This is a genomic window from Aquimarina sp. RZ0 (assembly GCF_008370685.1).
In the GTDB taxonomy this organism is placed as follows: Bacteria; Bacteroidota; Bacteroidia; order Flavobacteriales; family Flavobacteriaceae; genus Aquimarina.
In genome coordinates this window covers 1-87,350 of record NZ_VTZU01000023.1, presented here as the reverse complement: position 1 = coordinate 87,350, position 87,350 = coordinate 1, and the positions used below count along the sequence as shown (strand labels likewise).

Below are 87,350 nucleotides of genomic sequence, written 5' to 3'. Positions count from 1 at the left end.
GCGATAAGGTAATTACTTGATCTCTCGTAGTGGCACAAATCGAACCGATATAAATGGCACAGTTTGAACCGAAATGACTGGCACTATAACTCCGAAATCATTGGCACAAATCGAACCGAATTAACCAATATCTATAATTTCAGTTTACCTAATATCAAAAGAGTATATCATTTAAAAAAAATAACTATTGGTCACTTTAATATAGTGCCTATTCTTACACCTGGGCATACTTTGGGAAGTATTTGTTACCTAATAGAGGATAATTTGTTTTCTGGAGATACTGTTTTTATTGAAGGTGTCGGAATATGTGATTTAAAAAATGTAGATGAATTATATGATTCAATACAATTTTTAAAATCATATATCCCTAGAACTACCTTGTTTTGGCCTGGACACTCTTTTGGAGAAGCACCTGGTAAAAGTTTAGATCATTTATTGAAGAATAATATTTATTTTCAATTCAAAAACAAAGAACATTTTATTAAGTTTAGAACTCGGCATAATCAACAAAATTATTTTACTTTCAAATAGACATATAAAGTGAATTCATTAAACAAAATCTTTTATAATTTAAAAATTCCTAAAACTTTTAAGTAATAAATCCTCTAATGATCAACCCAATATCTTCGACCAAAAAGTTCGAACTCTGTCCCTCCGACTCCACAAAAAACTCCCGAATCACCAATGATTACGGGAGTTTTAATTTATAGTCGACAATCTGGTCGACAATTATTGTTTTTTTGATCCTATGACAATAAAGGTACAAACTCCTCTTTCTCCATAAAAATTCTTTTCCTCATTTGATTTACAAGGATCTTATTTCTTAGTTGACAATTCTTTATATTTTACCATATTCCACTATTCTTAAATAAGTTAATCAGACCTTCAATTTGTTTATCGTTTTTAAAGTGTTCATGAGAGGACATTTTTTTTAATTGTTTGACGGATTCACCCGATTTGATTCCTTTCTCTCGAACTATATTAAAAAATGTTTGTAAACTCTCAACTTTAAATTTAGCCTTATTTAAAAACTTCTGCCCATTCTCAGCGTCTTCATATTTTTCTTTCAATTTAAAATGAAAATCTATGGTGTTCTTTTTACCAATTAATAGATTATCAGCATTCTGTTCAGTCATGGCATTTGTAGTAAATACAAAATCAGTATCATGGGTCAATCGCTGAATTTCATATTCTTCATTTGCTACCGTATTTGGATGAATTTCTAAAAAATGTTTTGAATCTAATGGCATTGTTATAACATTATTAGGATTAAACAATCCACAGAATTGATTAGTACGGTACTCTCTAATCATGACAGGGTTGTCAGAAGTAATAAGGTATGCACCCTTATCTTGAATCTCAATCACATTTATTGTGCATTCATATTTATGTTGAACAAAATCAAACCATTTTTGCAAGTGTTCAATATCAAACTTAGTTTTAGCATCTTCTTTTGATTTTTGCTTAATTTCATCTAACTCTTCAACATTTACTTTATCTCCTCCAAACATAGATGTTTTAATAATACCTTCATCGTCTGCAAGGAGTTTTAAGCGCTCAAAAAGATCGTCCGTAAAGGAATTACTATGATTTAGATGAATAGGTGTTCTAAAATAAAAGGATAAACACACATACAAAATTTTTAACTTCTCTTCTTTAGATAAAATACTTCTTTTCTTATCTATTAAGAGCCTGTAGATATTTTGAAACTCTGCGTCAACATTATTAGCATAATATAATTCTAAATCATATTTATTCTTATCATCCTCACTTTGAAGAGTGTATAAATGTTTTTGATAGCATATCGTTTTTGTATCAATATTTTGCCTAATTACATCATCTCTTTTATAATAAACATCAACAAAACATTTCTTCTTTTTATTACATTCAGCAAAGTTCTTTAAATAAGAACGTGGTACATAATGTTGTTTAATAGGTTCTGACATATGAATTAACCCATCCCATTAATAAAAGTATCAACGAAATCAGTTATTTTAGTTGTTATTCTTTCTGCTATCGAAGCTCTTTCTTTTAAACTAGGTCTTTCATTTAGTAGACCTATAACATCATCACGTAGAGGTGCTTTTTCTGTAAATAAATAATTACTAATAACATCAACCAATTTTTTATAGTCTAAGTTTTCATTTTTACTTAATTGCTCAACAGCTTTCTTCTTTTCGATTGTCCAGTAATTATCGAACTCATCGGCTACTAAATCTGAATCTCTTACCAATGGTAGGTTTTCTTCAATAAAACGCTCAATCAATTCTTTCTTACTTCTTAATTGACTATCGGATGCCAACATATCCGAAATCACTTTGCGCTGCTGCTCCTGCTCTTTTGGTTTCTTTATTTCTGATAATTTCGCTAAAAGGGTTAAGATATACGCTACATTAATTTCATCACGCCTTATTAACTCTAATTCAAAATCAATATCGTTTAGGATAGATACTTTTTCCTTTTCTTTTTTTACATCATCACGAATATCTAAATACTTACTTTGGTAGTCTTCGAACTCCTGCTCGGTAATCCCTAAATCATCAAAACTAAATTCAGTAAAAGTGGTTAATACATTCTTTAGCCGCATTAACTCCCTGAAGGCTTTTACAAATTCTAATTGTTCTATTTCAGAAGGCAATTCGTTTACGCTATCCACTGTTGGAGCAATCTCGTATAAGCGCTCAATAGCTTCCTCAAATTTTGCAGTATAATCTTCATAGGGTTGTACTACGATTTCTTCTATCGCTTCTTTATTAGAAAATAAGGTAATAGCTTCGTCTGTTTTTCCTTTTAGGTTTCTAAAACAAACTACATTTCCTTGTGATTTTACCTCATCCAATATTCTATTGGTACGCGAATAGGCTTGTATTAATCCGTGGTATTGTAGGTTTTTATCAACATATATGGTATTCAATAATTTAGAATCAAAACCTGTTAAAAACATATTTACCACCAGTAATACATCGACTTGCTTATGCTTCACACGTTTACCAACATCTTTATAATAACTATAAAACTCATTCGTAGAGTAATTGGTTTGAAACATCTCATTATAATCAGCAATGAAACCATCTAACTTTTCTCTGGTATGCCCATAGGAAGCAGAAGGCTCATTAACCTGAAAGTCTTCAAAATCTTCATCGGGAATAAAGCCATTAGCATCTTCGTCTAATTCATTCGCCTTATATGAAAAAATAGTGGCTACACGAAAATCATGTAAACCTGCCTCTTTTTTTGTCTTAAATAAGTCGTAGTACTGAATAAGTGTCTTGACACTAGAAACGCAAAAAATAGCGGTAAACTTCTGGCTATGTGTTTTACGATTATGATTAGTAATAATGTATTCAGTTATATTATTCAATCGCTGAGGTGCTTCCATAACCTCAGCCTTATCAATATTATCTACATTAATATCAATAATTTCATCCGCATCTTTACTTTTGAAGGTGCTAATATATTCAATTGCAAACTTTAGAACGTTCTTATCTCTAATAGCATCTGTAATTACATATTTATGTAAACATTCATCAAACAAATCTTTTGTTGTGCGCTTTCCTAAAGCATTCTTAACAGAATTATCTTTAAAGATCGGTGTTCCTGTAAAACCAAATAATTGTGCATTCTGAAAAAAGTCTTTAATACGGTTATGCGTGTCTCCAAACTGGCTTCTATGGCACTCATCAAAAATAAACACAACTCTTTCATCTTTCAGAGCATCCATTTTTCCCAAGTACTTTGGTTTATAGATGGCTGTATTTAATTTTTGAATGGTAGTTACTATCAGTTTTGTATCATTAGAAAACTGCTTAACTAAAGCATTTGTATTATTGGTAGCATCTATACTCCCTTCACTAAAACTATTGAACTCTTTAATAGTTTGATAATCTAAATCTTTACGATCTACCACAAACACCACTTTTTTTACACCTTCAAGATTAGTCAATATTTGCGCTGTCTTAAATGAGGTCAGAGTTTTACCCGAACCAGTGGTATGCCATATATACCCAAACTTATTACTGTTCTTAACTCGCTCTACAATAGCTTCGGTTGCATAATATTGATAAGGACGTAATACCATCAATGTTTTTGAGGTGTTCAAAACGGTGTACTTCGTTATCATTTTTGATACGTGACAAGGTTCTAAAAACTGGGCTGCAAACTCACTTATTTGTGTAATGATCTTATTCTCTATATCTGCCCAATAAAAGGTTTGTTTAAATGAACGAGCTTTAATTGGATTATTAGCGTAGTATTTAGTATTTACACCATTACTGATCACAAAGAGCTGTATAAATTGAAATAACCCATTACCTGCTTGATACGAATGCCGTTGATACCTATTTGTTTGATTGAATGCTTCTTTTAGCTCTAAGCCTCTACGTTTTAATTCTATTTGCACTAAGGGCAGACCATTAATTAAAATAGTAACATCATAACGGTTTTTATAACTACCCTCCATAGTTACTTGATGTGTAACTTGGTATTGATTTTTACACCAATGTATTTGATTTATTAATTCTAAATAACCTGTACTCCCATCATCTTTAGCATACGTAATCTTATCTCGTAAGGTTTTTGCTCTTTCGTAGATATTCCCTTTAGATAAGTCGTTTAGCACTTGTTTAAACTCTCCTTCTGATAAACTACAATTATTATGTTTCTCAAGTTGCGTTTTAAGATTTGTAATTAGATCATCTTCATCTTTAATGACTACCTTTTTATAACCTAAATCAACTAATTGTTGCACTAAATTTTCTTCTAAGATGTATTCTGGTTGTGTGGTCATAAATAAGGTTTCTTTTATTCTTCTATAAGATGATTATGTTCTTCGATAAAAAAAACAATTTGTTCAACAACATTTTTTGCAACTGCTTCTAATTTTTCGTATGTATTTATACTTTTAAGAAAGACACTATCTGTCACATTTATTTTTATAGTATCATGCGTTAATACTTCATGGTGCACCCATCCTTTGTTTAATCGCACATATTCTTTTTCTAAATTCAAAGAACTATTAGCATTGTATATACCAATAAACAATTCACCACCAAGATGTCCATTCCCACTAAAAGTTTCTACTCCAAACCACGCTTGTTTAATATTGGATTTCTCGCTATCAAACCATATGCTTGCATATTTTTTAGAAATATCATTTCTTTTAGATATCGAATAACCTTTAACTTCTACATTTAAAAGCTCGGTTATCTTATTTCTAAAATCGTTTCTTATGTTTTTAACGACTAGATTATATTTTGAAGCTATTAAAGATGCTTCTTCTAGATTTTCAATTACAATTGATTTTAATTCTTTGTCTTGTTTATCCCCCAAAGTATTTGTTATTTTTTGAATTAAAATTTTATACTGTTTAATACTTTCTCTGAGTATAGGTTGATCAGAAGCAATTGTTTGGCACGTTTCTAACCAATTAATAATTTCAGTTTGATAACTGATTACGAAGAAGTCTTTATCATAAACCAATTTACCACTACTGGTTTCTAGTGGTTCTTCTCCACTCGTTAAATAGACAACCTTATTTTTACTTTTATTATAATTATAATAGCGTTCTATTTGAAATTCTTGATCGGGTGCATCTATTTTATTTTCAATAGAAATTGTATATCCATTACCATCTTGTATTACTATATCTATCCTTCCTCCTGTTTTCTTATTTTTATCTATCCTACCTACAAAGTGTTCTACAAAAACAGTTGCCGATTCTATATTAAAAGTGTCATTGTTTTTAGTTACAAAAGTATTTTCAGGAAACAAGTTTATAAATGCTTCTAAAAAAACAGCCCCCATTAAATGTGTGCCTTTTGGGTTTAACAATTCTGCAATAAATGCTGAATGTGTTCTTACTTCTTTTGTTTTTAAATTTAAGATGCTATATATATTAAACAATTCGCCTTTTGCTTTTGTTAATTGTTTATGGTGAGAAACAATCATTTTTACTTTCTCTAAAATATCTTTTTCTCTACCTACCACAGCCATTGTCTTTATTGAATAACGCTTTAATTATCGGCTTTCATTTTTTCTATAGTTTTCAAATCTCTTTTTCCTATTTTATTAAAAAGTAAATCTGAATTTTCTCCTTTATTTTTATGTATTAAGTAACTCTCAGCTTCTAGCCTGCCAAAATATATACAGGTAAAGGTTATTTCTATATTCTTCTCGAAATAGAGCGTTAATCCATGCTCATCTTTATCTACAAATACACCCTTCTTATTCTCAACAGTTTCGAATAATTTTCTTCCTAACTGTTTTCTAAAAGAATGATTATATGTTTTCCTTAAATCTTTCATTCTTTTAAGCAAGCTAGCGGTTTGCCCTATATACACTAATGTTCCTTTATCGAATAAAGCATATATTGCTGGGCTATCTTCAAAATTTAGGTTAGCCCAATTGGTATTATACTCAAATTTTATTTTTGCATTTGTTTTAAGTTGAATATCTATACTTTCTATATGTGCTATTATATCTTTATTGGTTAACTCCATAAATTATCACCTATACTTTCTAAATGCTTGGATGGTTTGATAAATTCCATATCCTACGAAAAGTCTTCCTGTAAAATCCCACATATAGAATAACCAATTCAAATTTACATTTTCTCCTAAATAATTGAATTTGTGAGTTGGAATTAAAAATTGAATATAATACTTAAATCCTTTAGTGAAACTTTCCCAGTCAACCGAATTACTATATTCAAAAAGACTGGACTGTATTATCGATAAATAGAAAAACACAAACCCAATTACTATTGTAAATAAAGCACCAATTATATAAGAACTTCCGAACTTATTTGATATAGCGTTCCATCCTAAAACCCAAATATTTGAAAAAGAAATACTCACTTTTTCAAATCTCCATAATTTAGTCCAAGATTCTTTGAATAAGGTTTTTTTCTCATTAACCTTAAAAGGAATAGATGCTACTATATTGTTATTATTCTCGTGTAATCTCTTAATGATTCGATAAGTTTCACGCTTATTAAGTATTGGTATTGTATTTTCTATTGAAACAGATTTTTCATATTCGGTTTCGGACAGTTTTTTGTTTAAACTCTTATATTTCCTATCATCAAGCGATATGTTAAAAATTAATAAATCGCCTTTAATTATAGCCAAAGACAAATCTAAACCATGGTCAAACTTTGTTCCTCTAAATATTGTTTTATTTCCTAAAAGACTATATGTAAAAAGCACGTTACTTGTAAAATTAGTAGCTGAAAAAACAACAATATTTAAAAAATCGGTTTTATAAAAGTTAACCGGTTTTATAAAAGTAGAGTTGTAGAAATCAACCAACCCATAAAATGTAGTATTTCTAAAATTGGTGTTTTCTATTTTACACGACTTTAAACGGCATTTGCCATTATTATCGTTATCTCCATCAATTCCAAAAATTGCATTTTCAAAGTTCAAGGTATTAATAGAGCAGTTTAGAAGTGTAAGATTACTTTTCTGCATTCTTATTTTTAGTTCTTTTTCAAAAGAACAATTTTGAGCAATAACATAATGTTCGCTTCTGTTATGTATTCTAACCTCTTTTTTAAAAGCGCAACCTTTAAATTTATATGGATCAACATTTCTTCTAAGATGATTTTGCATATCATTAAATGCATCTTCATCAAAAGGTATAAACAACTCAAAATCAATTATAATATTTTTAAAACCATCTTCATTATCATCGAATTCATAAATACCTTCTTCGGGAATTGAAATGATTTCTACTTTTATATCATCTTTCCAAAATTTAATTAATTGGTCAATATTTTCAGCTATTCTTTCTTCCATAATATAACTAAACAAACATCTGCTGCAACAAGCCTTTTTTAAACTGTTGGGTATTTTCTAATTGGGTGGCAACTAACCCTATTTTAGCATCTATACTAGATAAGAAATTAGCGATTTTGGTTTGTTCTTCTATGGAAGGTATTGAAAGTTCTATTTCTTCAACATATCTAAAATATAAATTTGAAACATTACCCCCTTCTACTCGCTGTGCTAATTGTTTTTTAAGCATAGCGTTAATGTAATATGTCATAAAAAGACCATTTTCAGAAGTGTTATAAACAGAAATCATTTCTCCAATTGCTACATTTGGTAAGGGCAAGTAACTACAGTTTGCGAAATCAAGTGGGTCTTCACCAACACGTGGAACAAGTACTTCACCTCCTTTACTAAATTTTAAATTATCAGGATTTATATTAGTATATGATTTTATTTCTGCAATTTCTTCTGAATATGTACTATACAATTCACCATATCTCACACAAGGGGTTTTAGCATCTGAGGTAACTGATGATTTTGGTGCACTTTTACCATAATAGAAATATCCAAAATCTTTTAGTTTTCCATTTCTTAATTCTTGATTTTTATACTCATCAAATCTAATATTGTAAGATAATATTTGCAGCATGACCCCTTTTTTGTATTGTTCTAAAAGGCTTTTCTTTTGTTGTAGTTGGCTTATTTTTTTATCTACTGCCGTAAGGAATGTGGCTATTTTTTGTTGTTCTGAAAACGAAGGGAATTGACAAGGAGTATTCTTTGCTTGAACAACGGTATAGTGAGCTATTGTTCCCACGTGAGAAATACTTTTAAGATATTTTCTAAATGATTGTGATAGAAAGAATGAGTATAAAAAATAACCACTTACCCCCATAGTGTTTTTTATCCATAATAGGTCTGCATCTTTAAAGTATAATGGTTCATTATTTTTTACTAAAAAGGGGATACCAATAGATCCTCCACCTGTAATAATAAGATCATCTTTTTTAACACGTCCTGTCTTGCTTGATAAAGAATCATACAATTCAAAAGAAATATATGCTTTTGAATTTTTAGTTCCTTTGAAATGAGCAACTACATCACTCGTCCTGAAAAAAGGAACTCCTTTTTCTGTCCACTCATCTTTGAGAACACGAGACGATGATGTAATACTTAAAACGTCTCCTATCTTCTTATTTATCCACTTACCATCAAACTCCTTAAACCTCAACTTAGGCACTTCCTTCACTTCATTCATACTAAAAAGGTGTTTTAATATTCAGTTGTTGGCAAAAGTCGGCTATGGTGGTATCGGTGGCTTCGAGAGCCTCTGCCACCTCTTTTAGTTTCTCAGAAACTACATCTAAATCAATAGGCTCTTCTTCTTCAAACGTATCTACATAACGCGGTATGTTTAGATTGTAGTCGTTTTCTATCACCTCATCTAATGTTGCTACATAACTAAACTTATCTATGGTACTACGCTCTCTGTAACTGTTTACTATTTTTTCAATATGCTTGGGTTGTAGTTTGTTTTTATTACCATCTTTTTCAAACTCCTTACTGGCATCTATAAACAAGATGTTATCATTGTTTACACGACATTTGCTCAATACCAAAATACAGGTAGGGATACTTGTACCAAAAAATATATTGGGTGGTAAACCTATTACGGCATCCAAATAGTTGAGGTTTTCGATAAGGTATTGTCGTATCGTACCTTCGGCAGCACCTCTAAACAATACCCCGTGTGGTAATACACACGCCATTGTACCGTTGTCGGCAAGTTGGTGTATCATATGCTGTACAAAAGCAAAATCGGCTTTACTGGTAGGGGCTAATTTTCCGTACTGGCTAAAACGATCATCGTTTTCGTTTAATGGATTGTCTTTTCCTTTCCACTTGGCAGAAAATGGTGGATTAGCTACAATGGCTTCAAAACGTAGTTCTCTGTGTTGGGGTTCGGTTAAGGTATCTTCTTGTCTAATATCAAACTGGCGGTAATGCAGATCGTGCAAAATCATATTCATACGTGCCAAATTGTAGGTAGTACGGTTGAGTTCTTGCCCAAAAAACTCATCTACTTTTACCTCTCTTGCTACACGCAGTAACAACGACCCACTACCACAGGTAGGATCGTATACATTTTTTAGGCGTTTCTTGCCTGTAGTTACTATTTGAGCCAGTATCTGGGATACTTGTTGCGGGGTGTAAAATTCTCCTGCTTTTTTACCTGCACCACTTGCAAATTGCGAAATCAAATACTCATAAGCATCCCCCAACACATCGGCATCAGTATCTTGCAAGGCAAAGTCGATTTTATCTAAATGCGATAACACTTTGGCAATTAAACTATTTCTAGCATCGGCACTTCTTCCTAGCTTCGTACTACTCAGGTCTAAATCTTCGAACAGTTGGTTAAAATCATCTTCGCTTTCTGTACCCATTGTACTTTGCTCTATACCATTCAGGATACTTTCTAAATCTTCTAATATGAAGTCACTTTGTGTTTCGGTGTTGGCATTTCCTTTTTTGGCTATAGCACTAAATAGTTCTTGGGGTTTTAAAAAGTACCCCAACTTAATTAAGGATTCTTCTTTTATAGCCTTTAGATCATCCGTATCGGTAATTGCCGCATAGTCCTTTATAGCTTCGGTTTCTAATAGCGTATTGGCATATAAATATTGCTTTTCGGATAAGTATTTATAAAATATAAAGCCTAGTATATAATCTCTAAACTCATCTGCATCCATTTTGCCACGTAGCTCGTTGGCGATATTCCACAACTGTGTTTCGAGTAGTTTCTTCTGTTCTTCTGACATGGATCGTTTTTATTTTCAATGTTAAAAATAGTGTTTTAGTCACAACTAATAAAGTAATATTTTTTCCCCAGCTGATGATTTCATTTTTTTTATTCATAAAAACAATAAGTATAAGGTTTTACCGTATACATACATCACGGATATACTTTTATATTTGTATTCTTTATACACAAAACACATATGAGTTTTACTGCCAAACTTATTTTTGATGATCAGGAAATAAACATTCTTGATTTTTCATATACTTTTAGACAGGAAAGTGACTAAAATGGTAAGCCTTCTTCTAAACCGCAATTCGCAGGATTATCTGTAGTTATTGAATCTACTAAGGATAGTGACTTACTAGAATGGATGATCAATCCTTCATTAGCAAAACAACTACAAATTCGTATTGAACCCAGAGCCCTTAATGGTATAAGGTAGAACGCTAAACTTTATTGATGCGCATTGTGTTGATTATGTAGAGCTGTTTAATAACGAGAGTACACATCCAATGACGTTAAGCTTATCTATCACCTCCGCAGGAGTAAAAGAAGGTACTACTGAATTCTCAGAATATTGGCGCACTACATTTCCATCAACTACCACATTAACAGAAACTAGAGAGGAAGAAACAGAAGAAGATAAAAAGGCATCAATTAAACCTTATGATTTTATTGTAGGAACTAATATAATTGCATCAATTGAAAGATTGGACAATAATCCAATTGATGAAAATGTAACTATTGTAATAGGGAACTTCCATATTGATGACTATTGGATTGATAGTGATGGGATTGCATATTTTGTCCCTCCTAAAACGCTAAGTAATTTTAACACAAATGAAGTTACTATAGGAAACGAAACATTTGATACTAGTAATGAGATTAGTACTGTATCTGATCCTAAAGAATCTATTAAATCATTAGAAAATCAACTTGATTTACTTCATACCTTATCCGATTTACCTATTGGTAACGGTATGGAAAATTCAAAAAGTGTAAAAGATCAATTATTAAAAGAAGGTTATTATAGATTTCAATTAGCATTGAATGATCTTCAGAATAAATTTTCTGATTTTGAATCAAATAAAGTATTGTCGGATGAAATTTCTAAAGTTTTTTAAATTAGAAGATTATGATAATTAAAGAAATAGAAAGTGATTTTCTGATTGAACCAGTATTTAGAACTAAAGAAGAATTGTTTAGCGATACTGTGTCACGTGTATCAAAAGAAAAAGAATACTCTTTTATCATAAATGTTAACTTTTATGATTTGACTTATGCTGGTAAGTTGGACGCTCTTAATGGACACGATCCCGTTGCTGCTAAAGAAACTATTCCTTTAGGTAGAGTTGTTTTTAATAAAAAACCATTAACAGGAACTTCTGCAAACTTAGATTTCTACATTGCTTCAAAAGAATCTACAATTTGTTCTGGAGATGATTTCTCAAAAGTATTTCAGTCAGGACAAGGAGACACTCCAAGTAATTCGGCTATTGGTTTTGGAGGACTTGGAGCATTAATTCTTAACGGTTTAGAATATGGACATCAAAATAAGTATAAAAAGGGTGCGCCTAAAAATGCTATTCTAAAAGGAGAACCAAGTTCAGAAGCTAAAAAGTTTCTTATTCAAAGGAGTTCAAACAAATACACATCTTTCTCAGCAAATGACAAAAAACAAGGAAATAAGTTAGGTAAAACTTGCTTAGGAATTAGTAAAAAAGGTATATACGTTGTTGTTCAACAACACGGTAGTCCAAGATGGTCGGTTCAAAAAGTAAAGGACTATTTTAAAGATAAAAAATGTGTTCACGCTGTATTTTTTGATGGAAGTGATTCATCTATGTTATATGAAAAAGGAAGCTTTTTAGCCAAACAAGGAGAAAATAAAGACGAAACTTGCGTAATTGGAATAGGCTTTAAAAAACTGAGTTGAAATGAAAAATATTCAAATAAACATCAAAACATTTGTAGTAATCCTATTTTTTACTTTAATATGGTTTACTACATTTTCAGGTAGATCAGAACTTCTTTGTGATGGAGATCCAATCGGACTAGGATACGGAAATATTGTTATATGGAATATGTCCAATCCCGTTTCCTCTTTAAGCAAGTTAGTAGATATTAAAATGTTTCTAATAGATTTCACGTTATCTTACGTAATAACAGCTATTTTGTTTTTCCTCGTTCTGATAATTTTTAAAAAATCAAAAACTATTTTCCAAAGTAAAAAATGGTTTATTGCTCTTGCAATATTCACTATCTTAATAAGTGGTTTTTTCTCCATAGAATTTATGTTTGATATAGTTTTTGATACTATGGACTGTGATAAAATTTCGGACACTTATTCATTTGGATTAGATCTATAGTAAAACCATATGAAGCAATTTATCATCTTTATTTTATCCATCTTTTTTATGCTATCTTTCCAAAGTATGGAAAACAATAGTGATTCTATAAAATGTTCGGAAAACGAATGTAGTGGTCAATATGAAGGAAAAGAATTTATAAATGGATCAGATATAGCTCATCAATTTTCTAATACTATGTCCAAAGTAGTCGGAGATAAGCTTAAAGAATTATTTAATAATGGTAAATATTCAAAAGTTGACTTTAATAATATTGTAATGACCACAAAAGGTATGGGTAGTGGACATTCCAATTGCTACGGTCTACAATATCAGGGACATGTAACTCTGAAAAATTTACATTTGGGAATAAGCGTTGTGCATCTGCCAAACTCCCTTCCCAAGTACCTAATGAATTATCATAGAAATATACCTCTTCCCCTCTTGATGAGATTTCGGATTTTATTTACAATTCATCCAACTTTTTATGAATTTCTTTCTCGGGATATTGTTTGTTATATTTTTTATACTGACTACCAAAAAATATGGGTACGTGTTCGGCTGGTGTAGTATCAAAGTCATTGATGATCGTAGTTCCCAAAGTAGAAAGGCTTTTTAAATTGGGTAAGCCTTTAACAAATTTGATACTTTCCAGGTTTTTACAGTCTAATAATTTTAACTCTTTAAGTGCTTTTAATTCTCCGATAGCACTAAAATCTTTAAGCTTCCAACAGATATCAAACTCTAATCGCTCTAGCTTTTGTAAGGTTGTAATATCGGTAATATCTGTTAAACTCCTTACACCACCTAAGGATAGGTACTCAAGCTTTGTAAGCTTTTCTATTCCCTTCAAAGATTTGATTTTTGCAGTAGCAAAACTTAGGCTTTTTAGATTAGTAAGGTTACTTAGTTTTATAAGGTCTTTTTCGTCAAATTCTATAATTTGTAAATTTTCTAACTTCAAAAGAGCATCAAAGTTATTTATCGTTTTTTTATTCCACCAAACTGACAAGGTTTCTAAGCTTCTTAAACGTTCAAAATTTATATCATACATTGTATGTAGATCTAGTGATTTTAAATTTTGCATTTGATACAAAAAATCATAAGATACTCCATCCCCATAAGCAGACATACCTAGACTTTCTATATCACCAAAGTATTTTAAAAATTGTTCAAAAAAGTTAGAGTTTTGTATCTCTCGGGATATATTTATCCCTTCATTATTATCAATGTAGTATTTTTTTGCAGCATTAAAATCTGCTCCTTCTCTGATATCCATTTTTTATATTTTAATCAAAAACCTTTGTAAATGTTTTAGGTAAATCATATTTATCTGCTATTTCTTCCGCCATTTTATAAAATTTATCCCTGCCTTGTGGAGTATTAAGGTTAAATCTACCTCCTACAGGATTTACTTTATTTAGAAGTTTTTTCCATAAACTACTATCTTTAATCGCATTCTTTCTATATTTTTCTAAAATTATAAATTGTTCATAAATTTCACGCTCAAATTTTGTAGATCCTGCCATCTTATGAGTAACTCCTCCTATTACTTCTTGTGCACTTTTCAATTTACCATTTTTCCCAAAATGTTGTTTAAGTCTCTTAAAAATGTTCTTTGATTGACCTACATAGGCTTGTTCCAGATCATCTGCATTTTTGACAATAAGATCATAAACCCCTTTATTATCAACTACTTTCCCTAATTTCTTTGCTTGTTTTGCAATAGTAGCTGCTGCACCAAAACCCGGAACCATTGCCGCAAAACTCAATGCTGCATCGCCATAATTACCGCGAGCCAAAGATATACAACCATTGGCTAAATCTGCAATTTCTCCTAATCCCGGAACAAGCCCTGCAATATCCAATCCTGTTTGTAAACTATCAGCCCAATTGTCCCAGGTCGTAGGATTTCCGCCATGTTCTTCTGCATCATACTTGCTTATTTCTTGCCAGAACACCGCTTGATCTGGTGAGACAATAGTATAGTTTGCAAATTCTGGATTGCTACGGTCTACAATATCAGGGACATGTAACTCTGAAAAATTTACATTTGGGAATAAGCGTTGTGCATCTGCCAAACTCCCTTCCCAAGTACCTAATGAATTATCATAGAAATATACCTCTTCCCCTCTTGATGAGATTTCGGATTTTATTTACAATTCATCCAACTTTTTATGAATTTCTTTCTCGGGATATTGTTTGTTATATTTTTTATACTGACTACCAAAAAATATGGGTACGTGTTCGGCTGGTGTAGTATCAAAGTCATTGATGATCGTAGTTCCCAAAGTAGAAAGGCTTTTTAAATTGGGTAAGCCTTTAACAAATTTGATACTTTCCAGGTTTTTACAGTCTAATAATTTTAACTCTTTAAGTGCTTTTAATTCTCCGATAGCACTAAAATCTTTAAGCTTCCAACAGATATCAAACTCTAATCGCTCTAGCTTTTGTAAGGTTGTAATATCGGTAATATCAGTAAGACTCCTTACACCACCTAAGGATAGGTACTCAAGCTTTGTAAGCTTTTCTATTCCCTTCAAAGATTTGATTTTTGCAGTAGCAAAACTTAGGCTTTTTAGATTAGTAAGGTTACTTAGCTTTATAAGGTCTTTTTCGTCAAATCCTGAAATTATTAAATTTTCAACATGACTATTTATAGAATCTAAATTGATTATTTTTTTTTTTGTGTATACTGTAAACCAAAGAGTAGTGATTGACTTTGGAAGAGTAGTACAATCCAATATAAAATCGGTATCTTTCCAAACCGAAATTGAGAGAGAATTTAAGTTTTGCATTGCATAAACAAAAGAATTCTTTACTTTGTAATTGTAACAATCAGATAAATTCAGGGAATTTATTTTGTAAAATTTACGCATAAATTCTTCTAAAAATTCTTCTGAAAATTCTTCTGATAAACGAACACTATATTTTCCAGTTAAAAACTCTTCTTTAACTTCATTTAAATTTGAATTAGACTTAATCCTTAGATAAGGATCTTTTTCATTTCCTGTCAAATACATATTAATTAATTGTTAGTTCAAAATTCGTTTGGTAAATTGTATTCCTTTGCAATTTTTAAAGCTTTTTCTTTTAACTCTTTTGACCCTTCGATAGAATTTAAATCAAATCTTCCTCCAACAGGGTTTATTTTATTTAAAAGCTTTTTAAATACATTTGAATTCTTTACAACACCTCCATATTTTTCATTTATAATAAACTGTTCATAAATCTCTCTCTGCTTTTTTGTAGAGCCAGCCATTTTATAAATAACTGGGCTTTCAATAAGCTGATCAAAATTTAATTTACCTCTTTTACCAAAATGCTGTTGAGTTCTTTTAAAAATATCTTTAGATTGCCCTACATAATTTTGTAGACCATCAGCATTTTTGATAACAAAATCATAAACACCTTCTAGTTTTTTTGTCTTTTCATAGACTTGTTTTGTTTTTTTTGCAGCAGTGGCAAACATTCCAAAACCCGGAACCATTGCCGCAAAACTCAATGCTGCATCACCATAATTACCGCGAGCCAAAGATATACAACCATTGGCTAAATCTGCAATTTCTCCTAATCCCGGAACAAGCCCAGCAATATCCAATCCTGTTTGTAAACTATCAGCCCAATTGTCCCAGGTCGTAGGATTTCCGCCATGTTCTTCTGCATCATACTTGCTTATTTCTTGCCAGAACACCGCTTGATCTGATGAAACAATAGTATAGTTTGCAAATTCTGGATTGCTACGGTCTACAATATCAGGGACATGCAACTCTGAAAAATTCACATTTGGGAATAAGCGTTGTGCATCTGCCAAACTCCCTTCCCAGGTACCTAAAGAATTGTCATAGAAATATACCTCTTCCCCCCTTGATGAGATTTCTGATTTTACCTGACTTACCAGTATCGTTCCTTTATCGGTTACTTTTGCAGTGGTAGAGCGTTTTACCTGTGCGACGCTTTCTCCCACGACAATCGCCTGATGATTGATATGCATTAATCCTTTACGGTCATCATCGGTATAAGTAATATTCGTTTGTACAGGCTTATCAATCACATCACCCCCGCCAAGCTGTACTTTCATAGCTGCCTGACTGATTACTTTACCTTTGTAAATGATTTTAATAATATTCGTACCGTATTGATCCTTATACTTATTGCTCATCTTCGTGATCTTCTGAGATTACTTGTAATGGTATTTTTTCTTCTTCTGTACTTATAACATAATCTTTCAAAATGTTATCCTTTAGTATTGCACCCCGATACAAAAGTGATACTTCAAACTGTGATAGGTCTATATCAATATTTTTATTATTCATGTTTTCTGATTCAACTACGCAATAAATTTCTTGTCCGCGCTCGTAATCCTCTAATTCAGTATCATTACGATCCGTGATATACTGTTTTACTATCCGCGGTTCAGTATCTTCTGTTTCTCGCTCTATGGGTTGTATATGTTGCATTGCAGGATCAGTAACTGCCCAATGTCTCTTCATGAGTACCTGACCATCACGTATAATTGTTGCTGGAGACAGGTTAAAATTTTCTACAAATGGTTGACTGCCTGTTGCCGTATAAAGATAATTACAATAGGTACAATGCACATCCAGCAACTCAATGGTAGTACTTTTGCTCATCCCATGGACAGGAGAAAAAACAATTTTTACACGCTTTTTCTGCATGGTAGGATGTATTGCCCATTCAAAAAAAGTAGTGTCCTTACTGGCTTCTACCGTAAATTTAAAAGGATCTGCAGTAGGTTTGCTGCTGGGGCGACCTGTATAATCTGAATCTTGAAAGAAACCGAAAAAGAAATCTAAGACACGAAATTCTTGATCATCTACAAATAGTGTTACCTGTATGCTCACAATGTTTTGATTTTTAAGAGTTCAAAGATAATTGAATTGATAGTTAATCTATCAATTTCTAAATACGTGTAAACCGTAAATTTTCTCATAAAAATCAAGGTTCAGAAGACTGATATAGAGCGTATGCATCGTCAATGTCGTAATAAGCATTTACTTCCCGTTTTTATACTTTTAAGAAGTTGTTATACGATTTACGAATAAAAATTTCGCATCTAATGACATTCTTTTTCTACTATATTTTCTTCATCAATCTAGCGAAAAATCCTTGCCATTATTTTTACGAAATTCTCATCCGTAAATCGTATTACATAATTAGTGGTTATCTCTTATATACGTGTACATTGTAATTTCTATCCATTCTTCCCATATTCTATGCCTGTATTCAGAAAATAAAACTAAAAACCATTCGTGCTATAGAAATAAACATATACACTACAATCCAATGAGTTACCCTAAGCTTATTCTTATAATAATCATTTAGTTTTACTACTAGATTCAACAAAAAATTCATGGTTATGAAAAAAATACTTTTATTCTTGCTGGTATGCTTATCGGCAAGCAACATCAAAGCGCAGCAAATTATTAGCGCAGAAGTTAATCTAGATGTAAAACATAGTGTCAATGGAGTTTCAGAGTTTGATAGAAGCAAGTTTATAATTCTTCATGCTGATATCGATGACAACGAATGGGATAGTGAATCCCAACGCAAGCAATTTCTTGATGATTATGATGTATATCTGGGAAGAAACAATGGAGGGCTCGTCTGGGAGTTTGATCAATCATCAGAAGATCCTACTAGATCCGGGTGGCCTGATTTGGATGTTTTACGACAGAAGGGAACATCTTCAAAAAATTCTTATGCCCAAAAAACAGCTCCTCATGAGTTCGAAAATCGTTATAAGAATATGATGTTTGGCGGACAACCGATCCCTATGTACCCCAACGGACAAATGACCCGCTCCAGTTCTTGTTGTTCTGATAGCGACCCCTGGGCATACGAAAATTATGATGCCGTTGCAGAATTTTATGCTACTTATATTAAGGAATTTTTTGGGGAAGGCGGGCAGACAGGAAAACCGCAACCTCAATATATAGAAGTGATGAATGAACCGTTTGTAAAAGCAAATAATCTGGGCACCACAAGAGAGAACATAACACAGATGCACAAGGTAGTTGCTCAAAAAATAAAATCATTAAACCCTACAGTAAAAGTCGGCGGATATTCTGCTGCTCACCCAGCCTATGAGGATGGAAATTTTAACCACTGGAGAAATAATTGGAAACTGTTTATTGATGAAGCGGGTACTGATATGGATTTTTTCTCCCTGCATCTGTATGATTTTTTGGGAGAAGATGATCTAAGCAAAGAAGCACAGCGTAAAGGAAGTAATATGGAAGCTATTCTGGATATGGTAGAACATTATAGCCACCTGAAACTAGGAGAAGTCAAGCCCTTAAGTATTTCTGAATATGGCTGGTTAGGTCGCCCGCTAAATGGTCCTTATAATAAAGAAAGAGACTGGTTCAATATACGTTCGTTCTCTTCGATGATGATGCAACTTATGGAACGTCAGGATCATATCATAAGTGCAATCCCATTTATGATATTAAAAGCACAATGGTGGCAAAGTCCCGATAACTTCACGTATAGCTATCGGTTATTAAGGCAGAAAAAAGAATTAGAGGGTGAGACTGGAGAAGAATGGGTGTATACAGAACTTGTAAAGTTTTTTGAATTATGGTCTAATATCAAAGGAACACGGGTTGATAGCCAGGCAAATGATCCCGACTTATTAATTGATGCGTATACAGAGGGAACTAAGGCGTATGTTATTATGAATAATCTGGAACACGAAAAAATAACGGTGAATCTAAATATTCCTGCACTCAATGCTGCTAATATTACGGATGTAAAATATAGACACTTATATGCAAATGATAGTGGAACTCCTGTTTTAGATCAAAATGACAATGTGAACTTACAGGAAATTTTGATAGGCAAAGAAGCTACAGTAATCCTCGAATACATCTTGAGAGATCCAATTGAAATGACCAATGTATCGACAGAAAAGAAATACTATGCCAATACATACCTGCAACCCATCTCGGCAAACAATGAAACAACATTTACTATAGACAATGTCCAAATCGAAAATACAGGAGAGGCAGTACTCAGAATTGGGTTGGGCCGTGATCATGGGCAATCACTTTTACCAATACTAAAAGTTAATGATCAAGTAATTACTATGGCCGAAGACTGGAAAGGGTATGATCAGAAAACCCGAAATCGTTTTTTTGGAGTAATCGAGGTTCCCATTCCTTTTGACCTGCTACAAAATACTAATGAAATTAGTTTGACTTTTCCAGACACCGGAGGTACTATCTCGAGTATAGCCATGCAGGTTTTTAATTTTGAAAAACCTATAGACAGAGTACTTTCTACAGAAGAGTTTAATGGAGAAATTGAAAATACCGTAGAATTCTCTCCGAATCCTTTTAAAGAAGAAGTTACTATTAGTGGCTTAGGTCCTGGAACTTTTCAACTAAAAATATTTACTATTTCTGGTACGCTTGTTTTTTCACAATCCGTAAGTCGATCTAATACTAAAGTAAACCTACACTCTATTGCAAAAGGCAACTATATTCTTCAGCTTTTTAATGATACTAAGAACGAATTAGTATCCAAAATGATTAAGATTTAATTGAAAAGCACGTTTTATTTAAAAAAAGACTACTTGCAGCTATGCTAAGTAGTCTTTTTTTTGAATTCATCTTACCTATTCGCTTAAAACCTACTCGCCTTATATCTTTATGACATAGGTTTACTGGGGAATTCTCACATCTCTAAAACTGATCAAATAAAAAGCGCAGAAAGCCTACTGTTATCTAGTATTTGGTCAGAAATACTGTGAAATCAACTATATATCTTTTTGCGAACTCACGAAAACTGTCTATTTCTGACTAGACACTGGCAAAAAAAAGCACACAAAAGTGTGTCGAATATACACAGGTGTGGAAAGTCTTCTCACTTTAAAAACACACAAAATATCATAACTAACTGATCTTTAGATTTATGAAAAATGGCATCGATATTGCCCTCCTTCCAAAAAAATAAGGAAACATTTATGAAACGATCGACATCTTTGGATACGTCAATATCTAAATCTAATAACGAATATAAAAATCCAGTTGAGAAATTTATTTCTAATTCGAGATCTCCCATTATTTTAATAGGAACATTTCTACTGATGTTTGGTGCAGCAGCATCATTTTATTTCTTACAACCCTATTTTGAAGAAATTTATCTGGAGAGAATGAATACTGTATGGGGAAGTGTTTTGGTTATCATAGGGATCTCTTTATTGATCGTCAAAATCAGTTTTTTAGTATACATCTTATCGCTATATCTACGTTATAAAGTTATAAAACCGGTTTCGGATAAGCAACTACCGTTATGTACTGTTATTGTTCCCGCGTATAACGAAGGAGAATTAGTGTATAAAACACTCATCAGCCTGGCAGAGAGTGATTATCCAATGGAAAAATTACAGCTAATTTCTATAGATGACGGAAGTCAGGATGATACCTGGCAGTGGATGAAAAAAGCTAAAAAAGAGCTGGGAAATCGTGTTTCAATCTATCAACAATCAAAGAACAAAGGAAAAAGACATGCATTGTATCGTGGCTTTAATTTAGGAATGGGAGATGTTTTTATAACAGTTGATAGTGACTCTATTGTTAAGAAAGACACATTACGCATTATGGTAAGCCCATTTATTAAGAATAAGGAATGTGGTGCGGTAGCAGGAAATGTACGTGTATTGAATCGCGAGAAAGCCTTAATTCCTCGTATGCTTAATGTGAGTTTTGCTTTCAGTTTTGAATTTATTCGTTCTGCACAAAGTACGTTGGGTTCTGTACTATGCACACCTGGTGCATTATCAGCATATCGCAGAGAAGCCGTTTTTAATTGCAGAGAAGAGTGGATCAATCAGACTTTTATGGGTCAAGTCTCAAAAATTGGCGAAGATCGGGCTATGACCAATATGATTTTAAAACAAGGGTATAAAGTATTTTTTCAACGTACTGCTTATGTATATACTAATATTCCGGAGCGTTATAAAAACTTATATAAAATGTTTATTCGCTGGGAAAGAAGTAATGTTCGTGAGAATATTGCAATGAGCAAATTTGCCTTCGAAAACTTTAGAGAAGGTTCTAAAAGTGGTACCAGGATATTATTGTTAAACCAATGGTTAAAAATGATCATGGCGTATCCTGCGCTATTTTTAATGTTATTTTTTATTATCACATATCCAGTATTATTCCTTAGCTCAACACTGGTAAGTATATTAGTTTTCTCCAGTATTCAAGCTTTATTTTATGCTAGAAAAAACAGCATTCTGGAAGCATTTTGGGCATATCCCTACAGTGTGTTTTATGCCTTTACGCTATTCTGGATTACCCCATATGCTATTGTTACTGCTGGTAGAGGTGGTTGGCTAACGCGTGATTTAACCAAAAAACAATTAAAAAAACAACAGATTGTCGCTGCTATTCCTTCATAATCAAACTATTGCTTTAAGAAAGGGGATGTCGTAAATTAATTACTTTCTTATTGATACAGGCTAAAGTATATTCTACTTTAGCCTGTATAGTATATAAGATAATGAGCTAACCTCAATAATGACTTTTATAATAGTAAACTACCTCGAGGCTAGCTCACGAAGCAGTTATTGAAAAAAACATTTTCGATTTTGAGGTAAGCCTCTGAGCATTTAAATCTCGAGTATCGAGTACATTCAAATAATAATTTGGTATAAGAAGTCAGATCTAAGCTCTTATGACAACGTAACTCCATCTTATTGATATATATTATTTTGTCAAATTAAAATGGCTATTTCTTTATTATTTTAATAATCCGATCTTTTCCATCAATTGATATCTTACAGAAATATATTCCTGCATTAAGACTCGATAGATCCATTGGTATGGTATGTACTCCTGGATTTATTTTGATCTCTGGTTGTATTGCTACCACAGTTCCTTTAGTATTGTATATAACAAATGCTACACTACCTAATTGTTTCAATTTTAATTGAAAATTGGTTATTTTATCAAATGGGTTAGGGTAGTTTTTTATCACTATAAAAGAACTTTCCTGTGGTTCTATCCTGGTAGTACAATCTCCTACTTTTATCCATGCATCTTTCCAGTGGCTTCCGGTTCCCGGTGCATATGCGTTGGGGTTTCCGTTACACCATCCAGAATATGGCCAAGGTTTGCACGAATAGATGCTTCCATCATTTTGCACCCGATTTCCTCCCATATAGCTTTCATTTTGTGAATATAATGGTGCATCACAATTTTCTTCTTCGGTAGCCGCTTCTATGGTAACAGTCACCTCAGAAAACATCGTGGAATTATTAGTATCAGTTGCAACTGCTTTTATTGTATGATTCCCTTTTATAGGAGTCCAATTTGCAGTGTAGGGAGCTACTCTATCTTCTGAAATTTTAATCCCATCAATAAAGAAATCTACCTTAATAATAGCGCCATCAATATCATTTGCATTTGCTGTCATGTTCAAAGTTTGCCCTTCTTTGTATACACTATCTTGTTTGGGAGAAGTTAGTACTACTGTAGGCGGCTGATTAGGTGGATTTATTATATCCCTAAATATCATATGATTGAGATTAAAATCATCACTATCCATAACAATGCGCATGATTTGCATTCCTTTATCTAGTGAAATATCAGTAGTTACTGTCTCCCAATTTTGCCATCCACCTGTATTAGGGATATTGATCTGACCGCTGATATTTTTACCATCAATTTCTATATGAAATTTTCTTCCTGAAGAAATAGCTGCCACTCTTGATTCTAATACATACTTTTTAGATGTGCTAACATCTACTGTATACTCAAGCCATTCTCCTGCTTTTACCCATCCGATATTATAGCCTCCTTCGGAGCAGATCTCAATATCTACAGGCTCATTACGATATGCATTTCCTTCATTATTTACAGAAACATCATTGAATGCAATATCTGATCCGCCAAGATCATAATTCTCTGCTTCTATCTTGCCTGGAACTAGTATAGGAGTGCCGCCATAAGAGGATTGATCCGTATTTCCTCCTGCTCCGGGAAAATCATCTACAGGATACTTAATTTTATCTCGTATCCAAGCCCCGGCTGGTTTAAGCTTATCGGTCGTCCATAATCCACCCGAGCAAGTTCCTGTTTCCCAAACAGCACCTGTTCTGAAATCATCAGAAAAATTCCAACTGGTCCAGCTGATCTTTTTTTGTTGCATCAAATCAATAAACTGCTGAGTCATCCCAAAATCATTAGGACCATCACCGCTAGCTTCCTGACTCCCAAATTCGGTAACAAAAACTGGCAATTGACGAGAAGCTTCTTCTAATCTCTTTACATATAATTCTCCATGACTTTTTGCATAAAAATGAAAAGTATACATAACATTCTCATATTGTAAGGGGTTGTTAAGAACATCCTGTAGATTCCCCTGTCCGGATACTCCAAAAGTTGACCATCCCTGAGTTCCTACCAGTACTACTGCATCATTGTCAATAGACTGAATAACAGGTATTATTTGATCTGCATACGTTTTAATTCTATTCCAGGTAACTCCCGAGCCATTTGGTTCATTGCACACATCATAGATAATATTGTCATTATTTTTATGCCGTGTTGCGATCGCTGTAAAGAATCGCTTTGCATTTTCTAAATTATAGTTCGGATCTCCGGGATTTAATTGATGCCAGTCTACCAGCGCATACATTCCCCGCTTCGTTGCTTCATCAATCAATTGGCTTACCTGATTAGTAAATCCCTCTGGATCTGTTTCATACCCTCCTTCCTGCACATACAATGAGATTCTCAGAATATCTGCCTCCCAATCATATGCTAGCGTATTAAGAGATGCCTCTGTTATACAATTCCCCCATCCATACCATTGTATGCCATGAGTGCTCATTCCTCTGAGTTGAATAGGTTTATCATATTGATTGCAAAGATATGTCCCACAGACTTTAAGTTGACCGTTTTGAGCAACTGGAGTATTTTGTCCATTAGTAACAAAACTCACCAAAAGCCAAAAAATAAATTGAATTATAATTAAATTCTTTAATAGTATATGTCTCATTTTTATGAAATAAGGTTAAAAAAATAGCATAAGGTATTTCTTATCAGAAAAGAAATAATACGATTTGTGATTAAAAAATTCGTATAAATTCATTGAATTATTTTTTCTTTATGCAAGGCAAAAAAATCAAGCATAGCTATAGCTACGGTTTATTTTTTAAACGAAGTAGAAAGGAAAAAGAAACGATGAATATGCGAAATTTTTAGTTATAAATCGTATAAGATCAAAAACCACCCGATATCTCAGTAGATTTGTTTTATCAGGTGGTTAGAAATTAGAGTTATCGCTTTTTTAAGAACTTCCCTCTAGTTTTTTCTTTTGGTAAAGAAATACTATAGAAATACAAACCTGTTTGAAGCTTACTGACATCAAACGATTTAAAATTATTCCCTTTTACTGTAAGTGTACTATAAGCATCTAGTACTTTAATCCCAGCTGTATTGAATATCTGTAAATTAAAATCTGTATTAGGCCTCGAAGTTTCTATAGCTATATTGATCAAATCCCCGATAACTGGATTGGGAATAATAGCTACAGAATTGATTGTCATATTTACTCTCGTATCCAGGGCATCTAGGTACACCCTATGAGGGTTAGAAAATCCATAATCACTTGATTTATCCCAATTGACAGACCAGGTCATTAATCCTCTAAAGTCATGATATCCGGATAAATTTCTTAATGTGTATTGCCCTCCAAAAGGTTTTCCTTTAATCAAATAATCCAATGCTTTATGCACTTCTGCCGGTGTTGTATATCCACTTCCTGCTGCCATCGTATTTGCGGGTAAACCTATTGCTACTTGATCAGGTCTCAGTGCAGGAAATTGTTGGTTTCCAGCTACGGGAAACCCTTGTAATAACATTTCTGCCATAGCTACATGAAAATCTGCATTTGCAGAATTGTAACATACACCATCTAACCCAAGCATGCATCCTGTATTGTAGTGTTGTACATGGATGTAATCCATATCATCTCGCAATGCATAAATTACGGGAAGATAGGCACCCGCAGAACCTCCATAAGAACTATAACCACCTTGAACAAATAAGGTTTCTGGTGCCATTGATACTATAAAATCAGTATCAAATCGTGATATAATTGTTTTAAAAGCACTAATCAGGTTTACAATTTTTGGTGAAGTAGGGTTTTTAAAATCAGTATCTCCTTCTGCCAAAGAAATAGACTGTCCTTCAAAATCAATATCAATCCCATCAAATCCATATTCTCTAACAATATTGATCATTGAGTTACTAAAAGCCTGAGCATCCCCTGGAGTATTAATACCGACAACTCCTGTTTCACCTCCCATAGAGATTAATACTTTTTTACCTTTTCTTTGTAATGCTGCAATATCATCTTTAAATGCTTGCACGCTAGCATAAATTGCCGGATCTGGAGTAAATGTCATTGTAGAACCCAACGGAACTGTGGGAACCGCAAAAGCAATATTAATTATATCCCATTTATCTGAAATTTCACTTAGTTTCATTAATCCTGCCGGATTTATAAAATTATGCCAATATCCTGCTAATATTCTTTTAGGAAGATCTCCTCCTGATGGTGGGTTTATTGGTCTAACAGATATAGCAACCGGTGAAGAATCTAACACTTCATTATTAGTACTTATTGCCTGTACCGTAAGTACATGGTTTCCCTGGGTGGCAATCCAATTTGTTTGATAAGGCACAGAAAGATCTTCTCCAATATGAATCCCATCTACAAAAAAGACCACTTTAGAGATATTTTCATCAATATCATTGACCGTAGCGATTATGTTTACAGATTGTCCTACTATATAGCTTGCCTCATTAACAGGTTGTGTTATCGATACAGTAGTATCAACTTCTGTGCAACTCCCGATTGCTTTCCATGCATTTGGCCAGGCCCAACCGTCTGGATCACCAGGAGCATATGGACCACCTATACTGCACCATCCACCAACGATACATTCATATTTTTTTTCAAAATTTTGTACAATATCACCTGTAATATAGGTAGCATCTTCTGTATACTGAGCAACATTACAGCTGTTTCCTCCTATATCTTTATTTATAGAAATATTTATTATCGCAGAAGTACCTGATATCCCCTCATCATCAGTAGCGATTGCGGTAATACTGTGATCCCCTATTGTTGCGTTACTCCAGGTATAATTATACGGACTAGTAGCGTCTTCACCTAATTTTGTTGTTCCATCATAAAATTCTACCTTAGAGATATATCCGTCACTATCTACTGCATTGGCACTAATCGTAATATCATTTCCTATTGTAAAATTTGCTCCAGACATTGGAGATGTTATCGATACTCGTGGTGCAGCTTCTCCTCCAGTATGACAGGAACCTATTAATTGCCATACATTTTCTCTATTTGTAAGTGGATCATTATTTTGTGTCCACCACTTGGCCTTGTACTCTTTATCTTGATAAGAAACCTTATCTCCTCCTTTATATATTTCTCCATGTACATATGTCGGTGAGGCACAGCTATTATCTATATTACTTACGGTAATAGAAACATACGAAGAACTTTCTCCATTTTTATTATCAAAGGCTTTAGCAGTAATCGTATAGTCCCCATTGGCAACATCTTTCCAATTATAGGTATATGGAGCTGTCATTTTTTCTCCCAAGCGCGTATTCCCATTATAGAATACTACCTTGGTAATAGTACCATCACTATCGGATGCATTTGCTTCAATAGTAATATCTGATCCGGCTGTATATGTTGCTCCGGCTTTGGGAGAAGTAATAGCAACAGTAGGCATTACATTACCAACCATCGTATTAGCAAATACCTCATTCACTCTGTTGATCAAAGGTGATTTCACCTTTGACCATTTTTTAAGTTTAGCCCCAAAAGATTGAACAGATCCACTCATCTCTAAATCACCATATACAGTCCAGACGATAGCTCCCGCAAGATTATTGTCATTGATATATTGTGCTTTTATCCCAATAGATTCTTCATCATCATAACTCAGAAAGAAATTTCCTTTTGTCATATAAGGTACTTTTGCCTGGTCATCCCATTTCCTGACCCATCCATTTTCTTCTCCGGTTTTTTGTTTGATAAAAAAATAATTTGGTGTTCCGTCATATATTTCTAGTGGCCAATTTGTATAATCGGTAGCTGTACTTACAGGGCCATCTGGTTGTATTGTTATATTTCTTTTAACTGTAGGAGCATTTAAGGCCGCATTCCCTTCTGTTACTACTCCTCTTCCATAAAATGGAATACCAAAATTTATTTTATTAGTAGGCACTCCCATTGAAATCATTTTCTTTACTACAGATTCCCAGTTAAAATCTGGTACTTCTGCTCCATCATATGGATATACAGGTGCATTATGTCCCGCTTTACCAGACCAGCCACCATTAAAATCATAGGTCATCATATTAAAATAATCCATCGTATGGATCAACTTTGACCAATTAAATCCTTTTATTTTTTCGGGATCTGCTGCCATAGCGGCTGTTATCAATTTATCCGGTCCTATTTCATTTCTGATTTCCTGAACCAGATTCTCAAAATTAATATAGTCTGCATTTGTTCCTGTAAAATTCATTCCCGCAGATGGTCCGGGATATTCCCAATCCAGATCGATTCCATCAAACCCCATGCGGATCAGTCTTTTACAATCTTTTATAAAACGTGCTCTTTTAACTGGATCTGCTGCCATTTCCGGAAAATGTTTAGACATACTCCATCCCCCGATGGATGCCATTACTTTTACTCCATTTTGATGAGCCAATTCTAATAGACCTTTTCCGCCACTACCTTCTTTAGGCAATGGCAATGGCAAATCCCCATGGAGTCCCCATTCTGGATGATCCCATGTATTTCCACCAACAGCTACTTGATACCCCAGAGTTTCGGCTCTTTGTTTTACAGCCTCATTGATATATTGAACCGCTTCTATCTCTCCAAACAAAATATGAAAATCCCAACTGCTATATATATCACTAAACAATATAGCTCCTGGTGCTTGTACAACTCCTGGTTGATAGATCTGTTTATCCCTAAGATCTCCACTATGCAAAGACCCATCACCTGCTACTCCAAAAAATGAATAATTAAGGATTGTATATTTAGAATAATCAATATTCAACTGAGTTAATGCTCCCTGAGCTGGTACTCCTGCTGTTGATTGTTTCCAGGCATCCCAGTTCGTAATATAGCCAATGATCTGTTTGCTATGATTGGATGTATTTGCGTTTCCACCGGTATTCACCTGAGCAACTAAAGTGCTCAGGCTTACGAAAAAGAAAAAAATACAGACGGTTTTAGTATGAGTTTTACAGCGTAGCCAGGAAATCATGCTACTTCTCAATGTTTTCATAATTATTATAATTAAGTTTTTTAATATTTTTTGTTATCTGTTGAAATAATCTTGTTAAGAGCTTGTTTAAAAACCTTACTTCCTGAAAACAACTATTTTAAGAACCATGAGCTTACTTCAAATAATTAAAATATCTCGATGTTCTCATCATTTGAAGTGTCCTCAGAACCTCAAACTATTGATTTTCAATTTGTATTCTTTTTAAACATACTCTAAATACAGATATATGCAACACTATCATTTTACCAGTTTTAATGTTTTAACTCCGTTAAGCGTAATTACATTAATGATGAACAATCCTTTGGGCAATGAAGAAATATCTATTGCAGAAGCCCCTGTATACTTAAAGCTTCTTAGCTTGTTTCCAGCCATATCTGTGATATCAACTCTAGCTTTTTTTTGTAAACCAATTATTTTTATTTGACTCTCAGCTGGATTGGGAACAATTTTCATCTCTCCATTTTCGGTTACTTCTGACGGTATAGAAGTAGTATTTTCTTTATTAGACTGAATCTGGTTATTAATAGCTGATAATAAAGATCTGTGATCTGTTACATCCTGAGATATTTCCCAAATCATAATACCTCCAAGGTTATTATCTATTGCATATTGAGTTTTTGCTTTGATAGTTGGAATTCCGTTATACTCAACACCATTTACTACATCTAAATTCTGAGCATTACTATTCTCATTCAATAAGTCACGATATGATACATATCTATTAGCAGATCTTCCATAAAAAGGAACACCCAATACAAGTTTATTTGCTGGCAACCCTCTTCCTAACCAATAATTTGTGCAGTCTTGAGCAAAAGCATATGAGGAATGTGGTGATCCACCATCATATGCCATAATATTAAGAAAATCAACATCTTCAAATACGGAATTATGGATATGTTGTCCATAATAATCACCATGCCCTACTACAGCGGCCGTTAAGTATTTTCCCTGTGCGTGTAATGCCTGCCCTAATTCTCGCATTAATAGATCATAATTAGCACCGGTTGATGCTATAGGGTATTCCCAATCAATATCAGCTCCATCAAGATTATACTGATGGATCAAACTCATTACATTATTTATAAACGTAGTTCTTGTCGATGCTGAAGCTGCCATAATCTCAAAATCATTATTATTAAGATCAGACCAGCCACCAATAGCGATACCCACTTTTGTATGCTGCGCGTGAGCATTATGAACTAAAGATGCTAATTTGTCGGGATTATCAACACTCGTAAGACCTCCCCAGGAGGTAGGTCGTATGAAGGCGTAATTAATATGAGTTAATTTATCATACTGTATCGTATTTGTGCTTCCTGACCAAGATGGTAAGTATCCCACTACGCTAAAATCAGAAGTAGTTGATGTATTGTGTTCGGCAATATCTATATAATTTAAATTAAATTCTCCGGAAGTTATATATATACGCATTACTTTTTGCCCGGAAGTAAGCTCCTTATTCTTTACTCTTACGGTATTCCAGTGCTGCCATCCTCTTGTTGCAGGTATATCAATATTACCGGTAATGTCTTGACCGTCCAACTCAATTCTCATGGTACCTGATTGCTCTGATGCACTTCGAATACTAAAATCATACATCGCAGTTTTGGTTATATTAAGGGTATATTCTAACCACTCACCTGTATCGACCCATCCAATATTATATCCTCCTTCTGAACAAGGTTCTATATCTGCATCTTCATCTCTATATGCGGTTCCTTCATTATTGGCCGTAAGGTCATGATAGGCAATACCTTCTCCTCCGTTATCATAATCTTCAAATTCTACAATACCAGGAATTGTTACAGGAACTCCATTGAATGGTGTTTGAGCTGATGGGTTATTTTGAGAAATATCTACATAATTTAAATTAAATTCCCCAGATAGCATATACACTCTCATGACTTGTATTCCTGCTGTAAGTGTAACATTTTGCTTATGTACTGTAATCCAGTTTTGCCATCCTCCGGTAGCAGGTATAGTAATTGTACCGGTAATATCTTGTTCATTCAATTCTACGCGCATAGCGCCTGATTGTTCTGATGCACAGCGAATATTGAAATCATAAATACCTGTCTGGGCTACATCAATTGTATACTCAACCCACTCTTCTGGCTGAACCCATCCTATATTATAACCTCCTTCTGAGCAAACTTCTATATCAGCAGCATCATCTCTATATACTCCTCCTTCGTTATTAGCTGTAAGGTCGTGATAAGCGATATCTTCTCCTCCATTATCATAATCCTCAAATTCTACAATACCGGGAATGGTAACAGGAGTTCCATGAAATGGGGTTTGACCAGATATTATATTCTCGGAAATGTCTACGAAGTTCAGATTAAATTCGCCTGATAAAACATGTACTCGCATCACTTGTTTTCCTGCAACAAGCTCAATATTCTCTTTGGTTACCGTCGACCATTGCTGCCAGTTTCCTGTTGTGGGTATATCAATTACTCCCGCAACATCTTGTCCATCTAATTCGATTCTCAAAGAGCCTGATTGCTCTGATGCAGTACGAATATTAAAGTTATAGCTGGCTGTCTGAGCAACATCAACTGTATATTCTATCCATTCGCCTGGTTGAACCCATCCCACATTGTAACCTCCTTCTGAGCAAGCTTCGATATCCACATCATCACTTCTATACATATTGTCCTGATTTCCTGAAGTAAGATCATGATACGCTATGTTTTCACCTCCTTTATCATAGTCTTCAAACTCAACAATCCCTGGAATGGCTATTGGAGATCCTGTAAAGGGAGTTTGACCAGATGTTGTTGTCTGGTTATACACACGAACATAATCCACAATCATTTTTTTGGGGAATATATTTGGATCCGGATTCCCGCCTAAATTTCCTCCAACTGCAATATTAAGTATCAAATGAAAGCGTTGATCAAATGGCCAGGCTTGCCAGTTTCCTTCATTAGCAAATGAAAAATATCTAATACCGTCTACTTCAAAATCAATATGATCTTCATACCAATCGATTGCATATATGTGATAGTTATCTTCTATATTAGAAAGATTCCCAATATGTGCCCCTTTATTTGTTCCTATTGTATGATTATACGCTTGCGTATGCACATTGCCATGAATTCCGGATGGGTCTATCCCAAAGGCAGCAAAGTTTTCCATAATATCAATTTCGCCACTACCAGGCCAACCGCCATATACCCAATCTGTAGGCAGCATCCATATAGCCGGCCACATTCCTGCTCCAATTGGAATTTTAGCGCGAACCTCAACTCGACCATATTTCCAGTCTCCTTTATTTCGACTTACTAACCGTGCAGATGAATATTCAATCCCATTATGGAAATCTCTGCGAGCCTCAATAATTAGGTTTCCGTTTTCTGCTCGAGCATTCTCTACACGATTTGATGTATAGTTTTCGAGTTCATTATTTCCCCATCCACTATTTCCTGTGTCATATCCCCATTTTGTAGGATCTGGTAATCCATTGTAATCAAATTCATCTTGCCATACCAGTTCCCAATTTTGAGAAAAGCCATGATGTGTTGTTATTAATAATATGAGTATATAAAATATTTTTTTCATGATTTTTGTTTTTTTAGAAAGCACAAAAAGATGTTACTTCTCTTAGATTATATCTGTAACCTTATGCGTATTCTTTGTTCTGTTTTAGTTTTTAAAACTCCATTTTTTTAGCACTAAAAATTGCTTTAAAAGTCTTATTCTTATAGAACTCATCTTGCGTAATGCTTTAACCTGCAAAATTTACATTTTCACCCTAATTTTGTTTTTTTTTAACAGCAGCTATGGCTATGCTAAAAAAAACCTATTTCATTATAGTACAAAAGCCAAGCTTTTCGGTTGAAAACCACTATGCAAGATGAGTTCATAAACTTAAACCCGGATACACCTCTTCTAATCGTTGAAAAACCTCTTAAAAAGGAATATTCCTTTTCTCTGGTTCTTTATCGAGTTTTTTATCCAATCAGTTTGAATTCGTATAAAAAATCACATCAACCTGATTTCTATGACGTATCCAAAGATTATATCGTACCTAGTTTTTTGAAACAAATGAATCTCGATACTATTTTTCTATATTTTTTTTCGAAAAATCACTCGATTTGAAGGTTTTTATACCATCAAACACTTCTATCAAAATTCACGCTAATTAAAAAACTTGTGTAATCGATCTCCTCCTTGATAAATACATAGAAATGTACATAATAAGTGAGGTTTCTGTTTATTAGACTATTAAATGATTATGTAATCATTTTGAGTAATGCTTTACCCGATAATCGAGATTTAAATGCCCCGTGGGCTTTCCCTGTAGTAGTTTAACTTCCTTAAAAATTTATACTTTACACTCTAATCTTCTTGATTTTTTTTTAAAACCCAGTTATAGCTATGCCTAAAAAGAATCTACTTAATTATAGTACAAAAGCAGTATTTTTAGTTTAAATACTACTACTCAAAATGATTTTATGTTAAAAATTACATTCGGAATTTAGATGATTTTAAATTTTAGAAAATAAATAATTTGAATGCTGGTACTTTGGAGTAATTTCGTTTTTGTCTTCATTTTGTTACGTTTAATTTAGTTAAGTTTGTGTTTTAAAAAATGTGAAATAGTGTTTACCCGCTATGCTTAGTTTTTACTTTTCTATAAAAAAAGAATAGAAAAAGTTTACTAATCAGGGTATCCTTATTAATCTATTAATTCGAGGGGAGTGAAGATCATTAATAGATTTTATGATTAATCAACTATAAGTTTTTTGATTACTTTTTTTGTTTTATTCAATATTCTTACAAAATATATTCCTGACGTAAAATCTGATACATTTAGTGTAGTAGAAATACTATTTTTATAAATCACTTTGCCTGTACAATCGTATATTCGAACCTCTGAAGGTTCTTTTACCTGTATTGTAAACTTTCCTTCTTTTGCCGGATTGGGATATATTAAAAAATTATCAGAATTATCAAACGGATCTCGTGTATCAGTAACAATTCCCCATTCAAAAGCTTCCCATCCTGAAAGAACTTCTTTATCACAGGTCATTGCTGTAGTACCATTTTGAGAAGACATATATAATCCGTTATTTGCTTTAAACCCAACTTTCCCATCTTCTGTAGCAATCCATTCAAAAGCCTCCCAATCATCAACTCTAATTCTGTTACAGTTTATGGGAGTTTCACCGTTTTCTGAAGAAATAAACATTCCATTATTTTGTAAAGCTATCCTTCCGTTACCTGCATCAATTACTCTAAAGTGTTCCCAGGTAAGGGCAATATCACGATTACAGTTCATAGGTTGGTCACCATTTTCTGAAGACACATAGAGCCCATTATTCCCTTTTAGCCAAATCATTTTTCCGATAGGAGCACTAGTAGGGTTTGGATCTGATGTACATCCAGATGTTCCTGGAGCAGGATTATCTTGAGTTACAGCAGTAATAGTATTGATATTAGGTATACAATTCTCAAATTTGATACTTTCCAAAACTTCAGACATGGCAGAGGCTCCATCAGTAAGATACGGCCCTCCAATACGCATTAAGGCAGCATTTTGTCCTACATCATGACGTTTATAAGTCCAATGACACCATCCTATTTCCTGTTCCTCTAACCATACAATATTTTGTCTTAGCCACCAATTTGGATTTTCTCCTGTTTCTCCAATCCAAACTGGGACTTGATGATTGTTTCTGAAATTAATCAGATTAATCATTTTATTTATTTGGTTAGGGTTGCTATCCGGAATCCAATCTTCAGAGAGAGGCATGCCCCAATTATACCTATGTGCATTATATATCAAGTCTTTATTGGGCGAAAATGTAAATGGTTCCAAATAATCATAGTTATTTCCATACCCATTTCCTTCTATCATAATCATATGAGTATCTCCCTGATTTCTGATTGTTGTCAATAAGCGTTGTAATAAAGAATGAATAACCTGTCCTCCTCCCGGAACACTATTAGGTTCATTAATCAAATCGTAAAATGCAATGGTAGGTTCATTACTATATCGCTGAGAAATTTTTTGCCACAAACGATTGGTCACATCCTGAAAAACCGGAAATTGCCATAAATTATGATTATGAAAGATATCAGCAATATTTTTATCCTGACCCTGACCACCGGGAGCAGCATGTAGATCAAGAATAATATACATATCATTTGCTCTACACCAACGTATCAGGTTATCAATAATCCTGAAACCTTCTAAGTTATTACTAGTAAATAGATTATCATGTTCATACCAGTTTCTGAGCGCATTTTTATAGGTATCGTGGCCTGCATACCTATTATTAATAACATTATTTCTAACCCTTCTTTGTTCGCCTGTAAGAAATAATTCATAATGCATAGGTAATCGTACACTATTAAACCCCAAAGAGGCGATATAATCAATATCTGCTTTTGTGATAAAATTATCTCTCCAACTTTGATAGAAAGCTTCTACCTGATCATAATCCTGCCCATCACTATAAAGCTTTTGTTTGATTTCCCATTGTGTACCAGGACAGCCATTACACCCTTGTGGATTCAGCATATATCCTTCTTGTAACACCCAACCCCCTAAACCTACAGCTCTTAATATTACTGGTTGTTTTGTTTCTGCACTTACAATTTGGTTCCCTTCAGTCTCCAGCCAGCAATTCTGACTATTTATAGTATTAATAAAACATAGAATTATAATACTAAAAATAGAAAAGGTTTTATGTTTCTGTATAAATAGCTTTTTAAAGTGATAAACCCCATAAAGTATATAAGAGGTCATTAATTCTTTTTTTGTTGAGTTCATAATTAAATTTTAAAAAAGTGAGTTATTCGTGAGTTTTGTGTTTTAATTTGAAGCAATTATAAAACTTATTTTAGTGAACATGGGATTACATGTCATTACAAAAACACATCAAACTAGAGTTTAAAACTATACAAAAACACATCAAACAAAAAAGTAAAAAATTAATTATCAATCTATTAAACAAAAAATATTGATGTATCTAAAATGTTAATATAAATTAAAGTATTACTATTCCTGAAAAATTAATTATTTTAATTCCCATCTATATTTCTAAATTATACTCTTCTTATTTTTTTGTTTTAAGTCAGAAATTTCGACTTTTGTGCGCTTAAAAAGTATCAACGATATGGTTTAACCGTATTTATAATTTTAAGAAACGTCAATATCAATATGCAAAACACAGCCCACGAAAGTGAAAAAAATTAGCGAACACTCACTAATCAGTAAGGACAACCTATTTTTTGTACCTATCAGATTCCTTGTTTTAGTTAAACAAAATCGTTATGCCACATATCTATGAAAAATATAGTACGAATAATATGTATCTTATCTCCTCTTTTACTAACAGCACAGGTAAAAAGTATTGGTTTACCCAACATTAAGAATTACAAGAAAGTAGATTATATGGGGGGCACTCAGAACTGGGGTATTGATCAAGATAAAAATGATAATCTATACTTTGCTAATAGCGATGGCCTTTTACAGTTTGATGGTACCATATGGAGGAAATATACAATCCCAGATTATAGTACTGCCAGATGTGTAAAAGTAGATGACAATACAGGAAGGATTTTTGTAGGAGGCTATAGAGGGTTTGGGTATTTTGAATCTGATACTAATGGCGAATTAACATATATCTCATTAACAAAACTTCTACAAAAAGATGATATTGACACCCTAGATTTTATCTGGAAAATTCATATAAATAAAGATGAAATAATTTTTCAATCTTTTGAAAAAGCATATATATTCAAGGAAAACAATAATATTAAATTACTTGAAGCTCCTAATCGTTTTCAATTTTCGTTCCAGATCAATGAAAGGGTTTATTTTCAGGATGCAAAAGCCGGAATGATGGAGTACAAAAATGGAGAGCTACATTCAATGAAGGGTACTCCTTTTTTTAATCAAACCGAGGTGTGGGAAATGTTTGCAATGCCTGACGAAAAATTACTATTTGCTACACTGGACAAAGGTCTTTTTTTATATGATAATGAAAAAGTGATCCCCTGGGACACTGAGGCTAATTCTTTTATCTTATCAAATAATTCTCTCGGCGGAGTTAGAATTAATGAAGATTTATTAGTATTAAATTCAGTTTTGGGAGGAATAATTATTTGTAATCTCCAGGGAGACATTATCCAACATATCGATCTTGATAAAGGACTTCAAAACAATACTGTACTCAGCTCATTTATAGATAATAAGAATAATCTCTGGTTAGGTCTTGATAATGGGATTACATTTGTTCACGAAAACTCACCGTTTACATATTTCAGGGCTAGTGAGGGCATTAATGCTGTTTATGGATCAGTTATGCATAAGGACTATCTGTATGTTGCAACCAATCAGGGAGTTTTTTGTCGCCCAAAAAATGATAGTTTCAAGAATCGCGTTTTTACTCTGGTAAAAGGTACAGCTACACAATGCTGGAATATACAGGTTGTTGGGGGACAATTACTTTGTGCCAATAACAGAGGTGCTTTGCTTATTGAAAATAATAAAACAATAAATATCTTAGATAATAAAGGATATTTTGGGTTCAAATCCATACCGGGTTATCCTGATTACATCATAGGATCAAATTACAATGGTTTTGCAATTTTTGAAAAAACAATACACGGTTTAGTTTATAAAAATCAAATCGATGGTTTTGATAAATCTTCAAACTCTTTTGAGTTAGATGATACACATCTATGGCTTAAAAAAGATGACTTGATTTATCAAATGAGCTGGTCTGATGATTTTAAGGAATTCAATAGTATAAAAAAGATACCTCAAATAACCAATGATGTACACGGCATTAATAGTTTACAAAAGATAAGAGAAACTGTTTATTTTCAATCAAAAAACAGCTTTTTTAAATATTCAAAAGAAAAAGACTTGTTTTATAAAGATGAAAAAATGAGTTCATTATTTCAAGAAACACCTATCATCAATTCTTTATTAGAGGATTCTCAAGGAAATTTATGGTATACCTATGATACATCATTGAGCGTATTTATGAAAAACAAAATTGGTGAATATAAAAACGTTGTCGCCCCTTTCTCTAATTTATCAAAAAATCTGATCCCAGGCTATTTATCTGTAAATACCATAGATTCCAAAAATATTTTCATTGGATTGGCAGATGGTTTAGCCCATTATGATTCAGAATTTTCGACAGATATTATTACTAATCCTAAAATTTTTATTCGAAGTTTTTCTTTTTCAGAAAATACATTTATCCAGGGAAACCCTCAGGAAAAGCTTCGAGAATATAAAATACCTTATGACTCTAATCATCTAAAATTTTCATTTTCGTCTCCTACTTATGAAAACTTAAAAAATGTCGAATATTCATACCGGCTAGATCCCTTTGATAGTATCTGGAGCAATTGGTCTGTAAACGCTATGAAGGAGTATACAAATCTAAGAGAAGGAATCTATACCATGAAAGTAAAAGTGAGAAATAGTTATGGAATGCAATCAGAGGAAGCCACGATTGATTTTATAATTTCTCCTCCCTGGCATCGCCATTATATCGCCTACATTTCATATGCTTTACTGCTGCTTATCGGATTCTATAGTACCCAAAGAGGGATAAAGCATAAAATACAAAAAAACAAATACTACGAAACTATTGAACAACGAAAGATCTATTTAGAAAAAGAGTCTAAAATAAAGCAAGAACAATATGAACTGGAAAAAGAGATTGAAAAGTTAAAAAGAGATAAGCTTCAAATCAAAATTTTAGCAAAAGACAAAGAGCTCGTGAATAACTCAATTCAGGTTGCCAAAAAAAATAAAGTTTTAAAAGGCATTATCCATATGTTAAAAGACATAGATGAGAACAGACTCGATGATCATACAAAATTTCAATTTAATAAACTCCAAAAAAACATTACCAGAGAGGTTACTACAGATAACAGATGGAAAGATTTAGAGAAACACATTAAGAATGTACATTTTGACTTTCTAAAGCGTCTAAAAGAAAAACACCCTACTGTATCGCCAAGAGAATTAGACCTCTGCACCTATTTATTATTAAATATGTCTACAAAGGAAATTGCTGAGGTTATGAATATTTCTAAAGGAGGTGTCGAACTTGCACGCTACAGATTACGTAAAAAGTTTAAACTTCATAAAAAAGAAAATCTGACAGGTTTTTTAATGAGTATTTAGAGTATGTTTAAAAACCTTACTTCTTGAAAACAAATATTTTAAGAACCGTGAAGTTACTTCAAATTAATGTAAATATCTCGATATACTCATCATTTGAAGTGTCCTCAGAACCTCAAACTATTGATTTTCAATTTGTATTCTTTTTAAACATACTCTTAGATATGGAATACCTTTGTAAAATTCTATTTTCTTACTAATTAATTTTAGGGAACTACTATTTAACTACCTCTTTGCCTTTATATTTCCATTCTGTAAGGCCTCCATCAAGGTCATATATCTTAGTAAAGCCTGCTTTTTCCATGTAGGCCGAGCACTTAGCACTTCTACCTCCCCGCCCACAATATACTGCTATCGGTTTTGATTTATCAATCGTAGAAATAAGGGTTTCAAAATTTTCATCATAAAAATTAATATTTATAGCTCCATCTATATGCCCATTGGCAAATTCTTTTGGAGTACGAACATCGACAAGCTGCACTTTTTCTAATTCGAGAAGCTTATCCATCTCTTCTACAGTAATTAATTGAACTGAAGCAATATTAGTATTCTTAGAATCTTTACAGCTGCATATCAATAAAGAAAAAAAGGCTGTTATTAGTATTGTTTTAATTCTCATCAATCAAATATATTATGCATTACTCAGCAGTTTCACCATCCCAATTCATAAAACCTCCTATTAGATTATATGTTGTCTCAAAACCCATTTGAGTCATTAATTCACAGGCTTGCGCACTTCTAGCTCCTGACCTGCAATATACATAGTAATTTTTTGATGGATCTAATTTTTTAAGTTCATCGAGAAAGTCCTGACCTTGACGAATGTCAATATTAACCATATTAGGAATAAAACCTTCTTCTACTTCTTCCTCTGTTCTTACATCTAATATGATTGCCTTATCATCATTAACAATAAGATCTTCCCATTCCTCTTGTGTGATATCATTAGCCATGTACTATAGTATTATTTTTTTTAGATTGAACTTATTTGTTGTACTACTCTTTACAAAGATAAGGGTACTTAGTGAATTGTTAATATTAATGCATCCAATTTTAAATAAATTAAAATTTATGCTTTAATACTACAACCTATAGCTTTGGTTGTTTTTACAGGAACTTCTTCTCCTTTTAATAGTGCATTAACCGCATCGGCTACATATTTCTTATCTACAGAAGCAGCATCTTTATAATTATTATCAATCGCACCAATGTACTTTACAACATTACCTTTATCTGTTTTTTGCAAAACATATACGTGAGGCGTTTTGGTTGCTCCATACTGTGGGTAGATTTTCTGCCCATCATCAAATAAATATGGGAACGTAAATCCTTTGTCTTTAGCTCTTACTTTCATATGATCAAAATCATCTTTGGGATACGCTTTTGGATTGTTAGGGTTTATTGCTATTACCGGATACCCTTTAGTTTTATACATTTTATCCAATTCTATAATTCTGTCTTCATAAGCAACAGAATACGGACAATGATTACACGTGAAAATCACGATAAAACCCTTCGCATCCTTATAATCAGCTAATGACACCATCGAATCATCAATATTCTTAAGACTAAAATCTGTGGCAACATCTCCTATAGCATACCCAAAATCTGTCTTTGATACGTTCACCTTATCCAAAGCAAACGCACTTACGGCAAGGACCAAGGCAATACCAACTAAAATTTTTAAAGTTTTCATCTGTTTTCGTTTTTAGCGTATTATACTTTTTAACTCAGGGGCGATCCCTTCTTACAATATCTTTTTAAGCTCGTTTTCTAATTCATTGTAGGTAAAGGATTGCTCATAGAATCTGGTTGTATTACCTTTATAAATGATCGTTGCAGGAATGGCACCTGACCAATCTTTATGAACTTTGGGTATCCAACTATCTGCATCAGGATCATCCAGTAGAATTACTTTACTTTCTATTCTTTGCCTATCTAAGAACGGTATTAATTTAGTCTTTACCTGAGAAGGCAAATCCAGACTAATTAATATCACTTCTACCTCTTCATCAGGATATCTACTGTTAATCAATTCGAAATAAGGCAATTCTGCAACACAAGGTTTACACCAGGTTGCCCAAAAATTAATAATCCGTGTTTTCCCATCATTAATTGTTAGTAATGGTTGTAAACTCTCAAAATCATAAACAGGTATCTCCATATCTTTGCTAGAAAAGATATCGGTTGCTTCCAAAGCAATTTTCTGCTCTCCTTTACAATTAAAAAAAAACACCACTAACCCTATATATATTATATGCTTCTGCATTATACTAAAATATTAAAACACTTTAGTAAGTAAAAGAAAATTAACAAGGTTTATACTATTCATATAGAGAATTTTAGGATTTCATAGATTATTTTTATCAAACAATGATAGTATTAATGAATAGTACTCATTAGAACTTTAACAAAGAATTAATATCCTACTATAAATTAAATGAAATCTAAAGCTATACATTTGTATATACAATTATTGTATACACAAATGACAATAGAAGAAATCATAAAAACTAAAGAAGAGCTACCATTATCCAGAAAAGCAATTATTAATTTGCTATATACGGAGAAAAGCATAAGAGAAAAAATAAATTCAGAATTAAGAGTTTTTGATATATCTATTCAGCAATTTAATGTATTGAGGATACTAAAGGGGCAAAACGGTAAACCCGCTAATTTATCCACGATACAAGAAAGAATGGTAAGTAAAATGAGTAATACAACCAGATTAGTAGATAAACTCATTAAAAAAAAGTTAGTAAATCGAATAGTTTGTGAGACAAACAGAAGGAAAATAGAAATCACAATTACACCCGATGGTACTAATTTCTTAGCAGAAGTAAGTCCAGTGATGGATCGCTTCGAAAAAAGAATTACTTCTAAGCTTTCTGATGGAGAACTTCAGCAATTAAATACCTTACTAAATAAACTAAGAGAATAAATACATAATCAAATTTATATAATCCTTAAATAATAAAAAATCATGAAAACTAAACTTAAATCATTAATCTTAGCATTAACATTAATAGCTACATTGACAATTACTGCACAACAAAAAGAAATCAAAACTTCAGAAAGTTCTATCAACTGGACTGGTAAAAAAGTTACGGGTACACATACAGGAACTCTTGCTTTCTCAAGTGGTTTTCTTGTATTTGAAGGTAATAATCTAAAAGGTGGAGAATTCGTTGTTGATATGACTTCTCTCGCTGTCACTGATCTGGAAACCGGAAAAGGAAAAGAAAAACTAGAAGGTCATCTTAGTTCTGATGATTTCTTTGGTATTAAAAATCACAAAAGTGCAAAACTGGTAATTAAAGAAGCGGTAAAAGCAAAAAGTGGATATAGCATCAAAGGAGTGCTAACTATTAAAGGAAAGACTAACCCTATCAGTTTTGACCTTGCTGTCAACGATAATTCTGCCACAACAACTCTGAGCGTAGACAGAACTAAGTATGACATCAAATATGGATCAGGTAGTTTCTTTGACAACTTAGGTGACAAAGCAATTAGTGATGAGTTTGAATTAGCCGTAAATTTAAAAATGTAATTTTTGTTTTAAGAATTATAATTAATTTATATATTTGACTCAGTAAACAATAAAAATGAATTTAATAGTAACAAATATTTGGTGGTGGTTTTCTCAAAACATAAACGTCGTGAAATAGACCCGCATCATTTTGTTATATAAACATATAAAGGCTTGTCGAATCACGACAAGCCTTTTTCATTTCTCATAAATAGGTAAAACGATAAAAATGAGCTATACACTAACCACACATTTTAAACAAATTTTAGCCGATACGATTACACCAGTAAGTGTTTATCTAAAAATCCGTGATCGATTTCCCAATAGCCTTTTGTTAGAAAACAATGATTATCGAGGTAGTGAAAACAGTTTTTCATATATCTGTTGTAATCCTATAGCAACCATAAAAATTGTAAATGAGACTATTTATCAATCGTTTCCAGATAAAAGCGTGCAAGAAACACCAATTACTACAGATACAGATATTCCTGACGTTATAGAAAATTTTGGTAAGAACTTCAAAACATCTATAAGTGATTTCAAATTTATAAACAATGGACTTTTTGGCTACATTTCATATGATGCAGTTCGCTATTTTGAGAATATTGATATTTCTAAAAAAGCAGAAGCCTTACATATTCCAGATGTTCACTATACTGTTTTTCAAAATATTATAGCTATCAGTAATTTTAATAATGAAGCTTATATTTTTGCACATTGCTATGAAACTGATAACAATATTGATGAAATTGAGTCTTTGCTTCGTGTAAAAAACTTTGCTTCTTACAGTTTTAATACTGTCGATGAAACCACTTCTAATCTTAATGACGACCAATACAAAGCTCACGTAGCTCTAGCAAAAAAACATTGCTTGCGCGGGGATGTATTTCAATTGGTTTTATCAAAAAGGTTTTCACAAAAATTCAAAGGTGATGAGTTTAATGTATATAGAGCCTTGCGAAGCATAAACCCTTCTCCTTATCTTTTCTATTTTGATTATGGCGATTTTAAGATTTTTGGCAGTTCACCAGAAGCTCAGTTAGTCGTAAAAGACGAAATTGCAGAGATTCATCCAATTGCAGGAACTTTTAAACGTACCGGTAATGATGAGCAAGATGCAGAATTAGCAAAAAAACTATCTATAGATGAAAAAGAAAATGCAGAACATGTTATGCTGGTAGATCTTGCTCGTAATGATCTAAGTCGTAATGGGAGTAATGTTACTGTAGAAAATTATAGAGAGGTACAATTCTACTCACATGTAATTCATCTTGTCAGTAAAGTAACAAGTAAAAAACACTCGGATACTACTACGATGCAAGTAGTTGCTGATACTTTTCCTGCAGGAACATTAAGTGGTGCGCCTAAGCATATGGCTATGCAACTGATCGAAAAATACGAAACCACTAATAGAGATTTCTACGGGGGCGCTATCGGTTTTATGGATTTCCACGGAAACTTTAACCATGCAATAATGATCAGAACATTTTTAAGTAAAAATCATCAATTACATTGGCAAGCCGGAGCTGGATTAGTAAATGAATCCAATGAAGAAAATGAATTACAAGAAGTTTACAATAAATTAGGAGCTTTAACGAAAGCATTAAAACTTGCCGAAGAGATCTAAACATATTTCTTTATCAGTGTAAGACAGATACCTGATATATAAATATCATCTCTAAACGCAAGAATTAAAGCATCAAAGTCTGCCAATATAAACTAAAAAAAGAATAATGAATAAAAAAGTATTAGTAATAGACAACTACGATTCATTCGTTTATAACCTGGTTCACTACTTAGAAGATTTAGGCTGCGAGGTTACGGTAAGACGTAATGATCAGTTACGTCTGGAAGAGGTAGCTCCTTTTAATAAAATATTACTTTCTCCTGGTCCCGGCATTCCAGAAGAGGCGGGGTTATTAAAAGAAATCATCAAAACCTATGCAGATACCAAGAGTATTTTTGGAGTATGTCTGGGGCAACAGGCAATAGGCGAAGTTTTTGGGGGAAGTCTGATCAACCTGGATGAAGTCTATCACGGTGTTGCTACAGGAATAACCGTTTCTGTAACTGATGAACCTATTTTTAAAGGACTTGATAACACTTTTGAAGTAGGCAGATACCATTCCTGGGTAGTTAAAGACAATGATTTACCTTCTTGCTTAGAAGCAACTTCTTTTGATGAAAATGGTCAGATCATGTCTTTACGCCATAAAGAACTTGATGTTCGTGGTGTACAATTTCATCCAGAATCTGTATTAACACCAAACGGAAAAAAAATGCTGGAAAACTGGATTCATAATTAAAGAGTTTTCGAATAAAGAATAAGGTCACATAATGACATTGTATAACAAACCTGTTTAGATTTCTAACCCTATAGAAACAACAATAAAAATAAAGTAATGAAAAACTTACTAAACCGATTAATTAATCATGAAACCATCTCCAAAGAAGAAGCAAAAAGCGTATTAGTAAATATTTCTAAAGGAGCATATAATCAGAGCCAGATTGCATCCTTTCTTACCGTATATATGATGCGTAGTATTACTGTAGAAGAATTAGAAGGATTTAGAGATGCATTGTTAGAACTCTGTATTGCTGTTGATCTTAGTGAATATAATCCAATTGATCTTTGTGGTACTGGTGGTGATGGTAAAGACACATTTAATATCTCTACACTTTCTTCTTTTGTTTCTGCCGGCGCTGGCATCAAGGTTACCAAACATGGCAATTATGGGGTATCTTCAAAATGTGGAAGCTCTAATGTGATGGAACATTTGGGAATTAAATTCAGTAATGATAAAGATTTTCTAAAGCGAAGTATCGATGAGGCAGGCATATGTGTTTTGCATGCACCGCTATTTCATCCGGCAATGAAAAATGTAGCGCCTATCAGAAAAGAACTGGGAGTAAAAACATTTTTTAATATGTTGGGACCAATGGTAAATCCTGCTTTTCCCAAAAATCAGATTGTAGGTGTATTTAATCTAGAACTCGCCAGAATGTATGGATACTTATATCAAAATACGGATAAGAATTTTACGATTATTCATGCGCTGGATGGGTATGATGAAATTTCTTTGACAGGCAGCACTAAAACAATTTCTAATCATACAGAAGGAATGTTAACGCCAGAAGATTTTGGGGTAACAGCTCTAAAACAAGAACAAATTGCAGGTGGTGAGTCTATTGAAGAATCTGCCACAATTTTTATGAATATCCTACAAGGCAAAGGAACGGATGCTCAAAACCAGGTAGTTTGTGCGAATGCTGGTATAGCAATTGCCACAGTAGAAGGGTTACAACCCAAAGAAGGGTATGAAAAAGCAAGGGAATCGTTACTTTCAGGAAAAGGACTAACTGCCTTAAAAAAAGTGCAGGAACTTAGTAAATCGTAAACATCTATGAAAGTAGAAACCTATACCATCGAAGGATATCAGGGAAAAGAACGAGGAGCACTCATCGCTGAGAATGAAGAATGGATTTTAGTAAAACACATACCTATAGATTATGTAATTGATGGATATAGAGTGTATAAAAAGAAATACATAAAGAAAAGAAAATCAAAAACCAAAGAAGAAAAAATTGCCAGAGTTCTCAAATTAAAAAATATTCGACTAGAGCGCCCTGCAAACTTCAAATTTGGTAATGATCTGGAAATGCTTGCATGGAGCGAACAAACGTATGGATTGTTTGAGTTTCAGGATAATGATACAGAATTATTCTATGGAACTATATGCGCTACAGCGGATACAAATTTTATCATTAATATGATCAAAGCCAATGGCAAGATTATACCAGAATATGATTATGAATTTACAACAGAGGAGATACAAGTCATTGCATTTGAGTCTGATTATTTTGAGTCTATCCGTTTACTAATGAATGATGAATTAAAAAGATCTCCCAAATTAAAGAAAATATCATAAATCGATGACTAATTGTAGAATGACCAACTGTCAATAAAAATGAACATACTAGACAAAATAATAGCCGACAAACGTATAGAAGTAGCACTAAAAAAAGGGTTGATCCCTACTACACAATTAGAAAAATCAGTACTTTTTGATCGTTCTACAAATTCTCTGACTACGGCATTACGAAATAGCGATACAGGTATTATTGCCGAACATAAACGCAGATCTCCATCAAAATCAGTAATTAACCAAAAATCCAGTGTACAAGATGTAGCCACAGGATATGAAAAAGCAGGCGTTTGTGGAATGTCTGTACTCACTGATGGAAAATATTTTGGAGGTTCTATGGATGATCTTCTACTAGCCAGAGCTTCTGTAGAATTACCTATCCTTCGTAAAGAGTTTATTGTTGATGAATATCAACTTCTGGAAGCAAAGGCATATGGAGCAGATGTTATACTACTAATTGCAGCAGTACTATCAAGAGAAGAAATTAAATCATTATCTGAGTTTGCTAAACGTTTATCTCTTGATGTATTATTAGAAGTTCATAACCTGGAGGAGTTAGAGAAATCCATTATGCCGTCGCTAGACATGTTAGGAGTCAATAATCGTAATCTAAAAACGTTTGAGGTGAGTACAGATGTGAGTAAAGAATTGAGTACACATATTCCTGATGATTTTGTAAAAGTTTCAGAAAGTGGTATTAGTAGTATCGATGCAATAAAAGACTTACAACCTTATGGTTATAAAGGGTTTTTAATTGGTGAAAATTTTATGAAAACAGAAAACCCTGGGACAAGTGCTATAGAATTTATTAAAACTCTCAAACTATGAAGCTTAAGATTTGTGGTATGAAATACCAGGAAAATATAAAGTCGGTAGCAGCAGTATCTCCAGCGTATCTAGGCTTTATCTTTTATGACAAATCTCCCAGAAATTTTGAAGGAGAGATCCCTAAGCTTCCTGATGACATAAAAAAAACAGGTGTTTTTGTAGATGAATCAGTAAGTCAAATTATTTCGAAAATCGCAAAATACGGTTTAAAAGCAATTCAGCTGCACGGAAATGAGAGTCCAAAATATTGCAAAGCAATAAAAGAAGCAGAACTATTGCTACCTGTTATAGAGAATGGAAAAGAAATAAGGATTAAGCCTTATAGTTTTGAAATCATAAAAGTATTCTCTATTAAAGATGCATTTGACTTTGACATACTAAAACCATACGAAGGGATTGTAGATTATTTTCTTTTTGATACTAAAGGAAAAGAAAAAGGAGGCAATGGATATGTATTTGATTGGAGTGTTCTGAACAACTACAACTCCCCTACTCCGTTTATTCTAAGTGGAGGTATTGGACTAGACGAAGTAAATTCGATAGTATCGTTCCTCAAAAAAGACATCTCAGAGTTGTTATATGCAATTGATGTCAACAGTAAATTTGAAATAAAACCAGGATTAAAAAATACCGAAGATTTAAAAAAATTCATGAATGTATTGAACATTAAAAATTGAATATGAATTTCATTTTCAGAAATAACTTCAATCTCATAATGATCAATCAAAAACTAAGAAAAAATGAGTTATCAAGTAGATGAAAAAGGATATTACGGAGATTTTGGAGGTGCTTATATTCCAGAGATGCTATATCCTAATGTTGAAGAATTAAGAACTACCTATTTAGACATCATAAATGAACCTTCTTTTAAAGAAGAGTTTCATCAATTACTTAAAGATTATGTAGGTCGACCTTCTCCTCTTTATTATGCTAATCGCTTATCAGAAAAACATAATACTAAAGTATACCTAAAACGTGAAGACCTCAATCATACGGGGGCACACAAGGTAAATAATACTATTGGGCAAATTCTGGTTGCTAAAAAATTAGGTAAAAACAGAATCATCGCAGAAACGGGTGCAGGGCAACATGGAGTTGCCACAGCAACAGTATGTGCTTTGATGGGTATTGAATGCATCGTTTATATGGGAGAAATCGATATTAAACGCCAAGCTCCCAATGTAGCTCGTATGAAAATGCTTGGTGCAGAAGTACGACCAGCAAAATCCGGAAGTAAAACCTTAAAAGATGCAACTAATGAAGCGATAAGAGATTGGATCAACAATCCTGTTGATACGCACTATATTATTGGATCTGCTATTGGACCACACCCCTACCCGGATATGGTAACCAGATTTCAGTCTATTATCTCAGAAGAAATCAAATGGCAGCTCAAAGAAAAAGAAGGTAGAGAAAATCCGGATTATGTAGTAGCCTGTATTGGAGGTGGTAGTAATGCTGCAGGAACTTACTATCATTTTTTAGACCAGCCCGATGTAGGTATCATTGCGGTAGAAGCTGCTGGAAAAGGAGTGAATTCTGGAGAAAGTGCTGCAACTTCGCAATTAGGAAAAGAAGGGATTATTCACGGGTGTAAAACCTTATTGATGCAAACCACAGATGGTCAGATCACAGAGCCGTATTCTATCTCTGCAGGACTAGATTATCCCGGGGTCGGACCATTACATTCTCATTTGTACAAAACCGCCCGAGGTGAATTCTTTTCGGTAACCGATAATGATGCAATGACTGCCGGCTTAGAATTATCACAATTGGAAGGTATTATACCAGCGATAGAATCTTCTCACGCCTTAGCCGTTTTTAATGATAAAAAATTTAAGCCTGAGGATGTTGTAGTGATCAGTCTTTCTGGACGAGGGGACAAAGATCTAGACACATATATCGATTATTTCAAACTGTAAAACATAACACGTTGCTTATACAAAGTAGTAAAAAAATTATACTATTATATACGCTATAATCAATACTAAACAATGAACCGAATAAACCAAAAATTAAACGAAGACAAAAAATTACTGTCTATTTATTTTACTGCAGGCTATCCAGCACTTAATGATACCAAAAAAATTATTCAGGATTTAGAAAATAGTGGTGTAGACATGATAGAAATTGGATTACCATTCAGTGATCCTCTGGCAGATGGCCCTACAATTCAGGAAAGTTCTACAGCTGCCCTAAAAAATGGAATGACCACAAATATTTTATTTGAGCAACTTGCCGATATTAGAACAACGGTAAATATACCCTTAATTATTATGGGGTATTTTAATCCAATGCTGCAATATGGTGTTGAGGCTTTTTGTGCCAAATGTCAGGAAATTGGTATTGACGGATTGATCATACCTGATCTTCCGGTTGCAGAGTACCACGAGCATTATCAGGCTACTTTTGAAAAATATGGCTTAATCAATGTATTTCTGATTACACCACAAACCTCTGATGAGCGTATTCGATTTATCGATAGTGTCTCTAATGGGTTTATCTATATGGTGAGCTCTGCAAGTGTTACTGGTTCTACTTCTGGTTTCGGAAACACACAAGAAACATATTTTGATCGTATTGCTACTATGAATCTAAAAGCTCCTCAGGTCGTAGGTTTTGGGATTCGGGATACCGAAACTTTTATGCAGGCTACCAAAACTGGAAAAGGTGCCATCATAGGTTCAGCATTTATTAAGCACCTAACAAATGAGGGGGTAGATACTATTGACTCTTTTGTAAAAAAAATTCGGTAATTTTACACCGTCCTTACTTAAAAATGTCGTACCTAATCTATCTCTTTTTATGTACAGGAAATTGTTCATATATTACACGAGTTATATTCAAACTAATTTACTCATAAATAAAACTGGATCTTTAAGACGACATTTTTAAGATACGTAGTATTCATCCCAAAAGAGGAAAATAATTAATGAAAGAAATTGGATTAGCAGGAGTTTTTCTATTTATAATCAATGGATTAATCACTTATAAAGGTCTGAAAAACATAAGTTTTTTAAGAAAATACTCTTTTCAAGTTGATGAAGTTTTAATTCATAAAGATTATAAGAGACTACTTACTGCCGGGTTTCTCCACGTACATTGGTTCCATTTTGGCTTCAATATGCTTTCTCTCTATTTCTTTAGTTTCCATCTTGAAACTACAGTAGGTGTTTTTAAATTTATTATTATTTATTTCGGCAGTCTGATTGGCGGAAATCTATTAGCCCTATATATTCATAGAAACAAAGAAGATTATAGTGCCGTAGGAGCCTCGGGAGCCATTAGCGGAATTATCTTCGCTTCTATTGCTTTATTTGAGGATCTGCAAATTGGTTTTTTCTTTATCCCTATTGGTATTCCCGGATGGTTATATGGATTATTATTTGTATTAGTCTCTATATATGGTATTAGATCCCAAAGAGATTCTATTGGTCATGAAGCCCATTTAGGTGGTGGCATAATAGGATTATTGATAGCAATCACCATGGTTCCTAATTCTATATTCAAGAATTATATAGCCATTACATTAGTAGCAGTACCTACAATCATTTTTATAAGTATTATCCTGATAAGACCCGATTTCCTTATATTCAAAAAGACACTAGTAGAAAAACCTGAAGGTTTATTGGATATAGATGATAAATACAATACTGAGAAAGTAACAAAAGAACAAGAACTGAATACGTTACTGGATAAAATCAACGAAAAAGGAATTAAAAAGTTATCCAAAGCAGAAAAAGAGCGATTAGAAGAACTATCAAGATAATACCATCATCCTTTTTTGAACAACTCGTCCATAAACTTTTCTAGTTGTTCTTTTTTTAATTCCTGAACATTTAATTTGAGCTTTGTAATAAAGCCAAAAGAGCTCCCCATAATTGCCATTTTTCCAGAAACATACATTCCGCCTTTAGCATCTAATCGAATTTTATCAATACCTTCTATTGGGTATTTTAGTGACATCGCAGCTACTCCATCAGATCCAAAACTTTTATCTGTTTTGCCATCGCTACCCAACTTTTTTATCAATATTTCTTTCTCACTTTCTAAACTGGCAGATACAATAAATGTTTCTCCTTTATCATCAACAACGAAATCTGTATTATAAATATCTGCATTAAAATCTATTTGTACTGAATTAATAAATGAATCCTCTATGCCTCCACTCACATCATACCTGCGAATAGTATACAAATTATCCATATCACTCTGTATATTAGATACGTACAAATCATCACCGGTAGCTACTAACTGGTTAAAAGACTGATATTCTGATTCAATGTTAAGGCAATCCAGATTATTAGATATCATCTCTTCACTATCAAAATCTACGAGATATGTAGATCGCTCTACCCCATTATCGAAAGACTCAGAATATGCCAGGAGTAAACGATCATTATTCATAGTAGAACAACTAAATGAAAAAAAGTTTTCATTGTAAAGCTCCGAAGAAAGTGTAGTACCAAATTCAGAAACCTTAAGAATTGCAATGTTTTCCGTTTCTTGTAATCCATTTGGTCGACTTACTTTGGCAACTACTATTATTTCATCTTTTGATGATATATAGATACGTTCTCCATAATTATTATCTTCATTATCCAAAATATTTTTTTCGTAGACACCTTCATTCCCGAAATTTTGATCTATTTCACCGTTTTCTAAAAAACTATTGATAACAATAACCCAATTATTCCCATTCCATCTATTTGATAAAACAAAGATACCACCATCAGGTTTAGTACGTATCGAAATCGGAGTAACATATTGATTATCAAATACATAGTCATCTATCTCGAAAATTGTTTTTTTAATCCCTTTTTGATTTAAACGCATCAAATATCGTTTCGCATCAGACTCAAAAAAGACATTAATTCTATCATCTTCTAAAATTTCAAAATCGACAATATTTGATGAAACCATTCCTAGTTCTTTAAAAACAAGTAATCCATTTCTGCCAAAACTAATATCTATCTTTTGACCATAACTACTGATTACACAGAAATATAAAATAGTAAGAATCTCTTTTGTTCTCATAATAAATAGCCCCTATTTCTTTAGCACGAATACTTTTGCAAAGCCACGAAATTACAAAAATAAAGAGATAATCAGGTTATAAATACTAAAGACTGCGAACTTTTTATTAATTCTTATTAATTGAATACTTAAAAAAGGATCTGTAAATTAGACCGTAAGCTTTTTCCTAAAAATGAAATTTTAATTTTGTTAATATTATGACAACACCTATATCAAGATTGCTTCTATTTTTACCTTTTATTCGTACAGCAATTTGAAGCGCACGCTCACAATTTAGGTAGGAAAAAAATTCAATAATAAAGAACAAAAAAATAAACTATAAAACATTGATATTAATTATCAAAAATGTTTTGAAAATCTGTCTTTTATTTGACCAATAATTGTATGGACAAGGGGGAGAAACAGGCTGACTTTATTCAGTAAAATGCTCTTAAAAATCCAAAATATCTACAAAAAGATCAATCAATCTTACAACGTTATTTGTAAAAACTCTCAAAACCAGCTATTTTTTTTGATTTTTTTTTAGGGTTTTACAGTGTGCAAATTGTATTTACAATATAGTATAGTATAGTATAATATATTTAACCCATCTGTTATGAAAAATAGAATTCAGTTAAAACTAAAAGAGATCATTGAAAACATCAAAGAAACTTGTAAAAATTTACCAGCTGCCTGCAGTTATTCTATTCATAGATAATATTTAACCCCTAAAAAAGTATATACCATGAGAGAATCGAGAATTGATATCCCTACTATAGAGCAAGAATATACCTCAATTTTTAATAAATATTCCGATGCACTTTGTTTTTATCTATACAAACGATTTGGAGATTACGAAAAGTCTCAAGATATCGTCCAGGAAACATTTATAAAACTATGGAATAATCGCCATAATATATCTTATAAAACCGTGAAAGGATACTTATTCGTAGTAGCTAAAAATACATTTATTAATAGCATAAAGTCTAGTAATATTAGAAATCATCATAAAAATTATATAGCAACTCAAGCTTTATCATCTGTCGAGTCTCCTGAATATATTATGGAGGAGAAAGAATTTTTATACACTTTGAAAACGGCTATTGCTGCCTTGCCAGAAAAACAACGAGTTGTATTTATGATGAACCGTTTTGAAGATAAAACATATAAACAAGTTGCTAAGGTTCTAGAAGTTTCTGTTAAAACCGTAGAAAAAAGAATGCAATCTGCACTTATAGCATTAGCTGATAGTACCGGAAAAAACTTAAAACAGTATAGAGCATAAATCAAATAATATCTAACATTATGAATTTAGAATTGATAGGTCTTATAGCCGCAGGCTTTACCACAGGGTCTTTTTTACCTCAAGTATATCAAACTTTTAAAATACAATCAACAGAGAGCCTTTCTACTACTATGCTTATTATTTATTTAATTGGCGCCTTATTATGGCTCATTTACGGATATATAACTAATAGTATTGCAATTATTATATCCAGCGGTCTCACGTCTCTATTGCAATTAGTATTATTATATGGTAAAATTCGATTTACCAAAAAAGAAAAATTTTAATGAGAATAAACAAGATAGGCATCTTCTGTTATTTGATCAAGTATAAGAGAAATCAAAGAAATATCATTTTAAAAAATAATGAGTTTACTATTTAGTTTGTATTGATTTGGTAAAACCCTTTTATTAGCAGTACTTGACAGTATCTATTATTAACATTAATTATTAAACGGTTAATAAGTATGTTTTTCTAAAATGTTTAAATTTACAGTTATACCTCTCTAATTTGAAACACCTGTCTGGAGAAGGCCTTTCCGGAAAAACATATCGAATCTTCACAATCATTCCAAAAAACTAACAAAAAAGAATGCCCGAAATTATAAAATCACTATTTTGCAACCAATAAAAGCACTTTCCTCAAAAGTATTAGTTGAAAATCATACTATATGAACTCTTTATTTGATAAAATCAACAAGTTAAATGAGGTAGTGAGTCTTTCTAAACAAGAAAAGATTATTCAGGGCATCTTGGATGCAATTACGGATAAAATCCTTGAAGTTGGTAGTAAATTACCCTCTGTAATTCAAATGGCTAGACAGATTGGTTGTGCTAATAAAACAGTGGCAGATGCCTACAATGAACTTAAGAAAAGAGGGATTATCGAATCTAAAAGTACTAAAGGATATTATGTTATTAGTTCAGAAATCAATGTAAAGCTTAAGGTGGCTCTGATTATTTATGCATTTAATAGTTTTCAGGTAGAATTTTACAATACATTTAGGAAACATTTAGGAGAAAAGTATCAGATAGACATATTTTTTCATCATAATAACCTCTCATTGTTCCAGACAATTATTAATAATATTTCTGGTAAGTATGGTTTTTATGTTATCGCTCCTATACAGAATGAAAAAGTATTAGAGATCATAAACCACATACCATTCGAACTTGTATTGTTAGTAAATCGCTTACTAAAGGCTTCTAAGGAATATTCTTATGTGGCTCAGGAGTTTGAATACACTACTTATCTAAAATTATGTGATCTACTACCAGCTATATTAAAATTTGATCAAATTATCTTGTTTTTCACACAAGAGTTAGATTATCCAATAGGAGTTCTTAAGGCTTTTAAAAGTTTTGTGAAAGACTATAACATCAAATCAAAAGTACTGGGCAGTTACTCAAAAAAGGATCTTCTTAAAAATACAGTATACTTTTTCGTCGGCGATGCATATTATTGGGAGTTGTTGCGAGATATAAAACATTCAGATTATATAATTGGGCAAGATATAGGAATCCTTACCCATAATGATAGTATTGCCAAAGAGATCCTTTATAACGGTATTACAGCGATTTCTACAGATTTTATAGAAATGGGTAAGAAAGCAGCAGATGTAATTAAGTTTAAAAAGAGAAATGTATACGAGATTATTCCTTCCAAAATTATACGAAGAGGATCATTATAGGAACATATATTCACAAAAAACTTGCTACAAAAGAACTTTTAGTTAACCTTATTTTTTTGCTATACATCCCGATTTATTATTCTTTATCAAAAAACGTATCTGAAGTACTATTCTTAATCCTAAAAATTTTGACTTTTAAGATAAACTAAAAAGACTTTTTTCGACGGCATCATATAGTCAAAAAAATATCAGAATTAGGATAAAAACATAAATTTTTCGGACTAAAGTATCACTCACAAGAGTTTCAATTCGACAGTATATTTATCACTAAAAAGTATGGATTTCATAGTACTTATACATTTACGGATGAGAATTTCGTAAAAATAATGGCAAGGATTTTTCGCTAGATTGATAAATCAAATTAAAGAATAGCCATAGCTATTGTTTAATTTTATGAAGAAAACATGGTAGAAAAAGAATGTCATTAGATGCGAAATTTTTATTCGTAAATCGTATTATAGCTAGTTTGTAAGGTTTTTCTATGCTTTAGCAGCATACTTCTATATAACTTAACATTAGCGACATTTTTATGGTAATAGTGTAACATGAATTTTACAATGTCATAATATTGGTTTTGTTTATTGCGTGAAATTTAAACTAAAAAAAATGAAACCACTTACATTCAAAATACTATTGATTATAGCAGTATTTGCACAATCATCTTGCGATTCTTCAGATGATTCTTCGGGAAACCCAAACCCTGATAGTCAAAACACTCCATTAATCATTGCGCACAGAGGAGCACAATCTATACTTCCAGAACACACATTAGAAGGTTATTCTAAAGCTGTCGAACTAGGAGCAGATTTTATAGAACCAGACTTAGTGATGACCAAAGATGGACATTTGGTGGTAAGACACGAACCGATGCTATCAGGAACAACCAATGTAGCAGATCTCCCTGAATTTTCAAACTTAAAAACAACGAAAGAATTAGATGGAAAAATGGTTACTGATTGGTTTGCTGTAGATTTTACTCTGGTACAAATTAAAAAGTTAAAAGCCCGACAAGCATTTAACGGCAGACCAAAAGATTTTGATGACGTATTAAATATTCCAACTTTTGAAGAGGTTATCGAACTCGCAAAAAAAGAATCTGACAAAACCGGAAGAGTTATTGGTATCTATCCAGAAATCAAACATCCTTTATTCCATAATGAAGTTTTTGAAAAATACGCTATGGAAGATAAACTTCTTGCAGTATTAAAAGAGGCAAAAATGAATCATAAAGATGCGCCTGTTTTTGTTCAATGTTTTGAAGTAGCTCCCTTGCAATATATCAATACTAAATCGTCTGTAAAACTTGTACAACTGATTTCTACATATACTATCAATAAAGATGGATCTTTAGATTACAATGTCCCCGAGGGAGATTTTATTTCTTATGGTTCTCCATTCGATTTTTATGCTAATGGTGATCAGAGAACCTATGAATTCTTTACTACAAAAGAAGGTATGGAATTCACAGCAACATATGCTGACGGTATTGGTCCCTGGAAACCTTTTATAATTTCATATAAAACTGATGATACAGGAGTAACCACTCTGCTTCAGCCTAGCAATTTTATTGAGCTGGCACACGAAAACAATTTACTGGTTCATCCATATACATTTCGGAATGAAAATACACAATGGAGCGGAGGTAACCCAGAAAGTGAATACCACCTGTTTTTTGATGCGGGAGTAGATGGTTTATTCACAGATTACACAAACGAAGCCGTTCAGGCTTTAGACAGCTGGAAAAATTAAGCATACATACAGTATTGCAAAATTCTAAGATACTCCGCAGAATAATAACAAAGCTCTGCCTCCATGGTATAGAGCTTTGTTTGTCTTAAAAATTAGTTATTGATAGGTAGCTGTCAAAAGTGCGTGATCAGAAACTTTATAATATTTTTTTTCTAATAAAACAGGTTGAATATTCTTATTGCTCCAAATTTGATCTATCTCTAATAAAGGAACTCCATAAGGCCAGGTAGCCGTAAAACCAGTGGCGACAGAGTGAAAGCTTTGTAAATTTTTTCTAAAATCATCAAAATAAACACTTTCATAAGGCGTATTAAAATCTCCCATTATAAAAGAAGAATTATTTTTTATAGCAAACTTATAGATACTATCCAATGCAGTAGATCTGGTACCAAAAGGTATTGCATTAATATCTGCAATAAGTACTGATCGCTTTTCATTATTCGATGTGAAATGAATCTCATTAAACTTAAAACTAGCTGTTTTAGAAAAGTGTGATATTGTATCTATTCTCCCTTTGACAGCAACTACCATATCCCCTCCTAGTTTCTGCATATCATAGTTCGGAAATTTGTCTTTGAACTCTTTTATATTTTCATCCGTTATACCTTTGGCTTCAACCATACCAATAATGTTAGGAGACTTATCCTGTACCTCCTTCAGAAGAATCCGAAAAGAAACTTCTTTACTTCTTCCTATATTCCAGAATAAAATTGTCTTAGAGAAATTTGTAGATACTGACGTGGATAAGCTATTATAATAATTAGTTATCCAATAACAAATTAAACACAATGAAGTAAAAATCAATAGGTAGAAAACTTTCTTTTTCTCAAAAAACAGTATACTTAATATCAATCCTCCCACTATCAGTAGTAAAGGTGCACTGGCATAGTATAATATACTTATAGGATAAATATGATCCTTAATAACAAAATGTATTAGCATCGATATCCCGAACATTACCAGAAAAGGTATCCTTAATAAGGAGCTAAAACTTGTATTCAATTTTTTTACTGTTTCTAAATGATTATACTTCATTCAAAATCTCTTTGACTGCTATTTGATATGATCTAGCATTACTTGCCTTTTTAATTTTTTTAAAGGTCTTTCTGGGATTAGGAAACGAGCTGGCAAAGTATTCCCAAAACCCAAGCATTTTCATCTTAATTGGTGTTGGTCCAGAAAGCGCTGCATCATATTGCTGGTAAATAGTATCATGAAACTTACTAAAAATCTTAAATCTATCCTCTGGATAAACTGTCGTATCATTTTTAATCATACTTGGCAAAAATGGATCTGCAATCAATCCTCTGCCAATCATCCAATGATCAATCATAGGAAAACGTTGCTTCATCTCTCTGAAAACTGCTACAGAAGTTATATCTCCATTATAATACAATTTTTGATTACTCTGATCTACACATTTCTGAAACGATTCCAGATCCACCCCTCCTTTATATAGTTGTTTCCCAATCCGTGCGTGAATTGCTATATTTTTTATAGGGTACTTTTCCAGAATCGGAAACACTTTTAAAATCTCCTCACTACTCTCATAACCCATTCGCATTTTTAAAGACACAACAATATTAGTTTCTGTATAAACACGATCCAGTATTTGATTTATTTTTTCGGGATCACAGATTAACCCCGATCCCATTCCTCTTTTGGTCACCATAGGATATGGGCACCCAAGATTCCAATTAAGCTCTTTATAACCAAACTGTTGTACATATTTTACAACAAACAAGAATTCATCTGCATCATTAGTCATGATTTGCGGAATCACTCTGGGCACAGTATTATTTTCTGGTAATATATCTTTCTCAAAAGAAGGTTTAATCTTCACTTTACCATTAAATCGAATATAGGGAGAATAAAAAGTATCAATCCCTCCAAAATATTGATGAAAAGCGTTTCTAAATCGAAAGTCAGTAAACCCCTGTAAAGGGGAAGACAGTAAAGTAATACTCATATGCACTAAAAATTATGCAAATATAACTTAAAAGTAGCGTCTACAAGATAATCTATATCCTAATCAAAAAAAGGGAGAAGAAAAAAGAGAGTAATTTGAGTAAATACTTTTAGATCGGAAACAGTAGTCCCTGAAAACAAAATATTGCCGCTTTAGTCCAAAGATAAAGGGATAGAGCTTTGCCTGGTACATTCAGGTTGGAATTGCATTACTGGCTTGCAGGAAGAGGTCATTACAAAAAGAGCTAATATTGAAAAGATCATTACTAAATAAAAAACTTCTCCCTTTACAGAATAAAGAGAGAAGTTTAGAAAAAAAATTATATGTTACTATACTTTTATATCTAAAACAATGAAAAAATATTATTGTTTAATCAATCTCAATTTCCCTTTTCCTAATACAGAAATAATATACATCCCAGGTGTAAGTGATACAGCAGAAATTTGCTCATTCGCAGAGCTTGCTTTTAATCCCATCACTTGTTTCCCTAAAACATCATGTACACTAATAATATCTCCTTTTTCTACTCCTGTTAAATTTACTGTTTCATTTGCTGGATTAGGGTATACTATCATAGAAATACCTTCTTGTGGAGTAGAAAGACCATCAGAATTTTCACGACTATTATGCTTGATAATATCCCATTGTTGGTTTTGATTTTTATCATTAAAACCCCATATAAGGACATTAGCATCATTAACTCCTCTTTCTCTATCTAAAGCGTTTTTCTGACAATGTAATGGTTTTAAACTATACTTACCATTACTGCCAACTACTTTCCATTTTTGATGATCTGAACCAGCTCCAATCCTGGTAGCAGCATTTGCTCCTTTTGCACACTTACCATTAGGAACTTCTAAATACCTGTTAGTCCCGGAATTCCTGATTGTATACGTATTATCGCCTAAATGCTTGAAAATCCAACGTTGATCATCAAAATTTCCGGCATTATACATTCTTGCATTATGGTTATCCCAAGTCGGCGAAATCAAACGTTGATTACTTACTACAGATTTGATATAGTACATACCATCAGCAATTAATTGTCCAGAGGTCGTTTCTTTACCAATTTTTATAGAAATTATTTTGACTGTTTCTTTCCCCTTATTATCCTTGGCTATTGCTTTAAGACGATAAGTACCTTCTCTAAGATTTTTAATTTTTTCATCTTTCCCTGCTTCTCCCCAGGTATAAGGGGCTATATTTTCCTGTCTCACAAAATCATCGTTGATATATAACCTAACATTAGCTATCGAACCATCAGTGTCACTCGCATTTATTCTGGGGCTCAGACTTACTCCAGTATCAAATCGATCTCCATCTGCTAAAGAAGCAAAATCTAATACCGGCGGCTTGTTATTTCCATTGCCGTCACCACCATTTCCTCCATCTACGACAGTAATTGAGCTTGTGGCAGTTTTATTACCATCTTGAGTTTTTACTGTAATTTGTGCAGAACCAACCGATACAGCTCTTACCACACCAGAACTATTTACTGTTGCAACACCAGTATTTGATGAGGACCAGGTAACATTCTTGTTTGTTGCATTATTAGGTCTTACTGACGGATTCAAGTCTTTGGTTTGTCCAATATTTAATGAAACAGCAGAAGGAGAAACACTTACCCCTGTAACCGAAACTGTATTGTTTCCAGAGCCACCACCTCCTTTTACAGGATAAAATGTACCATGTATAGGTACATTATTTGTCTTATCAAATGGATATTCTGGTATTCTACTCCTTTCTTCCTTTCGTCTTGGACCAATGTAGACTGTATTATTATCAGAAAAACTTATTCTATCATTGTTATTTCTTTCAATACATTGATTTTTATAAATATAATTATCTCTGTCAGAAACTCTATGAAAGCTTGCCCAAGGCCCCATTACCGCGTGATATTGAAAATCAAATCCTGATTGAATTGTAATTTCGTTTTGTTCGACTAAATTATTTCCGGCGTCTGCATTATGAAAATTAACATCCTGAGTTATCTTGTTTTTATAAATCACATTATAGTAAGCTCCTTCTCGCTGAATTGCCAAATGTCTAAGATTCTTAATTGTACAATTATAAACTAGTGTGTATCCTCCCTGAATTGCAAAGTAACCATTGCCGCCACCGCCTTTGTTCCAAACGCCATCCACAAGCATATCTCTAAATGTCAAATGATCTGTTTTCCACGTATTTATAGGAGATCCTCCAGAATTTAATATCGTTACTTTATCTACCCAACAGTTTCTAGCTCCGCTACCAAATACAATACCTTTTATAGCATAATTAGGTTTCACTGCTGCCAGCTTAAATGGATCAGGAGTACCATTTTGATTCCCTTTGATGGTTAGACGTTCTAGACTACTGCGCTTAGTTCCTTTAAAATAAATTGCTTGTTTTTTATCTGCTTCTTTACCTGTCATGGTTACTATTAGAACTACTCTATCTCGACTTTCTCCTACAATACGCACATTGCTTTTAACATTTACGGTTTTATTAATAGTATAATTTCCATTTCGAAGCCTTAATTGACCTCCTCCATTTCGGGATACTTCATCAATTGCTGAATTGAGGCCGTCGCTATTTGTCGGTCCAATAGTTTTCTTTATAGTACTACTTGATAATAAGGGAATTCCACCTTCAACACCTGCCTTCATCCACTCTCTCATTTGTGGATAATCGGGATCTAGTTTTGAGTTGTCAAACGTTATACCAGCATCTCCTACTCTCTGAGCCTCTAAGGACTGAATTGTTATAAAGTTTAGTAAAAAAAATATAACCATGGCTCCTAACAGCCAATCAGAAAGTTTGTTTTTTAATTTTGTTCGCATCAGTTTTTTTATTAAATAATAATATGCCTTTTAAAAAAAACTTATTCCATTAAAATAAATGAATATTCAAAGTATACTACTACACAAACAATTTAAATTAATTACACTTTTTTGTTGCGTATGTGTACTATCTTATTTTCTGAATAAGTGAACATATCCGGAAGAATATTTTCGTCTACAAAATTTACATTTTGTATCATGATTTTGACATTTTTCTTAATTATAGCTATGCCTTATTAAAAAACTATCTTCACTATTCTCAAGTAAGCTAAACCTTTAGGTTTAAAAATCACTATTTTTCAGATAAGTTTATTTTTTTAAATCTTTTACAAACAATTCTAAGAGTTTAAACACTTTTAAAACTGTTTTTAAGTCTATTAAAATTAGAATAACAGACATCAGGTCGTTAATACATATAGATATAATATCTACTTATCTTTTAGACCTATTACTTTAAAGCATTTTGAGGAGGGAAAACAAAAGAAATTCTTAGAAGTAAAAAGTACTTTTAATTATATATTAATTTTAGAATATACAATAATTTGTTATGTAATAAATTTCATTGTGATTGAGTCTGTGTGTTTAAATTTATAATACAATTTAGTTATTATTATATAAACGTATAGTTTACATCTATTATTTTAAAGATACAACTATTATTTTTTTGATCGTGCAGGTTTACTCTAACATATTTAATCAAACTCAGTACCCAAATCTGCGACCTGTATGTCTTATTCACTGAGAATTCAAAATATAAATTACACACTAACATTCACTACACAAAACCTCCTTATACATTTGATTAAGAGAAGAATTTGTTTATTTTATAAAAACTAAGGCGACAAACACACAATAGCCTGCAAAAATTAAAAATCCTTTTGTTCTACCTAAAACCATTCTTTTAGGAATAAAAGCTAATGGCAAAAGAATTAGCGCAAAACCTAGCATCCAGAAAATATCGACATTCATTAATCGTACATCTTTCAAAACAATTGGCTGTATAATAGATGTAAGTCCTAGTACCGAAGCTATATTAAAAATATTAGAGCCAATCAGATTTCCCAGAGAAATTGCTTTTTCCTGTTTTAATGCAGCGATTACAGATGCTGCAAGTTCGGGAACACTAGTTCCTATAGCTACCATAGTAAGCCCAATTACTGCTTCACTAACTTCCATTCTCTGCGCAATATTTTTTGCTCCATCTACCAAAAATTCAGATCCAAAATACAAGGATAAACCTCCTATTAATAACCAGACAATCATTTTAAAACCAGACACTTTCTCCAGTGTATCATCAACTTCATCAATCATCGTATCAGCATGCTTTCTAGCCCTTCTAATCAGCAAGAACAAATAGACCAAAAGAGATACCAGCAAAATACCGCCTTCTACTCTGGTTAATATAGTATCGGTCTTTAAAAAGATGTATAATGCCAATGACATTATGATCATTACAGGCCAGTTAAATCTATAAAAATCTTTATCAATGGCTAATGGTCCAATAAGTGCTGTAATCCCAAGAACCAAACCAATATTTGCAATATTAGAACCTATAACATTACTTAGCGCCAGATCTGCAGACCCTTCCAGCGCAGCTTGTAAACTAACTAATAACTCTGGCGCAGAGGTAGCAAAAGAGACTACAGTGAGCCCGATTACCATCTTAGACAATTTTAATCTAAAAGATAATGCCACAGAGGAGCGAACCAAAAACTCACCTCCAACAACGAGAAGTACAAATCCAATAATTACAAAAAATATACTTTGAGTCATAAGTCATTAATTTGTTTGCGAATATAGAATAAGTATAGCATAAGTACTTAATGTTACATTTATTTTTTATAGTAACCCAAAAGCCCGCTTTCCTTTTTAAAACTATCCAAACCAGGTAAAACTTTTACCAAAGAAATTCTCCCTGAATTAGCAAACTATCTCGGGGTAAGCCCACGAAGCATTTATTAGAAAAAAATATTTCGATTTCGAGGCAAGCCTTGCAAAATTTAAATCTCGATTATCTAATAAAAATAAGGATATGGGAGCATTTCTAAATTACTTATTGAAATCTAGTGCAATATTCATTTTATTCTATTTGGTTAAGTACACGATAAAAAATTATTGATTATTTTTGCCCTAAACTCAAAACAAAAATATGTATCCCCCCTATTTTCAGTGTTTTACATTCACTGAAAAGAGTGAGTTTTATAACTTATTCTCTTTTTAAGTTTATCCTCTAAATTATAATAATTGCAAATCATTTTTAATTATGAAAAACTTAATCGGATTTTTAGTTCCCCAAAAAGTATTTTTAAAACCCTACCTACTCACGCTACTAGCACTATTTCTTTTTGCTTGTAACAATGAAGATGAAGAACCACCTCTTCAAAATGTAGATTCTGAAGAAGCATTTTTTGAATTTATAGGCAAAGATCCCACTGATCAGTCCAAAATTTCATCTTCTTTTGGAGGAAGCTGGTGGTCCACTAACGTTGGTAATCCTAATGGACCAGCTTTTTTACGAAACGAAGGATCTACTATTGTAGAAAGAAAAGAGACACGGTGTTCTTATAGGGTACTTACAGAAGACGATTCTTTTTTATATATTATAGGCACTGATAATCAAACATCTGATAGGTGTTCTAATGATATTATTGCACTACCTATTAGAGCTACAGATATACCTCTAGCCGCTAAAATATTTGATCCAATACTGATTAAACTAGTCAGTTGGGAAAGAGCATTTACATTCATTAGTCCTAAATGTCTTGATGGTGCTGATCAAACGCCTCCTGTTATAGATTGTTCTACAGACACGATATCGTTAGCTCCCGGTATAGCATTACCATACTTATGGGACTATGTTAGTGCTTCTGATAATTGCCAAGGTCGTTCTGTAACTATTACACAAAGTCCAGATCCGTCAAGCGGTATTCTAGTCAAACCTGGAGATCAAAAAATTACTTTTACAGCAAAAGATAAAAGTGGAAATACTACAAGCTGTTCTATAATGGTTTTTGGGGATCCTTGTGCTGCTACGGATACAGTTTCTCCAACGATCAATTGTAGCATTACAGGAACAAGAACCCTTGACGTAGGTGATCAATTGCCTAACTATAGAGATTCATTTTCTGCTACAGATAATTGTACATCTGATGAAGATATTATACTAACCCAATCTCCGCCTTCAGGGACTCCAGTAGAGAGAGGTAACCAAACTATTACCATTACAGCAAGTGATAAAGATGGAAATATTTCCAGTTGCTCTCTAATAGTTTATGGAGATCCTTGTCCTGGTCCAGATACAGCTTCTCCAACGATCAATTGTGGCATTAATGAAACGAGAACCCTTATCACAGGTACTCGATTACCTGACTACAGAGATTCATTTTCTGCTACAGATAATTGTACTTCTGATGAGGATATAAGATATACGCAATCTCCACCTCCAGGGAATCGAGTACAAGACGGTAACCAAACTATTACCATTACAGCAAATGATAGAAGCGGAAATAAATCCTCATGTCGTTTTACAGTCATAGGACGTTGCAGGACAACAAAACCATCAATAGTTACAGCTGATAAGTTTCTTTTTCTCAGCAGTCATGAGGTAACTGCCAGAGACACTAATGCTGATGAATATGAGTGGAATGTAACTGGTAATGGACACATCGGAATTATAGAAAATGGGAGATTAGGATTGATTAGAAACCAAAATGTTCCTTATAAGACATCCAGCAGTAGTATTACCATATATACGGGAAATGGAGGAACTAGCTTTGATGGTAACACCTTTATATCACCACGTGGTAATGAAGTATATATAAATGTAAGAGCTAGAAAAAATGGGTGTGACTGGTCTTCTAGAACATTTTTAACAAAGTTTTCTGAAAGGTAGATTAGATTAGATATAAATAGAGGCTAACTATAAGTTTTTAATCAATAAAACAACCTTAGTAAACAAAAAGATACTTTATGATAACATATCATAAAGTATCTTTTCCATATATATGAAAAAGTTATTCTTCACCCCCCCTTACCTTCTTGCGCTACTAACGCTACTCCTTTTTGCCTGTAACAATGATGAAGAACAACTAGTCCCTCTCTAGGCTAAAGATCTTGAAAAAGTGTTTATCGAATTCTTAGACAAAGATTATAAAGAATATAGCAAAAGTTTCTCCTTCTATAGAGTCTTGGCTCTCTGAAAGTAATAACGACCTAGTTTTATTAGTAAGACTGAATCTAATATTATTGAAAGGAAAGAAAAAACGGAAAAATCTTATGCGAATACACTATTCTTAGAGTATGTTTAAAAAGAATACAAATTGAAAATCAATAGTTTGAGGTTCTGAGTACACTTCAAATGATGAGAATATCGAGATATTTTAATTATTTGAAGTAAGCTCACGGTTCTTAAAATAGTTGTTTTCAGGAAGTAAGGTTTTTAAACAAGCTCTTAATCAAGATGACACTAATTACAAAAAAATATACTTTGAGCCATAAGTCATTAATTTCTTTGCGAATATAGAATAAGTAAGGCATAAGTACTTAATGTTACATTTATTTTTTATGGTAATCCCAAAGACCGCATTCCCTTTTAAAACTACAAAACACGTTAAATAACTATAAAAATAGTTGTATAACTGTTTTTATAGTTATACATTTGAGCTAAGTAAATACTATAATCAATGGAAAAACTCACTAATAAGGAAGAAGAAATTATGCAAGTTGTATGGAAACTAGGTAAAGCTTTTACCAAAGAAGTCCTCTCTGAATTAGGAAATCAAGCGCATTACAATACGGTTTCGACTATTATTAGAAACTTAGAAGACAAAGGATATATTGGTCATAATGCGTATGGAAAAACACATCAATACTATCCTGTTATTACCAAAGAAGAATATAGAAGTCGGTTTGTAAGCAAAGCAATGAAACAATATTTTAATGATTCTTATAAAAATATGGTATCCTTTTTTGCCAAAGAAGAAAAAATTACAGCTGCAGAGCTGAGAGAGATTTTGGATATAATTGAGAAAAAAAAATAAAAAATGATGATATGGAAGCGTTTTTAATGTATCTTTTGAAATCGAGTGCAGTACTCATTTTATTCTATCTGGTTTATTTCTTTCTTTTAAGAAAAGACACATTCTTTAAAGCGAATCGAAATTTCTTATTACTAGGAATTTTATGTTCATTAGCTCTTCCTTTTTTGCGGTTTACCAAAACAGAATTTATAAAAAAACCCAATTTTCAATTCGTAGAAATCACTACTACATCAAGCGTACTTGATCCAGAATTGGCTAGCTCAATCAACTGGTGGTCGATTATTTTTATCATATATATCAGTATTAGTTGCATACTACTAGTCCGTTTAGGGTTCCAATTAGTATCCTTGAGAAAGATTTTTGCTAAAAATAGAATAACGACAAATGAGGAGTTTTCTCTTATAAAAACCTCTAGAAATATTGCACCATTTTCTTTTTTTAAATACATCATATTTAATCCATCTCTCCATACCGCCTCAGAATTAAAAATGATTCTTACTCACGAAAAAGTACACGCCAAGCAATATCATTCTCTCGACCTTTTAATAATAAATATTATTACTATTTTTCAGTGGATCAATCCTTTTGCCTGGCTTTATAAAAAAAGCTTACAACAGAATCTGGAATTCATAGCAGATTCTGAAACCATTCAGGACATATCTTCCAAAAGAGAATATCAATTAACACTGGTCAAAGTGTCATCAAACAATTATTCTACACTTACAAATAATTTTTATCAATCATTAATCAAAAAGCGAATAGTTATGTTAAACAAGAAACAATCCAATCATCAGAATCTCTGGAAAGTGACAATCATTCTACCTCTTCTGAGCTTATTTTTATGGGGTTTTAACACTAAAACAGAAATACAGTATCGTACAGATGAAACTCTGGATCAAACTCCATATTCTTCTATAAATCAAAAAAATAAAGATAATTCTACACTAAACAAATTGTTACCTCCCATTGATGAGAAAGAAGAAATCATCCATAGAAAAGATAAGCATATATCCCCGTCAAAAAAAGAATACACTCCTGTAAACAAACAGCAAATTAGATCAAAAAACAAACAGGAAACCTCTACAACAACTCAAAAAACGACAAAGCAGAAAGTCATTTCAACTTCAAAAAACTCCAAAATAAAAACAGCTGCCATTGAGTTTATTGTCAGTAAAAACTCAAGTAAAGAGGATTTAGAAAAAATCAAAAGAATATTTAAAAATGAATATTCGGTAGAAATCTCCTTTAGTGATATCAAAAGAAACCTTGATGATCAAATAACAGGAATCAGTGTGAATATGTCTTCAGAAAAAAGCAATGCTAATTTCTCAATAGAAAATGAAAGTCCGATACAAGCTTTTGTTATTTCTTATGACAGTAAAAATGATAAGATTCGTATTGGTCAATCCCAAGGCATGCTCGTAAAACGAAAAAAAAATAAGAATGGTGTTACGATTGTTGGGATAGACCCAAATGATAAAAACGAAATGATATTTATAGACCCTGATGAGTACGAAAATAAAATTGTTATTAGAGGTTCAAAAGACAAAAACAAAGGGAGTAACATTTTTATTCATTCTAATGACAGCGCTACTATCTTTGATTTTGATGAAGATTTTGACAAAGAACCATTATTTTTTATTGATGGAAAGAAGGCTAGTAAAAAAGAAGTGAAGAAATTGAAATCTCATCACATACAAAGTATAGATGTTTCTAAAGGTAAAAATAGTATAAAGAAATATGGGAAAAAGGCAAAAGATGGGGTTATCAATATCAAAACTAAAAAAGCAAATAAAAAAAGAACTGGTTATAAATCCAAAAAGCACACAGAAAATTACACGCTCCATTCCTCTAATAACAATAGTTCTGTAAAAGTATACAGGGATCGTAATTCTTTGTTTTATAACAAAATGCCTTCTGAAGAAATAATAGTTTTTATAGATGGAGAAAAGATCTCATATAAAAAACTTAAAAAAATAGATACTACTGATATTGCTTCTATAAATGTTCTGAAGGGCAAAAAAGCTACCAAAAAATATGGCGAATTGGCTGCAAACGGAGTTTTAGAAATCACTACCAAAAGATAAAGTTTTTCTCGATAATCGAGATTTAAATGCTCCGAGGCTTACCGCAAAATCGAAATGTTTTTTTCAATAAATGTGAGCTAATACGATTTATAACTAAAAATTTCGCATATTCATCGTTTCTTTTTCCTTTCTACTTCGTTTAAAAAATAAACCGTAGCTATAGCTATGCTTGATTTTTTTGCCTTGCATAAAGAAAAAATAATTCAATGAATTTATACGAATTTTTTAATCACAAATCGTATAACCTCGAACTAATGTGAACTCATCTTGAGTCATGCTTTGACCCACAAAATTTACATGTTGCACGCTAATTTTGTTTTTTGTAACCAACCGTAGCTATAGCTATGCCCTAAAAAACTTATAGTACAAAAGCCAAACTTTTCGGTTAAAAACCACAATGCAAGATGAGTTCACTATAGAAAAACTAAAAAATCATCAGATCCGGCGCTGATATTTTTTGTTGTTTCATATCACTCCTGATTTTTTAAATACCCAAATAAAAAGTAACAATTTCTTGTTTAGATAAAGAAAATGAAAGAGCATTAAGGTATAGCTACAGCTCCTTTTTATTTTGAAGTACTCAGGAAAAGAGTAAATTTTAATAGGTCATTTTAGATCAAAAATGGTACAAAGATAATACCTCCAATTCATCATATACATCTCATGGTTAAATCTGTATTCTGTTTTGCAACACACCCATCCATTTTTCGTATTTAGAATAGAATTTACAGATATTTCGATCAAAAAATTAAGAATACCACAAATGAAAAAATGGATCATTATAGGAGTTGGTATACTAGGTATACTTTCCTTAACCGCATTTACATCAACATCTGACACTTACCCTACTTACAAACAAGTAAAAGGCAATGAAATTACTGCTATTATTAATAAAAATACAACAAAAAAAGAATTAGATGATCTTAAAACATTCTTTTCTGATAATGGTATTGAACTTATTATTGATAAAATAGCATTTAACAATCAAGATGAAATTATCAGTCTTAGTATTATTTTAAAAAAAGGAACATCTAAAAGTAAATATTCTTCATCCTCTAATGAACCCATTTCTGATGTCGAATTAGGCTTCAAAAATGGAAATTTATATATTACGAATTCAGGAATGTTTGATATAAACTCATGGAAAAATCAAATTGGTTTCAATCATCATAATTTTGATATAGATAGCCTCTTGAAAAGTCAACATTTCAGATTTAATTTAGATGTTGACAAAGAAGGTGACTCTCTATTTTTTAATGGAACACATTTTGACTTGAGCAAACTTAAGGAGCAACTGATGGATTCTTTTACTTTTGAAGAGGATGAAAACGGAAACTTTATTTTTAACGGGCAACAATTCCCCTCACACCTCAGCAACACTAAAAAGTTTAGCTTTATAGATGACCCGGATATCGAAAAACTAATCATTATTGACGGAAAAGAGTCTGATTTTGATACACTGGACAACTTAGCTACATCTGATAAGCTAGAAGAAGTTGATTTTCTAAAATCACGTACTGCAATCAGTATTTATGGAGAAAAAGCAAAAGATGGAGCTATTATTGCCACTACAAAAAAATAATAATAGCAGGTATCAGAGATAAAAGAGCCTTCAGAAATACTGGAGGCTCTCTTCATTTTTAGTTCTAAGTTCAATTGAACTAATATTGTATTAAAGAAACTACCCTATCTCCTATTTTATCTCTTCCATTAAGAAAATTCAATTCCATAATAAAATTACATTGCATCACCTTTCCTCCAAGTTTTTCTACCAATTCATACACAGCTTTTGCTGTTCCTCCGGTAGCAAGCACATCATCGTGTATTAACACATGTTCTCCTGGGGCAATAGCATCTTTATGGATCTCTAATGTATCATTTCCATATTCTAATCCATAACTATTGGTATATACCTCTGATGGTAGTTTTCCCTTTTTACGAACCGGGATAAATCCAGCTTTTAATCGTTCTGCAATCATACCTCCCAGAATAAAGCCTCGCGCTTCAATACCTATTACTTTATCTATATGAACCCCAGAAGGGATTAAACCTGCTAATGCATCTGCACAATAGACTAAAGCTTCAGAATTTCCTAAAAGCGGAGTAATATCTTTAAAAATAATTCCTGGTTTCGGAAAATCCGGAATATCTCTTATAAAATCATGTATGTTCATGCCTGCAAAATAATGAAAACTGAAAAAAGAGCACTAAAATTTATGAAAATTGCCTACACATCGGATTTGAACATCAAAACCTCTCTTCATTCATTACAATCCAAAGTTAAAATATATCTTATAATTACAATTAATAATCATTATAAAGAGCATTCAGTTTCATTTTAAAACACATTTCATTTATACTCTTACAAATAAAAATTAATTTTATTGATTTTTATTTAAAAATTTTTCTAATAAAAACAATCAATTTATCTTAAATGGAGAACAAAAAATCAAACTTTTTTACAACCATTTTTAAGTATAGAAATCATGTAATCTATAGATCACAATGTCCGCTAAACAATTAATCAAAAACTTTTAAAAATTATTTATATGCTAACATATCTAGGAATAATAATGGTTCTATTGGGAACCTCTATATTTATAATCAAACCGTTTTTTAAAACATCAAAAACACTACATAAATTTACCAGACAGAGAAACCTTGGTATGATCATTATTGGTTTTGTTATGAGTGTCCTTTCGGGAATGTTCTTTTATGCAGAACCAGGTACCGCTTATGCAGTACAGTACCCGTGGGGAAGTCAGAAAGCAGTTGTGCATCAGGGAATCAACACCAAAATGTGGGGTCGCTTGATACCCATTCAATTTGAACTACCTATTAAGTATGTGATCCCCAATAAAAAGAATGAGCTTGGGGAGCAAAGCAAATATGCTAATGTAGATATTGCAAAATATTGGGCGTTTAGCGATGCGGTAAAAGCCAGAATTGCTACTTCTGTTGTTATTAGTATTAATACCGTTGATGAGGATCAATTTTTATCTGTTGCAGATCGTAATAAAACAGAAAGAAACCTAATCAGATCCAGGATCATCCCTAATATAGATCAATCGATCAAGAACACTTGCAAACTAATGGACGCTCAGGATTATATCTCCGGACAAGCTTCTGATTTTGATAGATATTTTAAGGATCAGCTAGAAAACGGAATGTATGTACTAGAAGAGTATTTTGCTAACGAGAATCGCGAGATTATTGGAGACAGTTCTACCATTAGAACGGTTGTTAATAAAGAATCAAAACAAAAGCGTTTTCGTATTCAATATGAGAATGGAGAACCTGTTAGAGAAAAAGGCAACTCTTTATTGGGATACGGTCTTACTGTAGTTCAGGCAGTTGTAACAGAAATTGACTGGGAGACTACTTTTGACAAACGTTTACAATTACAAAAGGAAGAAGTAGCACAGACTCAATTAGAAAAACAACAAGCTGAGCGTCAATTCTACCGTGCACAGAAGGAAACGGCAAAAGGAGAAGCAGAAAAAGCAACAGAACGTGCTCGTTTGGAAAAAGAACAAATTCAAAAAACAATTGAGGCAGAAACCAGAGCAAAGGTAGCCGAATTTAATCTTATAGAAGAACGTAAGAACTATGAAGTAGCACAGTTTAAAGCTAAGACTCAGAAAACGATGGCAGACGCTCAATCCTATGAGAATGCTAAATTGGTAACTGCAGGACTTACACCACAGGAACGAGCTGAATGGGAATATAAAACCTCTGTAAATGTTGCTAAACAACTTAAAGATCTTAAACTACCTGAAATCTATATTCAGGATGGAGGAAAACAAGGGGCTGATGGTAATTTGTTACAATCTCTGATTGGTGCAGATCTTGCCAAAAAAATGATGTCTCAAAAAACAGCTAAAGAATACTAGTTGAAAGAGCGGAATGAAAAGGTTTCATTCCGCTCAAAATAAAATACGAACTCATCTCCTATTATTTTGATCAACAATAGATTCATCTATAAATTAAAAACTTTGCATTATGAGAGAACATATAAAGATATATTCAGGAACATCAATTATAATTAACAGGCTAGCCTTTTTATTAAGCGAAATAAGCATCCCTTTTGTAATCAGGGATCATCAAGAATCAGGCAGATTAGCTGGTTTTGGAACTTTAGGGTATTCATCCGAACTTTTTATTTTTAATTCTGACATTGAAAAAGCAAGTCACGTAATTAAAATTTTTAAAAAAGAAATCTCAAAATAATTTTATATTTTCCGAAAATACTCATATATTTGCACCCGCAAAAAAGGCCTCGTAGCATAACTGAATAGTGCACTTGATTACGGCTCAAGAGGTTGCAGGTTTGAATCCTGCCGAGGTCACGAAAAGCTGTTATAAACAGCATCAAAACCACGCAATTCTTAGGAATTGCGTGGTTTTCTGGTTTTTAGAGCTTCCTATAATTTGATGTGATTTGATTTAAAATGTCAGTTATCCGTCAGTTATTTTTCAAAGTGTCAGTTCAACTGACACTTTGAGTTAGGAGACACTATTATACTGGTATAGTTGATTTGACTTTCGTCTACAGTAATTTTTAACTAAAAAGACGACGACTATGCGAACTAAAAGCACTTTCTCAATTCTATTTTGGGCAGACCAAAAAAGCGCTACAAATAATGAAGCACTTTTATATGCTCGAGTGACTGTTAATCAAAAACGAGTTAACATAAGCCTCAAAAGAAAAGTATCCATCGATTTATGGGATGCAAAGAAAAAAAGAGCACGAGGGACCTCAACAAAAGCTCGACAAATTAATCAATATTTGGATCAGGTACACTCCCAATTATTTCAACAGTACCAAGAACTTAAATTCAAAGGCGAGCTCATAACGGCAAAATTAATTAAACAGAGATATCTTGGTGAAGGAGAAAACAACAAAACTTTGCAAGAACTTATTAAATATCACTCTCAAAAGATTGAAAAAACCTTAACAGCGGGTACTATTAGAAACTTTGGAGTAACCGAAAATTATATCAACAGGTTTCTTGAACAAAAACTAAAAACAACCGACATCTACCTGAAGCAATTGAATTACAAATTTGTTTGTGATTTTGAAGGTTTCCTTCATAGTTATTGGCCTAAGGGTCATCCAAAAGCTATGAGTCATAATACGGTAATGAAACATATACAAAGAATGCGTAAGATGATAACTCTTGCATATCATCTGGAATGGCTGGATAAAGACCCATTTATTAGATGGAAGCCAACATTCGAAAAAAGAGAACGTGAATTTTTAACTGAGAACGAACTCTCTAATCTAGAAACATACCACTTCCCTATTGAACGACTGGAAAGAGTAAGAGATATATTTGTATTCAGCTGTTATACTGGTATTAGTTATGCTGATATTATTACTCTAACAGAAACTCATGTACATAAAGGTATTGATGGAAATAATTGGATTATCACTAGACGACAGAAAACCAAAACACCAATAAAAGTACCTTTACTTGATAGAGCCCAAGAGTTGATTAATAAATATCATAACCATCCAATGACGGTAGTATCAGGAACACTGTTTCCAGTAATTACTAACGAAAAACTTAATCTATACCTTAAAGAAATTGCAGATGCCTGCGGCATTAGAAAGAATTTAACTTTCCATATGGCCCGTCATACATTTGCTACAACTATTACCTTGAGTAATGGAGTACCAATTGAAACAGTTTCTAAACTATTAGGGCATACAAAATTAGCTACCACACAGATTTATGCTCGGGTAATAGAAAGGAAAGTAAGTGAAGACATGCAATTATTGAGAGATAAACTTATTAATACTGACGACAGTAAAGAATCTAAGGTAAAAGTTAAATAATATACTTATATCCTGATAACTTTATTGTTCCGAAAAGGATGGTTTAGTTTAGCTTTTCATCTTTTTACGATTGAATAAGCCAAAAACCCATTTTAAATTAAAGAATATTAATATTAACAGAAATATTCCAATAATAATGAATTCATTTTCTGGCAGGTTCTTAAAAGTCGGGTGTTTTATTTTTTCAATTAGAGCAAGTGAATAAATAAAAATTAATACCCCAGTTAGAATTGCAAAAAGTAATTTTATGAAAAGCTTAATAACATTCAAAATTTGAGCTTTATTCATTGTCGTTTTAGTTGTTCATTAAGGCAGATAGTTTACAAAGTTAAAGGGACATAGCATAATCACTTAGTAGCTAATCACATCGTAAGAGAGATAATGTTGTATATAGTAATTTTTCAGCAACAATCCCAATAAAAATAAGCTTTAGAAAAATCTTTTTGAATAAGACTTTCTTTACTTATAAAAATGTGTCCTAGTCCACTATCTCCGAACATGATGTGGTCATCTACGTCTATTTGCAAAACTTGAATGTCATTTCTTTGTTCAGCATTGTAATCTCTTGGGTCGGACTGAGTAAATTCTGCGTATCCACCTATTTTATGCCCATTAGAATTGAAATATTCTCCGAACTGCTTTTCTTGTTGTTCAGTCAAATTTTCAGTAAAGTCCCAATAATCAATACCATCAAAAAGATAGTCAAATTGAGAGTCTTCCGAACCTCCTTTGTCAATACATTTTTCAAAAGAAAGTTGATGAAGTTTATATATAGGGATTTCTTCATAATCTTTAATAGAAAGAAATGAAAAATTATTTAGTGTAGGCTTATTTAATTCTTCTTTTGAATGATAAATAATTTTCGAGCCTTCTTCGTACCAGTCTTTAGGCGAAAGAAAAAGTTGCAGAATTCCATCCTCCGGAAAATCTTTGAGTTTAGGAATTTGCTCAAAATTTAGTTGAGCAATCATTATCATCGGTTTTCCGTTTTGGTCTTTTGGATATTCCTTGTCTTCAGGAAAAAAAGGGAATCCTAAAAACTTACTATCTTTTAATTCTAGATTATCTTCAAGAAGTTTTTCCTTTCTTGGTTTCGCTTTTATTCGAACAAATTCTCGTTCGTATTTCTTTAAATCTGATTCAAATTTCTTTAAAAAGTCAGGAATCATAGATGTTAGTTTTTATTATACACAATTTTATAAATATATGTTTTAGCATTACAAAATGTTACTTAGCCTTTCATAAATCTGTACTGATTTTTATACATTTCCTGGCTTACAGTCTTTGTACGATCGCAAATTTACAAGAACCTTTGTTTTATAACTTAACTACTATGATAACATACTAGGTGATAGTGGTAGTTTTATTTCTTTAAAGTTACTACAGTGTCAAAAGTATTTTCATAAGTAGCATAATATGCACGATTACCAAATTTAGAAAAAGACCATTGAGCGATTTCCATTTCAGTTTTAAGTTCGCTTGGAACATTATGAGGAATGGGTTGATTCAATGCGTGAGTTTTAATCAAATAATGAATATCACTTAATGCCATATTCTGTTCAATTTCATTTGAATGTTCTATCTCAGTTATTTCAATTGAATCTGAGTCTATTTTAAACTTTGCCTTGTAAGTCAAATCTCCATTCCAGCTTCTACTAAAATAAAAAGTATTTTCAAAAGCGTAGATATCCCATTTGCAGTCCATACTATCTGCTTTAAAGACAATTCCATTTAATTCATCTCCATTATGAGGGTATTTTAGATCTGTAGTTGAATCAACAGAGTTTAAAATTTGTTGGTTTATTAAATATTCTCCATTTGACTGACGCATCGCGTTGTACTTTTCAGCCACCTTTTTTTCTTTCGTAAAAGCAAGCATCGTACCAGTATATGAACGAATATCCAAAACTTTCTTATTAAAAGGGTTTCCTTCCCCTATCTCATACCATTTAAAGTCATAGGATTTTGAAGACTCCGATTGAAATTCAGATTCCGGATTAGATTTCTTTTTTTTGAACCAATTGAACATATTCTGTATTAATTACTTACTGCTTAATGCTAAAAGCGTTTTAATGCATTTTTACATAGTGTTGTGTTGCCGTTTTATTTTTAATTCAGTTCCTTTTTCAGGTTTCACCTTATTCTTTTTATTTTTCGGTTTAAGTAAATACAAATAAATTCCTTTTCCCCGTTTTTCTAATTCTTTTTTCACTGCTATTTCTCGTTCAGATTTGGTCTTAAAAACACTATCTACATGCATTGATTCTGTTTCACATTCGAAATATTTTTCAGACCTATCCAGAATTAATATTCCATGATGAACTCTTTTCTTAATTATCCAAGTTTCATTTGTTATAGAGTCAAATATTTGTGTATTTGGGGGGATTCCGTTTTCAGAATGTTGTAACTCTGTCAAAAGACCAATTCCTGTGATATTAAAACACTCAATTATTTTTACGAAATCTGATTTCATTGATTTATAAATAAATTTTGATTTCTAAATTTTGTTCTATCGACTTTTTGAAGAAAGATTTTAAATTATTTATATCATCATTAATGTTTTTCAAGTCATACTCATCCGTAGTCCAAAATTTTAATACCTTTTCCGTATTCACATTAGGAGTAGACTCTTCTTTATTCAGTATTCTCTGAACTTGTTCAATTTCGTTTTTCAGTCCAGATATTTTGTCCGATTTAAACGTCTGTAATTCGTCTATCCAGTTGTCCGAATTGAGATCCAAATTAAAGAGTATTGGGAATTCATTTTTGAGATTTTTAGGTAAATGTCTAGAGCAATAAATAAGAAAGTTAGGAGCCATCTCAAACATAACTCCCTCTTTTTTATTTAATGCTTCCATCCATCTTGCCATAATTTTGATTTTAATGCGCCACAACACAAAAACACATCTACCAATAGATATATTCCCCATGTGTGTTTTTTTACAAATCTAACAGATTTCTAATGGTTAGCAAATTATTACCCAACTAACCCCTCTTATCCACACTCCCTTTATCAAAAGCAATTAGATTAAATAATTGCCGCATACGAGAACGCACACGGTTACCATAACGTTCTTCTAACTCCTGAGCATTAAGGTTTGTAGTCGCAAAAGTTTTAATATCATATTTTTGAAATAGATCATATCTGGAAAGCAGTATTTCTCCCATAACATTACAATCTTTTCCAAAATGTCTTCCTGTAGGTTCTATTCCGAGATCATCAAAACAAAAACATCCAAAGTCACCATATTCGGTAATGGTCGAAAAACCTTTGTTATTGAACGAGAATGCAATGGCTCTGGATGGAATAACCTCATACGGTTTTTGATAAGGAACTATATAAGGCAATAACTTCATTAAGCTCGTTTTTCCACATCCCACAGGTCCAGTAAGCAAAATTCCTTTAGTAGGATCCATTCCAAATTTTTTGCAGCTCTCAACATCCTTAATGAAGTAAATACAAAGTTTATAAATTATGGCTTTATCCTCTTCGTAGATTTTAAAAGACTTACCAAAAAGCAACTTCCCTTTAGCATTCAGGTAGATGAGAATTTTAGAAAAATCATAGGAGATTATATTTTGTTCTACAGATCCTAAAGAATATTGCACTCCGGATTCAATGATGATATGTGGATTTTGATATGTCATATCAGAGCGGTTCATTATAATCTTTGTTAGTACTCGTCTTGAGGTTGTCCTGACCTTTCGACAGGCTCAAGACAGAGTTTTGGTCAACTACTTTTGATGTTTGCTGTATTTTCAACGCTTCAGATTTGAGTATCCAACTTTCAGCTGCAGCTTGCCAGTTTTCAATTGTAACATTTCCTTTTCTCCATCCGACAGATTCATAGTGACTAAAAAACTGCTTGGCTTTAGAAATTGGCCAATCCATTTTTTCAAAAAAATCAAAAACTTCTTTTTTATTTTTAGGTTTATTATTGTTTTCTATAGTTTGTATATGTTTATATAAAGGTACCAGTGCTTGTCCAGTACTTGTCTCGATTTTGGTACGGTAGTAGTCTAGAGCTTGTCCAGAACTTGTCCCAAAATCAAACAACCTAACCTTACTTCCTTTAAACGGATTGTGAGAAGGATAATAAACGATATATTTCCAATGGCTCAGTTCCTTAATACTTTTATGATAGGTGGATTTAGAACCGATTTTAGAGTATGCCATTACCTCATCACGATGGATATAAAATTCATCCGGAAAACGATTATAGTTCCAAAGTTGAAAAAGAGCAATGTATAGACTGATATGTGTAGGGTTCAATCTGCTGTCTTTGGTAAACTGAATAAAAACACCATTAAGATGTTTGATATAATTAATTTCTGGCATGCTTATAATAAACCGCTAGGGGGATTTAGAATGTATGATGTATCCTATTCTCTTCAATTACTTTAGTAATCTCATCCTGATCGTAGATGATTATACCTCCAACTTTAGAATAAGGTAAGGTTCCATTGATTCTTAGATTTTGTAATGTTCCGGGACTTATCTTTAGAAGCTCCATCACCTCAGCGGATTTCAGGTATTTTTTTGACCTTATGGAAGGTTTATCCTGGAGCAGTATTTTTATTTCTTCCAAAAGCTCTAATTTAAATTCGTATAAATCTTCAGTGGTAATAATTGTTGCGGCCATTGTTTTAATTTTTTTAAATAAAGCCGCCAGTATGATAGAACCATACTAACGGCTCTACGCTGATTTGACTTTCGCGTATAAAAAGGTTATACCAATTGTTGTTTGAATTTACTGTAAAAGAAAATTCAAACAACAATTGGTATTAGATATTATTCTGTTTCTTTAAGTTTCTCAAGGTTTGTAACTGTCGTACTGACTTAAGTACAGAATCGTAGCAGAAAATGTGATGACTCAACTTCTCTTTAAAAACATGACTGTATTTTTCACCAAACTGTTTTTGAAGATTTTGTATGGTTCGAATCGAGTCTTCTCGCTGCTTCTCCAGAAATAATAATTGTTCTTCTATGCTTAACATAAATTGCTCTGTTATAGTTTTAATAATTAAAGAGCACAAAGAAATGTAGGAGAACAATACCAAAACAGTGGTAAACCGGTTTACAACCCTTCTATCAATACTTTAAAAAACTGTAAATCAGATAGTTTTTGATAAAATTAAAATTAAAAAAAAGTAAGCCACTAATTATGCGTTAGTGATGTAAGTGGTTTTTTATGTGTCAAATGATATGCAATTAGTCCTAAACTCATAATAAACATAGCTATCATTCCTATTAATATAGCAAGTTTAGGGTTGTCATATTGACCTTCATTAAATAACCATATTATAGATGAGACTAGTCTTGTTGGAATAAATGATAAACTTATAAGTATTGCTAAATATTTAGGATTGGTATATTTGGTAAGAACTGAATTAATGATTGGTGCAATATGGACTTCCGAAATACATAGAAAAAATATTGATACTAAGTATAAAATTGTATGCTGTTCAGTAGGAGTTTCTGGTATTAGAAATAAGATTCCATATGAGATCGCACTTAATATAAAACCAATCATTAACTTAAATAATTGAGAGCTATAAAGATATCTCCATAAAATAATGGCTAAAAGACTAATAGGTAAAATAAATACTGAGTTTATAGATGACCACATACTTTTTGGTATGTTTAATGCCGAGATTTCACTTAGTTGTATTTGTAAACCAAAAAAACGAATATTTGATATTTCATAAATAGCCCAAAATATAGCGACAAGTAGAAAAGCAATCGTAATATTAACAATTCTCTTACCTATTGGTTGCTCGCTAGCTAGTTTCTCTTGAGGATTTTTTTCTTTCGAAATTAGAATAGGAATTATTGAAAATAGCATTAGTGTGCCTGCTATAATAAAGCCAATATTCCAGCCATATTTTTCTCCAGAGTAGCCAATCAATAGAATACCCCAAAAAGCCCCTAAATTAGCTGCTAAATAAAGCAGAGTGAATCCCGAATCCAGTAGTTTAGTTTTACTTAGATATAGTTTTCCAAAACTAGAAGTAATATTAGGACTATATAACCCACCGCCAAGGATCACAAGAAATAATCCAAGATAAAGCCCTATAGAAGAAGGGAGACAAAAACTAAAAGCCCCAATGGTTTGAATAATCCCTCCGATAATTATTGATTTTCTAGTCCCAATAATTAAGTCTCCAAGGATTGCACCAATAACCTGAGAAACAACAAATAAACCAATAAACCAACCATAAATATTGAAAGCCTCATCTCTATCCATTTTTAAACTTTCTCCAACCATATATAAAACAAGTAATGAACGAAGGCCATAGTATGAGGCTCTTTCTAACATCCTGGACAAACCGTAGAAAAAAGTTTCTTTATGATGAGATTGATTTAGTATTCTTTCCATTTATTTTTTATGAGATGAGATTAAATGATAATAAGTATCTAAATAGGCTATTAACTTTTTAACAAATCGTTTATTCAATATTTTTCATCATTTGGTGTATTCGTCTTTCTGCTTCTTGTTTTGAAATTCCATTGTAATAGTCTTTTACAAATTGATGATCAAAATCTTTGTGAGGAAAAATTTCAGGTTTTTCATTTCCTGTTTTAGTAACAACAGTGGTCGGAATGCTTACAGAATTGTCATAATCGGGTAAATCACTGCACAACCATCCAAAATATTGAGTTTCGTGATTCTCATTGCTGAAATTTTCAGAATAATCTGTAAAACTTTGTTCACTTAATGAAACCCAAAGTCCGTATTCTAATATGTCATCATAGTCATTCACCTCTTGTTTTAATACAACCCTTATAAATCGATCAGTTTGATCTTCGTGTTTAATTACACAAAAGTCACTATCAATTCGTCCAATTGTTTCTTTTTCCGATTCAGATAAATTATGAAAAGGAGTAGGAGTTTTATATGCTAATGCTGGCCAGTTTTCGTGAACTTCTCCACATTCTGAGCATTTAAATTTTCCTGTGTTGTTTTTCTTCTTTTTCCAGAACATTCTTCTTTTTGTTCAAATATGAGGAACTATAAATATATGTGTCATAACAGAGCAAAATGTTACCCGATTATCTACATTTTCTTCATCAAAACTATTTACTTTAATATAATGATTCTTTTAAATGTGTAGAGCCAATTACATCCTCCAAAATTTAGAAAAGCTCCTTCCTTTGCTAAGGGAAGGTGGCACGAGGAACGAGTGACGGAAGGGTTATAACTCCCCCTCCATATCATCCAAACTCACCAACATCTTTTTCAGAATCTTCTGTACAGATCGCTTCGAACTCTCATTAACCGAATAATAATGATTACTAAGACTTTCTGGCGAAATAACTTTTGCATTTTTGGTGCTAAATACATTAGACAGGAACTGAAAAGAATCTCGCTTAGAACCCTCAATAAACTTTGTTCCATAAAGCAATCGGGTAATCAACGAAATTTCCGGAACAGAAACTTTTAATAATTTCTTGGACACAACATTATTCTCAGTAGTACGAAGCATCATTCTTTTTTCACAAAAACGTAACTCCTCCTTTATCCACAATAGCAATTGTTCTTTTAGAGAAGGCAGACCAGGATTTAACTTTCTCGAATAAGTAACAGTGATGGTATTTATTTTTTTCTGAGATTCTTCCAGAATCACAATTTTACACGCCTCACTCTCACAGGTCGATAACTGTGTTTTTATATAATCCTTATAAAAGAAAAATGCTTTGAAGGTATTAAACTCCAAGCTTATCAATACAGAATACAGATCATACGTATTTAGAACGCTATTCTTATGCAACACATGCCATAGCACCTTTATATACATAGTAAGATAATCCTTGTACTCATAGGTTAGACTTATCACCTTGTTATCTCTAATCTTTTCCAATGGTATACAAAGTATGGCCTTAAGCTCTTTCGGAATATCAAGCTCTTCAACTTTTGATATCAAAACTGATACTCGCTCTTGATAATGATATACAAACCACAGCTGTTTTTGATAAGAAACTTCTAGAGAAGTTTTAAGATAGGACTCAAACGACCGCTCCATATATACCAATAAATCATCTAATATTCGGTAGATAAGCTTGAGTATATCTACATTAGTTTTATCTACAGATATATCATAAATACTTTCTTTCTCATAATTAGGAAGAAAATCATTTTCCAGTATAGCTAGATAATTCAAAATAGATAATTGATGATTCTGAATCACTTTAGAAACATCTATATCATTATCAATGGCAGAAAATGTTTTCTGATAAAGATATCTTTTGATATCCTGATAAGATTGCCTTAGTATATCCTTATAATAATAGTATTTGAGCTCTTGTAAACTCAGTTCTTCTATATGCTTATTTAATTTATGTATTTCATTAATAGTTTCATTCCCAGGTTTAGTTTGTTTTAGGTGATTGATATAATAAGCCTTGTCTTGTTGATTTGTCAATGGATTCAGGTCATCATGAAATATCCTGTAAAACACATCAATAGTTTCCATAGACGATTTGTATTTAATTTGTTTTCCCTTAAGTAATTATGTTTTCATTGTGCCATTAGTATGTTAGTTAATATTCAATTATAGATTTAGGGCCAAGAGTGTATCCGTATGTGGATCTTTCTTAGAAATCCTATGTTGTTTTAAAAAACGAACCACTTTAGCTTCTTCGGCAGTACCCTTAAGATTATCCAGCAGGTTCTTTTTGGTTAATGGTAGTAATTCTAGTGGGGCATATTTTGTTTTAAAATAATAGGTGCTAAATGGGCTCCATTTCATCCAACCTCTTTTATTTTCTTCATAAATATGTAGCCAATCATTAGATCCTATAAACTCACAGAAATTTCCATTGGGCAATATGGTAAACTGAAAAGGATCAACATCCCTACTACCATCCAAACCTGAGTTGATAACTTGTATAATACCATCTTTGGTAATAGGGCTGGAAGTATAGAATAATAGAATCTCCATTTTATGTAATAGGTCAAATACTTCTATTTTTTGCATCCCTTCAAAATGTTGCATTATGGTATATAATGAGTAGTTTTCATTTTTCATTTTTACAATTTTGTCATTCCTGCGAAAGCAGGAATCTATTGTTAGTTATATTTTCATTGTTTTTATAAAGTGGCAGCCTACCATTTGACCGTTAATAGTATGATCAATTGCCTACCGGATCCATACTATAAAGCCATAGGTAGTCCTACCACTTTTGCTAATTCAAATTGTTTTGGTGTTATAAAAATGTATATCTGTAATTTGCTTATACTTAGATTATACCCAGAAATCCAAGATAAACTTGAAGATTTAAGTCATATGACTGCAACTTGCATCCCACATTCTATTGGTTATATTAATTTTCATAATCCTTTTTATGAGTAGCATCAAATGAAATTAAGAGCTATTGAGGATACACTTGTACACTTATAAATAAAAAAAATAGTAAACAGGTATAGCTCTTCATTTTGCAAACTTTAAAATAAGAACTAGCAGTATAACACTAGTCCTTACTATTATTTAATTTATAGATATCACTCGATATTGGTCAATAGCATTAGTTGGAATTATAACTCCACCAATTGATCATTGAAATCTCTATACTGATCAGGTTGCCAGTGGTCTATAAATAACTCTAATAATTGTTCCCAGTTTTCTTGGATACGATAATGCTCATAAATTTCTCCTTCGTATGGAAAGGTAAGGTTACAAATACTGTTACCTATTCTACCATCACCACCTAATGATGCACTAATTCCATAAGATAAAGAATCCTTTAAGCCACCATTCCAAAATCGAATATCAAAATCATATTTTGGATAGTCATTATCTTTACAATTGGAACAAAATTTATTTTTTATATAATTATATTCATAAACTAATTTATTTTCTAGACCTTTTTTTCTGCTATCTCCTGTTTCGTACCAAGTGGAAAAACAAGGGTCATATAGTTTTAGTCTTTCTAAAAAAATTAGAAAAGATTCTGTACACTCTTTAAGAGTTTGTTTTCTTCCTTTCCAAATAACATTAATTTGTGTTATTGTATTTGCCATTTTATCTGGGTGTATGTATAAATTTTATATTAAAACCCCTGTTTTGTAATAAATTTTGAAATGCTTGACGGACAATATCATGTTCAAAATGCCATTCAATCGGTAAATCACTAGCAGCTTCTCTTTGGCGTCTAGCCTGATTTACAATAGCATCTTGACCAGTAAAGAACGGCTTAAAATTGCCATTTGCATCCACAAAATTAAGCATTCCTGACTTAGCTTCACCAAGAACCCCATCTTTTAGTGCATCAAATTTAACTGGATTGCCATTAGGAAGGATCATCTCAAAACTCTCATTCCAATTTTTACCAGATATAAATTCTTGATATGATTTAGCAGCATCACTCATAGATTCATTTACTGTTTTCCATTTTCCCTTTGCCAGTACTTTTAGATAGTCAGATAGTGCCTTGCCTGTGATAGTGCCTCCTCCTTTAATAGCGAGAAAAGCTCCACCATTAGTACTTGGTGAGATAACAGCCATTAGATCCAGTACAGTAAACCCTAAGTCCAATATGGGGGTATACCATTCTCCAAAAGGCTCTGTAACTAATTCTCTGTTTCTCTTCCTTACTTTAAAAAGGGATCCCAAAGTAGCATCGTCTATTTCAGATGGGACATCAATCCCAGTTTCTTTCATTATAGTTCTAACAAACCTTCCTTCTCTTTCATCTGTTCTAAAGATTTCTAACCCTATAATAAATATATTAAAACCGGCATCAAGAAAATCAATGGCTAATTTGGCGGTTATTTCTGCCATAATCCTTGGAGTTTGATCATTATCACAACATTGAACTTGGGTGAACTCAGCTCCTTGTAATATGATATTTGTAGCACGGTCAATATCTTTTTCTAAAACAGCTTTTACTAGGTTTTTTTGTTTGGTGTTACCAGTAGCTAGGAGGTTGGTCATTTCTTTTGTTAAATTTTTACTTTCTTGAGACCAGTTATTTTCATAATTAAAACTAGCGAATAAGGGAGCATAGTTGACATTAGTTCCTTCTAAAAACCAATTGAGCTGTGCTGATGAAAAACGTACTCTTTGGTGTAAATTATCCAGAGTAAATTCTTCTGCGGTTGCAAATATGGTAGTTGTCATACCTCCATCTCCTGGGTCAAGAGGGGTGAAGTCTGGTATTCCTGAACCTCTTCCAGCACTAATTCTCTGATTATCAAATGTATAACCAGTTGTCAAAGGACCATCTCCAGAGTTACCGCAGACTCTTATAGAAGTCGTGTCCCATCCAGATCTTGGAGTACAAGAGCAACCATCCCAAGGACCATGAGGAGGTGTAACACAATGACAATATCTAGGTACAGAAATAAATACCGTAGTACAACCGCTACTTTTTACTGTTATACCTTTATGCACAGTAGTATCTTTTTTCAATGAAATTGTACCTTCTGATGATGATAGTACTGTTCCCTCATTAGAAAGTTCTCTTATAGTATACTTTAAATCTTCTGTGAACGGTTCACCGCCAATATACCCATGAAAGCTTTCCTGGGTAAAATGATAGGTATATAGCTGCGTTTTGGTTTCACCATCCTTTTGCCCAATGACCAGATTATCGATATCATATAAAGATTCTTTTTTCCTTCTTACCGATAATGTATAGGACGTGTAACCATCTTTAATGATTTTTACCGCTTCTGTAGATTTAATAATAAATCCCAATTCATTGTTATTCTTGGAATTAGATAATTCTGAGGAGATATCAAAATAACCTTTTAAGCCACGTTTGGTAATCAGATCTTGAAATAGATTATCATTTTGTATTTCCTCATAATTGATAGTAGTTGTTTTTTGCGTTTCTTCTAATACGCTATTGGTTTCTGGTGCAAGAATGACATCGTCTTCCTGACAAGCAGTAAAGCAAATAATGAGAATACATAAGTTGATGAGATAGGCAAAATGCCTGATATGATTTTTCATATGTTTTTAATACTGAAGTTTCGCACCCTTAGTTTAGGGTTGTTTCAGATTGTTTTCTTGGTATCAGGAAATTAAATTCTTCGATGTTTCCTATTATTTTAGAGACAGTTCGTTCTATATCGAGATTATCTACAATTA

Annotated in this window: 68 protein-coding genes, 1 tRNA gene and 2 pseudogenes; 32 read left to right on the top strand and 39 right to left on the bottom strand. The window is 32.6% G+C overall.

The genetic code is table 11. The features are described 5' to 3' along the window. Positions 1 to 63 precede the first annotated feature (63 nt). Positions 64 to 531, top strand: a complete 468-nt coding sequence (locus F0000_RS10635; protein ID WP_149624703.1) for an MBL fold metallo-hydrolase — start codon at positions 64 to 66, stop codon at positions 529 to 531. A gap of 314 nt (positions 532 to 845) precedes the next feature. Here F0000_RS10635 and F0000_RS10630 read toward each other — a convergent pair whose 3' ends face one another. Genes F0000_RS10630 through F0000_RS10600 form a run of 7 tightly spaced genes read right to left on the bottom strand, consistent with a single transcriptional unit; the run spans position 846 to position 10,594 of the window. Beyond that, a complete protein-coding gene (locus F0000_RS10630) occupies positions 846 to 1,946 on the bottom strand; it encodes a DUF4238 domain-containing protein (protein ID WP_149624702.1) in 1,101 nt (366 codons plus the stop codon). Positions 1,947 to 1,951: 5 nt separating this feature from the next. Then, on the bottom strand, positions 1,952 to 4,786 hold the full coding sequence (locus F0000_RS10625) for a type I restriction endonuclease subunit R (protein WP_149624701.1): 2,835 nt from the start codon (positions 4,784 to 4,786) through the stop codon (positions 1,952 to 1,954). A 14-nt stretch (positions 4,787 to 4,800) separates the two neighbouring features. Beyond that, positions 4,801 to 5,991, bottom strand: coding sequence for a PD-(D/E)XK nuclease family protein (locus F0000_RS10620; RefSeq protein ID WP_149624700.1), 1,191 nt, complete (start codon positions 5,989 to 5,991; stop codon positions 4,801 to 4,803). Positions 5,992 to 6,011: 20 nt separating this feature from the next. Continuing rightward, complete coding sequence (locus tag F0000_RS10615) at positions 6,012 to 6,497, bottom strand: hypothetical protein (protein WP_149624699.1); 486 nt, start codon at positions 6,495 to 6,497, stop codon at positions 6,012 to 6,014. Between the two features lie 6 nt (positions 6,498 to 6,503). Then, entirely contained in the window at positions 6,504 to 7,796 is a 1,293-nt protein-coding gene (locus F0000_RS10610) for a pentapeptide repeat-containing protein (RefSeq protein WP_149624698.1), read from the bottom strand. A gap of 7 nt (positions 7,797 to 7,803) precedes the next feature. Further along, positions 7,804 to 9,030 carry a restriction endonuclease subunit S gene (locus tag F0000_RS27720; protein WP_188112086.1) on the bottom strand — a complete coding sequence of 409 codons (1,227 nt, stop codon included), beginning with the start codon at positions 9,028 to 9,030 and terminating at the stop codon, positions 7,804 to 7,806. 1 nt (position 9,031) lies between these two features. Next, positions 9,032 to 10,594, bottom strand: a complete 1,563-nt coding sequence (locus tag F0000_RS10600) for a type I restriction-modification system subunit M (protein WP_149624697.1) — start codon at positions 10,592 to 10,594, stop codon at positions 9,032 to 9,034. A gap of 279 nt (positions 10,595 to 10,873) precedes the next feature. On the opposite strand from F0000_RS10600, the pseudogene tssD (F0000_RS28590) reads away from it, so the two are divergent. The 4 genes and pseudogenes from tssD (F0000_RS28590) to F0000_RS10585 all read left to right on the top strand — a co-directional run. Then, positions 10,874 to 11,017, top strand: a pseudogene (gene tssD / locus F0000_RS28590) (type VI secretion system tube protein TssD); the annotation flags it as partial. A 10-nt stretch (positions 11,018 to 11,027) separates the two neighbouring features. After that, positions 11,028 to 11,699, top strand: a pseudogene (locus F0000_RS10595) (hypothetical protein); the annotation flags it as partial. Positions 11,700 to 11,710: 11 nt separating this feature from the next. Continuing rightward, the gene (locus F0000_RS10590; RefSeq protein WP_149624695.1) at positions 11,711 to 12,511 is read left to right on the top strand and encodes a phosphodiester glycosidase family protein; all 801 of its coding nucleotides are present in this window, start codon (positions 11,711 to 11,713) and stop codon (positions 12,509 to 12,511) included. Between the two features lies 1 nt (position 12,512). Further along, a complete protein-coding gene (locus tag F0000_RS10585; protein WP_149624694.1) occupies positions 12,513 to 12,944 on the top strand; it encodes a hypothetical protein in 432 nt (143 codons plus the stop codon). Between the two features lie 445 nt (positions 12,945 to 13,389). Here F0000_RS10585 and F0000_RS10580 read toward each other — a convergent pair whose 3' ends face one another. From F0000_RS10580 to tssD (F0000_RS10560), 5 genes are all read right to left on the bottom strand, one after another. After that, complete coding sequence (locus F0000_RS10580; protein WP_149624693.1) at positions 13,390 to 14,202, bottom strand: leucine-rich repeat domain-containing protein; 813 nt, start codon at positions 14,200 to 14,202, stop codon at positions 13,390 to 13,392. A 10-nt stretch (positions 14,203 to 14,212) separates the two neighbouring features. Then, positions 14,213 to 15,004, bottom strand: a complete 792-nt coding sequence (locus F0000_RS10575; RefSeq protein ID WP_149624692.1) for a GIY-YIG nuclease family protein — start codon at positions 15,002 to 15,004, stop codon at positions 14,213 to 14,215. Between the two features lie 75 nt (positions 15,005 to 15,079). Further along, positions 15,080 to 15,946 carry a leucine-rich repeat domain-containing protein gene (locus F0000_RS10570; protein ID WP_149624691.1) on the bottom strand — a complete coding sequence of 289 codons (867 nt, stop codon included), beginning with the start codon at positions 15,944 to 15,946 and terminating at the stop codon, positions 15,080 to 15,082. A 17-nt stretch (positions 15,947 to 15,963) separates the two neighbouring features. Beyond that, on the bottom strand, positions 15,964 to 17,085 hold the full coding sequence (locus F0000_RS10565) for a GIY-YIG nuclease family protein (RefSeq protein WP_149624690.1): 1,122 nt from the start codon (positions 17,083 to 17,085) through the stop codon (positions 15,964 to 15,966). Beyond that, the gene (gene tssD / locus F0000_RS10560; protein ID WP_149624689.1) at positions 17,075 to 17,788 is read right to left on the bottom strand and encodes a type VI secretion system tube protein TssD; all 714 of its coding nucleotides are present in this window, start codon (positions 17,786 to 17,788) and stop codon (positions 17,075 to 17,077) included. The genes F0000_RS10565 and tssD (F0000_RS10560) overlap by 11 nt, the downstream gene beginning before the upstream one ends. Positions 17,789 to 18,303: 515 nt before the next feature. On the opposite strand from tssD (F0000_RS10560), the gene F0000_RS10555 reads away from it, so the two are divergent. Both F0000_RS10555 and F0000_RS10550 read left to right on the top strand, forming a co-directional pair. Next, entirely contained in the window at positions 18,304 to 20,490 is a 2,187-nt protein-coding gene (locus tag F0000_RS10555; RefSeq protein WP_188112085.1) for a T9SS type A sorting domain-containing protein, read from the top strand. A gap of 423 nt (positions 20,491 to 20,913) precedes the next feature. Then, positions 20,914 to 22,356 (top strand): glycosyltransferase family 2 protein, encoded by a 1,443-nt coding sequence (locus F0000_RS10550; RefSeq protein ID WP_149624687.1) that lies wholly within the window; start codon positions 20,914 to 20,916, stop codon positions 22,354 to 22,356. 329 nt (positions 22,357 to 22,685) lie between these two features. Here F0000_RS10550 and F0000_RS10545 read toward each other — a convergent pair whose 3' ends face one another. From F0000_RS10545 to F0000_RS10520, 4 genes are all read right to left on the bottom strand, one after another. Further along, positions 22,686 to 24,959, bottom strand: coding sequence for a cellulase family glycosylhydrolase (locus F0000_RS10545; RefSeq protein ID WP_149624686.1), 2,274 nt, complete (start codon positions 24,957 to 24,959; stop codon positions 22,686 to 22,688). Between the two features lie 280 nt (positions 24,960 to 25,239). Continuing rightward, positions 25,240 to 29,304, bottom strand: coding sequence for a glycosyl hydrolase family 18 protein (locus tag F0000_RS10540; protein WP_149624685.1), 4,065 nt, complete (start codon positions 29,302 to 29,304; stop codon positions 25,240 to 25,242). A 237-nt stretch (positions 29,305 to 29,541) separates the two neighbouring features. Further along, positions 29,542 to 32,871: a carbohydrate-binding protein gene (locus F0000_RS28105; RefSeq protein ID WP_223148894.1), complete on the bottom strand. Its 3,330-nt coding sequence runs from the start codon at positions 32,869 to 32,871 to the stop codon at positions 29,542 to 29,544. A 1,168-nt stretch (positions 32,872 to 34,039) separates the two neighbouring features. Beyond that, the gene (locus F0000_RS10520; protein WP_149624684.1) at positions 34,040 to 36,091 is read right to left on the bottom strand and encodes a cellulase family glycosylhydrolase; all 2,052 of its coding nucleotides are present in this window, start codon (positions 36,089 to 36,091) and stop codon (positions 34,040 to 34,042) included. 516 nt (positions 36,092 to 36,607) lie between these two features. Here F0000_RS10520 and F0000_RS10515 point away from each other — a divergent pair. Next, positions 36,608 to 39,475 carry a triple tyrosine motif-containing protein gene (locus F0000_RS10515; protein WP_149624683.1) on the top strand — a complete coding sequence of 956 codons (2,868 nt, stop codon included), beginning with the start codon at positions 36,608 to 36,610 and terminating at the stop codon, positions 39,473 to 39,475. Positions 39,476 to 39,689: 214 nt separating this feature from the next. Here F0000_RS10515 and F0000_RS10510 read toward each other — a convergent pair whose 3' ends face one another. The 4 genes from F0000_RS10510 to F0000_RS10495 all read right to left on the bottom strand — a co-directional run bounded on the left by F0000_RS10510 (position 39,690) and on the right by F0000_RS10495 (position 41,741). Beyond that, a complete protein-coding gene (locus tag F0000_RS10510; RefSeq protein ID WP_149624682.1) occupies positions 39,690 to 40,091 on the bottom strand; it encodes a rhodanese-like domain-containing protein in 402 nt (133 codons plus the stop codon). Between the two features lie 19 nt (positions 40,092 to 40,110). Then, complete coding sequence (locus F0000_RS10505) at positions 40,111 to 40,425, bottom strand: rhodanese-like domain-containing protein (protein WP_149624681.1); 315 nt, start codon at positions 40,423 to 40,425, stop codon at positions 40,111 to 40,113. A 116-nt stretch (positions 40,426 to 40,541) separates the two neighbouring features. Next, the gene (locus F0000_RS10500; RefSeq protein ID WP_149624680.1) at positions 40,542 to 41,168 is read right to left on the bottom strand and encodes a thioredoxin family protein; all 627 of its coding nucleotides are present in this window, start codon (positions 41,166 to 41,168) and stop codon (positions 40,542 to 40,544) included. 51 nt (positions 41,169 to 41,219) lie between these two features. Then, positions 41,220 to 41,741, bottom strand: a complete 522-nt coding sequence (locus F0000_RS10495) for a TlpA family protein disulfide reductase (protein ID WP_149624679.1) — start codon at positions 41,739 to 41,741, stop codon at positions 41,220 to 41,222. Between the two features lie 171 nt (positions 41,742 to 41,912). Here F0000_RS10495 and F0000_RS10490 point away from each other — a divergent pair, with 171 nt between their 5' ends. From F0000_RS10490 to F0000_RS10440, 11 genes are all read left to right on the top strand, one after another. Then, a complete protein-coding gene (locus tag F0000_RS10490) occupies positions 41,913 to 42,413 on the top strand; it encodes a MarR family winged helix-turn-helix transcriptional regulator (RefSeq protein ID WP_368668087.1) in 501 nt (166 codons plus the stop codon). Positions 42,414 to 42,455: 42 nt separating this feature from the next. Next, positions 42,456 to 43,022 carry a YceI family protein gene (locus tag F0000_RS10485; RefSeq protein ID WP_149624678.1) on the top strand — a complete coding sequence of 189 codons (567 nt, stop codon included), beginning with the start codon at positions 42,456 to 42,458 and terminating at the stop codon, positions 43,020 to 43,022. A gap of 208 nt (positions 43,023 to 43,230) precedes the next feature. Then, positions 43,231 to 44,628 carry an anthranilate synthase component I family protein gene (locus F0000_RS10480; RefSeq protein WP_149624677.1) on the top strand — a complete coding sequence of 466 codons (1,398 nt, stop codon included), beginning with the start codon at positions 43,231 to 43,233 and terminating at the stop codon, positions 44,626 to 44,628. Between the two features lie 106 nt (positions 44,629 to 44,734). After that, complete coding sequence (locus F0000_RS10475) at positions 44,735 to 45,307, top strand: aminodeoxychorismate/anthranilate synthase component II (protein ID WP_149624676.1); 573 nt, start codon at positions 44,735 to 44,737, stop codon at positions 45,305 to 45,307. A gap of 96 nt (positions 45,308 to 45,403) precedes the next feature. Beyond that, positions 45,404 to 46,399, top strand: a complete 996-nt coding sequence (gene trpD, locus F0000_RS10470) for an anthranilate phosphoribosyltransferase (RefSeq protein ID WP_149624675.1) — start codon at positions 45,404 to 45,406, stop codon at positions 46,397 to 46,399. A gap of 6 nt (positions 46,400 to 46,405) precedes the next feature. Beyond that, positions 46,406 to 46,930, top strand: coding sequence for a hypothetical protein (locus F0000_RS10465; RefSeq protein WP_149624674.1), 525 nt, complete (start codon positions 46,406 to 46,408; stop codon positions 46,928 to 46,930). A 39-nt stretch (positions 46,931 to 46,969) separates the two neighbouring features. Further along, positions 46,970 to 47,755: an indole-3-glycerol phosphate synthase TrpC gene (trpC, locus tag F0000_RS10460; RefSeq protein WP_149624673.1), complete on the top strand. Its 786-nt coding sequence runs from the start codon at positions 46,970 to 46,972 to the stop codon at positions 47,753 to 47,755. Beyond that, on the top strand, positions 47,752 to 48,432 hold the full coding sequence (locus F0000_RS10455) for a phosphoribosylanthranilate isomerase (protein ID WP_255452692.1): 681 nt from the start codon (positions 47,752 to 47,754) through the stop codon (positions 48,430 to 48,432). Before trpC ends, F0000_RS10455 begins: the two co-directional genes overlap by 4 nt. Positions 48,433 to 48,495: 63 nt before the next feature. Next, a complete protein-coding gene (gene trpB, locus F0000_RS10450) occupies positions 48,496 to 49,677 on the top strand; it encodes a tryptophan synthase subunit beta (protein WP_149624672.1) in 1,182 nt (393 codons plus the stop codon). Between the two features lie 72 nt (positions 49,678 to 49,749). Next, positions 49,750 to 50,511, top strand: coding sequence for a tryptophan synthase subunit alpha (gene trpA, locus F0000_RS10445; RefSeq protein ID WP_149624671.1), 762 nt, complete (start codon positions 49,750 to 49,752; stop codon positions 50,509 to 50,511). A gap of 176 nt (positions 50,512 to 50,687) precedes the next feature. Continuing rightward, a complete protein-coding gene (locus tag F0000_RS10440; RefSeq protein ID WP_149624670.1) occupies positions 50,688 to 51,524 on the top strand; it encodes a rhomboid family intramembrane serine protease in 837 nt (278 codons plus the stop codon). 5 nt (positions 51,525 to 51,529) lie between these two features. Here the strand turns inward: F0000_RS10440 and F0000_RS10435 are convergent, their stop codons facing one another. Next, positions 51,530 to 52,792 (bottom strand): hypothetical protein, encoded by a 1,263-nt coding sequence (locus tag F0000_RS10435; protein ID WP_149624669.1) that lies wholly within the window; start codon positions 52,790 to 52,792, stop codon positions 51,530 to 51,532. Positions 52,793 to 53,516: 724 nt separating this feature from the next. Here F0000_RS10435 and F0000_RS10430 point away from each other — a divergent pair. The 4 genes from F0000_RS10430 (at position 53,517) to F0000_RS10415 (ending at position 57,495) form a co-directional block, all read left to right on the top strand. Then, positions 53,517 to 54,056: an RNA polymerase sigma factor gene (locus F0000_RS10430; protein WP_149624668.1), complete on the top strand. Its 540-nt coding sequence runs from the start codon at positions 53,517 to 53,519 to the stop codon at positions 54,054 to 54,056. A 20-nt stretch (positions 54,057 to 54,076) separates the two neighbouring features. Beyond that, positions 54,077 to 54,343, top strand: a complete 267-nt coding sequence (locus tag F0000_RS10425) for a SemiSWEET family sugar transporter (protein ID WP_149624667.1) — start codon at positions 54,077 to 54,079, stop codon at positions 54,341 to 54,343. Positions 54,344 to 54,726: 383 nt separating this feature from the next. Continuing rightward, positions 54,727 to 55,746 carry a GntR family transcriptional regulator gene (locus F0000_RS10420; RefSeq protein WP_149624666.1) on the top strand — a complete coding sequence of 340 codons (1,020 nt, stop codon included), beginning with the start codon at positions 54,727 to 54,729 and terminating at the stop codon, positions 55,744 to 55,746. A 606-nt stretch (positions 55,747 to 56,352) separates the two neighbouring features. After that, complete coding sequence (locus F0000_RS10415) at positions 56,353 to 57,495, top strand: glycerophosphodiester phosphodiesterase (RefSeq protein WP_149624665.1); 1,143 nt, start codon at positions 56,353 to 56,355, stop codon at positions 57,493 to 57,495. A gap of 96 nt (positions 57,496 to 57,591) precedes the next feature. Here the strand turns inward: F0000_RS10415 and F0000_RS10410 are convergent, their stop codons facing one another. The 4 genes from F0000_RS10410 to F0000_RS10395 form a co-directional block, all read right to left on the bottom strand. After that, the gene (locus tag F0000_RS10410) at positions 57,592 to 58,530 is read right to left on the bottom strand and encodes an endonuclease/exonuclease/phosphatase family protein (RefSeq protein WP_149624664.1); all 939 of its coding nucleotides are present in this window, start codon (positions 58,528 to 58,530) and stop codon (positions 57,592 to 57,594) included. After that, complete coding sequence (locus tag F0000_RS10405) at positions 58,520 to 59,464, bottom strand: tRNA-dihydrouridine synthase (protein ID WP_149624663.1); 945 nt, start codon at positions 59,462 to 59,464, stop codon at positions 58,520 to 58,522. Before F0000_RS10405 ends, F0000_RS10410 begins: the two co-directional genes overlap by 11 nt. A 362-nt stretch (positions 59,465 to 59,826) precedes the next feature. Continuing rightward, the gene (locus F0000_RS10400) at positions 59,827 to 62,286 is read right to left on the bottom strand and encodes an Ig-like domain-containing protein (protein ID WP_149624662.1); all 2,460 of its coding nucleotides are present in this window, start codon (positions 62,284 to 62,286) and stop codon (positions 59,827 to 59,829) included. 819 nt (positions 62,287 to 63,105) lie between these two features. Further along, entirely contained in the window at positions 63,106 to 64,059 is a 954-nt protein-coding gene (locus F0000_RS10395) for a calcium/sodium antiporter (RefSeq protein WP_149624661.1), read from the bottom strand. A 490-nt stretch (positions 64,060 to 64,549) separates the two neighbouring features. On the opposite strand from F0000_RS10395, the gene F0000_RS10390 reads away from it, so the two are divergent. From F0000_RS10390 to F0000_RS10375, 4 genes are all read left to right on the top strand, one after another. After that, the gene (locus tag F0000_RS10390; protein ID WP_149624660.1) at positions 64,550 to 66,178 is read left to right on the top strand and encodes an HYR domain-containing protein; all 1,629 of its coding nucleotides are present in this window, start codon (positions 64,550 to 64,552) and stop codon (positions 66,176 to 66,178) included. A gap of 790 nt (positions 66,179 to 66,968) precedes the next feature. After that, positions 66,969 to 67,325, top strand: coding sequence for a BlaI/MecI/CopY family transcriptional regulator (locus F0000_RS10385; RefSeq protein WP_149624659.1), 357 nt, complete (start codon positions 66,969 to 66,971; stop codon positions 67,323 to 67,325). 11 nt (positions 67,326 to 67,336) lie between these two features. After that, a complete protein-coding gene (locus F0000_RS10380; RefSeq protein ID WP_149624658.1) occupies positions 67,337 to 69,412 on the top strand; it encodes a M56 family metallopeptidase in 2,076 nt (691 codons plus the stop codon). Positions 69,413 to 70,175: 763 nt separating this feature from the next. Continuing rightward, complete coding sequence (locus tag F0000_RS10375; protein ID WP_149624657.1) at positions 70,176 to 70,994, top strand: hypothetical protein; 819 nt, start codon at positions 70,176 to 70,178, stop codon at positions 70,992 to 70,994. Between the two features lie 79 nt (positions 70,995 to 71,073). Here F0000_RS10375 and F0000_RS10370 read toward each other — a convergent pair whose 3' ends face one another. Then, positions 71,074 to 71,586 (bottom strand): adenine phosphoribosyltransferase, encoded by a 513-nt coding sequence (locus tag F0000_RS10370; protein ID WP_149624656.1) that lies wholly within the window; start codon positions 71,584 to 71,586, stop codon positions 71,074 to 71,076. A gap of 375 nt (positions 71,587 to 71,961) precedes the next feature. Between F0000_RS10370 and F0000_RS10365 the strand changes: the two genes are divergently transcribed. The 4 genes from F0000_RS10365 (at position 71,962) to F0000_RS10350 (ending at position 75,254) form a co-directional block, all read left to right on the top strand. After that, entirely contained in the window at positions 71,962 to 73,305 is a 1,344-nt protein-coding gene (locus F0000_RS10365) for an SPFH domain-containing protein (protein ID WP_149624655.1), read from the top strand. A gap of 109 nt (positions 73,306 to 73,414) precedes the next feature. After that, positions 73,415 to 73,642 (top strand): DUF2007 domain-containing protein, encoded by a 228-nt coding sequence (locus tag F0000_RS10360; RefSeq protein ID WP_149624654.1) that lies wholly within the window; start codon positions 73,415 to 73,417, stop codon positions 73,640 to 73,642. A 45-nt stretch (positions 73,643 to 73,687) separates the two neighbouring features. Further along, a tRNA-Arg gene (locus F0000_RS10355) sits at positions 73,688 to 73,761 on the top strand. Between the two features lie 233 nt (positions 73,762 to 73,994). Continuing rightward, entirely contained in the window at positions 73,995 to 75,254 is a 1,260-nt protein-coding gene (locus F0000_RS10350) for a site-specific integrase (protein ID WP_149624653.1), read from the top strand. Positions 75,255 to 75,655: 401 nt separating this feature from the next. Here F0000_RS10350 and F0000_RS10345 read toward each other — a convergent pair whose 3' ends face one another. The 11 genes from F0000_RS10345 to F0000_RS10295 all read right to left on the bottom strand — a co-directional run bounded on the left by F0000_RS10345 (position 75,656) and on the right by F0000_RS10295 (position 84,284). Then, on the bottom strand, positions 75,656 to 76,423 hold the full coding sequence (locus F0000_RS10345; RefSeq protein WP_149624652.1) for a YwqG family protein: 768 nt from the start codon (positions 76,421 to 76,423) through the stop codon (positions 75,656 to 75,658). A gap of 194 nt (positions 76,424 to 76,617) precedes the next feature. After that, positions 76,618 to 77,283, bottom strand: coding sequence for a hypothetical protein (locus tag F0000_RS10340; protein ID WP_149624651.1), 666 nt, complete (start codon positions 77,281 to 77,283; stop codon positions 76,618 to 76,620). Positions 77,284 to 77,334: 51 nt separating this feature from the next. Next, a complete protein-coding gene (locus tag F0000_RS10335) occupies positions 77,335 to 77,727 on the bottom strand; it encodes a hypothetical protein (protein ID WP_149624650.1) in 393 nt (130 codons plus the stop codon). Between the two features lie 4 nt (positions 77,728 to 77,731). Then, positions 77,732 to 78,184 (bottom strand): hypothetical protein, encoded by a 453-nt coding sequence (locus tag F0000_RS10330; RefSeq protein ID WP_149624649.1) that lies wholly within the window; start codon positions 78,182 to 78,184, stop codon positions 77,732 to 77,734. Between the two features lie 55 nt (positions 78,185 to 78,239). Next, positions 78,240 to 78,902, bottom strand: a complete 663-nt coding sequence (locus tag F0000_RS10325) for an ATPase (RefSeq protein WP_149624704.1) — start codon at positions 78,900 to 78,902, stop codon at positions 78,240 to 78,242. A 1-nt stretch (position 78,903) separates the two neighbouring features. Further along, positions 78,904 to 79,593 carry a hypothetical protein gene (locus F0000_RS10320; RefSeq protein ID WP_149624648.1) on the bottom strand — a complete coding sequence of 230 codons (690 nt, stop codon included), beginning with the start codon at positions 79,591 to 79,593 and terminating at the stop codon, positions 78,904 to 78,906. 25 nt (positions 79,594 to 79,618) lie between these two features. Beyond that, positions 79,619 to 79,897, bottom strand: a complete 279-nt coding sequence (locus F0000_RS10315) for a helix-turn-helix domain-containing protein (protein ID WP_149624647.1) — start codon at positions 79,895 to 79,897, stop codon at positions 79,619 to 79,621. A 516-nt stretch (positions 79,898 to 80,413) separates the two neighbouring features. Beyond that, positions 80,414 to 81,634, bottom strand: coding sequence for an MFS transporter (locus F0000_RS10310; RefSeq protein ID WP_149624646.1), 1,221 nt, complete (start codon positions 81,632 to 81,634; stop codon positions 80,414 to 80,416). Between the two features lie 70 nt (positions 81,635 to 81,704). After that, positions 81,705 to 82,241: a DUF2199 domain-containing protein gene (locus tag F0000_RS10305; protein WP_149624645.1), complete on the bottom strand. Its 537-nt coding sequence runs from the start codon at positions 82,239 to 82,241 to the stop codon at positions 81,705 to 81,707. Positions 82,242 to 82,451: 210 nt separating this feature from the next. Beyond that, complete coding sequence (locus F0000_RS10300; RefSeq protein WP_149624644.1) at positions 82,452 to 83,729, bottom strand: hypothetical protein; 1,278 nt, start codon at positions 83,727 to 83,729, stop codon at positions 82,452 to 82,454. A 78-nt stretch (positions 83,730 to 83,807) separates the two neighbouring features. Next, on the bottom strand, positions 83,808 to 84,284 hold the full coding sequence (locus F0000_RS10295) for a hypothetical protein (protein WP_149624643.1): 477 nt from the start codon (positions 84,282 to 84,284) through the stop codon (positions 83,808 to 83,810). A gap of 99 nt (positions 84,285 to 84,383) precedes the next feature. Here F0000_RS10295 and F0000_RS10290 point away from each other — a divergent pair, with 99 nt between their 5' ends. Next, the gene (locus F0000_RS10290) at positions 84,384 to 84,608 is read left to right on the top strand and encodes a hypothetical protein (protein WP_149624642.1); all 225 of its coding nucleotides are present in this window, start codon (positions 84,384 to 84,386) and stop codon (positions 84,606 to 84,608) included. Between the two features lie 182 nt (positions 84,609 to 84,790). On the opposite strand, the gene F0000_RS10285 is transcribed toward F0000_RS10290, so the two are convergent. Both F0000_RS10285 and F0000_RS10280 read right to left on the bottom strand, forming a co-directional pair. Continuing rightward, entirely contained in the window at positions 84,791 to 85,276 is a 486-nt protein-coding gene (locus tag F0000_RS10285; RefSeq protein WP_149624641.1) for an Imm52 family immunity protein, read from the bottom strand. 1 nt (position 85,277) lies between these two features. After that, complete coding sequence (locus tag F0000_RS10280; RefSeq protein WP_149624640.1) at positions 85,278 to 87,212, bottom strand: Tox-REase-5 domain-containing protein; 1,935 nt, start codon at positions 87,210 to 87,212, stop codon at positions 85,278 to 85,280. Between the last annotated feature and the right edge of the window lie 138 nt (positions 87,213 to 87,350).

Bases quoted from the DNA above. Each gene is read 5' to 3' on its own strand.
- F0000_RS10630 (WP_149624702.1), bottom strand. From the start codon at position 1,946: ATGTCAGAACCTATTAAACAACATTATGTACCACGTTCTTATTTAAAG.
- F0000_RS10625 (WP_149624701.1), bottom strand. From the start codon at position 4,786: ATGACCACACAACCAGAATACATCTTAGAAGAAAATTTAGTGCAACAA.
- F0000_RS10620 (WP_149624700.1), bottom strand. From the start codon at position 5,991: ATGGCTGTGGTAGGTAGAGAAAAAGATATTTTAGAGAAAGTAAAAATG.
- F0000_RS10615 (WP_149624699.1), bottom strand. From the start codon at position 6,497: ATGGAGTTAACCAATAAAGATATAATAGCACATATAGAAAGTATAGAT.
- F0000_RS10610 (WP_149624698.1), bottom strand. From the start codon at position 7,796: ATGGAAGAAAGAATAGCTGAAAATATTGACCAATTAATTAAATTTTGG.
- F0000_RS27720 (WP_188112086.1), bottom strand. From the start codon at position 9,030: ATGAATGAAGTGAAGGAAGTGCCTAAGTTGAGGTTTAAGGAGTTTGAT.
- F0000_RS10600 (WP_149624697.1), bottom strand. From the start codon at position 10,594: ATGTCAGAAGAACAGAAGAAACTACTCGAAACACAGTTGTGGAATATC.
- F0000_RS10590 (WP_149624695.1), top strand. From the start codon at position 11,711: ATGATAATTAAAGAAATAGAAAGTGATTTTCTGATTGAACCAGTATTT.
- F0000_RS10585 (WP_149624694.1), top strand. From the start codon at position 12,513: ATGAAAAATATTCAAATAAACATCAAAACATTTGTAGTAATCCTATTT.
- F0000_RS10580 (WP_149624693.1), bottom strand. From the start codon at position 14,202: ATGGATATCAGAGAAGGAGCAGATTTTAATGCTGCAAAAAAATACTAC.
- F0000_RS10570 (WP_149624691.1), bottom strand. From the start codon at position 15,946: ATGTATTTGACAGGAAATGAAAAAGATCCTTATCTAAGGATTAAGTCT.
- F0000_RS10565 (WP_149624690.1), bottom strand. From the start codon at position 17,085: ATGAGCAATAAGTATAAGGATCAATACGGTACGAATATTATTAAAATC.
- F0000_RS10555 (WP_188112085.1), top strand. From the start codon at position 18,304: ATGAAAAAAATACTTTTATTCTTGCTGGTATGCTTATCGGCAAGCAAC.
- F0000_RS10550 (WP_149624687.1), top strand. From the start codon at position 20,914: ATGAAACGATCGACATCTTTGGATACGTCAATATCTAAATCTAATAAC.
- F0000_RS10545 (WP_149624686.1), bottom strand. From the start codon at position 24,959: ATGAGACATATACTATTAAAGAATTTAATTATAATTCAATTTATTTTT.
- F0000_RS10540 (WP_149624685.1), bottom strand. From the start codon at position 29,304: ATGAAAACATTGAGAAGTAGCATGATTTCCTGGCTACGCTGTAAAACT.
- F0000_RS28105 (WP_223148894.1), bottom strand. From the start codon at position 32,871: ATGAAAAAAATATTTTATATACTCATATTATTAATAACAACACATCAT.
- F0000_RS10520 (WP_149624684.1), bottom strand. From the start codon at position 36,091: ATGAACTCAACAAAAAAAGAATTAATGACCTCTTATATACTTTATGGG.
- F0000_RS10515 (WP_149624683.1), top strand. From the start codon at position 36,608: ATGAAAAATATAGTACGAATAATATGTATCTTATCTCCTCTTTTACTA.
- F0000_RS10510 (WP_149624682.1), bottom strand. From the start codon at position 40,091: ATGAGAATTAAAACAATACTAATAACAGCCTTTTTTTCTTTATTGATA.
- F0000_RS10505 (WP_149624681.1), bottom strand. From the start codon at position 40,425: ATGGCTAATGATATCACACAAGAGGAATGGGAAGATCTTATTGTTAAT.
- F0000_RS10500 (WP_149624680.1), bottom strand. From the start codon at position 41,168: ATGAAAACTTTAAAAATTTTAGTTGGTATTGCCTTGGTCCTTGCCGTA.
- F0000_RS10495 (WP_149624679.1), bottom strand. From the start codon at position 41,741: ATGCAGAAGCATATAATATATATAGGGTTAGTGGTGTTTTTTTTTAAT.
- F0000_RS10490 (WP_368668087.1), top strand. From the start codon at position 41,913: ATGAAATCTAAAGCTATACATTTGTATATACAATTATTGTATACACAA.
- F0000_RS10485 (WP_149624678.1), top strand. From the start codon at position 42,456: ATGAAAACTAAACTTAAATCATTAATCTTAGCATTAACATTAATAGCT.
- F0000_RS10480 (WP_149624677.1), top strand. From the start codon at position 43,231: ATGAGCTATACACTAACCACACATTTTAAACAAATTTTAGCCGATACG.
- F0000_RS10475 (WP_149624676.1), top strand. From the start codon at position 44,735: ATGAATAAAAAAGTATTAGTAATAGACAACTACGATTCATTCGTTTAT.
- trpD (WP_149624675.1), top strand. From the start codon at position 45,404: ATGAAAAACTTACTAAACCGATTAATTAATCATGAAACCATCTCCAAA.
- F0000_RS10465 (WP_149624674.1), top strand. From the start codon at position 46,406: ATGAAAGTAGAAACCTATACCATCGAAGGATATCAGGGAAAAGAACGA.
- trpC (WP_149624673.1), top strand. From the start codon at position 46,970: ATGAACATACTAGACAAAATAATAGCCGACAAACGTATAGAAGTAGCA.
- F0000_RS10455 (WP_255452692.1), top strand. From the start codon at position 47,752: ATGAAGCTTAAGATTTGTGGTATGAAATACCAGGAAAATATAAAGTCG.
- trpB (WP_149624672.1), top strand. From the start codon at position 48,496: ATGAGTTATCAAGTAGATGAAAAAGGATATTACGGAGATTTTGGAGGT.
- trpA (WP_149624671.1), top strand. From the start codon at position 49,750: ATGAACCGAATAAACCAAAAATTAAACGAAGACAAAAAATTACTGTCT.
- F0000_RS10440 (WP_149624670.1), top strand. From the start codon at position 50,688: ATGAAAGAAATTGGATTAGCAGGAGTTTTTCTATTTATAATCAATGGA.
- F0000_RS10435 (WP_149624669.1), bottom strand. From the start codon at position 52,792: ATGAGAACAAAAGAGATTCTTACTATTTTATATTTCTGTGTAATCAGT.
- F0000_RS10430 (WP_149624668.1), top strand. From the start codon at position 53,517: ATGAGAGAATCGAGAATTGATATCCCTACTATAGAGCAAGAATATACC.
- F0000_RS10425 (WP_149624667.1), top strand. From the start codon at position 54,077: ATGAATTTAGAATTGATAGGTCTTATAGCCGCAGGCTTTACCACAGGG.
- F0000_RS10420 (WP_149624666.1), top strand. From the start codon at position 54,727: ATGAACTCTTTATTTGATAAAATCAACAAGTTAAATGAGGTAGTGAGT.
- F0000_RS10415 (WP_149624665.1), top strand. From the start codon at position 56,353: ATGAAACCACTTACATTCAAAATACTATTGATTATAGCAGTATTTGCA.
- F0000_RS10410 (WP_149624664.1), bottom strand. From the start codon at position 58,530: ATGAAGTATAATCATTTAGAAACAGTAAAAAAATTGAATACAAGTTTT.
- F0000_RS10405 (WP_149624663.1), bottom strand. From the start codon at position 59,464: ATGAGTATTACTTTACTGTCTTCCCCTTTACAGGGGTTTACTGACTTT.
- F0000_RS10400 (WP_149624662.1), bottom strand. From the start codon at position 62,286: ATGCGAACAAAATTAAAAAACAAACTTTCTGATTGGCTGTTAGGAGCC.
- F0000_RS10395 (WP_149624661.1), bottom strand. From the start codon at position 64,059: ATGACTCAAAGTATATTTTTTGTAATTATTGGATTTGTACTTCTCGTT.
- F0000_RS10390 (WP_149624660.1), top strand. From the start codon at position 64,550: ATGAAAAACTTAATCGGATTTTTAGTTCCCCAAAAAGTATTTTTAAAA.
- F0000_RS10385 (WP_149624659.1), top strand. From the start codon at position 66,969: ATGGAAAAACTCACTAATAAGGAAGAAGAAATTATGCAAGTTGTATGG.
- F0000_RS10380 (WP_149624658.1), top strand. From the start codon at position 67,337: ATGGAAGCGTTTTTAATGTATCTTTTGAAATCGAGTGCAGTACTCATT.
- F0000_RS10375 (WP_149624657.1), top strand. From the start codon at position 70,176: ATGAAAAAATGGATCATTATAGGAGTTGGTATACTAGGTATACTTTCC.
- F0000_RS10370 (WP_149624656.1), bottom strand. From the start codon at position 71,586: ATGAACATACATGATTTTATAAGAGATATTCCGGATTTTCCGAAACCA.
- F0000_RS10365 (WP_149624655.1), top strand. From the start codon at position 71,962: ATGCTAACATATCTAGGAATAATAATGGTTCTATTGGGAACCTCTATA.
- F0000_RS10360 (WP_149624654.1), top strand. From the start codon at position 73,415: ATGAGAGAACATATAAAGATATATTCAGGAACATCAATTATAATTAAC.
- F0000_RS10350 (WP_149624653.1), top strand. From the start codon at position 73,995: ATGCGAACTAAAAGCACTTTCTCAATTCTATTTTGGGCAGACCAAAAA.
- F0000_RS10345 (WP_149624652.1), bottom strand. From the start codon at position 76,423: ATGATTCCTGACTTTTTAAAGAAATTTGAATCAGATTTAAAGAAATAC.
- F0000_RS10340 (WP_149624651.1), bottom strand. From the start codon at position 77,283: ATGTTCAATTGGTTCAAAAAAAAGAAATCTAATCCGGAATCTGAATTT.
- F0000_RS10335 (WP_149624650.1), bottom strand. From the start codon at position 77,727: ATGAAATCAGATTTCGTAAAAATAATTGAGTGTTTTAATATCACAGGA.
- F0000_RS10330 (WP_149624649.1), bottom strand. From the start codon at position 78,184: ATGGGGAATATATCTATTGGTAGATGTGTTTTTGTGTTGTGGCGCATT.
- F0000_RS10325 (WP_149624704.1), bottom strand. From the start codon at position 78,902: ATGACATATCAAAATCCACATATCATCATTGAATCCGGAGTGCAATAT.
- F0000_RS10320 (WP_149624648.1), bottom strand. From the start codon at position 79,593: ATGCCAGAAATTAATTATATCAAACATCTTAATGGTGTTTTTATTCAG.
- F0000_RS10315 (WP_149624647.1), bottom strand. From the start codon at position 79,897: ATGGCCGCAACAATTATTACCACTGAAGATTTATACGAATTTAAATTA.
- F0000_RS10310 (WP_149624646.1), bottom strand. From the start codon at position 81,634: ATGGAAAGAATACTAAATCAATCTCATCATAAAGAAACTTTTTTCTAC.
- F0000_RS10305 (WP_149624645.1), bottom strand. From the start codon at position 82,241: ATGTTCTGGAAAAAGAAGAAAAACAACACAGGAAAATTTAAATGCTCA.
- F0000_RS10300 (WP_149624644.1), bottom strand. From the start codon at position 83,729: ATGGAAACTATTGATGTGTTTTACAGGATATTTCATGATGACCTGAAT.
- F0000_RS10295 (WP_149624643.1), bottom strand. From the start codon at position 84,284: ATGAAAAATGAAAACTACTCATTATATACCATAATGCAACATTTTGAA.
- F0000_RS10290 (WP_149624642.1), top strand. From the start codon at position 84,384: ATGATCAATTGCCTACCGGATCCATACTATAAAGCCATAGGTAGTCCT.
- F0000_RS10285 (WP_149624641.1), bottom strand. From the start codon at position 85,276: ATGGCAAATACAATAACACAAATTAATGTTATTTGGAAAGGAAGAAAA.
- F0000_RS10280 (WP_149624640.1), bottom strand. From the start codon at position 87,212: ATGAAAAATCATATCAGGCATTTTGCCTATCTCATCAACTTATGTATT.